Raw genomic sequence first — 115,343 nt, 5'->3', positions numbered from 1 at the left:
CGTCGGAGCTGATCCCCGCGGAGAAGCTCGGCCGCGTCCACTTCGTCGGGATCGGCGGGGCCGGCCTGTCCGGCATCGCGCGGATCATGATCGCCCGCGGCATCACGGTCACCGGCAGCGACGCCAAGGACTCCCGCACGCTCACCGCCCTGCGCGCCCTCGGCGCCACCTGTTACGTCGGGCACGACCCGGCCTACGTCGCGGACGTCGACACCGTCGTGGTGTCGACCGCGATCAAGGAGAACAACCCCGAGGTCGTGGAGGCCCGCCGGCGCGGGCTGCTGCTGTACTCCCGGGCCGCCGCGTTGTCAGCGGTGATGGAGGGCCGCCGGGTGGCGGCGGTGTCCGGCGCGCACGGCAAGACCACCACGTCGTCGATGCTCGCGGTCGCGCTCCAGCACTGCGGTGCGGACCCGTCGTTCGCGATCGGCGGCAACTTCAACGACACCGGCACCAACGCCCACGACGGCACCGGTGACATCTTCGTGGTGGAGGCGGACGAGTCCGACCGGGCGTTCCTGCAGTACTCACCCGAGGTGGCGGTGGTGACCAACGTCGACCCCGACCACCTGGACATGTACGACTCGCCGGAGGACTACCACCGGGCGTTCGACGCCTTCGTGGACCGGATCGTCCCGGGCGGCTGCCTGGTCGCCTGCGTCGACGACGCGGGTGCGCGCCGGCTCGCCGAGGCGTCTCGCGCCCGCGGGGTCGACGTCCACACCTACGGCGAGGCCGAGGACGCCGACATCCGCATCGCCAACGTCCACCAGCAGCCGCTCAGCTCCAGCTTCGACGTCGTGGTGCACGGTCGCCCGGAGGGGACCATCGACGTGCACGTCGCGGGCCGGCACCACACCTGGAACGCCGCCGCCGCCTACGCCGCGGGGCTGGCGCTCGGCTTCCCGTCGGGCGAGCTTCGCGAGGGACTGTCCAGCTACGCGGGCACCCGGCGCCGGTTCGAGTACAAGGGCATGGTCGGCGGCGTACGCGTCTACGACGACTACGGCCACCACCCGACCGAGATGCTGGTCAACCTGCACGCCGCGCGCGGAGCCGCGGGGGAGGGGCGGGTCATCGTCTGCTTCCGCCCGCTCCGGCACACCCGGACGCAGTTCTTCTACCGTGAGCTCGGCGAGGCCCTCGGGCTGGCCGACGAGGTGGTCGTGATGGATCCCACCGGCGACGACCCGATCCCGGGCGTCACCGGCGCCCTGATCATCCCGCACATCCCGCTGCCGCCGGAGCGGATCGTGTACGAGCGTTCCTGGTCGGCAGCCCCGGTGCGGGTGGCCGAGCGGGTCCGGCCCGGCGACCTCGTCCTCACCCTCGGCGCGCCCGACGTCGCGCTGGTCGGCCCGGAGGTCCTCGAACTCGTGGGCGACCGGCTGGCGGCGGAGAGCGAGCCGGGAGCGCACTGATGCCGACGGGGGTCTCGGGGGGCTCGCGTACGACGGCACGCGGGTCGGCACGGAGTTCGCGTGGTTCGGCGCGCAACTCGGCGCGCCGATTCGGCCGCCGGCGGTGGACACGCCGGCTGGCGCGGATGCGAGCGCTGTTCATCCTGATCGCCGTGCTGCTCGTCGTTGGCGGGGGCGTGTGGGCGGTCGCCTTCTCCAGCCTCCTGGACGCCCGGTCGGTCGCGGTGTCCGGCCTGACCCCGGCGTCGGGCCTCACCGCGACGCAGGTGCGGTCCGCGGCCGCGGTGCCGTTGCGCCGGCCGCTGGCCCGGATCGACGTCGCGGCCGTGCGCACCCGGATCGTGGCCCAGCTGCCGCCGGTCAGGAGCGCCGAGGTGAGCCGCTCGTGGCCGCACGAGGTGACGGTGCGGATCGTGGAACGCACGGCGGTCGCGGTGTGGCAGGACGGATCGGCGTACCACCTGGTCGACGCCGAGGGCGTTCCGTTCCGCGCGGTCCCGGACGCGGCCGGGGCCTATCCACTGGTGCGGCTGACGGCCGCACGACCGAGTCCGGCCAGGGTGGAGGAGTTGCGCGTGGTCGGCGCCCAGGTGGCCGCGGCGCTGCCCAGGAACCTCGTCCGCAGGGTCGACGCGATCGAGGTGAAGACTCCCGACGCGGTCACGCTGCGGATGACGCACGGCGTGACGGTCGTGTGGGGAAACGCTGAACAGTCCAAGCTGAAGGCCCGGGTGCTCGCCGAACTCCTTCCCCGTAAGGCGAAGGTCTACGACGTGAGCGTGCCCAGCTTCCCGACCACCCGGTCCTGAGCACCGTCGCGTGCGCCTGTGTGCGCCGGCGCAGCGCGCGGTGTGGGGGGGCTCCGCGAACGCGTCCCGGGGTGCCTGGGGTGACTGGCGGGGTGACCGATTTTCGACCGGTTCATCGAAGAACTTCGCGGCTCGGCGTGTTGCGTTGAATTTTTCCGGGACCGCTCCGTACCTTCATGTCAGGCCGAGGTTGACATAACTATAACCCTCTACTTGAGCGTGAGGGTTGATGGTTGAAGTTGCCTTTCCGGGCCGGGGAAGAATGTCTACCGAGAGGGCGAGCGTCGTGGCGGCACCGCAGAACTACCTAGCGGTCATCAAGGTCGTCGGTATCGGCGGCGGGGGTGTGAACGCGGTCAACCGAATGATCGAGGTCGGCCTCAAGGGCGTCGAGTTCATCGCGATCAACACCGACGCGCAGGCGCTCCTCATGAGCGATGCCGACGTCAAGCTGGACATCGGGCGGGAGTTGACCCGCGGGCTTGGCGCGGGGGCGCAGCCCGACGTCGGCAACAAGGCGGCCGAGGACCACGCCGAGGACATCGAGGAAGTGCTCAAGGGCGCCGACATGGTGTTCGTCACCGCCGGCGAGGGCGGTGGCACCGGCACCGGCGGCGCGCCGGTCGTCGCGCGGATCGCGCGCTCGCTCGGCGCACTCACCATCGGCGTCGTGACCCGCCCGTTCGCCTTCGAGGGCAAGAAGCGGGCCAGCCAGGCCGAGGAGGGCATCAACGCCCTGCGCGACGAAGTTGACACCCTGATCGTGATTCCCAACGACCGGCTGCTGTCGATCAGCGACCGGCAGGTGAGCGTGCTGGACGCGTTCAAGCAGGCCGACCAGGTGCTGCTCCAAGGTGTCTCCGGCATCACCGACCTGATCACCACGCCCGGCCTGATCAACCTCGACTTCGCCGACGTCAAGAGCGTGATGTCCAACGCCGGTTCGGCCCTGATGGGTATCGGCTCCGCGCGAGGTGAGAACCGCTCTGTAGCCGCGGCCGAGATGGCGATATCGAGTCCGTTGCTCGAGGCCTCCATCGACGGTGCGCACGGCGTCCTGCTGTCCATCGCGGGTGGCTCCGACCTCGGGCTGTTCGAGATCAACGAGGCCGCCCAGCTGGTCTCCAGCGCTGCGCACGCGGAGTCGAACATCATCTTCGGTGCGGTCATCGACGACGGTCTGGGCGACGAGGTGCGGGTCACCGTCATCGCCGCCGGCTTCGACGGCGGGATGCCCCGCCGTCGCGGAGCGCAGGAGGCGTCCGCGGGCAACGGCGCGAGCCAGGCGGTCCCGCCGCCCCCCGCGGGACGCAGGCCCGGCGAGCTCGGCCGGCCGCAGCAGTCCGCCCCCTCGGGCGAGCAGCAGCAGAGCACGCCGGCCGGCACGGGCTTCGCCGGCAACGCCGGCTCCGGCCAGTCGGCTCCCGGCCAGTCCTTCCCGCCCGCTCCGGCGCAGTCGCCGCCGGCCCCCCAGGCCCAGCCGGCACAGTCGCAGTCGCAGCCGCAGTCACAGCCGGCGCAGTCGCAGGGCACGTCGTCGAACTCGTCGTCTGGCCAGGCCGACCTCGCCGCACAGACCCAGGAGCTTCGCCAGCGCCTGCTCGGCGGCGCCCGCCCGGGGGAGTCCGGTGCGGGGGGTACGTCCGGTGGTGCGGCCAACGGCTCCAACGGCCAGAGCACTCAGGGCGCTCAGGCTTCGCCGACGTCGGCGCCGCGGCCGGCCCGCCGCCCGATCGACGACGACGAACTCGACGTTCCAGACTTCCTGAAGTGAGCGGGCGGTCGGTTCTCCACGGACCGGGTGCGGGCGGTTGAGTCCGGGCAGCGACGAGCGCCGGGCTCAGCTCGCCGCCAACCTCGCGGCCGTCCGGGCCCAGATCGAACGGGCCTGCGAGCGTGCCGGTCGGTCACCGGGGGAGGTGACGCTGATCGCGGTCACCAAGACCTTCCCGGCCGACGACGTACGCCTGCTCGCCGAGCTCGGTGTCCGTGACTTCGGCGAGAACCGCCACCAGGAAGCGCAGCAGAAGGTGGCCGAGGTGGCGGATCCGAAGCTGACCTGGCACTTCGTCGGTCAGCTTCAGGCCAACAAGGCGCGGGCGGTGGCGGAGTACGCCGCGGTGGTCCACTCCGTCGACCGGGTTCGGCTGGTCGGTGCGCTGCGGCGGGCGGCCGCCGGCCGTGAGCAGCCGCTGCGGTGCCTGGTCCAGGTCGACCTCGGCGACGCCGCCCAGCCGGGTGCCGGCGGACGGGGCGGAGTGCCTCCGGACCAGGTGGCCGAGGTGGCCGACGCCGTGGCGGCGGCGCCCGAACTGGTGCTCGGCGGAGTGATGGCGGTCGCGCCGTTGGGTACGCCACCGGCACCGGCGTTCGCCCGGCTGGCGGAGACCGCCGCCGAGGTACGCACGAAGCATCCGGAGGCCACCTGGGTCTCCGCAGGAATGAGCGCGGACCTCGAGGACGCGATCGCCCATGGCGCGACACACGTACGGCTTGGGCGTCGGTTACTAGGTGAGCGCGGTAACGACAGGTAGCGTCAACGCCGGACGGGGCTGCATGCTCGGCCCGGCGCAGCTGACAGCAGAAGGCGAGAGGTTCACATGGCAGGCGCGATGCGCAAGGTCGCGGTGTACCTCGGTCTCGTAGAAGACCAGGGCCGTTACGAAGAGGACTACGACGGAGCCTACGAGGGCGACTACATCGACGACGGTGAGGACCGCGAACGGGAGGCTCGGGGCACCCGTCCGGCTACCCCGTCGCCGGCCGAGATCGACGAGGACAAGGGCGGCACCGTGGCAGCATTCCCCGACCGACGTCAGGTCCAGGCGGCACCGGAGGTGGAGATGTCACGCATCACGACACTGCACCCCCGTACCTACAACGACGCCCGGCTGATCGGCGAGCACTTCCGTGACGGTACGCCGGTGATCATGAACCTCACCGGGATGGACGACTCCGACGCCAAGCGTCTGGTCGACTTCGCGGCCGGTCTGATCTTCGGGCTGCGCGGGAGCATCGAACGCGTGACGGCCAAGGTCTTCCTGCTCTCCCCGGTCAACGTGAAGGTCAGGGCCGAGGACAAGGAGCGCATGGCCGAGGCGGGTTTCTTCAACCAGAGCTGAGCCCCTGCACCGGACCCCTGGGCGCGCGTCGCGCCCGCGTGACCTCAGGGGTCTGCCCGGGTGATCCCGGAGGGTCGGCCGGGCCGTGGCGAGGAGCCGGCGGGATAGGCTCGAGATCCGGCGGCAAGGCCCCCAAAGGAGTGTTCGTGCAGATCATCGGCCAGATCCTGTACTCCGTACTATGGATCTTCCTCGTGTTGCTCTTCGTGCGGCTGGTGGTGGACTGGGTGCAGTTCTTCGCCCGCTCCTGGGAGCCGCGCGGAGTGCTGCTCGTCATCCTCGAGGGCGTCTACACCGTCACCGACCCTCCGCTGAAGGCCCTTCGCAAGGTCATCCCGCCCCTTCGGCTGGGTGGCTTCGCCCTGGACCTGTCGTTCCTGCTGCTGATCGTGATCATCTACGTCCTGCAGGCACTGGTCCTGGCGATCTTCGGCGGGTGACCACCAACCGGCGCCGGTATGTCCGGCGCCGTCCGGTGATCTGCTGGTGATCCGCCCCCCGATCGGTCCGTTCGTCCGTTCGGTCGGTGACCGGATCGTGCCGAACAGGTAGTTTCCGGAGCCCCCTCGGTCTTTGTCACCCAAACCGGGTACGGTTGCTCCGATATCCACGTAAGTCGAGCCCTGCGAGCCTGAGGTGAGGTCATGCCGTTGACACCCGAGGACGTGCGCAACAAGCGCTTCACGCCCGTCCGTTTGCGGGAGGGTTACGACATGGGAGAGGTGGACCAGTTCCTCGACGAAGTCGAGTCCGAACTCGAACGCCTCAACCACGAGAACGAGGACCTTCGGCAGAAGCTCGCCTCCGCGGGTCGTGGTAACGCTGACCGCGGCCGCGACAGCGGGCGGGACAGCGGCTACGGCAAGCCCGAGCAGCCTGAGCCGCAGCCCCCGGTCCGGCAGGCGGCGCCACAGCCTGGCCCCTCCAGCATCGCCGAGGCGTCCAGCGCCGCCGCCCGCCTGCTGGAGATCGCGACCCAGAACGCCGACCAGCTCGTCGCGGAGAGCAAGGAGCAGGGCAACCGGATCCTGAGCGACGCCCGGGCACGGGCCGAGCGACTGGAGAACGAAGCCCGCGGGCTCGCCAGCAGGCTGGAGTCGGAGGCGCGGTCGAAGTCGGAGCAGCTCGACCGGGACACCGCCGAGCGCCGCACCCAGCTCTTCGGCCAGCTGGAGAAGGAGAAGACCCGGCTGCAGCGTGAGGTCGACGAGCTGCGCACCTACGAGCGGCAGTACCGCAGCCGTCTGAAGGCCTACTTCGAGAGCCAGCTGCGGGTTCTCGCGGGCCAGGGAAACCTGGAGAACGGCCTGGAGTCGGGCAACGGCCCGCGTTCGGGCAACTCCCACAAGCCGGCGCTCGCGACCGGCGGTGACCGGGAGGAGCGCGGCGAGCGGGAGCGTGAGCGCGGTGGGCGTGGCGACCGGATGAACTCCGGCGGCACCCCTCGGCTCAACGCCCTTCTGGAGGACGACGACGACTCCTCGCTGTAGCGAGCGCGGTTTTTGCACGTACGCACCGAAGGCCCCCAGGACTCCTCCCGGGGGCCTTCGGCGTTCTCGGGGAGCGCCGAGGGCGACCGCCGGGTGGTGGCCGCCGGAGCTCAGAGTTCCGTCTCGTCCCTGCTGGTGAGTTCTTTCCCGTTCCGTCCGGGCTTCGCCGGCCTCGTCCGGTCGGCGGGACCCGGAGCTGCACCCGGCCGGCCTCGGACGTCGTGGGACGCGTGCGGACTCGGCCAACGCGTGCACACTGGCAGGACTGGCAGGATGTGCGGGACGGTCTCGCCGTACGTGCGCAGGGCGGAGGTCGACGTGGTGAAGCAGGCAGGCGACACCGGCGAGGAGACGGGCGTGCCCGGCGGGAACGCGACAGCCGCGAAGAGAACCACGTCGGCGAAGAAGACGGCATCCGCGAAGAAGACCACGTCGGCGAAGAAGGCGGCATCCGCCAAGAAGGCCGCGCCCGCGAAGAAGGCGGCATCCGGCAAGAAGGCCACCTCCGCGACGAAGGCCACCTCGGGCGGGAAGGCGTCGGCACCGAAGAAGGCCTCGGCCGAGCAGGCGGGACCGCCGGAACCCGAGCCCGGTACGCCCGGTGAGCAGGCAGCCCCCAGGCCGCGGACCGACCTGGAGCAGGCAGACCTGGAGCCGGCCGACGTGGCCGGGCGGGCCGCGCGGCTGGTGGTCCGTCCGGACGAGAAGCCGTGGACGCCGGCGGAGCTGGACGGGGTCTACCAGGAGCTGACCGGAGACGTCGGCCGCCTGGAGGACGAGCTGCACTCCGCCGCCGCCGACATCGCCGACCTGCTGCGCGACAGCGGGGACGGCGCCGGGGACGACGAGGCCGACACCGGCTCGAAGACTTTCGAGCGCGAGCACGAGATCTCCCTCGCCAACAACACCAGGGACATGCTCGCCCAGACCCGCCGGGCACTGGCCAAGATCGACGACGGCACCTACGGCGTGTGCGAGGGCTGCGGCGAACCCATAGGCAAGGCTCGGTTGCTCGCATTCCCTCGTGCGACACTGTGCGTGTCATGCAAACAGAGGGAAGAGCGTCGCTGAACGACGCCAGCACAGCAGACCGCCGCCGTCGCCGCCAGCTCGGGCTCTTCGCCGCGGTGGCGATCGTCGTGCTGGCCGTCGACATCGTGACCAAGATCATCGCCATGTCGCAGCTGACCGACCGGGAGCCCATCCGGCTGGCCGGCGGGTTGCTGACCCTGGTGCTGGTCCGCAACTCCGGAGCCGCGTTCGGCCTGGCGGAGGGCTACACGATCATCCTGTCCCTGGTCGCGCTGGCCGTCGTGGTGGTCGTGCTCCGGTTGTCCCGCACGCTGCGGAGCACTCCGTGGGCGATCGCACTCGGGCTTTTGCTGGGTGGGGCGTTCGGCAACCTCTCCGACCGGATCTTCCGGGAGCCGGGGTTCCTGCGCGGCCACGTGGTCGACTTCCTGGCGCTGCCCAACTGGCCGGTGTTCAACGTCGCCGACGCCTCCATCTGCGCGGCCGCAGCGCTGATCATCGTGCTGGCGATGCGTGGCCGGCGCTGGGACGGCACCGTCGAGGAATCCGGCCGCGCCAAGACCGACGCCGACAACCCGGACGCGAGTGCCCGGCAGGCGCACGAACCACCCCCCACGCCGGGAGTGGCGGCCGACGGGCCGGCGCTGAGGAAGGCGGAGTGAGCGCGACGCCCGCCACCGGAGCGGCGGACCGGCGTGGACTGCCGGTGCCGGAGGGCCTGGAGGGCGAACGCCTGGACGCGGCTCTCGGCCGCCTTTTCGGACTCTCGCGGACGAAGGCCGCCGAGCTGGTCGAGAACGGCCTGGTCCGGGTCGACGGCGAGGCTGTGCCGAAGTCGGAGCGGGTGAGCGCGGGCTCCTGGCTGGAGGTCGAGCTTCCCCGCCCGAAGGAGCCCGTCGCGCCCGTCCGGGTGGAGGGGATGCGGATCGTCCACGACGACGCCGACATCGTGGTGGTCGACAAGCCGATCGGCGTGGCGGCGCATCCCAGCCCGGGGTGGCGGGGGCCGACCGTGATCGGCCACCTGGCCGCCGCGGGGTTCCGGATCACCACCTCCGGTGCCGCCGAACGCCAGGGCGTGGTGCACCGGCTCGACGTGGGCACCAGCGGCCTGATGGTGGTGGCGAAGTCCGAGCACGCCTACACCGTGCTGAAGCGGGCGTTCAAGGAACGAGAGGTGGAGAAGGTCTACCACGCGCTCGTCCAGGGCCACCCGGACCCGAGTCGCGGCACGGTGGACGCACCGATCGACCGGCATCCCACCCACGACTACAAGTGGGCGGTCGTCGCGCACGGGAAGCCGTCGGTGACCCACTACGAGACGCTGGAGGCGCTGCGGCACGCGTCGTTGCTGGAGGTGCACCTGGAAACCGGGCGTACCCACCAGATCCGGGTGCACATGAGCGCCGTCCGGCACCCGTGCGTCGGCGACCTGACCTACGGCGCCGACCCGGTGCTGGCCGCCCGGCTGGGGCTCACCCGGCAGTGGCTGCACGCGGCGCGGCTGGGGTTCGAGCACCCGGCGACGGGGGAGTGGGTGACGTTCGAGGCGCCCTACCCCGACGATCTCGCGCTGGCGCTGGAGCGGGCCCGCGCCGAATCCGACCGGTCCACGTGACGAGACGATCGTCTCGCCATGTTGAACGCCGCGCTGCCGGCTACCTAGCGTGGAGTGGTGCACCGATCCGTGACCGACCAGCCGGTCGCCGCCCTGACCGCTCGTCCGCTGCCCGCCTCGCTGCCCGAGGCCCGGGCCGCCATCGACGAGGTGGACGCCGCCCTGGCCGCCCTGCTCGAGTACCGCGCCGGGCTGACCGCGCAGGTCCAGCACCTGAAGCCGGTCGGAGGGCGCGCCGGCCGTGACCCCGACCGGGAGACGGAGATCGTGGCGGGCATGGCCCGCCGGGCGCCCAGACTGGGCGCGAAGCGTCTCCGCCGGATCATGACGGCGGTGATCGAGGAGTCCCTCGACCTTGCCGAGCGTGGCGCCGCGACGACTCGTTGATCATCGTCCGGCGGCCGATCGGCGCCGAAGGATGATCGGGACGCGGCTTAACAGAGGTTGATCACGAACTCTTCGGCGGGGCGGCGTTGCCCTTACGTGCAAGGGCAATAGAGTCGGACTCTCACTTGTTGGCGAAGCGCCGCCGCTCTTCCCCCGGCCGGCGCCCAACGCCTTCGGCGTCGGCGCAGACAGGAGGCGCTTCTCCCTGATGTCGGACTCGTTCGTCCACCTGCACGTCCACACCGAGTACTCCATGCTCGACGGCGCGGCGAAGCTCAAGGACATGTTCGCCGAGGCCCAGCGGCTCCAGATGCCGGCCGTCGCGATCACCGACCACGGCAACCTGCATGGGGCGTACGACTTCTTCACCAGGGCCACGGCGGCGGGGATCACGCCGATCATCGGCCTGGAGGCCTACGTCGCCCCGACCTCCCGCTACCACAAGGCGCCGGTTCGCTGGGGGCAGCAGCACCAGAAGGGCGACGACGTCTCCGGCGCGGGTGCGTTCACCCACATGACGATCTGGGCGCGGGACGCGGTCGGCCTGCACAACCTGTTCCGGCTGCAGACCCGGGCGTCGATGGAGGGCTTCTTCCGCAAGCCCCGGATCGACCGTGAGCTGCTCGCGGAGTACAGCCAGGGCCTGATGGCCACCACCGGCTGCCCGTCGGGGGAGATCTCCACCCGCATCCGGCTCGGTCAGGAGAAGGAGGCGCTGGAGGCCGCGGCCGACTTCGGCGACATCTTCGGCCGGGAGAACTTCTTCGTCGAGCTGATGGACCACGGCATCGACATCGACAAGCGCGCGCGGGGTGGCCTGGAGAAGATCGCGGGCGAGCTCGGGCTGCAGTACGTCGTCACCAACGACTCCCACTACACCTACGAGCACGAGTCGACCGCGCACGCCGCGCTGTTGTGCGTCCAGACCGCGTCCACGCTGGCCGCGCCGACCTTCCAGTTCGAGGGGTCGGGCTACTACCTCAAGTCCGCGGAGGAGATGCGGGCGCTGGACGACTCCGAGGCCTGGCAGTCCGGCTGCCGCACCACGCTCGCGATCGCGGAGCGGGTGGACACCGCGGGGATGTTCGAGTTCCAGAACCTCATGCCGCAGTTCGAGATCCCCGAGGGCCACACCGAGGAGTCGTGGCTGCGGGAGGAGACCTGGCGGGGCATGGACCGCCGGTTCATGCAGGGGTACGACGAGACCTACCGCAAGCAGGTGGAGTACGAGCTCGGGATCATCATGCAGATGGGGTTCCCGTCGTACTTCCTGGTCGTCGCGGACTTCATCATGTGGGCCAAGACCAACGGGATCGCGGTGGGCCCGGGCCGTGGTTCGGCGGCGGGCAGCCTGGTGGCGTACGCGCTCGGCATCACCGACGTCGACCCGCTCCAGCACGGACTGCTGTTCGAGCGGTTCCTCAACCCCGAACGCGTCTCGATGCCCGACATCGACATCGACTTCGACGAGCGCCGGCGGGGCGAGGTCATCCGCTACGTCACCGAGAAGTACGGCGAGGACAAGGTCGCCCAGATCGCGACCTTCGGCACGATCAAGGCGAAGGCCGCGATCAAGGACTCCTCCCGGGTCCTCGGCTACCCGTACGCGCTCGGCGACAAGATCACCAAGGCGATGCCGCCGGCGGTGATGGGCAAGGACATCCCGCTCACCGGGATCTTCGACAAGAACCACCCCCGGCACAGTGAGGCGGGGGAGGTCCGGGCGCTCTACGAGCAGGACCACGACGTCAAGAAGGTCATCGACACGGCGAAGGGCCTGGAAGGCCTGATCCGCCAGACCGGCGTGCACGCGGCCGGTGTGATCATGTCCGCCGAGCCGCTGGCCGACCACGTGCCGCTGATGAAGCGCGAGGCCGACGGCGCGGTGATCACGCAGTTCGACTACCCGACCTGCGAGACGCTCGGCCTGCTGAAGATGGACTTCCTCGGGCTGCGCAACCTCACCATCATGGACGACGCGGTCCGTAACATCGAGATGAGCCGCGGCGAGAAGGTCGACCTGCTCAAGCTCCCGCTGGACGACAAGCCGACGTACGAGCTCCTCGCCCGCGGCGACACCCTCGGCATCTTCCAGATGGACGGCGCCGGGATGCGCTCGCTCCTGCGGCTGATGCGGCCGGACAACTTCGAGGACATCTCCGCGGCCAGCGCGCTCTACCGCCCCGGGCCGATGGGCGCCAACTCCCACACCAACTACGCGCTCCGCAAGAACGGCCAGCAGGAGATCACGCCGATCCACCCCGAGCTGGAGGAGGCCTGTGAGGAGATCCTCGGCCCGACGTACGGCCTGATCGTCTACCAGGAGCAGGTGCAGCGGCTCGCCCAGAAGGTCGCCGGCTACTCGCTGGGACAGGCCGACCTGCTCCGCAAGGCGATGGGCAAGAAGAAGAAGGAGGTCCTGGACAAGGAGTTCGGGCCCTTCAGCGAGGGCATGCGCTCCCGGGGTTACTCCGACGCGGCCGTCAAGACGCTGTGGGACATCCTCGTCCCCTTCTCCGACTACGCGTTCAACAAGGCGCACACCGCCGCGTACGGCCTGGTGTCGTACTGGACCGCCTACCTCAAGGCCAACTACCCGGCCGAGTACATGGCCGCGCTCCTCACCTCGGTGCAGGACGACAAGGACAAGATGGCCATCTACCTGAACGCCTGCCGGCGTTCGGGCATCAAGGTGCTGCCACCGGACGTGAACGACTCCGCGGCCAACTTCACCCCCGTCGGCACCGACATCCGGTTCGGGCTGACCGCCATCCGCAACGTCGGCGCCAACGTCGTGGAGGCGATCGTCGCCGCACGCGAGGCGAAGGGCCGGTTCGCCGACGCGAGCGACTTCATGGCCAAGGTCCCCGCCACCGTGTGCAACAAGCGGGTGCTGGAGTCGCTGGCCAAGGCGGGCGCGTTCGACTCCCTCGGCCACCGTCGCCGCGCGCTGGTCGCGTGGCACGAGGACGCGGTGGAGTACTACATCGACCAGAAGCGCCAGGAGGCGATCGGCCAGGACTCGCTGTTCGGCTTCGGCGGCGACGACCAGGCCGACGTGGCCGCGCTCATGTCGCCGCAGGTGCCCGAGATCGGGGAGTGGGACAAGCAGACACTGCTCGCGCACGAGCGGGAGATGCTCGGGCTGTACGTCTCCGACCACCCGCTCTTCGGTATCGAGCACGTGCTGACGAACGCCTCCGACTGCACCATCGGCACCCTGCTCGCCGACGAGGACCGTCCCGACGGGTCCATCGTCACCGTCGGCGGGCTGATCACCTCGATCACCCGGAAGATGACCAAGCGGGGCGACCCGTGGGCGATCGTCACCCTGGAGGACCTCGAGGGTGGCATCGACGTGATGTTCTTCCCGTCGACCTACCAGCTCACCGCCCTGCAGCTCACCGAGGATGCCGTGGTGGTCGTGAAGGGCCGCCTGGACCGACGCGACGACGTGCCGCAGCTGATCGCGATGGAGTTGTCCGTGCCCGACATCAGCAGCGACCAGCAGACCGGGCCGTTCGCGATCTCCCTGGCCCGCGAGCGGTGCACGCCACCGGTGGTCGACCGGCTGAAAGAGATCTTCTCCACTCACCCGGGGATGACCCAGATCCACCTCCATCTGCGCTCGGAGACCAAGACGATGGTGATGAGGCTGGAGGACCGCTGGCGGGTCACGCCGTCCACGGCGCTGATGGGCGACCTCAAGGCACTGCTCGGGCCGGGATGTGTCCGCTCCTGAGAAGGCCGGTACGCCGGGACGCCGAGCACTGACGGGCTGCCGGGGAAGCGTGCGTAGGATCTGGGGCGGTGAACACCACGAACCCGGCTGACGTCACGCCTCCCGGCCCCCGGACTCCGCCCGACCGGGCGCCCGGTGCCGGGCGCGCGTTCTGGGTGATCGTCGCCGTGCTGGTCGCGGCGGGTGCGATCGTCGGGCTGGTGTGGGCGTGGACCGCCCCCTCGCCACACGTGGCGATGACCATGACCGAGCTCGGGCCGTTCCCGAACGACGAGGAACAGGCCGCCCGGCTGGTCTCGATGGACGGTTGGTACGCCGCGCTCGGCGCCGGCACCTCGCTGGTCCTCGGGACGGTGCTGGGCACGGTGTTCCTGCGGCACGGCCTGGTCACGGTGGTTGGACTCCTGGCGGGCAGCATGCTGGCGGCGTTCGCCGCGGTCGTGGTCGGCAGCCTGGTGGCCAACGGCTCGCTGGTCTGGTCGTGGGACCCGCACGTCGCGCCGGGCACCCCGCTGTCGGCGCCGCTCTCGTTGCATGCCTACGGCGTGCTGGTGAGCTGGCCGCTTGCCGCGCTGGCGCCCGTGATCCCGCTGGTCTGGCTGGGCTCCGGCCGTGACGGCGAGCCTTCCCGAGTTATCCACAGTCGGCGCGACCGGATCCGGACTCCCGAAGCGCCGATGCGCTAGTTTGGCGTCCGAATCGGCCACGTTCGTCCGGCCGAGTTTCTCGTCTCCAAGATCCAGCCAAGGTCCCTCAGTTCCGTGACCTCGGTTCCGTCACCTCCGGGGGTGCCCTCATGTCCGACGACCGCATGCCACCTCGCGATCCCGACCGCCAGGGGCCGCCCGGCGCGGGCGCGTCGCCGCAGTGGCGCCCTGCTGGCGGGCCGCCGGCGTCACAGCAGGGGCAGCCGGGGCAGCAGCCGCCCCAGGGTCCGCCGCCTGGTCAGTACGCCCGGCCAGGGCAGCAGCCGCCGCGAGGTCCGCTGGGTCCCCAGGGTCAGCAGCCTGGTCAGCACGGCCGGCCAGGTCAGTACGGCCAGCAGTCGCAGCAGTCTCCGTACGGCTCGCAACCCCCGCACGCACACCAGCCCGGTCAGGGCGGGCCTGACCGGCAGGGCCCCTATGCCGCACAGGCCGGTGCTGCTGGTGCCGCCGGTGGCTACGCCGGCGGTAGCCAGGGCGGCGGCGACGTTCCGTGGACGCCCGGCCGGCCGGGCGGACCCGAGGTGATCGAGGACCAACGCCGCGGCGGCGGTGGTCGCCGGTGGCTGATCGCCGCGCTGGCGGCCGTCCTCGTTCTCGCCGTCGGCGGCGGCGCGTGGGCGTTCGCCCGGATCGGTGGCGGGGGAACGCAGCCGGAGGAGGTGCTGCCGGCCAACGCGGTCGCCTACTTCCGGATCGACCTCGACCCGTCTGTGCAGCAGAAGGCCGCGATCTTCAACGTCGTGCGCAAGTTCCCCGACGCGCGCAAGCGGGTCGGGAAGGGCGACGACCTCCGCAAGGCGCTGTTCGACGCGATCAAGAAGGACGACCCCGACCTGCGGAACGCCGACTACGCCAAGGACGTCGAGCCCTGGCTCGGCGATCGGGCCGGCGTGGCGGTGCTGCCCGGCTCCGACGGCAAGGACACCGAGACCGTCGCCGCGGTCCAGATCAAGGACGAGGACAAGGCACGGGTCGGCATCAAGAAGCTCGGCGGAAAGAACGACGAGACCGGCTACGCGTTCGTCGACAACTACATGCTGGTCGCCGATTCGCAGTCGCGTGCCGACGCGCTGGCCTCCTCGGTGAAGGACAACCCGCTGTCGGCCAACGAGACGTTCAAGGGTGACGTCGGCGAGATCGACGAGGGGGTCATGTCCTTCTGGGCCGACCTGCCCAAGCTGAGCAGGCTGTCCGGGCAGCGGGCCGCCCAGCTGCCCACGATGTCGACGCAGGGCCGTCTCGTCGGCGGTCTGAGCTTCACCAGCGATTCGGTCCAGCTGGTGGCCAAGACGCGCGGTGCGAAGGTTCCGTCCCTGCAGGGCGCCGGCATCAAGCTGGGTGAGCTGCCCTCGACCACCGTCGCGGCGCTGTCGGTGTCCGGGGCGGGCCCCGCACTGGAGAAGGGCTGGCCCGACCTCCGCAAGACGCTGGAGGCCAGCGGACAGGCGGCGCAGCTGGACTCCTTCGTCCAGGCGGCGCAGAGCCAGTTCGGAATCCGGATCCCGGCCGACCTGAACACCCTGCTGGGCAAGGAGTTCACCCTTGCCATGGACGAGCGGGGGATGGAACGCCTGACCGGGCAGGGGTCGGCGGGCCAGGATGGCTCGCCGCAGCTTCCGCTGGTCGGCTTCCGGTCCACCACCGACGTCGCCAAGGCCAAGCAGCTGCTGCCGAAGATCGACCAGCTGCTCGGTGCCGCCGGCGCCGGCGTCCAGTTGGGCAAGGCCACCGGTTCGGACCAGGTTGCCGTGGCGACCAGCCAGGCCTACGCCGACGAACTGGTCAAGGGCGGCGACCTGGGCAGCAACGACGCCTTCACCAAGGCCGTGGAGAGCGCGGACAAGGCGCAGTTCGGCGCGTTCGTCGACCTGGACAAGCTGGAGAAGCTCTACCTCCCCAACATGCCGGCGGACGACCGGGCCAACCTCAAGGTGCTGAAGGCGGTCGGCATGTCCGGCACCACCGACGCCGACGGCGGCACCCTCACCCTCCGGGTGCTGGTCGACTGAGTTCCGCACGTACGGAAGTTCTGTACGTACCGAAGTCCTGCACGTTGGGAAGTCCGTACGTACGAAGGGACCCACGGGCCGTCGCCCGCGGGTCCCTTCTCTTTTCCGCTCGACGTGTCCCGGCTGGTCGTTCCCCGGGTGGTTCTCTTCCGGCCGCCGGATCAGGTGGCGATCGGCGCGGTGGCGGCTGCGCACTGTTCCACCAGGTCGGCGGGTGCGAGCTCGACCTGCAGGCCGCGCCGGCCCGCGGACACGTACACCGTCGCGTGGTCCTTCGCGCTGGCGTCGATCACCGTGCGCAGTCGGCGACGCTGGCCGAGCGGGCTGATCCCGCCGACCACGTACCCGGTGGCCTTCTCGGCGACCGCCGGGTCGGCCAGTTGCGCGCGCTTGTCCCCGAGCGCGGCGGCGAACGCCTTGAGGTCCAGCGAGGCGCTCACGGGCACCACGGCCACGGCGAGTTCGCCGTCGACCTGGGCGAGCAGCGTCTTGAACAACCGTTCCGGCGGGACGCCGAGCGCCTGGGCCGCCTCCAGGCCGTAGTGCGGCCGTTCCTTTCCGGCCCGGCCGCCTTCGGTGTGCTCGTGGTCGTACGGATGGACGGTGTGCGCCACGCCGGCCCGCTGCAGCGCCACCACCGCGGGCGTGCCCTGGGAAGTCTTCTTCTTCGCCACGTTCCCACCCTTGCAGATGCCCGCGGTGCGCTTCCGTGCCGATGCGGCGCAGAACGCGCCGACTACGCCGGGTTCGTCGCCGAAGCCGTGACGGCCACCTCCGGTAGCAGCGCGGCCAGCCGGTCCAGCCGGCGCAGCACCTGTGCCGGCTCGTCCGCGGGCAGGAAGAGCAGCACCCGGCGCACTCCCAGCTCCGCGAACCCCGCCAGCTCGGCCGGGTCCTCTCCGAAGGTCGTCGCCGTGACCGTCGGCTCCGGACGGCCCGCGTCACTCGCCAGTTCGCGCAGGGCCCGCAGCCCGGGGGCGAGGTCGGCCGGGCTCGCCCCGAACGGCGCGAGCCACCCGTCCGCGTGGTCGATCACCCGGCCCAGCGTGGTCGGTCCCCAGCCGCCGAGCAGGATCGGCGGGTGCGGCCGCTGTACCGGCTTCGGCCAGGAGAAGATCGGGTCGAAGTCGACGAACTCGCCGTGGAACTCCGCCTGCTCACGCGTCCAGATCTCCCGGATGGCGAGCAGGCGTTCGCGCAGCAGGCGGACGCGGGTGCGCGGGTCGGTGCCGTGGTTGCGCATCTCCTCGCGGTTCCAGCCCGCGCCGGCGCCGAACTCGATCCGGCCGCCGGAAAGGTGGTCGAGGGTGGCGATCTGCTTGGCCAGCACGATCGGGTCGTGCTGCGCGACCAGGCTCACCGCCGTGCCCAGCCGAAGGGTGGTGGTGACCGCCGCGGCGGTGGCGAGGGTGGAAACGGGGTCCAGGACGCGGTAGTAGTCGCGGGGGAGTTCGCCGCCACCTTCGTACGGCGTCTCCCGCGAGGCGGGGATGTGGGTGTGTTCGGGGACGAAGAGCGACTCGAATCCGCGTTCCTCGACCGCCCGGGCAAGGCCGGCCGGGTCGAGCGTCTCGTCCGTCATGGAGATGAATGTCCCGATCTGCATGCCCCGACGCTAAAGCCCGACACCGGTGTAAGAGTCAAGACCGAGAGCAGATCACCCATCGGCCCTGACCCGCAGGACAGACCCTAGACTCGGTGGGGTGATCCGTCGCATCGATCTGCGCGGCCTGGCCCACACCGGCGCAGGCCTCGACTACAGCGCTCTCGTCCCGCGTGCTCCGTTCGACGTGGAGGCGGCCGTGGAGGCCGTCCGCCCGACGCTCGCCGACGTGCGCCATCGCGGGGTCGAGGCGCTGCGCGACTACGCCGCGCGGTGGGACGACGTGCAGCTTACCGACATCCGGGTGCCGAAGTCCGCCCTGGAGCAGGCACTGCGGGAGCTCGATCCCGACGTGCGGGCGGCGTTCGAGGAGTCCATCCGCCGGCTCCGCGCGGTCAGTGAGGCAGAGCTGGAGCGCGACACCGAGGTCCGGGTGGTCCCCGGCGGCACGGTGACCCAGCGGCTCGTTCCGTTCCGGCGGGTCGGTGTCTACATTCCCGGCGGGGTTGCTCCGCTTGCGTCCAGCGTGGTGATGAACGTCGTGCCTGCCCAGGTCGCCGGTGTGGAGTCGGTGGCCCTGGCGTCCTCGCCGCAGAAGGAGTACGGCGGCCTGCCGCACCCGACGGTGCTGGCCGTGGCGGAGCTGCTCGGCGTGGACGAGGTCTACGCCGCCGGGGGGGTGGCCGCGGTCGCGATGTTCGCCTACGGCGTGCCGGCCGGGGCGGGTGCCGACGACAGCCGGTTGTTGTGCCGACCGGTCGACTTCGTGGCCGGCCCGGGCCGGATCACCACCACCGCCGCCAAGCGCCTGGTCAAGGGAACGGTCGGGATCGACTCCGAGGCCGGGCCGACCGAGATCGCGATCCTCGCCGACGACTCCGCCGACCCCGCCTACGTCGCGGCCGACCTGATCAGCCAGGCCGAGCACGACACCGTGGCCGCCAGTGTCCTGGTCACGCCCAGCGAGGACCTCGCCGCGGCGGTGGAGGGCGAGCTCGCCCACCAGGTGCCGGCCACCAAGCACGTCCAGCGCATCACCGAGGCACTGAGCGGTGAGCAGTCCGGCATCGTGCTGGTCGACGACCTGGAGCAGGGGCTCGCGGTCGTCGACGCCTACGCCGCCGAGCACCTGGAGATCCACACCGAGAACGCCCGGGAGTGGGCCGGGCGGGTCCGCAACGCCGGCGCGATCTTCGTCGGGCCCTGGTCGCCGGTCTCGCTCGGCGACTACTGCGCAGGCTCCAACCACGTGCTCCCGACCGGCGGCTGCGCCTGCCACTCCTCCGGGCTTTCGGTACGCAGCTACCTCAAGGCGGTGCACGTCGTCGACTACGACCAGGCCGCGCTGCGCGAGGTGGCCAAGCACGTCACCGCCCTGGCCGAGGCGGAGGATCTTCCCGCGCACGGGCAGGCAGTCCGGGCGCGGTTCGGGTCCGCGTCCGACGGGTATGCCTGATGGCCCGCCGCCCCACCGGCGAGTGCGCTGCAGCCCACCTCGACGAATCGAGCCAGTCATGACCAGACCGGTACACCCCGGGCGGCCGGAGGATCCGGCATCCCTGGACCAGGATCTTCGCGACCTCGCGCTGGCCGCCGCCCACGCCGGGTCGCACGCGATCCTGCGTGAGCTGCGCGGCGGCGAGCTGCGGATCGACACCAAGGCGCACGCCGCCGACTTCGTGACCACGGCCGACAAGGCGGCCGAGAACGCCATCCTCCGGCTGGTGAGCGCCGCCCGTCCCCGGGACGCCGTGCTGGCCGAGGAGTCCGGGGTGCACGACGGCGACAGCGGGGTGCGCTGGCTGGTAGACCCGCTGGACGGCACGATGAACTTCGTCCACCGCCGCCGCGACTACGCCGTGTCCGTGGGCGTCGAACGCGACGGCCGGATCGTGGCCGGCGCCGTGGTCCGGCCCGCCGACGGCGACTGGGCGGCGGCCGGTGGTGCGGAGGTGTTCGGCCGGGACGGCACGCCCCGGGTGTCCTCGGCGGTCGATCTGTCCGACTCCCTGGTCGGGATCGGCCTGCCGAGCGTGCTGGACCATCGCACCCGGGTGCACACGTTCCTCGGCGAGCTGATGCAGCAGGCCCGCGACTACCGGCGTACCGGCTCCTCGGCCTGCGAGCTGTTGTCGGTGGCGCTCGGTGCGCAGGAGGGCTACCTCGGCTTCGGCGTCAACATCTGGGACGTCGCGGCCGGCATCGCACTGGTCGATGCCGCGGGCGGCTCCAGCGAGTTCGTCACCACCTCCAGCGGGCTCGAGGTCCTGGTCGCCGGTACGCCGGAGGTCACCAAGACCCTGGTCGGCATGGTGAAGGTGATCTGAATGAAGGTGATCTGAGTGGGGCAGACCCTCGCCGACCTGCCGCTGCGTGACGACCTGCGCGAGGAGGAGCCCTACGGCGCCCCTCAGCTGGACGTGCCGGTGATCCTCAACGTCAACGAGAACCCCTACCCGCCGGACGAGGACGTCGTGGCCGACATCGCCTCCTCGGTGGCGGCGGCCGCGCGTACTCTCAACCGCTACCCCGACCGGGAGGCGCTGGGGCTGCGCACCGACCTCGCGAACTACCTCGGCCACGACCTGACCCCTGCGCAGGTGTGGGCGGCGAACGGCTCCAACGAGGTGATGCTGCAGATCCTGCAGGCGTTCGGTGGGCCCGGCCGCACGGCGCTGTCGTTCGCGCCGACGTACTCCATGTATCCCGAGTACGCCCGCGACTCCTGCACCACCTGGGTGACCGGGCGCCGGGCCGACGACTTCACCGTCGACGCCGAGCACGCGCTCGCCCAGATCGAGCAGCATCGGCCCACGGTGATCCTGCTCGCCTCGCCGAACAACCCGACCGGCACCGCGCTGCCCCTGGACGTGGTGGAGCGCATCTGCGCGGCCGCGCCGGGCATGGTGGTGGTCGACGAGGCGTACGGCGAGTTCCGCCGCGACGGCACGCCGAGCGCGCTGACCCTCCTGCCCGTCCACCCGCGGCTGGTCGTGACCCGCACCATGTCGAAGGCGTTCGCGTTCGCAGGTGGCCGGCTCGGCTACCTCGCCGCCGATCCGGCGGTGGTGGACGCGCTGCGGATCGTGCGGCTGCCGTACCACCTGTCGGCGGTGACCCAGGCGGTGGCGCGGGCGGCGCTGCGGCACGCCGGTTCGCTGCTCGCCCGCGTGCAGGAGCTGCGGGCGCGGCGGGACGAGACCGTGGAGTGGCTGCGCGGGCAGGGATACCGGGTCGCCGACTCCGACGCCAACTTCGTGCTGTTCGGCATGTTCGCCGACCGGCACGCGGTCTGGCAGGGCCTGCTGGACCGCGGCGTACTCATCCGGGAGACCGGGCCGGACGGCTGGCTGCGGGTGTCGATCGGGACCGAGCAGGAGATGGCGGCCTTCCGGGCCGCCCTGCAGGAGGTGACGGCGTGACCGAACCGACGCGCAGCGCGCGGATCGAACGCGAGACCAAGGAGAGCAAGGTCGTCGTCGAGCTCGACCTCGACGGTCGCGGCCGGGTCGACGTGTCGACCGGGGTGCCGTTCTACGACCACATGCTCGACCAGCTCGGCCGGCACGGGCTGTTCGACCTCACCGTCCGGGCGCAGGGCGACGTCGACATCGACGTGCACCACACCGTCGAGGACACCGCGATCGTGCTGGGACAGGCGTTCCGGCAGGCGCTCGGCGACAAGCGCGGCATCCGCAGGTTCGCCGACGCGACGGTGCCGCTGGACGAGTCGCTGGTGCACGTCGTGGTCGACGTGGCCGGGCGGCCGTACTGCGTGCACACCGGTGAGCCGGAGGGTCAGGCGTACGCCATGATCGGCGGCCACTTCACCGGCTCGCTGACCCGGCACGTCCTGGAGACGCTCGCGTTCCACGCCGCGATCTGCCTGCACGTGCGGGTGCTCGCCGGGCGCGATCCCCACCACATCGTCGAAGCACAGTTCAAGGCGCTGGCGCGGGCGTTGCGCGACGCGGTGGCGCTGGACCCGCGTGAGGGCGGCGTTCCGAGTACGAAGGGTGCGCTGTAGTGGGGGGTGCGCTGTAGTGGAGTACGTCTACTTCGCGCTGGCCGGCCTGCTGGTCGGAGGCATGATCGCGAGCCGGCAGCAGAAGCGAGCGATCTGGCTGACGGTGGTCCTCGGCGTACTCGCCGGGGTGTTCCTGTGGGCGGGGCTGCGGGAGTCGACATCGTGAGCGCGGCCAGGCCGTCGGTCGTGGTGCTCGACTACGGTTCGGGCAACCTGCGCTCGGCGCAGCGGGCGCTGGACCGCGCGGGCGCTGCGGTGGAGGTGACCGACGACTTCGACGCCGCCGCGGAGGCCGACGGGCTCGTGGTGCCCGGCGTGGGCGCGTACGAAGCCTGCATGAAGGGTTTGCGCGCCGTGCGGGGCGACCAGGTGATCGGCCGGCGGCTGGCCGGTGGGCGCCCGGTGCTCGGCATCTGCGTCGGCATGCAGATCCTGTTCGAACGCGGGGTCGAGCACGGCGTGGAGACCGAGGGGTGCGGGGAGTGGCCGGGCACGGTCGAACGCCTGAAGGCGCCGATCGTCCCGCACATGGGCTGGAACGTCGTGGAGGCACCGGAGGACTCCGCGCTGTTCGCCGGGATCGCCGGCGAGCGGTTCTACTTCGTGCACTCCTACGCGGTGCGCGAGTGGGAGCTGTACGCCACCGGGAGTTTCCGCCAGCCGACCGTGACGTGGACGCCGTACGACGGTGACCGGTTCGTGTCCGCGGTGGAGAACGGCCCGCTCGCCGCGACGCAGTTCCACCCGGAGAAGTCCGGGGACGCGGGCGCCGCGCTGCTCGCCAACTGGATCGCCACCCTGCGCTGACTCGAGGGGCTGACTCGAGGGGCTGACTCGAGGGGCTGACCTCGCCCGACGCCCGTCACCAGCCCGCCGGTAGCCTCGGCGACCATGAGCCTCGCGTTGCTTCCCGCGGTCGATGTCGTCGACGGCCAGGCCGTCCAGTTGGTGCAGGGTAAGGCCGGCACGGGCGGCCAGTACGGCAGTCCGCTGGAGGCGGCCATGGCCTGGCAGCGGGCCGGTGCGCAGTGGGTGCACCTGGTCGACCTGGACGCGGCGTTCGGCCGTGGCGACAACCGCGCCGTGCTCGCCGACATCATCGGCCGCCTCGACGTACAGGTGGAGCTGTCCGGTGGCCTGCGCGACGACGACGCACTCTCGTGGGCGATGAGCACCGGCTGCACCCGGGTCAACCTGGGCACCGCCGCGCTGGAGAACCCGCAGTGGTGTGCCCGCGCGATCGCCGAGTACGGCGACCGGGTGGCGGTCGGCCTGGACGTACGCGGCCGCACCCTCGCCGCGCGCGGCTGGACCAGGGAGGGCGGCGACCTGTTCGAGACTCTCGCCCGGCTGGACGCCGAAGGGTGCGCACGGTACGTCGTCACCGACGTCAACAAGGACGGCATGCTGCAGGGCCCGAACGTCGACCTACTGCGCGCCGTGTGCGCGGCGACGGACCGGCCGGTGGTCGCCTCCGGCGGGGTGTCCAGCCTGGACGACCTGCGCGCGATCGCGGCCCTCACCACGCTCGGAGTGGAGGGCGCCATCGTCGGCACGGCGTTGTACGCGGGTGCGTTCACCCTGGAGGAAGCGCTCGCCGCGGTCGCGTGACCACGACGCACCCTGGAGTGCGGCGAACGGGCGAAGCGCGCGATCCGCGAGCGACTTCCGGACGGGCTGGGCCGTTGCCCGCGGGCGTGCGGATAGGGTGTTGCGAAACCAGCCCGGGGGACCCCGCTGGACCTGTCATCACCATGTCGACGGAGGGGAAGAGTTGAGGCTCAGGGAGCGACTCGACGGGAAGCGGATGCTACTCACCGGCGTCACCGGCTTCGTCGGCGAGGCACTGCTGCACCGCATCCTCCGTGACCTCCCGGGCACCCACGTGGTGGCACTGGTCCGCCCCAAGGGGTCGCTGACCGGGCGGGCACGGATGGAGCAACTGCTCAACAAGCCGATTTTCGAACAGGCCCGGTCCCGGTACGACGGTGACACCGCGGCCCTGCTCGACGCCCGGATGAGCGTGCTCGAAGGCGACCTGTCCGACGTTCCGGAGTTGCCGGGCGATCTCGACGTGGTGATCCACTGCGCCGGCGACGTGTCGTTCGACCCGCCGATCCACCAGGCGTTCCAGACCAACGTGCTCGGCACCGAGATGCTGCTGCGCCGCATCCTCGACAGCGGCAGCCAGGCCCACTACGTCCACGTGTCCACGGCGTACGTCTCCGGCCGCCGCCGCGGCGCGATCCCCGAGGGGCCGGTCGACCACACCGCCGACTGGCGCACCGAGGCCCGCTGGGGCCAGGCCATGCGCGACCGGATCGAGGAGACCTCGCGGGCGCCCGGCGTCCTTTCCAAGCTGCGCCGGGAGGCCGAGCGGGAGCACCGCCGGGCCGGGCCGATCACCTCCGCCCAGGACACCGAGCGGCGCCGCAAGGAGTGGGTGGACACCAAGCTGGTCGAGGCCGGCGGGGAGCGGGCACGGTCGCTCGGCTGGACCGACGTCTACACGTTCACCAAGGCTCTGGGCGAACGCGTCGTGGAGGAGGTCGGCGCACCGCTGCCGGTCACGATCATGCGGCCGAGCATCATCGAGAGCGCACTCGAGACCCCCCACCCGGGCTGGATCGAGGGCTTCAAGATGGCCGAGCCGCTGATCCTGGCCTACGGCCGGGGTGAGCTGCCGGAGTTCCCCGCGAGCCCGGACTCCCAGTGCGACATCGTGCCGGTCGACCACGTGGTCAACGCCACCCTGGCGGCCGCGGCGGAGCGCCCCGACCCGGGCAGTCCGGCGTACTTCCAGGTGACGTCGGGACTGCGCAACCCGCTCACGTTCGCAATGGTGTTCGAGCTCGTCCACGAGTACTTCGACGCGCACCCGTTCGACATGAGCGAACGCGGCGCGGTGCGGCTGCCGACGTGGCGGTTCCCCGGCGGTGAGCAGGTCGAACGCACACTCGCACTCGGCGAACGCGCCCACAAGGCGGCCGACTTCCTCATCACCCACGCACCACGCGGCGAACGCGTCCGCAAGCTCGCCCGAGACCTCGACCAGCAGCGGCGGCGGCTGGACTTCCTGCGCCGCTACCACGACCTGTACCGCCCCTACCTCGAGACCGAGCTGGTCTTCACCGACGACCGCACCGTCGCGCTCTACAACGGCCTCGACCTGGAGGACCAGCGGGACTTCTCCTTCGACATCACCAACTTCGACTGGCACCACTACTTCGTCGAGGTGCACTGCCCGGCCGTCACCGAGGCGATGCGCAGGTACGACGTGATCCGCCGCCGGCGCGGCCGCTCCACCCCCGCGGTGGCGTCGCAGCTGCCCGCGGGTGAGGACATCGTGGCAGCGTTCGACATGGACGGAACGCTGTTGTCGTCCAACGTCGTGGAGACCTACCTCTGGCTGCGGATGCCCGAGCTGGACCAGCAGGGCCGGGCCCGCGAGCTCGGCGCGCTGGTGCGGCGGCTGCCCGGTTTCCTGAACGCCGAACGCAAGGACCGCGGCCGCTTCCTGCGCTCGGTCTACCGCCGTTACGCCGGGGCCGACCTCGCCGAGCTGGAGCACATCGTCGACGAGACGCTGTCCCAGCACGTGCTCGAACGCGTGTCCGCCGCGGCCCTGCGCCGGGTGCGCGCCCACCAGGCGGCCGGGCACCGCACCGTGCTCATCACCGGCGCGATCCGTCCGCTGACCCGCCCGCTGGAGCCGTTGTTCGACGAGATCGTGGCGGCAGACCTGGCCGTCGACGACCGCGGCCGGTGCACCGGGTTCCTGTCCGGCCCGCCGCTGGTGGGCGAGGCTCGGGCGGCCTGGCTGAAGCGCTACGCCGCCCAGCGCGGCCTCGACCTGTCGAAGTCGTACGCCTACGCCGACAGCCACTCCGACCTGCCGATGCTGCGCGTGGTCGGCCGCCCGGTCGCGGTCAGCCCCGACGTCCACCTGTGGCGGGAGGCCCGCAAGGGCCGCTGGCCGGTGGAGGAGTGGAAGACCTCGAGTTCGGTGTCCCGACTGGCCCTGCCCGGCGCGACCTCCGGGAGCAGCTCATGATGCTGGCGTTGGAGATGTACCGCTCGATGCCTCGCTACATCGCGGCCCGGGCGGTCGGTGGCCGGGTTCCGGGCATCCTCACCGGCCCGGCCGCACCCGTGCGGCTGGTCAACCGTGCGGAGCCGCGCAGCGTGGCCGCCGGCTGGGCGCGGGTCAAGCCGATCCTGTCCGGCATCTGCGGCTCCGACCTCGGCGCGCTGTTCGGGCAGACCAGCATGTACTTCTCCGCCCTGGTGTCGATGCCGTTCGTGCCCGGCCACGAGGTGGTCGGCGAGCTGGTCGACGACTGTGAGGACCTGCCCGCCGGCACCCGCGTGGTGCTCGACCCGGTGCTGTCCTGCGCGGCCCGCGGGGTGGAGCGCTGCCAGTCGTGTGCTAACGGGCAGACCAACCGGTGCGACCGGGTCACGGTCGGGCACGTCTCTCCCGGCCTGCAGACCGGCTACTGCGCCGACACCGGAGGCGGCTGGGGCGGTCAGCTGGTGGCCCACCGCAGCCAGCTGCACGCCGTACCCGACGGGCTGTCCGACGAGCGCGCAGTGCTGGTCGAGCCGATCGCCTGCGCGGTGCACACCGCGATGCGGGCCCAGGTGCCCGACGGCGGGTCGGTGCTGGTGTCCGGTGCCGGCGCGGTCGGGTTGTTCGCCACGCTGGCGCTGCGCGAGCTGACCCCGGCGGGCCGGATCAGCGTGGTCGCCAAGCACGCCCGGCAGCGCGAGCTGGCCAGGGCGTTCGGCGCGACCGACGTGCTCTCACCCGACGAGGTGCCCGCCCGGGTGCGCCGGGCCACCCAGGCGTTCCGGCTTTCCCCCGACCGCAGCGGTGAGTTCCTGCTCGGCGGCGTGGACGTCGCGATCGACGCCGTGGGCAGCAAGGACTCCCTCAGCACGACTCTGCGGGTCACCCGGGCCGGCGGCCGGGTGGTGCTGTCGGGCATGCCGGCCGCCGGAGCGGACCTGTCGCCGGTGTGGTTCCGGGAGCTGGAGGTCGTGGGCACCTACGCCACCCAGGGCCGCGAAGCCTTCGCCCGGGCCTTCGACCTGGCCGCGAGCGCGCCGTTGGACGGCGTGGTCGGCGGCCGTTACCCCCTCTACCGTTGGCGGGAGGCGCTCGACCATGCCCACTCGGCCGGGCGGCTGGGGACCGTCAAGGTGGCGTTCGACCTAAGGAGCAGCAGGTGAGCCGACCAGGATTCGTACTCGAGGTCGACGACCGTACGCCACCCCTCATCGTCCACGAGGGCGAAGGGTTCCGGCTGGAGAAGTTCCCGCTCGGCACCCGGGTGGTCTATTCCCCGGAATCGCTGCCGGCGTTGCGCGACGTCGACGGGGCGATCAAACACGCCCTGGAGGAGCCGGAGAACTCCGAGCCGCTGCGGGCGCTGCTGCGGCCGGGCATGAAGCTCACCATCGCCTTCGACGACGTGTCGCTGCCGCTGCCCCCGATGAAGCGCCCGGACATCCGGCAGCGGGTCATCGAGCAGGTGCTGACGATGGCTGCCGAGGCCGGCGTGGACGACGTGCAGATCATCGCGGCGCTGGCCCTGCACCGGCGGATGACGCCGAGCGAGCTCAAGCACGCCCTGGGCGAGCGGGTCTACCGCTCGTTCGCGCCGGACGGACTGCTCTACAACCACGACGCCGAGGACCCCGACAACCTCGAGTTCATCGGGACCACCGACCAGGGCGAAGAGGTCGAGATCAACAAGCGGGCGGCGCAGTCCGACCTGCTGGTGTACGTCAACATCAACATCGTGCCGATGGACGGCGGGCACAAGTCGGTGCCGATCGGCCTGGCGTCCTACCGCTCGCTGCGCCACCACCACAACAGCAAGACCATGGTCCACTCGCGGTCCTTCATGGACCACAAGAAGTCGGCCATGCACCACTCCGCCTGGCGGATGGGCCGGCTGCTGAAGGACCACCTGAAGATCTTCACGATCGAGACCACGCTCAACAACGACGTGTTCCCCGCGCCGTACGAGTTCCTCAACAAGCGCGAGTGGGAGTGGAACGTCCGCGACCAGGCCACCATGCTGGCAGCCAAGCGCGGGCTCGCGCTGGCCCCGTCGAAGATGAAGCGGAAGATCTTCCAGGGGATGCAGGCGCCCTACGGCATCACCGGTGTGCACGCCGGTGAGACCGAGGCGGTGCACGAGAAGACGCTGGAGAACGTCTACCGCCAGCAGGCGGTCGAGGTGCAGGGCCAGTCCGACGTCCTCATCATGGGCGTGCCGTACCTCTGCCCGTACAACGTCGACGCGGTGATGAACCCCATCCTCGCCACCTGCATGGGGCTCGGCTACTTCTTCAACTCCTACCGCAACAAGCCGGTGGTCCGCCCCGGCGGGGCGGTCATCCTCTACCACCCGGTGCCGTACGAGTTCAGCCAGCTGCACCACCCGAGCTACGTCGACTTCTTCGAGGAGGTGCTGGCGGAGTCGACCGACCCGGCGACCATCGAGCAGCGCTTCGAGAAGCAGTACGCCACCGACCCGTGGTACATCCACCTCTACCGCACGTCGTACGCCTACCACGGCGTGCACCCGTTCTACATGTGGTACTGGGCGGCGCACGCGATGGACCACGTGGGCGACGTCGTGTGGGTCGGCGCGGACCGCCGTGCGGTGGAGCGCATGGGCTTCCGGGCCGCGTCCACGCTGGCCGACGCGCTGGAGATGGTAAGCGGCACGGTCGGGCGTTCGCCGTCGATCACCTACACGCACAACCCGCCGCACCTGATCTCGGACGTGCGGTGAGCCCGGCATGAGCAACAAGAACCCCGTGCGCTTCGTCAGGGAGACCGCGCAGGACGTACGGACGGTGGCACGCGGCTGGCGCTGGGGGCGGCGGCCGCTGGTGCCGCTGTCGGCCCAGCCGTTCCAGCCGCCCAAGCAGCCCTCGGTGTTCCCGACGGCCTGGGCTCGCACCCCCACCGCCAACGCCGTCCGCGACGTGGTGCAGCGCTTCGGTCTGCACCCGTTGCTGAGTTCCACGATCACGCCGCAGGCGGCCGGGCTGGACGTCCTCACCACGCTGAAGCCGCCGGTGCTGTTCGTGGCCAACCACACCTCGCACCTGGACACCCCGCTCATCCTGTGCTCGCTGCCGGACGAGTGGCGCCGGCGGACCGCCGTGGCGGCCGCGGCCGACTACTTCTTCGACACCTGGTGGCGGGCCAGCGGTTCGGCGATGGTGTTCAACACCTTCCCGATCGAACGCCGCGGCGGCACCCTGTCGACCACGCCGGGCGACCTGCTCGACCAGGGCTGGAACGTCGTGGTGTTCCCCGAGGGCACGCGGTCGGTGGACGGCTGGGCCACGCGGTTCCGCCTGGGCGCGTCCTGGCTGGCCGTCGAGCACGGCGTACCCGTCGTACCGATCGGGATCCGCGGCTCCTACGCCGCGATGCCGCGCGGGCGCGGCTGGCCCCGTCCGGGCCGGATGCCGGTGCGGATCCGGTTCGGTGCGCCGATCTGGCCGGCCGAGGGAGAGGCGCCGCGTACGTTCGCGCCCCGCATCTCCGAGGCTGTCGCGCGGCTGCTCGACGAGGACGCGACCACCTGGTGGGATGCCACCCGGCGAGCCGCGCGCGGCGAGACGCCCGACCCGTCCGGGCCGCAGGTCGCGTCGTGGCGGCGGATCTGGGAACAGACCGCTCCGCCCGCCGAGGGCCGCAAGCGCGGTGCGTGGCGCTAGCGGGGGTGCATGGCGCTAGCCTTCGTCCTGCGGACCGAGGAACCACCGGCTGAGGAGGATCCATGAGCTCGGCACCGAATCCCTACGACGCGCTGTCGAAGGTGGCTTCGTTCACTTTGACCAGCGACGACATCGCCGACGGTCAGACGATGGCGACGCCGCATCTGTCCGGGATCTTCGGTGCGGGCGGGTCCGACACCTCACCGCACCTGGCCTGGTCGGGCTTCCCGGAGGAGACCCGCGGCTTCGCTGTGACCGTCTACGACCCGGACGCTCCGACCGGCAGCGGCTTCTGGCACTGGGCGGTCTACAACCTCCCGGTGACCACGACCGAGCTGCCCACCGGCGCCGGTGACGCCGACGGCGCCAAGCTGCCCGACGGCGCGGTCACGCTCACCAACGACGGCGGCGTACGCCAGTACCTCGGCGCCGCGCCGCCGCCCGGACACGGCCCACACCGCTACTACTTCGTGGTGCACGCCCTCGACGTCGAGTCCCTCGACCTGCCCGAGGGTGCGAGCCCGGCGCTGCTCGGCTTCAACCTGTTCGGGCACACGGTCGGCCGGGCCATGCTCGTGCCGACCTTCGAGGCATGACCGGCAGCAGCAGCCTCGCGGTCCGGGTCATCCCGTGCCTCGACGTCGACGCCGGCCGGGTCGTGAAGGGCGTCAACTTCGCCGACCTCCGCGACGCCGGCGACCCGGTGGAGATGGCCAAGGTCTACGACGCCGAGGGCGCGGACGAGCTCACGTTCCTCGACGTCTCCGCGTCCGCGCAGGGCCGGGAGACCACCCAGGACGTCGTACGCCGTACGGCCGAGCAGGTGTTCATCCCACTGACGGTCGGCGGGGGCGTGCGGTCGGTGGAGGACGTCGACCGGCTGTTGCGGGCCGGCGCGGACAAGGTCGGGGTCAACACCGCGGCGATCGCCCGGCCGGACCTGGTGGCCGAGATCGCCCACCGGTTCGGCTCGCAGGTGCTGGTGCTGTCGGTGGACGCGCGCCGGGCCGAGGGGATGCCGTCCGGGTTCGAGGTGACCACGCACGGCGGCCGCCGAGGCGCCGGGCTGGACGCGGTGGAGTGGGCGCGGCGTGGAGCCGAGCTGGGAGCGGGGGAGATCCTGCTCAACTCCATGGACGCCGACGGCACGAAGGCGGGCTACGACGTGGAGATGATCGCCGCCGTCCGCAAGGTGGTGAACATCCCGTTGATCGCCAGCGGCGGAGCGGGGAAGCTCTCGGACTTCCCGCCCGCTATCGACGCCGGCGCGGACGCCGTGCTGGCGGCGAGCGTCTTCCACTTCGGCGACCTCCGGATCGCCGACGTCAAGGACACCTTGCGCGCAGCCGGCCACGTCGTCCGCTGAGCTGCCGGATTCTTCCGCGGAAGAATCCTGCGCACCCGATTCGGCGAGCTGGGAAGAGTAGTGGGTGCCAGGCCCCAGAAGTCTTCCCAGCTTCGAGGTTTGGGGTGCCCCGGCTGATCAGCTGAAGGGCGTCGTGGGCCGCGGCAGGAGCCGTCCGTCGACGTACAGGTCGATCTTCTCGTTGTAGAACGCGACGAGGTCCGCGATCTTGACGCTCTCCAACGTCGGGTGCTGGTACCACCAGGCGAGGTTCTCGTGCCGGTCGCCGCCGACCACAACCGAGTAGTAGCTCGCGGTTCCCTTGTAGGGGCACTGCGTTTGAAGGTCGGTCGGCTCCAGCAGGTCGAGCCGGACCTCGGACTTGGGGACGTAGTAGCGAGGCGGCAGGCCGGTCTCGAACAGGATCCGTGCCCGGGTGGTCTCGGCGACGGTCACTCCGCCGGCCTCCACCCGTACGTGCCGGGAGGTCGCCAGCACGTCGACTCGCTTGTAAGGGTCGCGCGGGTGGACGTACACCTCCTCGTCCTCCTCGAACCACGCGTCCATCGAGTTCCAGTCCAGGCGGACTGTGTCCCGGACCTCGGCGACGGGGGAGTCGCGGTACCACAGGGCGGCGTCCGGCGCCTCGCGCTCGGACACGACGACCGTGTGGATCTCGGCGTCGCCCAGGCCGGGAGACCGCTCGCGCCCACCGGTTGGTCGAAGCGCGTCGGTGCGCACGTCGCGGGCGGGCAGGAAGTACGTCGGATAGCACGGCTTCTCCCAGACCAGCAGAGCGTGCTCGCTGTCGGCGACCGGCTGACCGCCGACCATCGCCCGCACCCGCTTGGGGCTGGTCTCCACCCGGATCGGGGCGGCGCGGTCCTGGGCGGCGTGGTCCTGGGCGGCGCGGTCCCGCGTGTCACGGTTCTCGGTGCTCATGGCAGCTCCCTTGCTCGGACGGCTCCGGTGCAAACCTGGCGTGGTTCAGGGGATCCGTCCCGGCCGGCGCGGCGGTAGCCTCCCGCCATGACCCAGTCCACGCAGGCCACTGAGCCCAAGGAGTCCACTGAGCCCAAGGAGTCCACTGAGCCCACGGAGTCCATGGTGACCGAGGTGCTGGCCGCCCTCGACCTGCCCGCCGGCGCAACGGTCGAGCCGGCCGGCGGTGCGACCGGTGAGACGTGGAAGGTGTGGCACGACGGTACGCCGTACGCGCTGCGCTGCGTCGTGCCCAGGCCCGGCGTCTCGGGCCGGTTCGCCGCCCAGCTCGCGGCGATGCGGGCTGCGGGGTCGGCCGGGCTTCCGGTGCCGCGGGTGGTGCGCCAGGCCCGCACGCCCCGGTTCGAGGTCGCCGTGATCAGCTGGCTTCCCGGGCTGACCGTCGCGGACGCGCTGCGGTCCGGGCACAGGTCGGCGTACCGCCTGGGTGAGTTGATGGGCGCCGCACAGCGCGCGTTGCACCGTGTACCCGCACCGGCGGAGGTGGCGGACGCGGTCGACGACGGGGCCGCGGCGCCGGCGGGCCTGGACGGCGCGGGACGAAGCGGCGCGCTGCTCCATCTGGACTGGCATCCGCTGAACGTCCTGGTCGACGGGGACGAGGTGAGCGGCATCGTGGACTGGGTCAACGCCCGCCGGGGCCACCCGTTGCTGGACGTCGCCCGGACCTACGCGTTGTTCACCGTCGACCCGGCCCTGGGCGCGCTGTCGCCGGCCGAGCGGGACCTGCTGGCCGAGATCGCCGCCGGATGGGCCGCGGGTTACGGCCCGGAGGCCGCGTCGATCCCGGCCGACTGCCTGCGCTGGGCGGGGCAGATGATGCTGGCCGATCTGGCCGGCAGGTACGCCGGCGACCCGGACGCGCTCGAGCCGCTGCGCCGCTGGACCAGCGGGTGGGCCGACCAGGCCGGGGCCGAAGCTGCCGCCGCCACGTCCGGCCGGCCGGGCGATCGATCCGCCGGCTGACGCGATTCTCCCGCGGAAGAATCCGCGCGAGGCCGGGCGAACCGGGGCGGCCGACGGTCCGCGATGCTTCCGCGGAAGAATCCGCGGTCCTGCTCACGCCGACCGTTCGGTCCTCGGCTGGGGCTGATCGTTGACGAGCTCGCCCGTTGTGGCACCGGCCAGCGCCCGCGACATGCTGGGCACCGCGGCCAGCAACCGTTGGGTGTAAGGGTGTTCGGGCCGGGTGAGCACCTGCTCGGCCGGGCCCAGTTCGACCAGCTCGCCCGCGTGCAGGACGGCCACGGTGTCGCAGATCCGGCGTACCACCGAAAGGTCGTGCGACACGAACACCAGCGTCAGCCCGAAGGAGTCCGCCAGCGACGCGAGCAGGTCCAGCACCTGGCCCCGGACCGAGGCGTCCAGGGCGCTGACCGGTTCGTCGGCCACCAGCACCTTCGGGGCGGGCGCCAGCGCGCGCGCGAGGGAGATCCGCTGCCGCTGCCCGCCGGAGAACTGGTGCGGGTAGCGGTCCGCGGCGTCGGCGGGCAGGCCGACGGCGGCGAGCAGATCGCGGACGCGGGGCAGGTGCGTACGCCAGGCCCGGCCGCGCAACGCGACCAGCGGTTCGGCGACGATCTCCCCGACCGGCATCCGGGGGTCGAGGGATCCGGTCGGGTCCTGGAAGACCAGTTGCAGGTCCTCGCGCAGGAACCGCAGCCGGCGTTCGGGTACGCCGTCCACCCGCTGCCCCGCGAACCGGACGGTGCCGGCGCACGGCTGGTCCAGCCCGGCCAGCAGGCGTACCAGCGTCGACTTGCCCGAGCCGGACTCCCCGACGATGCCGAAGCGCTGCCCGGCGGCGATGTCGAAGCTCACGTCCCGCAGCGCGGGCACCGACGGTGGTGTACGCAGTGACGTACGAGCCCGCTGGTAGGTACGGGACAGGCCGGCCACCGACACCACGGGAGGTGGCGCCGGCGCACCCGGGCCCGGCTCCGGCACCCCTGCCCGGGGACGCGGTGGGGTCGCCGGCCCGGTGAGGTCGGCGGCGTCGAGCAGGGCACGCGTGTACGGGTGGCGCGGCCGGTCGAACACCTCCGCGACCGGTCCGGTCTCCACGAGCTCGCCGTCCCGCATCACCAGCACCCGGCTGCACACGGTCGCCACCACGGCCAGGTCGTGGGTGACGAACAGCAACCCGGTCCCGCGGGTCGCGGTGCCGGCCACGATCAGGTCGAGCACCTGTGCCTGCACGGTGACGTCCAGGGCGCTGGTGGGTTCGTCGCACAACAGCACGGCGGGGTCGTTGGCGAGCGCGATCGCCAGCACCACCCGCTGGCGCTGGCCGCCGGACAGCTGGTGCGGGTACGCCCGGGCGGCGTCGGCGGGGTCGGGCAGGCGTACGGCCGCGAGGAGTTCCACCGCCCGGGCCGCCGCCCCTGCCCGGCCGAGCTCGGGCCGGTGGATGCGGAGCACCTCGGCCACCTGGTCGCCGACGCGCCGCACCGGGTTGAGCGCCGACATGGGTTCCTGGAACACCATGCCGAGTTCCCGGCCGCGCAGCCGCGACATCGCGCGGTCGTCGCGGTCCAGCAGGTTTCCGTGCGTGCCGGCCAGCGCAACCTGGCCTTGCGCGGTGAGCCCTTCGGGCAGCAGCCCCATGACGGCCAGGGTTGTCAGCGACTTCCCCGACCCGGACTCGCCCACCAGGCCGACGCGTTCGCCCGGTGCGATGGTGAAGCTGACGTCGCCGACGAGGGAACGGCCGGCGGCCCCGATCCGCAGACCGGTCACCGTCAACGCCGGTGTCAATGCCGCCTTGTCAGTGGTCATCGGGCAGCCGACCTCGGGTCGTAGCGGTCGCGGAGGCCGTCGCCGGCGAGGTTGAAGCCGAGTACGCCGAGCATGATGGCGAGGCCGGGCCACAACGCCAGCAGGGGATGCACGAACAGCAACTCCTGCGACTCCTGCAGCATCCGGCCCCACGACGGTGTGGGTGGTGCGGTGCCGAAGCCCAGGAAGGACAGCCCGGCCTCGGCGAGCACGGCGATCGCGAACGACACCGAGCCCTGCACGATGACCAGCCCGGCGACGTTGGGGAGGACGTGCCGCACCGCGATGCCCGGCCCGCGGCGACCGGCTGCCCGGGCCGCGAGGACGTACTCGCGCGCCAGCACCGACAGCGTCCCGGCCCGCACGATCCGGATGTAGGCGGGTACGGTCGCCAGGCCGATCGCCACCATCGCGGTCAGCGTGCTGGCCCCGAACACCGCACCGAACATGATCGCCAGCAGCAGCGCGGGAAACGCCATCGCCAGGTCGGTCACGCGGGCGAGCAGCCCGCCGACCAGGCCGCCGGACATCCCCGCCCAGATGCCGAGGGGAGTACCCAGCAGGGCGGCCACTCCGACGGCGACCACGCCGACGAACAACGTCGTCCGCGCCCCCACCATCAGCCTGCTGGCGATGTCCCGGCCGAACTTGTCGGTCCCCAGCCAGTACGTGCCGTCCGGTCCGAGCAGTCGGTGCGCGGCGTCCACCCGGCTCGGGTCGTGCGGGGTCCACAGGAACGAGAGCAGAGCCAGGGCGACGACCAGCGCGACGAGGACGCCACCCGCGAGCAAGGACGGGTTGACACCGCGTCCGCGCCGGTTGACAGCGCGGTCGGGGTGGCCGGTGGTCCCGGTGGTCCCGGTGGTCCCGGTGGTCCCGGTGGGCCCGGTCGTCTCGGTCATGTCGCCCTCCGCAGCCGCGGATCCAGCACCGCGTACAACACATCGACGACGTAGTTGACCACCAGCACCGCGACCACCAGCACCATCACCACTCCCTGCACCAGCAGCAGGTCGCGGTTGGCCACGCCGTCCAGCAGCAGGCTGCCGAGGCCAGGTATGACGAACACGCGTTCCACCACGATCGCGCCGACCAGCAGCGTGGCCAGCTGCAGGCCGAGGACTGTGCTGACCGGGATGGCGGCGTTGCGCAGCCCGTGGCGTACCAGCGCCCGGCCGAGGGTGAGCCCCTTCGCCCGGGCCGTGCGCAGGTAGTCCTCGCGCAGCACGTCGAGCACGGCGGTGCGTACGTAGCGGGCGAGGATCGCCGCCTGCGCCAGGCCGAGCGCTCCGGCCGGCAGGACGAGTTGCCGGAGAAACAGACCCGGATCCTCCGCCGGTGGTGTCCAGCCACCCGCCGGCAGCCAGCCCAGGCGTACGGAGAAGATCGCGACCGCCAGCACCCCGGTCAGGAACGCGGGTACCGCGATGCCGAGCTGGCTCAGCGCCGAAAGCGCCAGCCCCCGCAGCCGCCGGTGGTGGACGGCCATCACCGTCCCGACGGGTACGGCGACCAGCACCGCGACCACCATGGCGGCGCCGACCAGCCACAGCGTCACCAGCAACCGGTCGAGCACCTGCGGCCCGATCGGCGTCCTGGTGACGTAGGAGACCCCGAAGTCGCCGACGAACAACCCGCGCGCCCAGTCGGCGTACTGCGCGACCAGCGGCCGGTCGGTGCCGAAGTCCCGCCGCAGCGCGGCGACCGCCCGCGGGGTGGCGTTGACGCCGAGCGCCACCCGTGCGGGGTCGCCGGGCAGCACCGCCATGAACGCGAACACCACCACGCTGGCGGCCACGACGCTGCCGGCGAACACGCCGGTCCGGGTCAGCAGGCGGAACACCACGACGTCAGGACCGCGCCCAGGAACAGGCGGTGAGGTCGAACGCCTCCGACACGACGTTGGTCGGCAGCCCGCGCACGGCCGGGTCGGCGATCATCAGGTTGGGCAGGAGGAACAGCCAGTCCGCGGCCGCGTCGTCGGTGATGGTGCGGGCGACCTGCTTCATCTTCGCGACCTGGACGGCCGGGGTGCCGGCGTCGGCCTGGTCGAGCAGCGTGCGCACCCGCGGGTTGTCGTACCGCCAGTAGTAGTCGGGGTTTCCCCACGAGGTGATGTCGCGCGGCTCGACGTGGGCGATGATCGACATGTCGTAGTCGGCCTTGGTGAACACCACGTCCAGCCACCGGGCCGGAAACTCCAGCACGTCGATCCTCGCGGTCACCCCGACGTCGGCGAGCTGGCTCTTCACCACCTGCGCGCCGGCCACGGCGTAGGGCAGGTTGGGGATCCGCAGCCGCAGGGTCAGCTTCGGGTGGCCGGCCTGCGCGAGCAGCCGCCGCGCCTTCGCCGGTTCGTACGGATAGGTGCCGGAGAGGTTCTCGTACCACGGGTCGGTGGGCGGCACCATCGACCCGATCAGCGTGCCGTGCCCGGCCCAGGCGGTGTCAAGGACGGCTTTACGGTCGATCGCGTACGACAGCGCCTGCCGGACCCGGCGGTCCGTCAACGGCGGCTTGGCGTTGTTGTACGACAGCACCACCTCGGCGTTGCTGGTTCCCTCGACGACGTGGTACTTCGAGCGATCCTTGAACTCCGCCAGGTTTTCGGGCGCCTGCACCGTGCTCACCACGTCGATGCCGCCGGTGCGCATGGCGTTGTTCATCGCGGTGGGGTCCTTGAAGTACTTCAGCGTCACCTGGCGCATCGCGGGCTTGGCGCCCCAGTAGTCCTTGCGGGCCTTCAGCACCATCGCGTCGCCGCGGTCCCAGTGGTCCAGCACGTACGGCCCGGTGCCCACCGGCTCGGTGGCGAGCTTCGACACACCCGTCCGCGAGAACATCGCGCCGATCCGGGTGGTCATCGCGAACAACCACTGGTTGCTCGGGCGCTTCAGCGTCACCACCAGCGAGGTGGGGGAGGCGGCCCGTGCGTCCTGGACGACATCCATGCCCGCCTTGAGCGAGGTCGTCCAGCCGGTCTTGACACGGTTGATGCTGAACGCCGCGTCCTGCGCGGTGAACGGCCTGCCGTCGCTGAAGGTCACACCCTTGCGCAGGGTGAACGTGTACGTACGCCGGTCCGGGCTGACCTTCCAGCCACTGGCCAGCAGGGGAACGATCTTTCCGCGGGCGTCCAGCTTGACCAGGCCCTCGTAGACGTTGACCAGCAGTGCCTGGGGGATGGCCGCGCCGTCGTTGCGGGTGAAGTCCAGGCTCACCGGCTCGGCGATGAAGCCGACCGAGAGCGTGTCACCTTTGGCCTTGTGGTCGCTGTCGCCGGTCGTGCGGCTGCCGGCCGAGCATGCCGCCGTGAGCGTCAACGCGACGAGGGCGCCGATGATCATCGAGCGCCGGGGGATCCTCCCCATCGCCTACCTCCTGTGGATGTGCCCTGCATGCCGTGGGGTCACGCGGGCGGTCACCCCGATCATGCCCCGTCGGCCACCGAGATGGTGAGGGCATGGCCGTCAACCTCGACCCGGACGTTCTGTAGGTCCTCGACAACCAGGTCGGCATCCAGTTCGGCCCACTCGTAGTGGGTGGTCACCGCGACCGTGGCCATCCCGGCGGCGCGCGCGGCGGTCAGGCCCGCGGGCGCGTCCTCCACGACCACGCAGCGTTCGGGGGCGATGCCGAGGCGCTTCGCGCCGAGCAGGTAGGGCTCCGGGTCGGGCTTGCCGTGGCGTACGTCGTCGGCGCTGACCAGGGTGTCCGGCACCGGGATACCGGCGACCCGCAGGCGGGCCCCGGCCACGGCGCGGTTACCGGAGGTTACGATGGTCCACCGCCCGGTCGGCAGCGAGGCCACGAACGCCTGCGCGCCCGGCAGCGCCACGATCCCGGCCACGTCCTCCACCTCGAGCTCGTCGATCCGGGCCTGCGCGGCCGCGATCCGCTCCGGCGGCACCAGCGCGGCGACGATCGCGGACGAGGTGAGGCCGTGGCCGAGAACCCGGGCGAAGTCCTGCTGGCTCAGCTCCTGCTCGATCGCCCAGGTCGTCCACGAGCGGCGAAGGGCCTCGGTGGAGTCGATCAGGGTGCCGTCCAGGTCGAGGAGGAGGGCGTCGGCGCGCAGGATCGGGGCGCTCGCGGGTTCGTGGTCGGTGCGGGGATGGGTCACGTCGACCGACCGTATCTCGCCCGTTCGGCCGGGCGTTCGGCCGGGCGTTCGCCGGTTGCGTGCGCACGTGCGGGTGCGGCACTGTCGCCGGAACGGGATGTGCGGCGAGCGAGGGAGCGGCCACGATGCGGGACACCGAGGCGGGGACACCGATCGACACCCGGCCCGACCAGCAGACCGGCACACCGGCCGGCACACCGACGGGGATGGAGACGGTCTTCACCTGGGGCGGTCCGGCGCTGAAGTTCGGTGTCGGCGCGGTGGCCGAGATCGGGTACGACGTCGCCCAGCTCGGCGCGTCCCGCGTGCTGGTGCTCACCGACCCCGGCGTTGCCGCCACCGGCGTACCCGAGAGGGTGGTCGGCTCCCTGCGCGCCGCCGGCCTGGAGGCCGAGCTCTTCACCGGCGTCCACGTCGAGCCCACCGACGCCAGCATCGCGGCCGCGGTGGACTTCGCCCGCGACGGCGGCTGGGACGGCTTCGTCGGCGTCGGCGGCGGCTCGGCGATCGACACCGCGAAGGCGGTCGACCTGATGACCTCTCACCCGGCCGACCTGAACGACTACCTCAACGCGCCGATCGGCCGGGGCCTCGCGCCGGCCGGGCCGCTCGCCCCGCTGGTGGCGGTGCCCACGACCGCCGGCACCGGGGCGGAGAGCACGGCCGTCTGCGTCCTCGACGTCCTCGACCTGCACGTGAAGACCGGCATCAGCCATCCGCGGCTGCGGCCGGCGCTCGCGGTCGTCGACCCGGAGGTGACCCTCACCCTGCCGCCGGGGGTCACCGCCGCCACCGGGTTCGACATCCTCTGCCACGCGCTGGAGTCCTGGACCGCCCGCCCGTACGACGCCTATCCGAAGCGCCGCCCGGAGGAACGCGTCGCGTACTGCGGGGCCAACCCGGTCTCCGACGTGTGGATCCGGCAGACCCTGCCGCTGCTCGCCCGCTCCTTCCGGACCGCCTACCGGTCCGGGGACGACCTCGCCGCCCGCACCGACATGCTGCAGGCCGCGTTGTTCGCCGGGCTCGGGTTCGGGAACGCCGGGGTGCACATCCCGCATGCCTGCGCCTACCCGATCGCCGGCCGGGTGCGCGACTTCCGCCCGGCCGGCTACCCGGACGCCGAGCCGATGGTCCCGCACGGCATGTCGGTGGTGCTGACCGCGCCGGCGGCGTTCCGGCGTACGTACGGGACGAACCCCGAGCGGCACCTGTGGGCGGCACACGTCCTCGACCCCGGGACCGACCAGGTGGCGGATCCGAGCGAGCGGCTGCCCGCGGCGATCACCCGGCTGATGCGCGACACCGGCATGCCGAACGGCCTGTGCGAGGTGGGGTACGCCGAGACCGACGTCGCCGACCTCGTGGACGGGGCGAGCCGTCAGCACCGGCTGCTGTCCATCGCCCCGATCGACGTCGGCGACGACGTACTCGCCGACGTCCTGAAGGAGTCGCTCACCCTGTGGTGACCGGGACCGGACCGGGAGCGGACCGACCCGGACCGGCGTGGCGCCGGCCGGCCTCAGCGGACCTGGTAGACCTCGACTATCCGGTTGCGGCTGCCGAAGACGCGGTGCCAGTTCGCCGGCGGACGCAGGGGCCGGCCCCCGAGGAGCCGTTCCTCGTTGCGCCGGCAGAACCAGCAGACATCGGAGTACGCGCTGTAGAGGAGGACGTGGTCTCCCGCGGCCGGCCTGGCCCCGGCTGACAGCACCCGCAGCCGGCCGTGCCAGAACGCCCCGCCGATCGGGGGGTGGGTGAAGACGCCCACCGTCCGGATGCTGCGCCTGTCCGCCCAGATCGTGTGGACGTCGCCTTGGTGCGCGTCCAGCCAGGACCGGAACATCTCCCACTGCGTCCCGCCGTTGGCGGCGTACGTCTGGTTCACCTGGCCGGGCGGGCCGGACATGTCGCGGACCCGGGCGTGCTGGGCCAGCCCGGCCGGGGCGGCGGCGACGACGAGGGTGGCGACGCCGGCCACGGCAGCGGCCAGCCGGGTGCGGTCACGCAGGAACGGCACCGCCCGGGCGCGATTGTCCAGCAGCAGCCACAGCCCCGCGGCGGCCGCGAGCAGGAGGGCGGGCACGAGCGGCAACCAGTAGCGCTCCTTCGGGATCCGCAGCCTCGGCGCCTCCGGGTCGATCAGCCCGCCCAGCATCACCAGCGGGACGTAGAACAGCAGCGCCCACACCAGCAGGAAGAAGATTCGCCGGGAGAAGAGCGCGCCGACCACGATGCCGGCCACGGCGGCCTTGAGGAACATCCCCTCCGGCGTGGTGAACAGGATCGTGGGCAGCCGGGTGAGATACCACCACGGGCTTCGCCCGATGTAGTCGTACGATGCCGGCGGCTGCGCCGATCCGTGCTCGGCCGCGGCCCGCAGTCGGACCAGCGGGTCGTGGAAGACCACCGCGTTGAGCGCGGTCTCCCCGACCGCGACGACGGCCAGCGGAAGGGCGATCCAGAGCCACTGCCGCACCCGGACCCTGCGGGCGAGCAGCAGGGGCACCAGCGGCCAGCAGAAGACGATGTACTCGCGGGTGAGGTAGCTCCAGCCGAGCAGTACGCCGACGGCGAGGAGGGTGGTGATCCGGCGCCGGCGGGTCGCGGCGGCCCACGGGCGGTTCTGCCGCAGCGCCACGGTCAGCACCAGCGCCGCCGTCAGCAGGGCGGTGGCCATCAGGTCGGGCAGCGGCTGGGTGAGGTCGGGGAACACCAGTGAGCTGAACAACGTCAGCAAGGCCGCGGCCACGCCGACGAACCGGTTGAACAACAGGGTGCCGAGCGCGTGCACGCTCATCACCAGCAGCAGCGCGGCGAGCACCGGCACGATGAGGTACGCCGTCTGGGAGTAGCCGAACACCTCCTGCGCCAGCCGCAGCGGGACGATCAGCCCGATCCGCAGGAACTGGTGCACTGCGGCATAGGTCGGGTCACTGGGAAAGGTCGTGGCCGCGTCGAAGTAGTTGAGCTGGTCGGAGGGATAGGGCGGCACGCGGTAGAGCACGCAGACCACCGCCACCACGGCGGCGATCGCGCCGTCGACCAGCAGGCTGGCCACCAGGCCGGGAGTGAGCGGCCGCGCGCGGTCGCGTGCTCGCGGCGGCGAGGCCATGTCCGGTGCGGCGTCGGTTTCGGTGCCGGGGCGCGCGGCTTCGGCCTCGTTGCCGGCTTTGGTGGTGCCGGCTTCGGTGGTGCCGGCCTTGGTGGTGACGGCTGCGCTGGCGTCGGCTGCGCTGGTCCGGTCGTCGTCCGGCGTCACGGGGTTCATCGTCGTCTCCCGATCGGTTCAGCCCACCCGGTACAGCTGGACCACCCGGTCCCCGGTGGTGAAGACGAGATGCCAGCTGGTCGGTGGCCGTACCGGATGGATGCCGAGGGTGTGCTCGACGTTGAGCCGGCACGGCTGGCAGGCGTCGGAGTAGGCGCTGTACAGGAGCACGTGGTCGCCGCTCGCCGGCTTCGCGCCGGCCTTCGACCACGTGCGAAGGTGTCCCTTCCACACCGGCGTTCCGGCCGGGGAGTTGGCGAAGAACCCCATGATCCGCAGGGTGCGGTGCTCACCCCAGATGGTGCGTACCTCGCTCCGGTGGCCGGCCAACCAGGTACGGAGTTGCTCGAAATGCGTGCCGCCGTTGGCGGCGTACGCCCGGTTGAGTGGTACGGACATGTTGGTGGCCCGCGCCTGCTGGGACACCCCTACCGGGACGACGACAGCCAGAAGAGTGAGCATCCCGGCGACCCGCGCGATCCACTTTCCCCGGGGATTCGTCGCGGTCACGTACCGCACCAGGAGGTGGGTCGCGTACCGCAGCAGCAGGTACGTCACCCCGGCGCAGGCCAGGGCGAGCGTGGGGACGAGCGGCACCCAGTACCTCGGGAGGTAGAGCCGCAGCATCGGTGCGTGCGGGTTCGCCCAGCCGCCCAGGATCACCAGCGGCAGGAAGAACAGTGCGGCCCACGCCCCCAGGAACCTCAGCCGCCGGGAGAACACGGTCCCCGCGATCGCGGCGACGGCCGTCATCCGCAGCCACCATCCCTCCGGTGAGGACCGCAGGATCTCCGGAAAGCGGAGGAGGTACCAGGAGCGGGCCTGGTCGAGGTAGTCGGTTGCTATCGGCGGCCCGGAACCATGGCTGCTCGAGGCGTGCAGGCGGGCCAGCGGGTCGTGGAAGGTCAGCCACCCGAGGATCGCCTCGCCGATCGCGACGACCGCCAGCGGGACGACGATCCACAGCAGCCGCCGCCACGGGAGCCGGTGAAGGAGCAGCAGCGGAACCGCCGGCCAGCAGAAGACGACGTACTCGCGGCACAGATAGCTCCAGCCGAGCAGCCCACCGATCGCGAGCAGGACGCCGACCTCGCGCCGCGGGGTCGCGCAGGGCCACGGCCGGCGCTGCCGCAGCGCGAGGGCGAGGACGAACGCGGTGACCAGGAGGGCGGCCGCCGGCACGTCGGGACCCGGCTGGGTCAGGTCGGGGAACACCACCGAGTTGGTCAGCGTCAGCAGTGCGGCGGCCACACCGACGTACCGATTGAACAGCAGGCTGCCGAGGGCGTGCACGCTCATGACGAGCAGGAGCGCCGCGAGGATGGGTACGACGAGATAGGCCACCTGGGAGTAGCCGAAGAGGTCATAGGTGAGGCGGAGGGGGAGGACCAGGCCGATGCGGAGGTACTGGTGCTCGATGGCGCCCACCGGATGGTGCGGGAAGTTCCGCGCGGCGACGAGGTAGTTGATCGGGTCGGACGGGATCGGCGGCAGCCGGTAGAGCACCGCGACCACGACGACCGTCAGACCGAGCAGGCAGTCGGTGGCCACCGCGACCGCCCGGCGCAGCGTCATCAGGGCGGCCTCACCGGTGGCGTCGCGCTGCGGCGGACGGATCGCCACGTGTTCGTGAGCGGCGCCGCCCGGATCCGTGGACGTACCGGCGCCGGCGCGGTCGGCGGTCCCGCGGGCCGCGTCCGGAAGGGGTTCGGCCATCTGTCAGGTCCGCGAGCGCACGATCAGGTCGGCCAGCAGCGCCAGCGAGGCGATGATCAGCCCGGTCAGCAGGATCAGCAGGGTGTTGCTGGCCAGCCGTACGGGATTGGCGACCACGTCGTACACCGCCTTCCCGCTGCCCAGGGTCAGCAGCGCCAGCGACGGCGGCATCAGCACCTTCAGCGGGTTGAAGTACATCACCATCCGCAGCACCTGGAGGATGTAGCGGTAGGCGTCCTTCACGAAGTGGAACTTCGACGTGCCAGACCGTTTGGCGTACGGGATCGGGACGTACCTGATGCCGTGCTGGTTGTGCAGGAACGCCATGGTGATCGTGGTGACGCAGGAGAATCCGGCCGGCAACAGCCGGAGGTACGGCAGCGAGACCTCGCGGCGGAACGCCCGCAGGCCGGAGTTGAGGTCGGGGATCCGGGTGTTCGTCAGCCCCTCGGCGATCTTGCGGATCATCCACTTCGCCGGCACCCGCATGAAACGGTGCGAGCCCTGTTCGCTGGTGCGTGCACCCACCACCTGGTCGATGGTCGGGTCCTGCTCGAGGACGCCGACCAGCTCGGGGATCTGTTCGTTGGGGTAGGACATGTCGGCGTCGGTCCACACCACGATGTCGCCGCGGGCCTGCTGGGTGCCGATCCGGCGGGCCGTCCCGGAGCCGCCGTTCATGGCGAACGCGATCACCCGCAGTCGAGTGAACCGGTCCTCCGCCGACCGCAGGACCTTCAGCGTGTCGTCGGTGGAGGCGTCGTCGATCGCCAGGATCTCGTAGCTGTAACCGCTGGTCTCCATCGCGGCCACGGTGCGCTCGATCTCGGCCATCACGTGCTGCTCCTCGTTGAAACAGGGCAGGATCACGCTGACGTCGAGGGGCTCCTCGTGCTCGACGAGGTGGCCTCTGGTGCCGCGTCGTGGACCGCGGTCGGGCCGCACCGCGCGGTCGGGCCCCGGGCCGCGCCGGCGGTGGAGGCTGCTGCCCGAACGTGCGACGGGACGGGTGGCGGTCCGGCTGTGCCGAACGGAGGGATCCATGGTTCGTCGTTCCCCCGGGCGGGAGTGGCGTGCACGAGGCGTCGCACAGAGTGTGCGAGATGCCACGAATTGTGTCCGCCCCGAGCGCCTCGCAAACCGGGACGGAGCGTGAACCTGCGGACGGCGGGGGCGCCGTCGACCGGCGCCCCGCCACGAGCAGAGTCAGAGGCGCCAGATGCGACCGGAGCAACGGTGGCCCAGCCAGGCGAACTGGCCGAACGACGTCACGCTCAGCCCGAACCGCTCGAACGTCGGCCGGCCCTGCTCCTCCCACCACCGGAACGCCGACTCGACCTCGCGCCACAGCAGCCGCGGGCCGTGTTGTTCGACCCGGACCTCGCCGGAGGGCAGCCGTAGGGCCGACGCGCAGGAGGTGTCGTCGTACACCCAGTGCCGGATCGGGGCGGTGCCCGGCGAGGCGGCTCCGGCCGGGGGGCCCGCCTGGTGCCGGCCCGTCTGGTGCCTGCCCGTCTGGTGCCTGCCCGGCCCGGTGCGCGCCCAGCGCAGGTTCGGCAGCCGGATGCCGAGCCCGAACAATGCCGCCGGGTCCTCCCAGATCGCGTCCGGGTCGAGGCTCGTCGTGGTGTGGTACCACGGCACCGCGCCTTCGGCCTCGGCCACCATCGACGCCGGCGCGCACGGATCCGGTGCGCCGCTCCAGCCGACGAAGTGCCCGGTGGCCCGGCCGTCCTCGGTGACGGTGAGGTGCGCCTCGACCGAGCCGGCGAACGGGTTGCGCCACGACACGGTCAGCCGTCCGCCCGGGCGGACGAGCTGGACCCAGGCGTACGGCACCGTGGGGACAGGTTCGACCGCCACCACGCTGTCGTAGGACGCGGGAGCGGCGTCCGCGCCGAGGGGCTGGCCCGGGTCGATCCGCAGCCTGCGCGGTGCGCGCTGCGAGAGGTCTTCGGGTCCCGAACGCGAGCGCGAGGGCGAACCGGTGGGGGTGCCGGCGCGTGGCCCGGTGGCGGTGACGATGGGGCGTTCCTCCTCGGTGGGTGCACTGGACGCATTGCCGTCCGACATGTCGTCGCCGGCCATGACGGCGCGCGACACGACGGTGCTCGGTGCGGGTCCGGGTGGAGGGGTGGACATCAGGGGGCCTCCTGGCGGGGGTGCTCGGGGGCGGAGCACCTCGGGGTGGACAGCTGGGCGTGCGCCCAGGCGGCGGGCGGACACCGCCACGGCCGGCGGCAGAAGACGCACAGCGGCGGACGGTCGTGCCCGAGCCAGGGGAGCGAACCCCAGCGGCGGTGCCAGCGGATCGGGTCCCGGTCCGGTCGGTGAATCGACGCGAGATCTCTCGCGCGGTGATCCAGTTCGGTCAGTGCCTCGGTGAGCGCCTCGGGGTCGACGGCGGCGATGACCTCGGTGTCGATCCCGGTGGCGATCTCGGTGTCTGTCTCGGTTTCCGGCCGCGGAGGCCGGTGATGCTGGGGTGGGAGGTGACCGAGATCGGGGTACGAAGTCGGTAACCAGCCCGAATGCCCCAGAGGCTCGGGTGTGCTTGCCATCGCACGAACCTCCCCCGTGGAGTGATAGCTCTGGGTGCACGATCCTGAGTCGACCGTAATCCCGAGCGACGCCACCGACAACACCAATGCGTAAATTTGCACTTGTGTCGTGCGGTCCGGGTTCGGCTGAACCTGGTGCGAAGACGGACTACTTCCCGCAATATCGAATGACCAAACTCCTTCCAGCAACGCCAAACGGGGAAGACGCATGCCGAGTACGAAACCGCCCACGATCCAGCGCCGCCGGCTCGCCGCGGAGCTACGGATGTTCCGCGAACGTGCCCAGGTGACGTTGGAGGAGGTTGCCGCGAGGACCGGCTGGTCGGTCGCCAAGATCAGCCGGATCGAGACCGCGATCGTCGGGGTCAGCCTGAAGGACCTCAACCTCCTCCTCGACCTGTACAACGTCGAGGAGGGCCGCCGCACGGCGATCCTCAGCAAGACCAGGACGGCGCGCACCAAGGGCTGGTGGGACGCCTACGCGGAGTTCCTGCCCAGCGACTACGTCGACTACATCGAGCTCGAGGCGCAGCTCGCCGGCATGCGCTCCTACAGTGCGCACGTGATCCACGGTCTGATGCAGACCGAGGCCTACGCCCGCGAGATCATCCGCGGCGCCACGATGGGCCTCTCCTCACCCTCCGAGATCGACCGCCGGGTGGAGGCCCGGATGACCAGGCAGCGCCTGCTGGCCCGCGAGGCGGACCCGCTGCGGTTCTGGCTGGTCATCGCCGAGCCCGCGCTGACGTGGTTGGTCGGGTCGGCCAAGGTGATGGCAGAGCAGTACGACCGGCTGCGGGAGTACGCCGAACGGGGCACCGTGACGGTGCAGGTGCTGCCGGTCTCGGCGGGAGCGCACCCGTCCAGCGCCGGGTCGTTCGACATCCTCGAGTTTCCCAACCCGCACGAGCCGGAGGCGGTGTACGTCGAGACCATGACCGCCAACCGCTACGTCGAGAGTCACGCCGAGGTCTATCGCCACAGCCTGGCGTTCGACCACCTGCGGGCGATGGCGCTCAGCCCGGCCGACTCGGTCTCCTACTTCGTGCGGGCCGCCGAACGTGTGCTCAGCGAGACCCCGGACGAGTGACGTTCGTCAATGCGCCCGGCGCTCCGGCCGCTCCTGGCGTTCTGAGCTGTGGGCGTGGACCAGGAACGGCGTGAGCAGCCCGGGCACGGCGGCGTCGGCCACCCGTACCGCCTCGGCGGTGTCGACGTCCGGGATCTCGTAGTGCTGCCGGCCGGCCGCGGTCGTGGCCACCAGCGTCGTCAACCCGACCCTGCGCTGGAAGAACGACTGCCGGAGGTTCCAGCCCAGTACGCCGTCACAGGTCAGTACGTTGCGGCGGCGTACGAGCGAACCGAACCGGCAGACCAGCACACCGTCGCGCAGCGCGTGGCCGAGGCTGCGCGCCCGGTCCGCCGCGACCAGCGCCGCGCAGGGGAGCAGCACCAGCCACGCCTGCCACACCCACGCCGGAAGTCCGGCGACCTCGTGCAGCGCGGCCAGCGCGAGGACCAGGAGCGCGGTCAGCCCGAGCGCCCGGGTGAACCTGCGGCGCACCGCCTGCGGCCCGTGCGGGACGAGCGGCGTGACGTACGGCTCGACGCCGCCGAACACATCCCCGGCCACCCGCAGGGCGACCTTGCGCGGCGCCGGGGGAAGCAGCAGCGACCCGCCGCGTTCGGCGCCCCGGCCGACACGTAGCCCGGTGGCGATGGCGATGCACCGCGCCCCGCCGGCGAGACGCAGGGAGAGCGGCTCGCTGAGTTCGACGCCGCGCATCCGGCGCTCCTCGATGCTGGTGGCGCGGGTGGTGATCAGGCCTCGGTTGACGTGCAGGGTCCCGCCCGGATGCCGGGTGAGCCGGTAGTTCCAGAACGCGAGGACGTAGGCCAGCGTGGACGCGAGGACGCAGACGACCAGCAGGAGGACGACCACCTCCACGGCTCCCACCAGCCAGCCCGCGCCGCGCACCTGGTCCAGGAGCCGGTGGACCGGGCCGATCTTGCTCAGGTCGATCTTCGCCTCCGACACCGCACGGGAGCCGAAGCCGAGGACCACGCCGATGGTCAGCAGCCCGGACAGCGTGAACGGCCCGTACCTCACCCATCGCGGGTCCAGGGTGGCCAGCCTGGTCTCCTGCTCCGGTGTGCTCACCGGCGCCGGGGCCGGGCGTGGGCGCGGCGTCGTCGCCGGCGCGTCCTCGGGTGCCGGTGGGGGTGTGGTCGCGGGTGCCGGACCGGCCGCCGGAGCGGTCGCAGGCGCCGGGCCGGCCGCCGGAGCGGCGGCGGGCGGGAGGCGGTGGAGGAGCTCCTCGCGCAGGCGGCGGGCGTCCGCGCCGGCGAGGGCGTCCAGCTTCAGCCCGTTCTCGCCCCTGCGGTCCGAACGGCCGGTGCCGATCTCGACCCGGGCCAGCCCCACCACCCGGTGCATCGCGTTCGCGGTGACGTCGACGGTGCGGACGCGGTCACGCGGAACGGTGAGCACCCGGCGGCGCAGCAGGCCGCGGCGCACCTGCACGTGTGCGGGGGAGATGCGGTACGTCGTGGTGAACCACCGCAGCGTTCCCAGACCGATCACCAGGACCAGACCGACCAGGCCCCACAAGGGGCCGTGCCCGCTGCTGGTTCCGGCCACCAAAGCACCGAGGAGGGCAGGGAAGGACCGAACGAGCTCCTGAACGGGGTGGACCGCGAGCATCCGCGGACTGAGCCGGCGCCAGCCCGCGGTGTCGGTCGCGGTCGCGGCGGTGCTGGGCGGGTTGCCGAGCTCCGTCACGTCGCGTCTCCCTGGTTGGCCTGGGTGGTGGCGGTGAGCTCGTCGACCAGCCGCTCCGCGGTGTCGCGGTCCAGGCCGTGGATCTTCAGCGGCCCGGCGGCCGAGGCGGTGGTCACGGTGACGTTCGACAGGCCGAAGAGCTGCTCCAGCGGGCCGCGTTCGCTGTCCACCGTCTGGATCCGGGACACCGGTGCGATCCGGCGTTCCTGGTCGAACCATCCGGACTGGGTGTAGACGGCTTCGCCGGTGGCCTCCCAGCGGTGTACGTGGTATCGCCACCGGGGCATCACCGTCACGTGCGCGGCGCCCAGAACGACGGTCGCCACGACTCCGGCCACCCGCCAGCCGGTGGCGCCGCCGCCGGCGAGGATCCACCACACGGTCTGTACGGCGAGCAGCAGCAGCCAGCCGGCGCCCGCGCGGGCCGCCCAGTAGCGCCTCGCGCGGGGAGCGACGCGGTGCCGGGGTGGACGGAGCTCGAGTTCGGGTGGACCGCTCGGGGCGGGCGAGCCGGGGTTCTCGGCGATGGTCACCCGCTCAGTGTGGCGAAAGTGAGTCCGCCGGCCCCGTGTGGGTCGGGCGGGCCGGACCCGTGACAGATGTCAGGGGTACAAGGCTCCGGTGGCTCGGGCTCCTCGTCCCGATGCGCGCCGGCTACCAGAACAGGAACCGCCAGGTGCCCAGCGCCAGGCTGACCGCTGTGGCGCCCGCCACGACCGCGACCGTGCCGGCGACGACCACCCAGTCCGCCCGGCGCAGTGGCCGGGGCCGGGCGAGGGTGCGGCCTGGCCGGTCGGTGAAGCCGCGCGACTCCATCGCGGTCGCCAGCCGGACCCCACGCCGGATCGCCACCACCAGCAGGGCGAACACGCCCGAGGCGAACAACCGTGCCCGGCGTACGGGCGACCGCCCGGCGTCCAGGCCCCGCGCGCGGCGGGCGAGCAGCAAGGTCCGCCATTCGTCGCCCAGCACCGGCAGCAGCCGGAACGCCGCCAGCGCGCCGAAGGTGAACCGAGGTGGCGTACGGAAGTGCTGCACCAGCGCGTCGGCGAACTCGGTGGGGTCGGTGGAGGCGAACGCCACGATGCCCGGCAGTGCGATGGCGAGCACCCGGGTCACCACCGACACGGCGGCCAGCAGGCTCTGGCTGGACAGGTGCAGCGGCCCGGCCGACAGCCACACCGTGCCGCCGGTCTGGTCGGTGAACAGCAGGGTGGACACCGCGAGCCCGGCGACGGTGACGAACAGCAGCACCAGCCGGCGGAGAAACGTCCGCCACCGCAGGCCGGCCGCGGCGATGGCGACCAGCTCGGCGCCGAGGACGAGGGCCGGCGTCACCGCGTCGGCGGTGAGCAGCAGCCCGGCCAGGATCACGAACGCGGCCACGATCTTGGTGACCGGGTTCAGCCGGGTGACCGGGGCGTTCGGGTCGGTGACGATCGGCTCGGCGAGGACGCTCACCCGATCACCCGCCCGGACCGTACGCGGATCTCCCGGTCGCCGAGCGCGGCGATCAGGTCGCGGTCGTGGCTCACGCAGCAGATGGCGTGGCCGCCGTCGCGCAGCTCGGCGAGCAGGTCGACCAGCTCACCCCAGGTACGCCGGTCCTGCCCGAACGTCGGTTCGTCCAGGACGAGCACCCGCGGACCGGCCGCCAGCGCGGTGCCCACCGACAGCCGCCGCTTCTCCCCGCCGGACAGGGTGAACGGGTTCGCGTCGGCGAGGTGGTCCAGGGCGAGCCGGTGCAGGAGTTCGTCCACCCGGCGTCCGGTGTCCTCGGGGGACAGGCCCGCCAGCCGGGGCCCGAGGGCGAGCTCGGCCCGCACGCTCGCGGTGAGGAACTGGTGCTCGGGATCCTGGAAGACCGTGCCCACCGCGCGTACCAGCTGGGCCGCCCGCCAGCGGTGCAGTGGCCGACGGCCGCCGGCGAGGCTGGGGGACCGGCCGGACGACAGCTCGGGGGCGACGGTCACCTCGCCCGACGACGGGGCGAGCAACCCGGCCGTCAGCATGGCGAGAGTCGACTTCCCTGAGCCGTTCGCGCCGGAGACCGCGACCACCTCACCGGCGGACAGCCGCAGGTCGGCACCGGTGAGGGCGGGCCGGTCCGCGGCCGGGTAGGTGTAGCTGACCGATGCAGCGGTGAGCAGCTCGGCCGAGGCAGCCGGAGCGGCCGGCGCGGGCGAGCCGGTCGAGGTGGTCGAGGTGGTCGGGGTGGTCGGGGCAGGCGGCCGCCGGGGTGCCGGCAGCTCGCCCGGGATCCACACACCGGCCGCGGCGAGCGACGCGTGGTCGGTGGCGAAGACCTTCTCCGGGCTGCCGTCGGCGAGGACGCCGCCGCCGGAGCGGAGCACCACCACCCGGTCCACCAGCGGCAGCCAGTCGCCGACCCGGTGGTCGACCACGACCAGCGTCGCTCCGGTGGCCGCGACCACCTGGTCGACGGCCTGGCGTACGAGCGCCGCCCCGTCGGGGTCGAGGTTGGCGGTCGGCTCGTCCAGCAGGATCAGGTCCGGGCGCAGCGCCACCACCCCGGCCAGAACGAGCCGTTGCTTCTCCCCGCCCGACAGCCGCCCGGTCGGATGGTCCCTGCCGTACGGGAAACCGGTCAGCGCGAGCGCGTCGTCGACCCGCGGCCAGATGCGCTCGGTGGGCACGGCGCGGTTCTCCAGCCCGAACGCCACGTCGTCGCCGGCCCGGGCCATCACCAGCTGCGTCTCGGGATCCTGGAACGCCAGGCCGATCCGGTCGCGTACCTGCGGCGGTGGCGACCCACCGACCAGCAGGGTGCCCTCGACGTCGGCGGACTGTTCGGTGTCCAGCAGACCGGCCAGGCCGGTGAGCAGGGTGCTCTTGCCCCCACCGGACGGGCCGGCGAGCAGCACCCGCTCGCCGGGCTCGACGTCGAGATCGAGATCGCGGACCGCCCACGTCTGCCGGCCGGCGTACCGGAAGGACCACCCACGGGCCCGGACCGCCAGTGCGGAGCCGGGCCCGGACGCGGCGGGCAGCGAGGCCGTCGCCGACGCGCTCACCGGGATGTCTGCTCCCGGCCGGACGCGAACGGTGCCAGGACGCCGGTGGCGGCGAGGGTGCGGACGAGGGCGAACGAGCCGGCCCCGGCGATGACGAGCGAGCTCACCACCACGAGCACGCCGTACACGAGCTGCCAGGTCGGCGCCCACTTGAGGTTGTAGAGCACGTTGTCCATGACGGCCGGGACCACCCCCGCGACCGCACCGGCGAGCAGCGCCACCGGCAGCCGCCAGCGGCGGTAACGGAACGCCGCGAAGACGAGTTCGGCGGCCAGGCCCTGGACCAGTCCGTACAGGATGATCGCCAACGGCGAGGGCGCGGCGAAGTAGACCGAGACGGCGGCGGCGACGAGTTCGGTGAACACCGCGGCGCCGGGCTTGCGGATCAGCAGGCCGCCGAGGACGCCGGGGAGCAGCCACATGCCGTACATCACGGCCTGACCGGGCGGGAAGCCGGTGAACACGGGGCCGAGCGCCGCCCACAGGGCGTTCCAGGCGCCGAACACCACGCCGAACGCCACCGCGACCACGGCGGCGACCACGATGTCGACGGTGCGCCACCGCCGGTCGACAGGTCGCTGACCGCGGGTCGCGGTCGAGGTCACATCCTGGGTCATGAACGTCCTCCCTGTACCGGGGAGGAGACGCGGCCTGAGTGCCACGGGTCCGACTCGCCGCGGGGCTCCGCACCGCCCGATCGGTCGATCGGCCGGGCACGGGCCCGGTGACGAACGGACAGACCGACTTCCTGCGCTGGCATTACCCAGATCAGGTTCGAGGGTCTGCGGGCGGCGCCATCTCTGGCGGCCCCGCACTCTCAGCGCTTCCGCGCTCCCCTGTCGTCTGCTGTTGTCTGTCGCTACTGCTGTCCTGCTGGCCTGTGTTTCTTGTGTCGCTGCCGCCCGAAGGTTACACCTGGCCGCCGGGACTCGCGGGCGCCCGGGCGGTGCCGGGGCGTCGTCCGCCCAGGGACGGCGACGGCTCGCCGCCCACGTGGGGCGGTCGGGCCGTCAGACGCCCAGCGGGGCGTGGGCCAGCGCCTGGACAGCCGCCGGCGGACCGCCGACCTCGGCCCGGGACGCACCCCTGCGCCCGAACATGTACAACGTGATCTCGCTCGGGCGCCCGGACAGCACGGCGGTCGGCTCGCCCTTGCGGACCCGGGCGGTGGCGCCGTCGGGGCGGGCCACCAGCACTCCGGCCGCGGACCGGCGGAACAGCATCCGCCCGGCGCTGCCGACCCGCCGCCACAGGAGGTTTTCGAAGTCGTTCGGCAGGTCGCGCGGGGTCCAGTCCGGCTGGGCACGCCGCACGTCCTCGTGGTGGACGAAGAACTCCACCGTGTTGGCCGCACGGTCCACCACCGGCAGCCGCGCCGGGGACCACGTGGGCGGACCCTGTCGGAAGCGGTCGACCACCCCGGTGTAGCCGAGCCGCCCGACGAGGCCGGCCATGTGTTCCTTCGTCTTGTCGGCGAGGGGCGGCAGCAGGATGCCCGCGGCACCGAGCGGGTCACTCTCCCGGATCACCAGGTGGGCGGCGAGGTCGGACGTCGTCCAGTCGGCGCACAGGGTGGGCGCGTCCGGCCCCAGCGTGTCCAGCAGGTCGGCGAGCGCTCGGCGTTCGGCGCGGGCGTGATCAGTCATGCCCCGATCGTAGGGCGCTCGCGCCCGACTCGAAGTCGGCTACCTGACGCGTGTCTCCTCCGCCCGCCGGCTCACGCCCGGATCTGGGCTGGATCCTGGGCCGGGACAGACGCTAGGCCAGCAGTTCCACCTGGGCGAGGGCCACCGGCTCGCCGCCGGCCGCGTTCTCGGGCGCCGGCGCGAGGTCGAGCCGGTAGTGGGTGTAGTCACCGGGCGTGGCTACCCGGAACGGCCGGGTGTGCACCGGCCACGCGAACTCCTCCCCGCTCCTGGTGTCCAGAACCTCCCAGCTGGTCCCGTCCCGGGAGCCGGCGAGCACCCACGCCGTGGGGGCCGCGCCGGCGTTCTCCACCGCGGAGGTGAGCGTGTAGAAGGCAACCCGGGCCGGTGCCGCCAGCTCGTACGACACCCACCGCTGGGTGCCGGTGAACGTCACCGAGCCGGCCGAGCTGTCGTCGAACAGGTACTCGGCGTCCACGCCCTCGCTCGCCCGGGCCGTGCCCGCGCTGGGCCGGGTGACGTCGACGAGAGGTGCGGGTGCCTCGCCGGGCTCGGTGAGCGACGGCGGTGCGGCGTCGGGTCCGCTCGCCCAGTCGGACGGCTCGGGCCCCATGGCGAACTCCAGCACGCCGCCCTTGGCGAGCAGGTCGTGCGGCAGCCAGGCCCGGTCGTAGGGCACACCGTCCACGGTGAGGCCCTGCACGTGGATGTTGCCCGCGTCGTTGTCCGGTGCGCTGATCACCAGGTCGGCGCCGGACTCCAGGTGCACGGTCGCCCGGGTGAACAACGGCGAGCCGATCGCGTAGCGGGGGCTGCCCATCTGCAGCGGGTAGAACCCGAGCGCGCTGAACACCTGCCACGCCGACATCTCACCGTTGTCCTCGTCGCCGCAGTAGCCCTGCCCGAGCTCGCTGCCGAGGTAGAGCCGGTTGAGCACCTCGCGCACCTTCTCCTGGGTGCGCGCCGGCCGTCCGGCGTAGGTGTACATGTAGGCGATGTGGTGGGCCGGCTGGTTGCTGTGGCCGTACATCCCCATGCGTACGTCGCGGGCCTCGGTCATCTCGTGGATGACGGTGCCGTAGGAACCCTTGAACCGTTCCTCACCGGTCTCCGGGGTGGCGAAGAACTCGTCCAATCTGCGCGCGAGCGCCTCCCGCCCGCCGTAGAGCCAGGCGAGGCCGGCGCCGTCGTGCGGAACGTGGAACGCCATGTTCCAGGCGTTGGTCTCGGTGTAGTCGAAGCCCCACACCCGCGGGTCGAACTCCTGCGGTGACAGCCGCCGCGAACCGTCGCCGTGCCGGCCCTGGAAGAAGCCGACCGCCGGGTCGAACAGGTGGACGTAGCCGAGCGCACGCCGGCGGAAGTACTCCTCCTCCTCGCGCAACCGGGAGTAGCGGGCGTCGTCGGGCCCCACGTCGCGGGCCAGCTGCCCGGCCATCATGGCGATGCCGAAGTCGTTGATGTAGCCGTCCATCGACCACGACATCGCCTCCTCGGTCGCCTCCACCGGCGTGTAGCCGAGGAACGGCGAACGCTCCATGCCCTTGCGGCCGACGAACGGGTTGGGCGGGCGGACGGTGGCGTTCTTCACCGCCGACTCGTAGGCCGCCCAGGCGTCGAAGCCCTCGATGCCCTTGCAGTAGGCGTCGGCGAAGGCCACGTCGGAACTGGTGCCGACCATGCAGTCGGCGTAGCCGGGGGAGGACCAGCGGGCCACCCAGCCGCCGTCGCGGTACTGCTGGAGGAACCCCTCCACCAGTTCACCGGCCAGCCCGGGGGTGAACAGGGCGTAGGCCGGCCAGGTGGTGCGGTAGGTGTCCCAGAAGCCGTTGTTGACGTACGCCTTGCCGGGAACGACGTCGGCACCTGTCCGGGTGGGGCCGCTCGGCGGCGCGGACGTCGCCGCCTGCACGGCGTGCGCGTAGATGGGCACCTGCGCGGTGCCGGTGTTCTCGTGGGCGGAGTTGGGATACAGGTACAGCCGATAGAGGTTGGAGTACAGCGTGGTGAGCTGGTCCTCGCTCGCCCCTTCCACCTCGATCACGCCGAGGGTGTCGTCCCACTGCCGCTGGGCGCGTTCGCGGACGTCCTCGAAGGTGTCGCCGGGCGCGATCTCCAGTGCGAGGTTGTGGCGTGCCTGCTCCAGGCTGATCAGCGAGGTGGCGATCCGCATGGTCACCGTCCGCTCGCCGGCCGGGTCGAACCTCGCGTACGCCGCCGCCTGCGCACGCTCGCCCACGCCGTCGGGTCGGCCGGACTCGACCACGGGCCGGTCGAACTCCGCGTACACGAACATCCGGCTCGCGCCGTTGGACCGCCGGCTGCCGGTGTCGGTGTAGCCGGTCAGCACACCGGTCTCCGGATCGACGCTCACCGCGGCGTCGGCATCGACGTTGTCGAAGAGCAGCGTGGAGGTGGGCCCGGTGAACGTGAACCGGAACATCGCCGCATGGTCGGCCGGGGCGATCTCGGCGACCAGGCCGTTGTCGAAGGTGACGGAGTACCAGTGCGGGCGGGCGATCTCGTTGTCGTGGCCGAACGCCAGCGCCCGCGCGGCGCGGTCGGCGTCGGGGGTGCCGGCGGCGCTGGACGGCATCACCTGGAACGTGTGCCGGTCGCCCATCCACGGGCTGGGCTGGTGGCTCAGCCCCAGGGCCTGCAGGCGCGGGCGGTTCTCGTCGTCGTTGCCGCGGTGGTATTCGTACTCCCAGCGCAGCGAGCCCGCGTCGGTGACCGGCGTCCAGAAGTTGAATCCCAGCGGCACCGCCGTGGCCGGGATGTTGTTGCCCCGGGAGAACGCGCCGCTGGAGTGCGTGCCGCGGGTGGTGACCACGTGGTCGGACAGCCGGCGCGGCTCCTCGGCGGGCCGGGCGCGTTCGGCGAGAACGATGTCGTCCACCCAGCCCCGCGACGGCACGGTCGCGTCGGTCTTCGCGGCGCCGTCGGGCCGGTGGTGGGTGAGCAGGACGGCGGTGACCCGGCGGCCGGCAGCGACGGCGCCGACCGCGATCCGCCGGAGATTCCACTGGTCGGCGTAGAGCATGCGGGCAGCACCCTGGGCGGCCGCGTCGACGGGCTGGGCGTACTGGTCGCGGGCGCCGAGGTCGCTGAGCCGGGTGCCGTCGGCGAACTCCAGGTCGACCGCGGTGTAGGTCGCCGCGTAGGTCAGGTCGCCGAACTCCGGGAACAGGACGTAGGACAGCTCGGTGTCGGGCCCCACCCCGATGTCCACGGTGAACAACGTGACGGTGCGCGGAGCCGAGCTCGCCCCGTCGGCGGTGTAGCGGAGCGCGTGCCGGCCGGAGAAGCCGACGCCGGGCTTGGCGGCCGGTGCGTGGGCAGGCCCGCCCGCGACCTCCACGGTGAGCCCGCCGGAGGCCTGAACGTCGCCGCCGCCCGTCAGGTCGGGACGCGGCTCACCGGGTTCGAACGAGGAGTGGAAGTGCACCACCGAATTCGCCATGGCGGGCAGACTGCCACGGCCCGCCGACATGCCGATCACCGGCTCCGACCAGCCTTCCGGGCGAGAGCGAATTCGGTGGCGAACCGGTGGCGAACCGGTGGCGGACCGGTGGCGGACCGGTGGCGGACCGGCGTTCGTACCGCTATGCCCGGCTCGGTGCGGTGGCGGTCACGACCCGTCGCGCCCGCCGTCGGTGGCACCGGGAACAATGGCGGGCATGCCCAGCGCCGACCCCAGCGCGGCCACCAGTGCCGACCCCGATACCGATCCCGGTGTGCGCACCGCACTCGCCCCCGAGGTCGCAGACCGGCTCAAACGCGACGACCACGGCCTGGTGGTCGCGGTGGTCCAGCAGCACGACACCGGCGAGGTGCTGATGGTCGGCTGGATGGACGACGAGGCGCTGCACCGCACGCTGACCTCGGGCCGGTCGACGTTCTGGAGCCGCAGCCGCCGGGAGTACTGGGTGAAGGGGGAGACCTCCGGTCACCGGCAGTGGGTGAAGGAGGTCCGGCTGGACTGCGACGGCGACACGCTCCTGGTCCGGGTCGACCAGGAGGGCCCGGCCTGCCACACCGGCACCCGCACCTGCTTCGACGACGGTCTGCTGCCGGCGAAGGTGGGCACACCGGCCGCCGCGGACGGGGAGGTCCGGCCATGACGTCCCTCGGCGCCACCACCCCCGACCTCGCCGGGTTCCGCGACCTCGCGCCCGGGCGCAGGGTGATCCCGGTGACCCGCAAGCTGCTCGCCGACGCCGAGACACCCCTGGGCGTCTACGCCAAGCTGGCCCGCGACGAGCCGGGCACGTTCCTGTTCGAGTCGGCCGAGCACGGCGGGGTGTGGGGGAGGTACTCCTTCGTCGGCGTCCGTTCCGCCGCGGTGCTGACCGAACGCAACGGTGAGGCCCACTGGCTGGGAAACCCGCCGGTGGGGCTGCCCGAGGGCGGCGACCCGCTGGCCGCGGTGCAGGAGACGGTGGCCCGGCTGCACACCCCCAACCTCCCCGGCCTGCCCCCGCTGACCGGCGGTCTCGTCGGCTACATCGGCTACGACGCGGTACGCCGGCTCGAGCGGCTGCCCGACCTCACCACCGACGACCTGGGGCTGCCCGAGCTGGCGCTGATGCTGGCCACCGACCTCGCGGTGCTGGACCACGTGGACGGCACGCTGCTGCTGATCGCCAACGCGGTCAACTGGGACGACACCGGCGAGCGCGTCGACCAGGCCTGGTCCGACGCCGTGCAGCGGCTGGACGCGATGACCAAGGCGCTCGCCCAGCCGACGCCGTCGTTCGTGGCGGCCGCCGACCTGCAGGCAGCGCCCGCCTACGAACGCCGCCGCTCCGCCGAGGAGCACATGGCGGCGGTCGAGCAGGCCAAGGAGGAGATCCACGCCGGCGAGGCGTTCCAGGTGGTCGTGTCGCAGCGGTTCGAGCGGGCGACGACGGCCCGGGCGTTCGACATCTACCGCGTGCTGCGCTTCTCCAACCCGTCGCCGTACATGTATCTGCTGCGCTTCGGCGACTTCGACATCGTGGGCTCCAGCCCGGAGGCGCTGGTGACGGTGACCGGCGAGCGGGCGCTGACGCACCCGATCGCGGGCACCCGGCCGCGTGGTGCCACCCCGGAGGAGGACCACGCGCTGGAACAGGAGCTGCTCGCCGACGAGAAGGAACGCGCCGAGCACCTGATGCTGGTCGACCTGGGCCGCAACGACCTCGGCCGGGTCTGCGCGCCGGGCAGCGTCGAGGTGGTCGACTTCATGACCGTACGCAGGTACAGCCACGTCATGCACCTGGAGTCCACCGTGGTCGGCCGGCTGGCACCGGGCCGGACCGCCTTCGACGCCCTGTGCTCCTGCTTCCCGGCCGGCACCCTGTCCGGTGCGCCGAAACCGCGGGCGATGGAGATTATCGAGAAGCTCGAACCCACCAGGCGCGGGCTGTACGGCGGGGTGGTCGGCTACCTCGACTTCGCCGGTGACCTGGACGCCGCGATCGCGATCCGCACCGCGCTGCTGCGCGACGGTGTCGCGTACGTCCAGGCCGGCGGGGGCATCGTGGCCGACTCCGACCCGGTGGCCGAGGACGCCGAGACCCGCAACAAGGCGGCCGCCGCACTGCGCGCGGTGGCGGTGGCGGAGACGTTCCGGACACCGTGACTTCCGTGAACCCCGCGACTCCCGCGAGCTCCGAGGCGCCGAAGCCGGCCGCCCGGCGGCAGTTCCTCCTCGCCCTCGCGCTGGTGCTCGCCGGCGCGGCCCTGGTCGTGTGGGCCGCCGGGCGCACCTGGCTCGCGGCCCGGTGGGCGATTCCCCACTACCCCGCGGTGAGCACCTCCGTCACCGGAGCGCAGGCGGCCCCGCTGGTCCGCTCGGCCGGGTACCTCGGCCTCGCCGGAGTGCTCGCGGTGCTGGCCACCAGAGGGCGCGGCCGCCAGGTCGCCGGTGCGCTGGTCGCGCTGGCCGGAGCCGCCGCGGTCGCCTCGTGCGCGATGTTCTGGACCCGCACCGCATCCGTCGCGGACGCGGCGGTGCGCCGGGCGATCGCCGGCGGAGCGGGAAGCGGAGGCGGCGGAGGGAGCACCCGGGCGTCCACGATGACGGTGGAGGCCTGGCCCTGGCTCGCGGTGGCCGGTGGCGTACTCATCGTGGGCGGCGGTGTGTTCGCGGTGGTGCGCGGACGGACCTGGCCCGCGATGGGCAGCCGGTACGACGCCCCGGCCGCCAGGCGTACCGACGACGACCCCTGGGCGGCCCTGGACCGCGGCGAGGACCCGACCGACCCCGGCCCGCGCGACTGACCGGCGGCCCCGCGACCGGGCGACCCCGGCTCGCCGGTGACCGGGGGCCGCGACACAATGAGGCACGGCACGGAAAGAGAGGGTCGGCCATGAGCGACATGAGCGACACCAGCGACAAGCACCAGCACGAGAGCACCACCCAGTCCCACCACGGCAACACCCCGGCGGCGTGGACGACCGTGGGGCTTCTGCTGGCCGTCTCTGTGGTCGCCGGTCTGGCGATCGTGATCGGCAACTGGTGGCTGTTCTTCATCGCCGCGGTCGGGGGAACGCTCGTCGCCCTGCTCGCCGGCAAGATCATGCACGTCGTGGGCCTCGGCGGCCCCCGCCCGCCCCGGCACAGCCCGGCCGAGGTGCAGGAGATCGCCGATGCATCCTCCGAGGGCAGCAAGATCTCCTGACCGCCGCTCCCGCACAGTCCACCTCTCGGCCCGGTCAGCGCAGGTGGGCCAGGTAGGGCGCGAAGTGGCCGGCGATCTCGGTGGCCACCTGGTCGGCGTCCAGGCTTCCGTCCACGCGCAGGACGCGTATCCCGCGTTCGCGGGCGGCGCCGGCAGCCGACTCCGCGAGCAGCCGGTCCCGGTCCACCCGGTTGGCCTGGGCGCGTTCGGGATCGCCGACGGACACGCCGAGCTTGCGGGCTCGGGGGAGTGCGCGTAACTGGTGCTGCCGGAACCTCTCCGTCGGCACCATCACCAGCATCCGGTCCGGCGACGCCAGCAGTGGCCCGACGAGTTCGGGCCGCAGCCCCCACCCCTCAGCGAGGATCGGCCGCCCGGACACCAGTCCCCGCAGGTCGTCCAGCGTCCACTCGAACCTCCGGCCGAACTCCTCCAGCGCGTCCCGCGCCATCTCGGCAGGCGTACGCCGGACCCACACCTCGTCCGGGTCCGGCGCGGTCAGCGGCTCACCGCGCGCGGCCCGGTCGGCGACGCGGCGCGCGTCGTGCCCGCGGGCGTCGTGGTAGTCGTAGTGGTACGCCGTGATTCCGCATCGGCGGGCGAGGATGCGGGCCACCGTCGACTTGCCGGCCCACTGCCCGCCGCCGAGCCACAGCGTGTTGGCGATCGTCCCGAACGGATCCCAGGTCATGGACAGCGATTCTGCTGCCCTGGAAGGGAAAACTGCAGTCTTGTTCTCGCCGTACCAGGCATGGTTGATTGGAGGTACGGGAGCCGCGGTGGCCGTGCCCTACGCCAGGTGCGTACGACACCAGGTGGTCAGCGCGTCGACGTCGACCGGCCCGGTGGTGTCCACCCGCAGCACCGGCCCGATCGCCAGCGGCCGGCCGTCGGCGACCATCGCCGTCCACTCCGCCTCGGAGATCCGGGCGCCGTGGATCCGGTGCCGGCTCGCCCACCGGGCCCGGTCGCGGTCGTAGGAGACGTCGGCGGGCACGTCGCACCAGATCTCGACCGTCCGCGCCACTCTCGCCCGGTCCAGCCCGGCCTGGACGAGCGGACGTACGTCGGCTCGCCACGAACTCTCCAGTACCGCTCCGAGGGGCGCCTCGGCGAGCAGTGCCCACATCGTCTCGCTGGCCGCCCGCCCGAGGGCGGCGTTCCAGGCCCGCTGGGGCCGGCCGTCGGGCGGGTCCACGCCGAGTACGTCCGCGTGGGTCTCCTTGATGACGTCCTTGGCGAACAGCGGAAGGCCGAGCGCCCGGGCCAGCCGGGGGGCGAGTGTCGACTTGCCGGAGGCGGGGAGACCGTTGACGAGGATCGCGGCCCGGCAGTCGACCCGAGGTGGTGCAGACGTTCCAGGCGCCTCCGGATCGGCGACGGGGGCGGCGTCGCCGGCTGGAACGGATGGGGGATCGGATGCGCGGTACCCGGTCACGGGTGCAGAGTTTAGGGCGGTTGGACGCAGGGCTGGTTGGACGCAGGGCGGTTGGACGAAAACAGGCGGACGAGTCGGCGGGCACCCGCACCCTGCGCCGGAACGAGGAGGAGCGAGCGTGCGGCTTGACCCCGTGGACGAACGCATCGTCGCCATGCTGCTCGAGGACGGCCGGGCGAGCTTCGCCGAGATCGGGGGACAGGTCGGGCTCTCGGCGCCGGCGGTGAAGCGCCGGGTGGACCGGCTCCGTCAGGCGGGGGCGGTGACCGGGTTCACCGCGAAGGTCGACCCGCGCGCGCTCGGGTGGACCACCGAGGCGTACGTCGAGTTGTTCTGCCAGGGGAAGACCTCGCCGGCGACCATCCGGGCCGGGGTGGCGCGCTTCCCGGAGGTGGTGGCGGCCTGCACGCTGACCGGCGAGGCGGATGCCCTGGTGCACATCCTCGCCGCCGACATCGGGCACTTCGAGCGGGTCCTCGAACGCATCAACGCCGAGCCGTACGTCGCCCGGACGAGGAGTTCGCTGGTTCTCTCCCGGCTGCTGGAGCGGCCCGGGCTGACCGGCCAGGAGACGCCGGGCCAGGCGGCGGGCCAGAAGTAGGGGACCGGCGGTTCTGGCGGGCACAAACCCGCCCCGGTGCGGTCGGCAGACGGGCCACGCAACGATCCGCCGTGAACGGCGCCGAGCACGCAACGAACCACCGGCCACGCGCAGTCCGAACGCGTTGGGTCACGGGTAGGTGGCTACCTAGGCTCGATGCAGGGAAGTTCGCGGCGGCCGCTCGCGCCCCCGTCCGTATGTCCGCGGAGGTTCTTCGATGCCCACGACCGCCAGTTCCGGCAACCCCAGCCACGCACGCGAAAGCGCCCGTACCGCCACCCGCCGGCACTACCTCATGTGCCGGCCGACGTACTTCGCCGTCGAGTACGCGATCAACCCGTGGATGCACCCGGAGAACGCGGTCGACACCGATCTGGCCATCGCCCAGTGGGAGCGCCTTCGCCGGACCTATCTCGACCTCGGTCACGAGGTGAGCCTGATCGACCCCGCGCCGGGCCTCCCGGACATGGTGTTCGCCGCGAACGGCGCCGTGGTGGTGGACGGGCTGGCATTCGGCTCGCGCTTCCGGCACCTGGAGCGGATGCCGGAGGCCACCCGCTACCTCGAGTGGTTCAAGACCCACGGAGTCGAGCACGGCGTACGCGACGCGTACCTCCCGCTGTCCGTGGCCGAGGGCGAGGGCGACCTGCTCACCACGCCGGACCGCATCCTCGCCGGGACCGGCTTCCGTACCGACCCGGCGGCCCACCGCGAACTCGCGGAGTACGTCGACCGGCCGGTCGTGACGCTCCACCTGGTCGACCCGCGCTTCTACCACCTGGACACCGCCCTGTCGGTGCTGGACGAGCACAACGTCACCTACTACCCGGACGCATTCGCGCCGGAGAGCCGGCAGGTGCTGGCCGAGCTGTACCCGGACGCTGTGCTCGCCGAGGAGGCGGACGCGGTCGTGTTGGGCCTGAACGCGGTGTCGGACGGCCGCAACGTCGTCCTGCCCGTGCAGGCGACCGCGCTGGCCCGCAAGCTCGCCGAGCGTGGGTACGTGCCGGTGCCGGTGGACCTGTCCGAGCTGCGCAAGTCCGGTGGCGGCCCCAAGTGCTGCACCCTGGAGATCCGTCCCGGCTCGGTCGAAGGCGGCGTGGCCACGGCGGGTGCGGCGGGCACAGCGGGTGCGGCGGGAGCGGGAGCCTCGGATGCTCGATGACCTGACGGCCTCGGCCGTGGACCGGACCGCGGAGCAGATCACACTCGCCGAGCGGTACGCCGCGCACAACTACCACCCCCTGCCGGTCGTCGCCGCCGAAGCCGAGGGCGCCTGGGTGACGGGCGTGGACGGCCGGCGCTACCTCGACTGCCTGGCGGGGTACTCCGCGCTGAACTTCGGGCACCGCCACCCGGCCATCCTCGCGGCGGCACGGGAGCAGTTGGACCGGCTGACGCTGATCAGCCGGGCGTTCCACCACGACCAGTTCGGTGCCTTCTGCGCCGAGCTCGCCGGCCTGGTCGCGACCTCGAACCCGGCGTACGGCGCGACGGCCCAGGCGTCCCCGGACGTCATGGTGCTGCCGATGAACACCGGCGCGGAGGCGGTGGAGACCGCGCTGAAGGTGGCCCGCAAGTGGGGGTACGAACGCAAGGGCGTCCCCGACGGCCGGGCCACCATCATCGTCGCGGCCGGGAACTTCCACGGCCGCACCATCACGATCGTGAGCTTCTCCGACGACCCGGACGCCCGCGACCACTACGGCCCCTACACGCCGGGCTTCGTGACCGTGCCGTACGGCGACGCGGGCGCGATCGCCGACGCGATCGACGACACCACCGTCGCCGTGCTGATCGAACCCGTCCAGGGTGAGGCCGGGGTGATCGTGCCGCCGGAGGGCTACCTGCGCGACGTCCGGCGTACGTGCACCGAGCGGGGCGTACTCCTGCTCGCCGACGAGATCCAGGCCGGGCTGGGACGGACGGGCACCACGTTCGCGTGCGACCGCGAAGGCGTCGTTCCCGATCTCTACATCCTCGGCAAGGCACTGGGCGGCGGAGTCGTGCCGGTCTCGGCGGTGGCCGGCTCTCCGGAGGTGCTGGGCGTGGTTCGCCCGGGCCAGCACGGCAGTACGTTCGGCGGCAACCCGCTGGCGTGTGCGGTGGGCCGGGCCGTGGTGCGCCTGCTCGCCGACGGCAGCTACCAGCGCCGGGCGGCGGCTCTGGGCACCGTCCTCGCCGAACGCCTGAACAGCCTGGTGGGCAAGGGACTCGTGGGCGTACGCACCGCCGGTCTGTGGGCCGGCATCGACGTCGACCCCGCCCTCGGCACCGGCCGCGACATCTGCGCCGCGCTGGCCGAGCGGGGCGTTCTGGCCAAGGACACCCACGGCTCGACGATCCGGCTGGCGCCGCCCCTGGTGATCGAGCAGGCCGACCTGGAGTGGGCGGTGGACCAGTTGGCCGAGGTGCTGCGTACGCGATAGGTCTTTCGGCACCACCGGCTCGTCGTCACTGGCCGGAGCAGCCCGCACCAACGCGGCCTGCTCTGGCCAGTGATCTTGTCCGCGCACACCCCGACGCACCACAATCGCTAGCGCCCGGGGGCGGGCACCTGCTCGTCGTTTCCCAGTACGTCAGCCTGTTCGTGGTTTTCCCGCACGTCCTCGCACGTCGGCCCTCCCCGAGCGTCCGCACCTCGGCACGTCCGCACCTCGGCACGTCCGCACCTCGGCACGTCCGCAACTCGGCACGTCTGATCTTCCGTACGCCAGTTCCTCGGTAACTCCCGTACGCCGGTGCGCGGGGAGGCAGCTCTCCGGATCCGCCACCGCGGTGGCCGGGTGTGTCCGGATCCCCTTTCCCAGTGCGTGGACAGCGCTTACCCACCAGGCGGTGTGACGATCGATGACATCGAACAACCAGTACTCACGGCGAACCTTCGGCCGGATGGTCGTGGCCGGACTCGGTGCGGCGACGTTGCCGAACGTGCTCGCTCCGGGGGCCGCGCAAGCCGCGACCGGAGGCCCCGCCATCGGAGTCACCTCGACGGCCACGCAGTCGCGGTCGGGCATCAGCTGGCCGGAGGGGCAGGCGCTGCCGCACTTCGCGCCCGTCCGCGCCCTCGACGTCGTCGACATCACCGGCCTGTCGGGTGACGAGAAACTGATGCTGGGAACCCTGCAGGGGTTGGTCAACCGGGTCCGCCCGCAGATCTACCTCATCGGCGACGACGCCACCAACGGCGAGGGCCGGCTGACCTGGCTGCGCGACCTGGACGTGTCCGCCACCGTGCACGACGACTTCTGGACCCTCGTGGGGAAGTACCGCGGCGCGGTCCGGGGCAGCGTCGTGTACGACCCCGCCGTGCCCGACTCGCTCAACGTCGCCACCACCCTCGCCGGCCTGCGCAACCTCCTCGCCGTCGGCCCGGAGCTGGCGGGGACGCTGGCGAAGAAGTACGGCGTGAAGGTGGTGGAGGACCTGCGCGGGCGGTTCACCAGCCGGATCGACGCCTACCGCTGGCAGTTCGAGAACCTCTGGCCGCAGACCACCCACAGGATGCTGATCGGCCTGCCGCCGCTGAAGGACGTCAGCCTGCCGCCGGGCCTCCCGTCGTACTACACGACGATCGCCAAGGTGGACGCCCACCTGCACGACGCCTCCAACCGGAAGGTGTACGAGTTCGATCTCACCTCCCAGCTCGGCGGCGACGGCGTGTGGGTGCGCTTCGACGACGCGTTCACCGACGACGGCTGGGGTCCGGCGGTGCACCAGGTGACATTGCGCGCGGACGGTGAGGTGGTCGCCGACTTCGTGCCGGGCACCGACGCGGAGGACCCGTACCTCTTCGACGACAGCAACTCCCAGACCAGCCTGGGCCCGCCGCTGCACCGGTTCGCCGACGGAAGCCACTACTTCGTCTACGGGTTCGCCCCGCCCGCCGGGACGTCGAAGCTCACGCTGTCGGTGGAGATGTGGAACGAGTACGTCGTGTCGGTGAGCAGGACCGAGCCGGCCCGGCCGACGAAGGTCGCGTTCGCGTACCTGCGTGACTACGCCGTGGCCAACCGGGCGATGACGTTCTGGCTGGACCCGAACCTCGACGCCGAGCGCGAGTTGTTCGAGCAGATCATGTCCGAGGTACAGCCGTACACGCCCTATCTCGGGTGGTTCGCCCAGGACATCGCCGGCGAGTTCGGCGGCACCGAACTGTGCTCGAAGCACGGCGTCTACGTGCTCGCCGCGGACTGGTTCGAGAACCTCACCGTGCACTCCGGTGCCCGGGCGCCGATTTCGGACCAGCAGAAACCCGCGCCCACACTGCCGCTGGAGAACAAGGTCTACGTCACCTTCACCATGTCCGAGGGCGACAACCTGCAGTACAACGAGCACCGGCTGCGGATCCTGTGGGACAACCCGGGCCGGGGCAGCGTTCCGGTCAACTGGACCACCAACCCGCTGCTCCTCGACGCCGCGCCGAACTTCCTCAGCCACTTCCAGCGCACCGCGACCGACAACGACCTGCTGGTGGCCGGCCCGTCCGGCGCGGGCTACATCTACCCGACGCCGTGGCCGGACGCCACGTTCGCGACGTTCACCGAACAGACCGGGAAGTACATGCACGCGACCGGGATGGGGATCGTGTACGTCCTCAACCGGGTCGACGGGCACGACGTCGACCTTTCGGCCGACAAGACCCGGGCGTACGTCTCCGACGTCGAGCCGCAGGGGATCTTCCTCAACTGGTCCGGCACGACCACCACCCGGCTCGTCGAGGGCGGAACGCCGCTGGCCACCATCCTCGGGGTCGGCGGGGTGAAGGAGACCAAGGACGCCATCGCCCGGTCGGCGCAGGGATGGGACGGCACCTCGCCGCGCTTCGTCTCGATCGGGGTGAACGCCTGGTCGACGACGCCGCAGGACCTGGCCGAGGTGACTGCCTCGCTCGGGCCGGAGTACCGCGTGGTGCGCGGAGACCAGTACTTCGACCTGGCCCGGAAGGCGCTGGGATAGATCCGCGCGGTCAGACGTGCGGGTCAGGCGTGCAGGGCGGTGAACGGCGGCCAGGGCAGGTTGCGCAGCACCATGAAGACCAGGGCCACCGCCACCACCGCCGGGAGCAGCGCCGCCCGTGCCCGCGGACCCGGCGCCGGACGGGGGAGGCGTACGCGGACGTCGAGGCGTTCGAGCACCCAGCTCAGCCACAGGTAGGCGAGGACCAGGATCGCGAGGAGGGCCGGCGCGTTGAACCGGAGCGCGCCGGCCAGGTCGCCGTGCAGCACGGCGGCGGCCATCCGGGTCGTACCGCACAGTGGGCAGTCCAGTCCGGTGAGGGAGTGCAGCAGGCACGGCACGCCGAAGCGGCCGCCCGAGACGGTGTTCGCCGCCGCCAGTCCGAGGCCCGCGGCCCCCAGCACGGCGATGCCGGCCAGCGTGCTGTCCGACGGCACGACGTCCGGGTGCTCGGCGGTGCCGGCGGGCGGACCGCACGGTCGGGTCAGGGTCGGATCGGGCACGGATTCACCGTAACCCCGACCCGTGGTCCGGAGTTGGTTCCAGGTGCAGGTGTTGACCGCTAACCTGCTCGAATTCAGTGCCACCTTCACTTGTGACTTCAGAACGGAGACGGTTGTGAGTACACCGACCCCGCCGGGTCCCGACGCGCGCGACGAGGACCCGTCCTCGGGACGGCACGGTGCTCCGCAGCCTCAGGATCCCTATGGCCGGCAGGCCCAGGGACAGAGCGGCCAGCAGGGTTACGGCGGACAACAGCAGCAGGGTCAGTACGGCCAGCAGGGTTATGGCCAGCAGCCGGGTTACGGCCAGGCATACCCCCAGGGCCAGGACCACGGGCAGTACGGCCGGCCGGGACAGTACGACCAGGGCCAGTACGGCCAGCCGGGACAGTACGGCCAGTACGGCGGCACTCCGGAGATCGACCGGGACCTGCTCGCGCCGTGGATCTACCGGGTCGGTGCCTCGCTCATCGACGGGGCGATCTCCGGGATTCCGGCGGCGATCGGATACGGCTTCCTGATTCCCTCGCTGGGCAGCGGCGGCCAGCCGTCGAGCGCGGCCCTCTCGGTCGCCTCGCTCCTCTACCTCGTGAGCTTCGTGTTCTCGCTGTGGAACGTCGTCTTCCGACAGGGGAAGACCGGCCAGAGCATCGGCAAGCAGGTGCTGAACATCAAGCTGGTGAGGGAGTCGGACGGGCAGCCGCTCGGAGCCGGCACGACGTTCGTCCGGGGACTGGCCCACTTCCTGGACGCCCTCGCCTGCTACGTGGGCTACCTCTGGCCCCTGTGGGACAAGAAGCGGCAGACGTTCGCCGACAAGCTGATGTCCAGCCTGGTCATCAAGCTGTAGTCGTCGTGCGGGCGGCGGCCGGGACGGTCCTCACGGGCGACGTCCCGGAGGCCTTGACGTCGCCCGCACACTTTTCGTCCTGATTCCGGTCCGGTCCTGCACGCCCTCCGCCGCGCGTGCGGCCCTGCACGGACAGGCCCCGAACACTGGCCGGTGTCGGGGTGGGGGGAGGTCGTCGTTACTCTGAGCAGGTCTCTGGAAGCGAGAGCGGGTTCGTTCGCAGAAGACCCCGCGCCTGCGCTTAGGTCGCTCAGGAAGGACTGACTGCGTGAGTGTTCTCGACGAGATCCTCGACGGGGTCCGCGCCGACCTTGAGGAGCGGCAGGCGAGAGTCTCGATCGACGATCTGAAGAAGCGGGTCGCCCTTCTTCCGTACGCGATCGATCCCGTCCCGGTTCTGCGGGGCGACGGCGTCGCCGTCATCGCCGAGGTCAAGCGGTCCAGCCCCAGCAAGGGTGCACTCGCCGCGATCGCCGATCCGGCCGCGCTCGCCACCGACTACCAGGCCGGCGGGGCCGCCGTGATCAGCGTCCTCACCGAGCGGCGCCGGTTCGGCGGCTCGATCGACGACCTCCGGGCGGTGCGCGCCTCGGTGGACGTGCCGATCCTCCGCAAGGACTTCGTGATCACCAGCTACCAGCTGTGGGAGGCGCGAGCCTACGGCGCCGACCTGGTGCTGCTCATCGTGGCCGCCCTGGGGCAGAACGCCCTGGTCTCGCTGATCGAACGCGCGGTCTCGATCGGTCTCACCCCGCTGGTCGAGGTGCACACCGAGGAAGAGGCCGAGCGGGCCGTCGACGCGGGCGCGAAGCTGATCGGCGTCAACGCCCGTGACCTGCGCACGCTCGAGGTCGACCGGGCGGCGTTCGCCCGGATCTCGCCGCAGATCCCGGACGGTATCGTCAAGGTGGCGGAGTCCGGGGTGCGTGGGCCCCACGACGTGATCGAGTACGCCCGCGCCGGTGCCCACGCCGTCCTCGTCGGCGAGAGCCTGGTCACCGGGAAGGACCCCCGGTCCGCGGTGGCCGACCTGGTTGCCGCCGGCGCCCATCCGGCGCTGCATCATGACTGAGCCGAGATGACAGTCCCAAGATGATCGACCCGAGATGGCCGGGCTGACGGCCGAGCCGGCGACCGGCCGGACCGTACGGAACCAGCCCAGCCAGTCACAATCTGCCCGAGCCGTCCGGAAACCGACCCGACACCGAACCGAAGTGAGTCGATGACTGACGTGGCCGCTGCCAACACCGACCGGGGCGTGCTCGGTCAGGGACTCGACGGACATTTCGGTCGCTTCGGCGGCCGGTTCACCCCCGAGGCCCTGATCAGCGCGCTGGACGAACTCGAGCAGGCGCACCGCTCCGCTCAGGACGACCCGGAGTTCACCGCCGAGCTGGACCGGATGTTCCGGGAGTACGCCAACCTCCCGAGCCCGCTCTACGACGCGACCCGCCTGTCCGAGGTGGCCGGGGTCCGGATCCTGCTCAAGCGGGAGGACCTCAACCACACCGGCGCCCACAAGATCCGCAACGTCCTCGGCCAGGCGCTGCTGGCGGTCCGGATGGGCAAGACCCGGATCATCGCCGAGACCGGGGCCGGGCAGCACGGCGTGGCCACGGCCACCGCCTGCGCCTACCTCGGCCTGGAGTGCGTGGTCTACATGGGCGAGGAGGACACTCGCCGGCAGGCGCTCAACGTCGCCCGGATGGAGTTGCTCGGCGCCGAGGTGATCCCGGTGACCACCGGGAGCCGGACGCTGAAGGACGCGATCAACGAGGCGCTGCGCGACTGGGTGGCCACCGTCGACAACACCCACTACCTCCTGGGCACCGCCGCCGGTCCCCACCCGTTCCCGGCGATGGTGCGCGACTTCTGCCGCGGCATCGGTGACGAGGCCCGGGCGCAGACGATCGAGCTGACCGGCTCCCTCCCGGACGCGGTGTGCGCCTGCGTGGGCGGCGGGTCCAACGCGATCGGTACGTTCACCGCGTTCGTCCCCGACGAGTCCGTCCGGCTGTACGGCTTCGAGGCCGGCGGTGACGGCGTGGACACCGGCCGGCACGCCGCGACGATCACCTCCGGTCAGGTCGGCGTCCTGCACGGCACCCGCTCCTACCTCCTCCAGGACGAGGACGGCCAGACCATCGAGAGCCACTCGATCTCCGCCGGCCTGGACTACCCCGGTGTGGGGCCCGAGCACGCCTGGCTGCACGACACCGGGCGGGCGACCTACCTCCCGGTGACCGACGCGGAGGCGATGGACGCGCTGCGGCTGCTGACCCGGACCGAGGGCATCATCCCCGCCATCGAGTCCGCGCACGCGGTGGCCGGCGCGCTGCGGGTGGCCAAGGACCTCGGCCCGGACGCGACCGTACTGGTGTGCCTGTCCGGCCGCGGTGACAAGGACGTCGACACCGCCGCCACGTGGTTCGGCCTGCTGGACGACAAGCCCGGGGTCGAGACGGCCGGCACCGAGCGGGAGAACGCCGAGCAGGACGGCCGGGACAGCACGGAGGAGAAGGCGTGAGCACCTCGACGTCCACCGGGGTCGGCCCGGTCTTCGCCAGAGCGAAGGAGGAGGGCCGCGGGGTGCTGGTCGGCTATCTGCCGGCGGGGTTCCCGAGCCATGACGGTGCCATCGCGGCGTTCGAGGCGATGGCCGAGGGCGGTGTCGACGTCTTCGAGGTCGGCCTGCCCTACTCCGACCCGACGATGGACGGGCCGACCATCCAGGCGGCCGCCGACCAGGCGCTGCGTGGCGGCACTCGCACCAAGGACGTCCTGCGTACGGTCGAGGCGGTGTCCGGGCTCGGCGTTCCGACCCTGGTGATGACGTACTGGAACCCGATCGAGCGCTACGGCGTTGAACGCTTCGCACGGGACCTCTCCTCGGCCGGCGGGGCGGGGCTGATCACGCCCGACCTGATTCCGGAGGAGGCCGAGGAGTGGATCGCCGCAAGCGACGCGACCGGCCTGGACCGGGTCTTCCTGGTCGCGCTGTCGTCGTCCACGCAGCGGCTGCGGTTGACCGCGCGGGCCTCCCGGGGTTTCGTCTACGCCGCGTCGGTGATGGGTGTGACAGGTGCCCGTGAGCAGACCAGCGCCGGTGCCCCGGGGCTGGTCGCCAGGCTGCGGGAGGTCACCGACCTGCCCGTCGGCGTCGGGCTCGGCGTGTCCAACGGCAACCAGGCCGCCGAGGTGGCGGCGAGTGCGGACGCGGTGATCGTCGGTTCGGCGTTCGTACGCCCCCTGCTGGACGCGCCCGACGAGCGCACCGGCGTGGAGCGGGTACGCGAACTCGCCCGCGACCTCGCCGACGGCGTTCGGCGGCCAGGACAGTGAGGCACCACCAGCATCCGGCGCCGCGACGTTGCGGCGCCGGTGGACAGACGAGGCGGAGAGCGGCATGAGCAAGAAGTCGGCTCGGGAGCAGTTGCGCGCCGAGCGTGCCCGGCAGGCCGCGCAGGCCAAGCGGCGCGAGAACCTGATGCGCATCGGCGTGGCCGTGGTCGTGGCGGTGGTGATCGTCGCCATCGCGGTCGTCGTCCAGTGGCAGCGCTCCAAGGTCGACACCACCGCGGCCTACCCCGAGGGCGTGGTCGCGCCGTACAAACCGACCTCCAAGGGCGACCCGACTCCGGTCGGCGGCAAGGCGGGCGGCCAGGGCGACGGCGTCGGCTTCGGCAAGGCCGGTGCCCCCGTCGTGGTGGAGATGTTCGAGGACTTCGCCTGCCCGCACTGCCGGGACTTCGAGTCCGACGCCGAGAAGACCCTGAACCAGCAGGTCGAGGCGGGCAAGGCGCGGGTGATCTACTACCCCCTCACGCTGCCCGGCTTCGGCCGCCCGACCGAGCTCGCCGCGAACGCCTTCGGGTGCGCGGTCAACGCCGGCAAGGCCCGCGAGATGCACGACGCGCTGTACGCCAACTACAGCCAGAGCTGGACCAACTCCCAGCTGGTCGAGCTCGGCAAGGGGATCGGCCTCACCTCCGGATCGTTCCGCTCCTGCGTCAACGGCGACCAGTTCGCCGACTGGGTCAAGGCGGTCGACGAGACCGGCACCAAGCGCGGCGTCCAGGGGACCCCGACGGTCTTCGTCAACGGCAAGCAGCTCGACCCGGGTGACACCAGCGGGACCGGACTGAAGCTCGCGATCGACTCCGCGGCAGCCAAGACCAACAAGCAGTGACCGGGTAAGGTCCGACCGGTAACCAGCGGTAATCCTCGCCCGCAGGAGTCTCACAGGCCATGCAGATCCTCGCCTCCATACCCAGCCCCTCCCAGGGGGTGTGGCACCTCGGGCCGCTCCCGCTCCGGGCGTACGCGATTTGCATCATCCTCGGCGTGGTCGTGGCGGTCTGGCTGGGCAACCGCCGCTGGATCGAACGCGGCGGCCGCCCGGGGACCGTCGCCGACGTCGCCGTCTGGGCGGTCCCGTTCGGCCTGGTGGGTGCCCGCCTCTACCACGTGATCACCGACTACCAGCTCTACTTCGGTCCCGGGCGGGAGCCGATGCGGGCGTTCGCGGTGTGGGAGGGCGGCCTCGGCATCTGGGGCGGGGTGGCCTTCGGCGCGCTCGGCGCCTGGATCGCCTGCCGCCGGCGGGGAATCCCGCTCCCGGCGCTGGCCGACGCGCTGGCGCCCGGGATCGTCCTGGCCCAGGCGATCGGCCGGTGGGGCAACTGGTTCAACCAGGAGTTGTTCGGCGCCCCCACCACCGCGTGGTGGGGGCTGCGGATCGACCCGGCGCACCGTCCGATCGGATATGAGCAGTACGCCACGTTCCAGCCGACCTTCCTGTTCGAGAGCATCTGGGACGTCGGCACCGCGCTGCTGGTGATCTGGGCAGACCGGCGGTTCCGGCTCGGCCACGGGCGGGCGTTCGCGCTGTACGTCATGTGCTACACGCTGGGCCGCGGCTGGATCGAGTACCTCCGCGTCGACCCGGTCAACCACATCCTCGGCCTGCGGCTGAACGTCTGGACCTCGGTCCTGGTGTTCCTGCTGGCGATGCTGTATTTCATCCTCTCCGCCACGCTTCGCCCGGGCCGCGAACGCGTCGTGGAGCCGACGCCGGCGGCCTCGCCCGGCGACGAGGCGAGTGCCACCGCCGACACCGTCGGGGATGGGGCCGTCGCCGCGGCGGGCACCGGAGCCGGCTCCGACGCGGCCTCACGGGCGGCTGCCGATCGCCGGTCGGCGGCCGAGGACGATCGGCCCACGGCCGACCAGGAGGGAACCGGCCGGGGGACCGGCGAGCGTGGACCTGCCACGAGTGATCCCGGCCGCGACCCCGGTGGCTCTGCGGACCCCGGCGATCCGGACGAGGGTCCCGCCTCGGCGGCCGAGCAGCACCTCGTGGTCGACCGCGGCCGGCTGGCGGACGAGAACACCCAGATCGAGGAGGCGGCCCGCCCGTCACAGAGCGGGCCGCGGGCCGGCGAGACGACTTCCCGGCAGACCGCGCAACCCGGGCAGCCCGGACAACCGGACTCGACCGGTCGACAGGACGCTCCGGCCGGGGCGGACCACCCGGGGGACGCCGAGGGACGCTACCCCGAGGACCGCGGCGTGTTCGCCGACGAGCGCTACCCTGGCGACGACCGGTACACCCCGGAGGAGAAGTACCTCGCCGACCAGCGCAATCGCTTCGCCGGGCCCGATCGGGACCCCCGCCGGGGAGGGGCCGGGCGCCGGCAGGTGTCCGAGGAGCGAACACGTTCGACAGAAAACCCCCCGGAGGGGTCACAATGACCGAAGTACGATCGAACGCGCGTCTCGGCTAGTACGTCACACCGCCGTGACCCGCCACGGCTTCGCGGCCTATGCTGTCGCGACCTGTGGCGTTGCCGGCTACCGCCGAAGTTCGCTCACAGCGGACGCCACGACGAGGTGGTGTGCCCGGGACCATCGTCCCTGGGGCTCACCGTCAGGTGTCCGCTACCCTGCATGCAACCGCCGGGGCCAACGTCGTCCCTTGAGCGTGTCCCAACGCGAGTTGACGACGGGAGTATTCACATGCTCGGAACGCCCCCGCCGCCGCAAGGCCTGTACGACCCCCGGTTCGAGCACGACGCGTGCGGCGTGGCGTTCGTGGCCACCCTGAGCGGCGAGCCCAGCCACCAGATCGTCGAACACGCGCTCACGGCGCTGCGCAACCTCGATCACCGCGGCGCGTCCGGCAGCGAGCCGGACTCCGGCGACGGCGCCGGCCTGCTGCTCCAGGTGCCCGACAGTTTCCTGCGTGCGGTCACCGACCTGACCCTGCCGGCTCCGGGCGAGTACGCCGTGGGTACGGCGTTCCTCCCCGACGACGACGCGGCCGACGCCGCCACCGTCGCCCGGATCACCGAGATCGCCGCCGAGGAGGGCCTCGACGTCCTCGGCTGGCGCGATGTTCCGGTGGTGCCCGAGTTGCTCGGGCGCACCTCACGCGCGGTGATGCCGCGGTTCCGCCAGCTGTTCCTGACGGCGCAGGGTGCCGACGGCGCCGCGCTGAGCGGCGTGGCTCTGGACCGGCGCGCGTTCGCCCTGCGCAAGCGGGTCGAGCACGAGACGGACGCCTACTTCCCGTCGCTGTCGTCGCGGACGATCGTCTACAAGGGCATGCTCACCACCGAGCAGCTCGAGCCGTTCTTCCCCGACCTGTCCGACCGCCGGATGGAAAGCGCCATCGCGCTGGTCCACTCGAGGTTCTCCACCAACACGTTCCCGTCGTGGCCGTTGGCCCACCCGTACCGCTACGTCGCCCACAACGGCGAGATCAACACCGTCATGGGCAACGAGAACTGGATGCGGGCCCGCGAGGCGCTGCTGGAAAGCGAGCTGCTGGCCCAGCCCGCCGGCGCCGACGCCGGGCGGGGGATGGACCGGCTGTACCCGATCTGCACGCCCGGTGCGAGTGACTCGGCACGGTTCGACGAGGTGCTCGAGCTGTTGCAGATGGGCGGCCGGTCGCTGCCGCACGCGGTGCTGATGATGATTCCTGAGGCGTGGGAGAACCACGCCGAGATGGACTCCGCCCGGCGCGCGTTCTACGAGTTCCACTCCACCCTGATGGAGCCGTGGGACGGTCCGGCCTGTGTCGCGTTCACCGACGGCACCCAGGTCGGCGCGGTCCTCGACCGCAACGGCCTGCGCCCGAGCCGGTACTGGGTGACCGATGACGGGCTGGTGGTGCTGGCCTCCGAGGTCGGCGTCCTGGACATCGACCCGAAGTCCGTGGTCCGCAAGGGCCGGCTGGAGCCGGGCCGGATGTTCCTCGTGGACACCGCCGAGCACCGGATCATCGAGGACGAGGAGATCAAGGGCCAGCTCGCCGCGGAGGAGCCGTACGACGAGTGGCTGCACGCCGGGCTGATCCGGCTGGAGAACCTCCCGCCGCGCGAGCACATCGTGCACACGCACAAGTCGGTGACCCGCCGGCAGCAGACCTTCGGCTACACCGAGGAGGAGCTGCGGGTCATCCTCGCGCCGATGGCGCGCACGGGTGCGGAGCCGATCGGGTCGATGGGCAGCGACACCCCGGTGGCCGCGCTGTCGGACCGGTCGCGGCTGCTGTTCGACTACTTCACCCAGCTGTTCGCGCAGGTCACCAACCCGCCGCTGGACGCCATCCGGGAGGAGCTGGTCACCTCGCTGGCGGGCAAGATCGGGCCGGAGGGCAACCTGCTCACGCCCGGTCCCGCGTCGTGCCGGCAGATCGTGCTGCCGTTCCCCGTCCTCGACAACGACCAGCTGGCGAAGATCATTCACGTCAACCGCGACGGGGACTTCCCCGGCTACGCCTCGCACCTGGTGCAGGGGCTCTACCGCGTCGAGGGTGGTGGTGAGGAGCTCGCCCGCCGGCTGGACGAGATCTGTGCCGAGGTGTCGGAGGCGATCGCGTCCGGTGCCCGGATCCTGGTGCTGTCGGACCGGCACTCCAACGCCGAGCTGGCGCCGATCCCGTCGCTGCTGCTCACCGGCGCGGTGCACCACCACCTGATCCGGGAGAAGACCCGGTCCCAGGTCGGCCTGGTCGTGGAGGCCGGCGACGTCCGCGAGGTGCACCACGTCGCCCTGCTGATCGGGTACGGCGCGGCCGCGGTCAACCCCTACCTCGCGATGGAGAGCGTCGAGGACCTGGTCCGCGAGGGCATCTTCCTGGAGGGCATCGCTCCGGAGAAGGCCGTCCAGCAGTTGGTGAAGGCGCTGGGCAAGGGCGTACTCAAGGTCATGAGCAAGATGGGTGTGTCCACCGTCGCCTCCTACACCGGCGCGCAGATCTTCGAGGCGGTCGGGCTCGGCCAGCAGGTTGTGGACAGGTACTTCACCGGTACCACCTCCCGGCTCGGCGGGGTCGACCTCGACATCATCGCCGACGAGGTGCGCCGCCGGCACGAGACCGCCTACCCGCGCGACGGGATCGCCCCGGCACACCGCCGGCTGCCGATCGGCGGGGAGTACCAATGGCGGCGCGAGGGTGAGCCGCACCTGTTCGACCCGGAGACGGTGTTCAGGCTGCAGCACTCCACCCGCAGCCAGCGGTACGACATCTTCAAGCAGTACACCGCCCGGGTCGACCAGCAGGCACAGCGGCTGATGACGCTGCGGGGACTGTTCTCCCTGAAGTACGGCCAGCGGCCCCCGATCCCGGTCGAGGACGTCGAGTCGGTGGAGAGCATCGTCAAGCGCTTCTCCACCGGCGCCATGTCGTACGGCTCGATCTCGGCGGAGGCGCACGAGACGCTCGCCATCGCGATGAACCGCCTCGGCGCCCGGTCCAACACCGGTGAGGGCGGCGAGGACACCGATCGGCTGAACGACCCGGAGCGGCGCAGCGCCATCAAGCAGGTGGCCAGCGGGCGGTTCGGGGTGACGTCGGAGTACCTCACCAACTCCACCGACCTGCAGATCAAGATGGCGCAGGGTGCCAAGCCGGGGGAGGGCGGCCAGCTTCCGGGTAACAAGGTGTACCCGTGGATCGCGCGCACCCGGCACTCCACGCCGGGCGTCGGCCTGATCTCCCCGCCGCCGCACCACGACATCTACTCGATCGAGGATCTCGCCCAGCTGATCCACGACCTGAAGAACTCCAACCCGGCTTCACGTGTGCACGTGAAGCTGGTCGCGGAGGTCGGCGTCGGCACGGTCGCCGCCGGGGTGTCGAAGGCGCACGCCGACGTGGTGCTCATCTCCGGCCACGACGGCGGCACCGGTGCCGCGCCGCTCACCTCGCTCAAGCACGCGGGCGCGCCGTGGGAGCTCGGGCTCGCCGAGACCCAGCAGACGTTGCTGCTCAACGGCCTGCGCGACCGGATCGTCGTCCAGACCGACGGCCAGCTCAAGACCGGCCGGGACGTCGTGATCGCCGCGCTGCTCGGTGCGGAGGAGTTCGGTTTCGCGACCGCGCCGCTGGTGGTGTCCGGCTGCGTGATGATGCGGGTGTGCCACCTGGACACCTGCCCGGTGGGTGTGGCCACGCAGAACCCCGAGCTGCGCAAGCGGTTCAACGGCAAGCCGGAGTTCGTGGTCACGTTCTTCGAGTACATCGCGCAGGAGGTGCGGGAGTACCTCGCAGAGCTGGGGTTCGCCAGCATCGACGAGGCGGTCGGCCACGCCGAGCTGCTCGACGTCGCGCAGGCGGTGGAGCACTGGAAGGCGGCCGGGCTGGACCTGCGGCCGATCCTCACCGTGCCCGAACTGCCCGACGGCACGCCGCGGCGATGCGTCACCAGCCAGGACCACGGTCTGGAGAAGGCACTCGACAACCACCTGATCGAGATCTCCCGCGACGCCCTGGACCGGGGCGAGCCGGTGCGGGCGCAGTTGCCGATCCGCAACGTCAACCGCACCGTGGGCACGATGCTCGGGCACGAGCTCACCAAGAAGTACGGCGGGGACGGACTGCCCCACGACACGATCGACCTGACCCTGGTGGGTTCGGCCGGCCAGTCGCTGGGCGCGTTCCTGCCCCAGGGCATCACCCTCCGGCTCGAGGGTGACGCCAACGACTACCTCGCGAAGGGGCTGTCGGGCGGGCGGATCATCGTCCGGCCCGACCGCGCCGCCACCCTGGTGGCCGAGGACAACATCATCGCCGGCAACGTCATCGCGTACGGCGCGACCGCGGGACAGGTGTTCCTGCGCGGCAAGGTGGGCGAGCGGTTCTGCGTCCGCAACTCCGGCGCCACCGCGGTCGTCGAAGGTGTCGGTGACCACGGGTGCGAGTACATGACCGGTGGTGTCGTCGTCGTACTCGGTGCGACCGGGCGTAACTTCGCGGCGGGCATGTCGGGCGGTGTCGCCTACGTGCTCGACCTCGACCGGCGGCGGGTCAACCCCGACATGGTCGAACTCGAGCCGCTGACCGAGGAGGACCGTGACCTGGTGCACTCGCTGGTGAGTGCGCACCAGGAGGAGACCGGCTCACCTGTGGCCGAGGCGCTGCTCGCCGACTGGGCGGGCACGCTGGACCGGTTCGTGAAGGTGATGCCGAAGGACTACAAGCGCGTTCTGCAGGCGCGGGCCCGTGCCTTCGCCGAGGGACGTGACGTCGACCAAGCGATCATGGAGGCCGCACATGGCTGACCCGAAGGGCTTCCTCACCACCCCCCGCGAGGGAGCGCACCGAAGGCCGGTCGAAGAACGGCTTCGCGACTGGAACGAGGTCTACCCGGGCGAGGGGATCGGCGCGTCGCTGCTGCCGATCATCAGCAAGCAGGCCGGGCGCTGCATGGACTGCGGCATCCCGTTCTGCCACCAGGGCTGCCCGCTCGGCAACCTCATCCCGGAGTGGAACGACCTGGTCTGGCGCGACGACTGGCGCGCCGCCATCGAACGCCTGCACGCGACGAACAACTTCCCGGAGTTCACCGGGCGGCTGTGTCCCGCGCCGTGCGAGACGGCCTGCGTGCTGGCGATCGACGAGACCATCTCCGGTGGTCCGGTGACCATCAAGAATGTCGAGGTCTCGATCATCGACCGCGCCTGGGCGCAGGGCTGGGTGACTCCGCAACCGCCGGAGTGGCTGACCGGCCAGCGCGTGGCCGTGGTGGGATCGGGGCCGGCGGGGCTGGCTGCCGCGCAGCAGCTCACCCGGGCCGGGCACACCGTCGCGGTGTATGAGCGGGCCGACAAGGTGGGTGGCCTGCTGCGGTACGGCATCCCCGAGTTCAAGATGGAGAAGCGGGTCGTCGACCGGCGGCTGGACCAGATGTCGCGTGAGGGCACGATCTTCCGTTCCGGCGTCAACGTCGGCGTGGACGTGACCGGCCAGGAGCTGCGGGCCCGTTACGACGCGGTGGTGCTGGCGATGGGGTCGACGATCCCGCGCGACCTGCCGATGCCCGGCCGGGAGCTCGGCGGCATCCACCAGGCGATGGAGTTCCTCCCGCAGGCCAACCGCGTCGCTCACGGCGAGGAGGTGCCGGGCCAGATCACCGCGAAGGGCAAGAACGTCGTCATCATCGGCGGTGGCGACACCGGCGCCGACTGCCTGGGTACGGCACACCGGCAGGGTGCGGCGAACGTCGTCCAGCTGGAGATCATGCCGCAGCCGACGGAGATGCGTCCGGTGCACCAGCCGTGGCCGACGTACCCGATGCTGTTCCGCGTCTCCAGCGCGCACGAGGAGGGCGGCGACCGGCGGTACGCCGTGTCGACGACGGAGTTCCTCGGCGACGACCAGGGCAACGTGCGTGCGCTCAGCCTGGTCGAGGTGAAGTTCGAGAACGGCCGCTTCGAGCCCGTCCCGAACACCGAGGTGGAGATCCCGGCCGAGCTGGTGCTCCTGGCGATGGGGTTCGTCGGGCCCGACCGCGGCGGTCTGCTCGAGCAGCTCGAGGTCGAGCTGGACGAGCGGGGCAACATCAAGCGGGACGCGTCGTACGCGACGAACGTCGAGGGCGTGTTCGTGGCGGGTGACGCCGGGCGCGGGCAGTCGCTGATCGTCTGGGCGATCGCCGAGGGCCGTGCGTGCGCGGCCGGAGTCGACGCGTGGCTACGGGAGGGGCAGACGTCCCTGCCGGCGCCGATCAAGCCGACGGACCGTCCACTGGTGGTCTGAGGCGCCTGGTGGTCTGAGGCGCAGGCGGGTCCGCACCGGGGGCGGACGTACGCCGTTCGCGAGAACGTACGCCGTTCGTGAGGTAGTGCAGGGGACCCCTGTCGCGGTGCTGTGAGCCGCGGCAGGGGTCCTTTGCGTCCGCGCCCGTCGGCCGCCTCGGTGATCGTTTCGCGGCGCCGCGATGTTCACGTGGTGTGGTCGGAACGGCCTGTGGACAGCGATCACCCAATTTGCGATGGGTTCGCTACGGTATGCGAACTATGAAGATTCTGTACGGCAGATCAGCGCTGGTTCGCGGCGCGCTCGCCGGCGCGGTTGCCGTCGGCTTGGGCGTGTCCGGGTGCAGCAAGAACATCGAACCCGACGCCGGCAAGACGCCGACCGCTACGGCGTCCAAGTCCGCCAGTCCCACCCCGTCGGAGACCCCGACTCCAACCCCCACGCCGACACCCACCCCGACGGCCCCCACCGGCACCGTGGAAGAACAACTCCACGCCGCCACCGTCAACTACTACCAGGTTATTAACGCAGCTTATCGGAAGCTTGATACGAGCCAGATTTACGAGGTAATTGTCCCTGGCTCAAATGCTGCCCAAGGCTACATAGACTATGTCGAAGAAGTCAAGAATAAAGGAAACCATTTCGAGGACCTCGGTTCCTATAAAGTTACGGACTTCAAGCTGGCCGATAGCGGAAAGAATGAGATTCGTCGAGTGAGGTTTACTTTGTCGATCTCAGGTGGTCGGGAAGTAGATGAGAACGGCAAGACGGTTGAGTCCTATAAACCTGAGGCTTGGAGAGGCTCGTGGATGGCTTTCGAGAGAAGAGGAAACCGCTGGCTGGCCGTTCGGCAGGTTCTCGGAGAATCCAACAGGTAGTGCTTCTGCTAGCTGGCGCCATGGTATTTGGCACCTTATTCGCGACAAACGCCTGGGCGTGCTTGGGTTGTCGAAACCCCGAGCCGCCTCCCCCTCCAGATGGTGGGCGGGGTAAATTTTACGGTCATGCGGCGGCTCTTTTGACCAAAGATGGCGAAGTAGTTGATTCGGGGGGAGGTGCCTCGTGCGCTGACTGCAAATGGCATCTGCGAAAGGCGTGTGAGATGGGTGGAAACACGGTCTGTCGTCAGGTATCGCGGTGTGGAGTGAATTCCGACGGCACTGTTAAGTATCTCTATGACGTCTACCTGATGAGGACCGGCACGGCGTGGCAACTGCGGGACTCAGTCTGTCTCGGTGATCCGAACGATGTAGTGACGACAGCAGACGTGGGGAACGAGGTTCGTAAGAACTGGGCGGTGTGGGTACCTCCGCAGCAGCTTTCGGTGCAGCCTGCCAACGCGCGAACATTGGTTAACCTGCCGACGTACTTCCAGTCGGGTCAGCCTCAACGGATGCCGGCCAAGACTGTCCATGTGTTCAACTTCGACGTCACCGTCACCGCCGAGGGCGAGTGGAAGTGGACGTTCGAGCCCGGCGTCACGAAAACCTTCGACACGCCTGGCAGTAGCTACGACGACTCCGACCCGAAGGTGAGCTACACCTACGACAAGGTGGGGCCACGAGCTGTACAACTGAACACCAGCTGGCATGGCCGGTTCAGCGTCGGAGCGTATGGTCCGTACGACATCGCACAGCCTGCTGTTCAAGGACCTGGCCAGATCGACCTCGACGTGGTCGAGTCCGGACCTGTCCTCGGCCGCTGAGCCGACAGGTTCGAGGGGGCAATTTCAAAAGTCAGTGATCACCGACGGCTGAAGGATTCCTGGGCACGCCATCAAACGGCGTGGAATCGTTCAGCCGTCGAGGGCGTAGAGGTGGTGGGCGTTGTCGGCCCCGACCATCAGCGCAATGCGGTCAACGTCGTGGGCGGTCAGGTCGCCGTCCCGCCACCATCCGCGGAGAAGCCGACCGAGCGAGTGTCGGAACTGCGCAGCACCGACCAGATAGCGCTCGGGCAGCCGGTACGCGTCGGTGGAGAACATCAGCTTGCCGAACGGCGCGAGTTCGCAGAACTCCCCGAGAATCGCGTCCGCCCGAGCACCGACCTGCCCGACCGTGAGTCCGATGTCGACGTACACGGGCGGGTAGACGGCCGCCAGCCAGCCGGCCTCACGTTGGTACGGGTAACAGTGCAGCAGGACGAGCGGTGTACCCAGCGGCTCCACGGCCTCGATCAGCGGCTGCAGCAACGCCGGGTTGACGGACGGCAGGCGCAGGTCCCGGTCGCCGAAGCCGGTGTGTAGCTGGACCGGCAGGCCTCGATCGACACCGCTCCACAGCACGAACCGCAACAGCACCTCGTCCCGCAACCGCACCACGCTCGCAGGGCGCTCAGGTCCGCCATGCGCAACGTCGACGTCCCGGCGGCTCAGCAGCCAGTCCCGGGCCGCGGCAGTGACCTCCGCCCGCGAAGGTCGCCGGGGGTCCACGTCGAAGCCGTGGCGGTATCCGAGGATCGACTTCACCGCGACCGCGTCCCGTGTGGCCGCAGCAAGCGCGTCGACGTACGCATCGGCGAAGTCGGCCGCCGCCACACCGGAGTCCGCCAGGTCCTCCGCGACCGACTCCAGCCGGACCACCTCCCGGCCGACGGCGCCGGCCGCCGACGCGAGCCCGCGCACCGACCACCAGTCCGAGTCCGCTCCGTCGGTGCCGCCGATCCCGGTGTCGACCAGCAGGTACGACAACCCGGCGGCGCCGAGCAGCCGACGAGCCACCTCCGCCGGCCCGAGGTCGGCCCGCCGGTCGAGGTAGGTCTCCAGGGGAGCACCGGCCGGCAGCCCGAGCGGGGGAGCGCACCAGCGCCGGACCGCCGCTCCCAGCAGGCTGTCGGCGTACGACACTCCGACCGGTGCGGGCCGGTCTGCCTCGCCCAGCATGCGTTCGAACTCGCCTCGGTCCACCAACCCAGACGACCCAGATGACACAGACGACCCAGATGAGCCGACGGACACCGGGTGGCAGTGGGCATCCACGAGCGGGAGGTCCGCAAGCGAGAGTTCCGACGGCATCAGTACCTCCACCGGGTGGCGGCGACGACCTCCTCCTCGTCCTCCCCGGCGAACAGGTCGGCCTCGGCCCGGCGAACCGTGGCGAACGTGTCCAGCAGCGGCGCGCCCAGCGCCTCGGCCAGAACCTCGTCCTCCTCCAGCAGATCCACCGCGGCGAGCACCGACTGCGGCAGGCGGGGCGGGCGGCGTTCCTCGGGGAGGGTCGCGGGGTCGACGGTCACCTCCGGCGGCAGCGGCCGTCCGGTGTCGACACCGGCCAGGGCGATGGCGAGCACGGCGCCGACGACGAGGTACGGGTTCGCGCTTCCGTCGATGCACTTGAGCTCGGCATTGGCCGCCCGGGTCTCACTGCCGCGGGTACCCGTGACCAGCCGCAGCGCGGCCTCGCGGTTCTCCCGCCCCCAGCACTGGTAGGGCGCCGCCCACTGCTGGGGGACCAGCCGCAGGTAGCTCGCCACGCTGGGCGCGGTGATCGCGCACAGCGCGGGCATCCGGGCGACGAGTTCGGCGAGGATCGACTCGCCCCGGTCGGTGAGACCGTGCGGGCCGTACCCGCCGGCGAACAGGTTCTTTCCCTGCGCCCAGGCCGAGAAGTGCAGGTGGGCGCCGTTGCCGACCGCCCCGGCCTCGACCACGGGCGCGAACGACGCGCGCAGCCCGTGCGCCCGCGACACCGCGCGGATCGTCTCCCGGACCAGCACGTAACGGTCGGCGGCACCGACGGGGTCCGTCGCGGCGACCGAGATCTCCAGCTGCCCGGGCGCGTACTCGGGATGGAACTGGTCGACCGGCACCCCCTGCGCGTCCAGCGCCCGGAGCAGCGCGGGCACGTAGTCCGCCAGGTCGGTGAGCCGCGACATGCCGTACGCCGGTCCCGGCGCGCCCGGCTCCATGTCGTTCTCGGACCCCAGGACGCCGACGTACCACTCGATCTCGAAGGCGCACCGGAAACCCACCTCGCGCTCGGCAGCGGCGGCTGCCATCCGCTGGGCGAAGGACCGCTGGCACATCGGGTAGGGCTCGCCCTCCTGGGTCAGCCGGTCGACCGGCGCCCACGCCCAGCCAGGCTGCGCCGACAGGGCATCCACCCGATGCAGATCCGGATACAGGCGGAGGTCACCCACCGGGCCACCCGCGTGCCGGCCCGCGGTGATCGAGTCGTCCACCAGGAAAACGTCGAACACCGGGGACATTCCCACCCCCCAGCCGGCGGCGTCGGGCAGCCGGTCGACGGGGACGGTCTTCACCCGCGTGACCCCGGCGTTGTCGATCCAGGTCAAGGCCACGACGCGAACGTTGTCATCGGTGAGCCGGGCGGTGAGTTCCTTCGCGTACGCGATGCGCCGGGTTCGCTGGTCCGGGTCTGCCACGGATTCCATGACCGATCTATACCCGAACAGGCTCGCGCCGTCTTCCCGGCCCGAGGCGCCACGCCCGCCGCCGGTTCGTACCGGCACTTCACAGCGCGTTCTGGTAGAAACCCGATGTGCGACTGCTGGACGTGCACGCCCGATACTCGGCGGGGGAGGACTGGGTGTTGCGCGGTGTCGAGGCGGAGCTGCGGCCCGGCGACACGATCGTCGTCACCGGTCGGAACGGCGCCGGCAAGTCGACCCTGCTGCGCGCGCTTGCCGGCCTGACCCCGATCGGCCGCGGGCGGGTCCTCGACCGGCCCGCGGTGGTGGGCTGGCTGCCCGACCGGTTTCCCACCGACCAGCAATTCACCGCGGCCGGTTATCTCCGCGCGATGGGGCAGGTACGCGGACTGGCCCGCGCCGACGCCGACGCCGTGGTCGCCCGGCTCGCCGAACGCCTCCAGCTGACGGCGTACCTGCCCGTCCCGCTCGCCGAACTCTCCCAGGGCACCGGCCGCAAGGTCGCCCTGGTCCAGGCGCTGCTGACCCGGCCCGGACTGCTGATCCTGGACGAGCCGTGGGAGGGCCTGGACGCGCCGACCCAGGCCGAACTGCCCGCGCTCGTCGGCGAGGTGACCGAGGCCGGGGGGATCTGCGTGGTCACCGACCACCGCGGCCGGTCGGCCGACCTCGGCTCTGCCCGGCGGTGGACGGTACGCGACGGCCGGGTGGAGGAGCAGCCGCTCGCGGAGCTGGCGCCCGACTCATCGGCCCCGCAGGCCCCGCAGGACCCGCAGGACCCGCAGGACCCGACCGACCCGCAGGGGCCGTGGCACGTGATCGAGGTGGTCGTCCGGGCGCACGACCCGGCCGGCGAGGTGGCCCGGCTGCGCGCCGCCGGTTACGACGTACGCCGGGTGCGGAGCGAGGCATGACCGGCCACGACGGCGCCGCGCGTATCACCGGTGCCGCCGGTGCCGGTGGTCTCCGCCGCACTCTCGCGCTGACCCGGATGCGGCTGGTGTCGTACGTCGTGAGCCAGCGGGCCTGGCCCCCGTGGGTGGCGGGTCTGGCGCTGGTGCTCGGGGCCCACGCCGGTGGCCAGTCCGCACCCAACCAGGCGTACGCGTTCTCCGCCGCGCTGCTGTTCGCGGTGTTCGGCTGGCAGGCCAAGACGGTGCTGGACACCGAACCCGACGGGCAGCGGCTGCTGTCCCGCGCGGCCGTCGGCTCCGGGCCGCGGGAGGTCGTCGCCGGGTTGCTGGCGGCGCCGGTCGCGGCGGTGCCGATCGTGGTCGTGGCCGTTCTTGTTCCGTACGTCATGGGCGCGCTGAGGATCCGCGGCCCCGCGCTGCCCTGGCTGGGGTTCGGGCTGTGGATCCACCTGCTCGGCGTCCTGGCCGGGCTCGGCGTGGGCTCCCTGGCCAGCCGGGTGGTCGTCGCGCGGGTCGGCTGGTCGGCGCTGATCCTGGTCGGTGCACCGGTCGCGGTGCTCGTGCTGGGATCCCGCGACGCCCTCCTCGCCCGGGCGCTGGTGCCCCCGCTGATCGCCTCCGCACACCTGGAACCCGCCGCTGACCTGGGCGGACTCCTCACAGCCACGCTGCACGCCGCTGGCTGGGCGGCGGTCCTGCTGGCCGTCTACGCGGCCCTGCGCCGCACCCGATGGTGACGCCGGACGAAGCGGGCATAGGCTCGGGTCCGTGCGTCGCGCAAAGATTGTCTGTACCTTTGGTCCTGCTACCTCCACGCCGGAGCGGATTCGTGAGCTGGTCGACGCCGGCCTCGACGTCGCCCGGCTCAACCTGAGCCACGGCACCTATGCCGAGCACGAGCGGATCTATCGCATGATCCGCGAGGCGGCGGAGGAGTCCGGTCGTGGAGTCGGGGTCCTGGTCGACCTCCAGGGGCCCAAGATCCGCCTCGGGAAGTTCGCCGAGGGCTCGGCGAACCTCGTCTACGGTGACCGCTTCACGATCACCACCGACGAGTGCCCCGGCGACGCGTCCCGGGCCTCCACCACCTACGAGGGGCTGCCCGGCGACGTCGGTGTCGGCGACCGGATCCTGGTCGACGACGGCCGGCTCATGCTGGAGGCCGAGGAGGTCACCGACACCGACGTGGTGACCCGGGTGCTGATCGGCGGCAAGGTCTCCGACCACAAGGGGCTCAACCTCCCCGGCGTGGGACTGTCCGTCCCGGCCATGTCGGAGAAGGACCACGAGGACCTGCGGTGGGCGCTGCACCTGCGCGCCGACATGATCGCGCTGTCGTTCGTACGCTCTGCCCGCGACGTCGAGGACGTCCGCCGGGTCATGGCGGAGGAGGGCGTCCGGCTCCCGGTCATCGCCAAGATCGAGAAGCCGCAGGCGGTCCAGAACCTCGAGGAGATCATCGACGCGTTCGACGCCTTCATGGTGGCCCGCGGCGACCTCGGCGTGGAGATGCCGCTGGAGGACGTCCCGCTGGTCCAGAAGCGCATCGTCGAACTCGCCCGCACCAACGCCAAGCCGGTGATCGTGGCCACCCAGATGCTCGAGTCGATGGTCAACGCCGCCCGGCCGACCCGCGCGGAGGCCTCCGACGTCGCGAACGCCGTGCTGGACGGCACCGACGCGGTGATGCTGTCGGGGGAGACCAGCGTCGGCATCTATCCGATCGAGGCCGTACGCACCATGGCCCGCATCGTGGAGACCACCGAGGAACACGGCCTGGACCGGATGGCCGGTATCGACTGGGAGCCGCGCACCAAGGGCGGCGTGATCGCCAAGGCGGCCGCCGAGGTGGCCGAGCGGCTCGGCGCGAAGTTCCTGGTCGCGTTCACCCAGTCCGGAGACACCGCGCGCCGGCTGGCCCGCTACCGCTCCCGGGTGCCCCTGCTGGCGTTCACCCCGGAGGAGATCGTCCGGCAGCAGTTGGCCCTCACCTGGGGCGTGGAGACGTTCCTCGTGCCCACCGTGTCGCACACCGACGAGATGGTGAAGCAGGTCGACCGCGCACTGCTGGCGGTCGGACGCTGCCGGCGCGGTGACAGCGTGGTGATCGTGGCGGGCAGCCCGCCCGGGCTCCCCGGCGGGACCAACGCGCTGCGAGTGCACCGCATCGGCGACGCGGTTGCCCAGGCGGCACCGGCCTACCGGGTCTGAACCGAAGAGCTCTGCTGAACCAAGAAGGTCCGAGCTCGGAGAGATCCGAGCCCGGACTGGGCCGCTGGTGCCGGGTGTGGGATTCGAACCCACACGCCCTTTCGGACAACGGCTTTTGAGGCCGTCATGTCTACCATTCCATCAACCCGGCAGGTCGCGGGATGAATCTTACCCGGTCCGGTCCGGCGATCGGCGGCAGCCGCCGAGGGGTACGCTGTCGGCGCTGTAGGCCCCCTACGCCACCCTGTACGTCATCCGTCCGCAGGAGGACCGCGCCGTGAGCAACCCCACCGAGCGTGCACCGCGCCGGGTCGTCGTGGCCGAGGACGAGGCACTCATCCGGCTCGATCTCGCCGAGATGCTCGGTGAGGAGGGCTACGACGTCGTGGGGCAGGCCGCCGACGGCGAGCACGCGCTCAACCTCGTGCGGGAGCTTCGGCCCGACCTCGTGATCCTGGACGTCAAGATGCCCCGGCTGGACGGCATCAGCGTCGCCGAGGCCATCGGCAACGAGAGCATCTGCCCGGTCATCATCCTCACCGCGTTCAGTCAACGCGAGCTGGTCACCAGGGCGAGCGAGGCCGGCGCCATGGCGTACCTCGTGAAGCCCTTCACCAAGGCCGACCTGGTGCCGGCGATCGAGATCGCGGTGTCGCGGTTCACCGAGCGCGCCCAGCTCGAGAGTGAGGTGTCCAGCCTCACCGAGCGCCTGGAGACCCGCAAGCTCGTCGAGCGGGCGAAGTCGATCCTGCAGCAGAAGTTCGGGCTGTCGGAGCCGGACGCGTTCCGCTGGATCCAGAAGACCGCCATGGACAAGCGGGTCGCGATGCGCCGGGTCGCTCAGCTCGTCGTCGACGAAGGTGACGGAACGGCAACGGACAGTGCCGAAACCGGGCCTTCGGACCCCTCGAGCCAGTAATTTCGTCCATTTCGCTCATCTCTTGGGTTACGAGACGGTAAGAGGCTCGCGAGGTTCGTTCATCGACCGTGCCCGACCGGCTAGTCTCTCTCCACCGCGGGCCAGGCCTGGCCTGCCGCAAGCGTCACCTGACGTTGCTTGGCAATGGAGGATTTCGTGTACAGAACACGACTCGTTCGTGTGCTGGCGTTGACGGCGGCCCTGTCGCTCGGGGTCGCCGGATGCGCGCAGAACACCGACAAGACCGGTGAGAACAAACAGAGTGGGGGCGGCCAGGCCAACGCACCGGCGATCAAGGCCGACCCGGCACCGCAGCTGCCCACCGACGCCGCTCTGCCGGCCGGTGACGGCAAGGGCAAGTGCGGCAAGGTTTCCATCGCCTACATCGGCACCATCGCGGGAGCCAGCGCCGCGCTCGGCCTGAACATTCTCAACGGCGTGAAGCTCGCGGTGAAGGAGCACAACGCCGCCAACCCCGGCTGCCAGGTGACCCTAAAGCAGTTCGACTCCGAGGGCAGCCCCGACAAGGCGCCCGGCGTGGTGACGCAGGCGATCAACGACAAGTCGATCCTCGGCGTCGTCGGCCTGGCGTTCTCCGGTGAGTCCAAGGCGGTCGGCAAGGCGTTCAACGACGCCGGTCTGGTGACGGTCACCCCCTCGGCGACCAACCCCAACCTCGCCAAGAACGGCTGGAAGACGTTCTTCCGCGGGCTGGGCAACGACGCCGTGCAGGCGCCGGCCGTGGCCGCCTTCATCAGCGACCAGCTCAAGGCCAAGAAGGTCTGCGTCGTCCGGGACGACTCCGAGTACGGCATCGGCCTGGCCGACCTGGTGACCAAGTCGCTTGGCGACAAGGCCTCCTGCCAGCAGAAGGTCAAGACCGGTCAGAAGGAGTTCTCCGCCGTGGTCGGAGCGATCGACTCCCAGAAGCCGGACGCGGTGTTCTACTCCGGCTACTACCCCGAGGCCGCGCCGTTCGTGCAGCAGCTGCGTGACGACGGCTTCGAGGGCTCCGTGGTCGCACCCGACGGTGTGCGCGACGACGAGTTCGTCAAGAACGCGGGTGGTTCGGCGGAGGGTGTCTACCTCAGCTGCCCGTGCCTGCCGTCGGCCGGTTTCACGAAGTTCACCAAGGACTACAAGGCGCTGGCCAAGCGCGACCCGTCGACGTACTCCCCGGAGGGCTACGACGCCACCACCATCCTGCTCAAGGGACTGGACAAGGGGCTGAAGACCCGGCCGGCGATGCTCAACTACGTCAAGAACTACCAGGGCCAGGGCCTCACCAAGCAGTTCAAGTGGAACGCCGACGGTGAGCTCACCCAGACCCCGGTGTGGATGTACGAGGTCAAGGACGGAAAGATCGTTCAGCTGAAGGACATGAGCAAGGCCACCTCCTGATCGTTCGACCCTGATCGTCTGACGCAGGCGGGCTCCGGGTACGTCGCCTCCTTCCGGGGGCGAGTACGGCGACGTACCCGGAGCATTCGCGGGAACGGCCCCGCTCGACGTCACCAGGGAACGCGCCACCGCCGGACGCGCCCAAGAAAAGACAGGTCGCCCCTTTGACGTATCACCTAGCGCTCACCCTCGCCCAGACCGAGAGCCACTGGATCGACTTCAACGTCGGGCTCCTCAAGAGCGAGTTCTGGTCCAACACCGTCGACGGCCTGGCGTACGGCAGCATCTACGCCCTGGTGGCGATCGGCTACACCCTCGTCTACGGCGTACTCCGCCTCATCAACTTCGCGCACTCGGAAGTGTTCGTGGTGGGCGCGTTCGGTGCCTACTTCACCTTCGTGGGACTGGGCTACGAACCCGGGCCGACCCTCGACTCCGGGGTCGTCCCGCTCATCGTCAACCTGCTGTTGGCAGGGATCGTGGCGATGATCGCTTCGGGGGTCATCGCGCTGGTTCTCGAACGCGTCGCCTACCGCCCGCTTCGCAAACGCAACGCGCCCCGGCTGGTCTTCCTGATCACTGCGATCGGCGCGTCGTTCGCCATCCAGCAGGCACTGCTGATCTGGCGGGGCGGCAACCCCGAGCCCGCGATCCGGCTGCTGCGCCCGCAGGCGGTCTTCGAGTTCGGCGCCACCAGGATCACCAACATCCAGATCATCGTGTTCGTCGCCTCGCTGCTCCTGCTGGTCGTGGCGGACGTCTTCGTCGGGCGCACCCGGCTCGGCCGCGGCATCCGCGCCGTCGCCCAGGACCCCGACACCGCGGCCCTGATGGGCGTCAACAAGGAACGCGTGATCATGTTGACGTTCGTCCTCGGTGGCGTGCTGGCCGGTGCGGCGTCGTTGTTCTACGTCATGCAGATCCCACAGGGCGTGCTGTACAACGGCGGGTTCCTGCTCGGCATCAAGGCGTTCACCGCGGCGGTGCTGGGTGGCATCGGCAACCTGCGCGGCGCGCTGCTCGGCGGCCTGCTGCTCGGCGTGGTGGAAAACTACGGCCAGTCGCTGTTCGGCGGGGAGTGGCGCGACGTCGTCGCGTTCGTTCTCCTCATCGCCATCCTGATGGTCCGCCCCACCGGCATCCTCGGTGAGTCGCTCGGGAAGGCCCGCGTATGAGCGCCGGCGTCGGTACGCAACCGGACCAGGGCTCCGCGCGGGCGCCGTTCGGCCAGCGGGTACGCGACTGGTGGAACTCCCGCAGCCGGGCCGAGCAGTGGATGATCACCATCCCCGTGGTGGTGCTGGTCTACCTCCTCCCGATGCTGAACGTCTTCCCGCTGTCCACCGAGCCGTGGACCGACTACGAGCTCGCGTTGTTCAACGCCGCCCGGCTCGGCCTGATCGCCCTCGGCCTCAACGTCGTGCTGGGCCAGGCGGGCCTGCTCGACCTCGGCTACGTCGGCTTCTTCGCCATCGGAGCGTACGTCGCGGCGATCATGACCAGCCGGGACTCCTTCCTGCACAACCCGCACTACTCGTGGCTGGTGGTCGTCCCGGTGGCGATGGCGGTCACGATGATCTCCGGCGTGCTGATCGGCACGCCGACGCTGCGGTTACGCGGGGACTATCTCGCGATCGTCACGCTCGGGTTCGGCGAGATGGTCCGGCTGCTCGCGGACAACCTCGACCCGCTGCGCGGCAACCGCGGCTTCCAGGACGTCGGCCGCCCGCCCGGCACGCACGCCGACGGGTCGCCGTTGTTCACCCAGACCGACGGCAGACCGTGGTACTGGCTCACAGTCACGTGCATCATCGTGATCCTGCTGCTGATCGGAAACCTCGAACGCAGCCGGGTGGGACGTGCCTGGGTGGCGATCCGCGAGGACGAGGACGTCGCGGAGCTGATGGGCATCCCGACGTTCCGGTTCAAGGTGTGGGCATTCGTGATGGGCGCCGCGATCGGCGGGCTGTCCGGTGTGCTGTACGCCGGCCAGGTCGGCTTCGTCAACAACCAGCGCTTCGACGTGGTGACGTCCATTCTGTTCGTCGCCGCGGTGGTGCTCGGTGGCTCCGGCAACAAGGTGGGCGTACTCCTCGGTGCTCTGGTGATCTCCTACCTGCCCGACCGGTTCCAGCTCGCACCGCAGTACCGCTTCCTGGCGTTCGGCCTGGCACTGATCATCTTGATGATCTTCCGTCCGCAAGGCCTCCTTGGCGCTCGTCAACGGCTCCTTGCGCGGGGACGGCAGGCCTACCAGCGGCTGGTGGGAGCTCCGGAGCCGGTCTCGGCCGACAGCGCCCTCACCGAACAGGGCAAGGGAGGCGACCTGTGAGCGACACCCAGCCGGGGACCCAGCCCGGCCAGCCCGGCCGGCCAGGCCAGTCCGGCGACCCCGGCCGGTCCACGTCCGAGGGCTCGGTCGTGGCCGGCGTCCCGGCCGACCCGGCCGCCCCGCCCGCGGAAGGCCTGTCCGCCGAGGTCCGCGAGATGACCGAGGAGGAACGCGCAGCCCACTTCGCCGACGTGGCGGAGGCGGTCGCGCCCGACCGGGACATCGCGGTCGGAGTCGGCGAGACGCTGCTCGAACTCCGCGACGTCACCTTGCGGTTCGGTGGCCTCACGGCGCTGGACACGGTGTCGTTCGAACTGCGGCGCGGGGAGATCCTCGGTCTGATCGGGCCGAACGGCGCCGGCAAGACGACCTGCTTCAACGTGATGACCGGCGTCTACCGCCCGACCTCCGGCCAGGTCCGGCTGGAGGACCGGCCGCTGGGCCGGCTCAAGCGGCACCGGATCACCCGCTACGGCATCGCCCGTACGTTCCAGAACATCCGGTTGTTCGACGAGATGACGGCACTGGAGAACGTCGTGGTCGGCGCCGACGCCCGGCACCGCACCAGTGTGGTCGGCGCGCTGTGCCGGCTGCCGCGGCACTGGCGGGAGGAACGCGAGGGCGTCGAGCGTGCGATGGCGCTGCTGGAGTTCGTCGGCATCGCCGACCGTGCGGCCGACCGGGCCAAGAACCTCCCGTACGGCTACCAGCGCCGGCTGGAGATCGCCCGGGCGCTCGCGACCGAGCCGAAGATCCTCTGCCTGGACGAGCCGGCCGCCGGCTTCAACCCCGCCGAGAAGGACGACCTGATGTCGTTGATCCGGCGGATCCGCGACGACGGCTACACCGTCCTGCTCATCGAGCACGACATGCGCGTGGTGATGGGGGTGACCGACCGGATCGTCGTCCTCGAGTTCGGCAAGAAGATCGCCGACGGCACGCCGGCGGAAGTCCGCGACAACCCGGCCGTGGTGGCCGCCTACCTGGGGGTCCCCGACGATGGCGCTGCTTGAGATCGCCGGCATGTCCGTCCACTATGGCCGGATCGAGGCGCTGCGCGACATCTCCCTCACCGTTGAGGAAGGCGAGATCGTCACTCTGATCGGGGCCAACGGCGCCGGCAAGACGTCCACGATGCGCGCGGTCTCCGGGCTGATTCCGCTGTCCCGCGGCAGCATCAGGTTCAACGGCGAGGACATCACCCGGCTGCGCGCCGACCTGCGGGTGCGGCGCGGGATCTGCCAGTCGCCGGAGGGGCGCGGAGTGTTCCCCGGCATGACGGTGCGGGAGAACCTCGACATGGGGTGCTACGCCCGCAAGGACCGGAAGGGCATCGACGCTGACTTCGAGCGCGTGTTCGAGTTGTTCCCTCGGCTGAAGGAACGCATCTCCCAGCAGGGCGGCACGTTGTCCGGTGGCGAGCAGCAGATGGTGGCGATCGGCCGGGCGCTGATGGCGCGGCCGCGGCTGCTGCTGCTGGACGAGCCGTCGATGGGGCTGGCCCCGCAGTTCATCCAGCAGATCTTCGCCATCATCACCGAGATCAACCAGCAGGGCACCACGGTGCTTCTGGTCGAGCAGAACGCCCAGCAGGCGCTGACCAGGGCGCACCGGGGCTACGTGCTGGAGACCGGTTCGGTCACCCGTTCCAGCGCCGCCGACGAGTTGCTCGCCGACCCGGCGGTCAAGGAGGCCTACCTCGGCATCGCCTGAGGACGGGTCCTCCGGCCACGCCTGCGGTACGCCCGAGGGCCGGGCGGATCGGTGGGCGGTCCGGTGGGCGGATCGCTCGCAGGGTCCCGAGCCGGGCGGAAAGCCGCGGCGCGCACTTCGCAATCGGTGCATGCGCGTCCCTGCGACCCGGAACACTGGGGGCCATGGAGTGTCGGAGCAGGCGGCTGCTCATCCGGGACTTCGTCGAGGCCGACCGGAGCGCTGTCCGGATGTGGCGGGAGGATCCCGACGTCACGCGGTATCTCGACAAACAGGCCGGCACGAGTCCGGACGCGTGGTTCGACGCGGTGCGCCGGTTCAACGCGCAGACGCCGCGCACCTCCCACGACTCGGCGATCGTGCTGCGGTCGTCCGGCGTGGTGATCGGCTGGATCGGGATCGCCCGGTCCTTCGACCCGAGAGCCGGTGAGCTGACAGTCGGGTACGCGCTGGACCGGTCGGCCTGGGGCCACGACTACATGACCGAGGCGCTCATCGCCGTGCTGTCCTACGGCTTCGGCAAGTTGGGCGTACGCAGCATCTCCGCCCAGTGCTACACCGCCAACGGCGCGTCCGCGCGGGTGATGGAGAAGGCCGGGATGAAGCTCGCCGGCCCGGCGCTGTCGGCCGACCCGAGCCTGGGCCACAGCGTGCGGTACACCGCCGAACGCGACACCTGGCGCCGGCCCGGACGTCGCCGGCTCGGCCTGGCGGTGGCCATCGCGCTGCTCGCCCTCGTCGGCTTCCCGCTCGGAGCGGACCCGGTGCTGCGCGCCCTCAACCCGCCGGCGCCACCCACCGACGCTCGGTTGGTGCCGTGGGTCCCGCGCGGTGACCTCGCCGACAACCGGGACTTCATCGCCGAGGCCACCCGGGTGTGGCGGGAGTCGACCGGGCAGACGATGCCGGGCGAGCTGAGCAAGATCTACGCGGTGTGGGCCGGCCGGATCGGCGCGGGCCGGGTCGCGCTGCTGCAGGGCGTCGGCAAGGACGGTCACAGCTACGTCGCCCAGATCGCCGACCGCGGCCGGCCCCCGGCGCTGCGGCTCGATCGCCAGGAACGGCTGGGCGACCCGCCACCGAGGGCACTGGTGATCAACTACTCCGGAGTCCCTTCCGGGCCGGGCGAGGACGCGGCGGTGATGCGGCTGGTCCTGGCGCCCGCCGACTCCACCTCGGGCGCGGGCGTGCCCGCCTCCCAGGCCGGAGCCGGGGACGTCGTGCCGACCGCCCGCCTGCGGCTGTGGCGCCGGGTGGGGGACAAGCCGCTCGGCCGGGACTCGGAGTGGGCCGAGGTCCGGCCGGCCGGGGACGGCCTGACCACCGCCTGGCACCACGACGACCGGCGCTCGCCGTACGGCAGCGTCGTGGTCTTCGACCGGCCGCTGACCGACGGCACGGACTCGGTGACCACTGTCGCCGCCGCGCCCGAACACCTCGCCGTCGGGCTCCCGCCGGTGCAGCTGGAGAACCCGACCTGGGGAGGCACCCGGCGGCTGGATCTCGCGGCCTACGACGACGGACGGGCCGTGCTGGCGGAGTCCGCCGCGATGACCGTGGCCCGCGGCCTGGACATCTCACTGCTCGCCGAGGAGCGCGACGGAGCCGGCCGGATGGCCGTGGTCGAGCTACGCGGCCGGCAGGGCCACAAGGTCGCGGTGGTCGCCTGGCGGGGGCGTCACCTGGAGTGCGTGGCCACCATGGACGTGCCCCGGCTGGTCCGCCGGCGTGCGGTCGCGCTGGGCTGTCTCAACGCACGTTCCGGGCTGCTCGTGGTGGCGGCCGTGCCCGGCCCAGGTGCCAGTCAGGTGGTCCTGCGGGACGCCCGGTGGCGCCCGGTGCTGCCGGTCGCGGGCGATGACGGCCGGGTGGTGCGCCTGCCGGCCGGGGCCGAACCGCTCCCGCTGTCGTGCACCGTCGTCAGCTCCGGGGGCGGACACGAGCGAGGCCCGGTGGACGTCATGCCCACGCTGACACCAGGGCCGTGAACAGAGGTGCCAGCAGGAGGGCGGGCAGCAGGTCGCCCACCGGCAGCTGCTTGATCCGCAACAGCCGCAGCGCGACCCCGACCAGCAACAGCCCGCCGGTGGCGGTCAGTGCCGAGACCTGACCGGTGGACAGGAACGTTCCCGCCAGTGCGCCGACGACCGTGAGCCCGCCCTGAACCACCAGGACGGTGAGCGCGGCGGCGGCGACGCCCCAGCCGAAGGAGGCCGCGAACGCCACCGAGGTGATCCCGTCCAGCGTCGCCTTGAGCGCCAGCTGCTGCGAGCCGCGCCCGAGACCGTCGGAGATCGAGCCCAGGACGGTGAGCGGGCCCACGCAGAACAGCAGCGACGCGGCCACGAACCCCTCCACGAACCGGCGGCGCTCCGGTGAGGCCGCCCGGCCGGCCAGCCGTGCCTGCAGCCGGTGGCCCAGACCCTCCAGGCGGAGTTCGAGCCGCAGCAGTGACCCGATCACCCCGCCGGCGACCAGCGAGGCGAGGACGATCAGCATCGGCGCGTTCGGGCCCACCAGGCCCACCAGGGCCGGATCCCGGACGGCGTAGGCGGCGAACGCCGCGATCAGCAGGGTGACCAGGCCGATCGCGTCGGTCACCACGTCCCGGGTGCGGCCGGGCAGGCGGTGGCCGAGCAGGACGCCCAGGCCGGTGCCGACCAGGATCGTGGAGACGTTGAGCAGGGTGCCGAAGCCGCGGAGCACCACCCGAACACTACGAGACCACCCGCGGCGGCGGCTCCTCCGCCCGGACCGCCCGGACCGTGTGGTTCCGGGCCGATCCGTGGCGATCCGAGGGATACGAGATACCGGCTGGCGCGCGTCGGTAGTCTTGGCGTACAGGCGTCGACCCGGCCATCACCGGCGAGCCTCCGGAAGAACGGCGCCCCTCGGGGCTCCTACTAGACCCGGACGGGTCCGGCCCGTGACAGCCGGCCAACGAGCGGGCCCGACCGCGACTCCCCGTCGCGACCGGGCCAAGCGAGGTGGTACCGCGGGCACGCGCCGACCGGTGGCGCGGGTTCGTCCTCGCACGACCGCACGGCACGAGCGCACAGCTCGCGCTGCGACCCGAGGACGCCTGCGAGATGAGCTACCCCCGACACCGCGACGACGCGAAGGTGCCCGCCTCCCCGTCGTTCCCCGATCTCGAACGCGAGGTGCTCGACCACTGGGAGGCCGACAAGACCTTCCAGGCCAGCGTCGACCAGCGCCCGGCGGGTGAGCGTGGCGACAACGAGTTCGTCTTCTACGACGGTCCGCCGTTCGCCAACGGCCTGCCCCACTACGGCCACCTGCTGACCGGGTTCGTCAAGGACCTCGTTCCCCGCTACCAGACCATGCGCGGCCGCCGGGTCGAGCGCAGGTTCGGCTGGGACTGCCACGGCCTGCCGGCCGAGGTCGAGGCCGAGCGCGAGCTGGGCATCTCCACCAAGCGGGAGATCGTGGAGCTCGGCGTCGAGCGGTTCAACGAGGTCTGCCGCACGTCGGTGCTGCGCTACACCTCCGAGTGGGAGAGCTACGTCAACCGCCAGGCCCGGTGGGTCGACTTCGGCAACGACTACAAGACGCTCGACCTGTCCTACATGGAGAGCGTCATGTGGGCGTTCAAGACGCTGCACGACAAGGGGCTGGTCTACCAGGGGTTCCGCGTGCTGGCGTACTGCTGGCGGTGCGAGACGCCGCTTTCCAACACCGAGACCCGGATGGACGACGTCTACCGTGACCGGACCGACCCGGCGAGCACGGTGTGGTTCGAGCTCGAGACCGGTGAGCGGATCCTCGCCTGGACGACGATGCCGTGGACGCTGGTGCCCAACGTCGCACTGGTCGTCGGGCCCGACATCGACTACGCCGTCCTCGAGCACGAGGGGCACCGCTGGATCCTCGCCGAGGCCCGGCTGGACGCCTACGCCGCGGAGTTCGAGGGCGCCACCCGGGTGGGGACGCTCAAGGGCAGCGAGCTCGTCGGCCGCAAGTACAACCCGCTGTTCGACTTCCTGGCCGACGCGATGGCGGAGGTGCCCGCCGCGTTCACGGTGCTGGCCGGGGACTTCGTCTCCACCGAGGACGGCACCGGCGTCGTCCAGGTCGCGCCATCCCATGGTGAGGACGACTTCAACGTGTGCACGGCCGCCGGCATCCCGGTGATCGTCACCGTCGACGACCACACGCGGTTCACGTCGGTCGCGCCGAGGTTCGAGGGGCTGCAGGTCTTCGAGGCCAACCGGCCGCTGCTGCGCGAGCTACGGGAGCGGGGCGTCCTGTTCCGCCAGGACAGCTACACCCACCCCTACCCGCACTGCTGGCGGTGCGACACACCGCTCGTCTACAAGGCGGTGGACAGCTGGTTCGTGGAGGTCACGCGGTTCCGGGACCGGATGGTCGAGCTCAACCAGCAGATCGAGTGGACGCCGGCGCACGTGCGCGACGGGTCGTTCGGCAAGTGGCTGGCCAACGCCCGCGACTGGTCGATCAGCCGGAACCGCTTCTGGGGTTCGCCGATCCCGGTGTGGAAGTCCGACGATCCCAACTACCCGCGGACCGACGTCTACGGCTCGCTGGACGAGCTGGAGCGTGACTTCGGCGTACGCCCGACCGACCTGCACCGCCCCGGCATCGACCAGCTGACCCGGCCCAACCCCGACGACCCGACCGGCCGGTCGACCATGCGCCGGGTCCCGGAGGTGCTGGACTGCTGGTTCGACTCCGGGTCGATGCCGTTCGCCCAGGTGCACTACCCGTTCGAGAACACCGAGTGGTTCGAGAACCACTACCCGGGCGACTTCATCGTGGAGTACGTCCCGCAGACGCGCGGGTGGTTCTACCTCCTGCACGTGCTGGCGACCGCGCTGTTCGACCGGCCGGCGTTCCGCAACTGCGTGGTGCACGGCATCCTGCAGGGCGACGACGGGCGCAAGCTGTCCAAGAGCCTGCGCAACTACCCCGACGTGCGGGCGGTGTTCGACTCCTACGGCGCGGACGCGATGCGGTGGGCGCTGATGTCGTCGCCGGTGCTGCGCGGCGGGGACGCGATCGTGGCCGACACGGCGTTCCGGGAGGCCGTCCGGCAGTCGATCAACCCGCTGTGGAACGCGTACTACTTCTTCACCCTGTACGCGAACGCCGAGAACGCCCAGGCCCGCTGGCGTACCGACTCCACCCACGTACTCGACCGCTACGTGCTCGCGAAGCTGCACGACACGGTGGTGGAGACGACCGCGGAGCTGGATTCGTACGACATCTCCGGGGCGTGCGCGGCGGTGCGGTCGTTCCTGGACGTGCTGACCAACTGGTACGTCCGGCGCTCGCGGGACCGCTTCTGGTCCGGTGACCAGGACGCGTTCGACACCCTCTACACCGTGCTGGAGGTGCTGTGCCGGGTGGCGGCACCGCTGCTCCCGCTGGTGACCGAGGAGGTGTGGCGCGGGCTCACCGGCGAACGCTCGGTGCACCTGACCGACTGGCCGGACGCCGGCAGCCTGCCGGCCGACCCCGACCTGGTGGCCTCGATGGACGGCGTACGCGCGGTGTGCTCCGCGGCGCTCGCCCTGCGCAAGGCGAAGGGCCTGCGGGTCAGGCTGCCGCTGGCCAGCCTGACCGTGGCTGCACCCGACGCCGAGCGGCTGCGCCCGTTCGTCGACCTGGTCCGCGACGAGGTCAACGTCAAGGAGGTCCGCCTCGACGCCGACGTGGCGGCGCACTGTCAACGGGTGCTTTCGGTGGTTCCGCGAGCGCTGGGGCCGCGGCTCGGCAAGGACGTGCAGCGGGTCATCCGCGCGGTCAAGGGCGGCGACTGGTCGGTCGGCGACGACGGCGTGGTGGCCGGCGGTGTCACCCTGGCCGAGGGGGAGTACGAGCTGCGGCTCGTCCCGGCCCGGCCGGAGTCCTCGGCCGCGCTTCCGGGCGACGTCGGCGTGGTCGACCTGGACACCGAGGTGACCCCGGAGCTGACCGCCGAGGGCGTCGCGCGGGACGTGATCCGGGCGGTGCAGCAGGCCCGGCGCGACGCCGGTCTGGACGTCTCGGACCGGATCGCGCTGACGGTCACCTCGCCCGACGAGCAGGTGCGCGGGGCCGTCGACACCCACCGCGAGCTGGTGGCGGGGGAGACGCTCGCCCGTCAGCTCGAGGTCGGGAGCGAGCCGGTCGACGGCGCGGGACCGGCCGTCGAGGTCGGCGAGGGCTGGACCGTCCGGGTGTCCGTACGCAGGGAGGCCTGACCTCCCGGGGAGCTCAGCAGGCGCCGGGGTCGGCTGGTGGTTCGGCCGGTGGTTCGACGTCGCGGAGGTGACAGGTGAGGCGGGCGGTGCACACGCGCCGCCCGTCCTCGTCGCTGATCACCACCTCGTACGTCGCGGTGGTCCGGCCGCGGTGCAGCGGGGTGGCCACCCCGGTGACCGAGCCGCCGCGTACGCCTCGGTGGTGGGTGGCGTTCAGGTCCACGCCGACCGCGATCCGGCCCGGCCCGGCCCACAGCACTGCGGCGACCGAGCCCAGGCTCTCCGCGAGGACGCACGACGCGCCGCCGTGCAACAGCCCGAACGGCTGGGTGTTGCCCTCCACCGGCATCGTCCCCACGCACCGGTCCGGACCGGCCTCGGTGATCGTGATCCCGAGGCGTCGGTGGATGGGCGCTTCCGGCAACTGCGACATGCGACCAGTTGACCAGACGGCCGGTCGCCCGGTGCCGCCCGGTCGGCCCGGGCTGTCGGTGGGGACCACTAGAGTCGCCTCCGTGGCAGACGCACCCCGCACCGACCGACCCCGGCTCCTGCTCCTCGACGGCCACTCGCTGGCCTACCGGGCGTGGTTCGCCCTGCCGGCGGAAAACTTCTCCACCGCGACGGGCCAGACCACCAACGCGGTCTACGGCTTCACCTCGATGCTGATCAACATGCTGCGCGACGAGCAGCCGACCCACATCGCGGTGGCGTTCGACGTCGGGCGGCAGACGTTCCGCAGCGAGGCCTATGCGGAATACAAGGCCGGCCGGCAGAAGACGCCGGACGAGTTCCGCAGCCAGCTGCCGCTGATCAAGGAAGTGCTCGGCGCGCTCAACATCCCGTTCGCCGAGGCGGAGGGCTACGAGGCCGACGACGTGATCGCGACGCTCGCCACGGCGGCGGTGGCGCAGGGCCACGAGGTGCTCGTCGTGTCCGGCGATCGTGACTCGTTCTCCCTCGTCAGCGACGACCTGACGGTGATCTACCCAACCCGCGGGGTGTCGGAGGTCGCCCGGATCACTCCGGCGGAGGTGGAGCGGCGTTACGCGATCCCACCTGGGCGTTACAGCGACCTCGCCGCGCTGGTCGGCGAGACCAGCGACAACCTCCCCGGCGTTCCCGGCGTGGGGCCGAAGACCGCGGCGAAGTGGCTCAACCAGTACGGCTCGCTGGACGACCTGGTCGCGCACGTCGACGAGGTGAAGGGCAAGGCCGGCGAGTCGCTGCGGGCACACCTCGGGCAGGTGCTGCAGAACCGCCAGCTCAACGAGCTCGTCCGCGACGTGTCCCTCCCGTTCCAGCCCGGCGATCTCGCCCTGCGGCCGTGGGACCGCGACGCCGTGCACTCGGTGTTCGACGCGCTGGAGTTCCGGGTGCTGCGCGAGCGGCTGTTCGCGACCCTGCAGACCGCCGAGCCCGAGGCCGAGGAGGGCTTCGAGGTCACCGGCGCCGCACTGGAGCCGGGGCAGCTCGCGGGCTGGCTGGACAAGCACGCCAAGGGTGCGCCGGGCACGGTGCGCACCGGGCTGCACGTCCAGGGCAGCTGGGGGAGAGGCACCGGAGACGTCGCCGGTGTCGCGCTGGCCTCCTCCGACGGCACCGCCGTCTGGCTCGACCCGACCCTGATGACCCCCGAGGACGAGCAGGTCCTCGCCGACTGGCTCGCCGACGCCGCGCACGAGAAGGCGCTGCACGACGCGAAGGGCCCGATCCTCGCGCTCGCCGCCCGGGGCTGGACGCTGCGCGGCCTCACCAGCGACACCGCGCTCGCCGCCTACCTCGTCCGTCCCGACCAGCGGTCCTACGACCTGTCCGACCTCACCCTGCGCTACCTCCGCCGCGAGCTGCGCACCGAGACGGCCGACGACGGCCAGCTCAGCCTGGACGGCGTGGACGACTCCGGTGGCGTCGCCGACACCGCCATGGTCGCCGCCCGAGCCGTCATCGACCTGGCCGCCAAGCTCGACGAGGAGCTCTCCCAGCGAGGCGGTGCCCGGCTGCTCGGCGAGGTCGAGCTGCCGTTGGTGAGCGTGCTCGCCCGGATGGAACAGGTCGGCATCTGCGTGGACGCGGACCGGCTGTCGGAGCTGGAGGCCCACTTCGCCGGCCAGGTCAAGCAGGCCGCGGACGAGGCCTACCGCGTGATCGACGAGGAGATCAACCTCGGCTCACCCAAACAGCTGCAGGTCGTCCTCTTCGACAAGCTCGGCATGCCGAAGACCAAGCGCACCAAGACCGGCTACACCACCGATGCCGAGGCGCTGCAGCAGCTGTACGTACAGACCGAGCACCCGTTCCTCGCCCACCTGCTGGCCCACCGCGACGCATCGAGGCTGCGGTCCACGGTCGAGGGACTGCTCAAGACGATCGCCCACGACGGCCGCATCCACACCACGTTCAACCAGACCATCGCCGCGACCGGCCGGCTGTCGTCCACCGACCCCAACCTGCAGAACATCCCGATCCGCACCGAGGAGGGCCGTCGCATCCGGGAGGCGTTCGTCGTGGGGCCGGGATTCGAACGCCTGGTGACCGCCGACTACAGCCAGATCGAGATGCGGATCATGGCGCACCTGTCCGCCGACGCGGGGCTGATCGACGCGTTCAACTCCGGTGAGGACTTCCACGCGGCCACCGCCTCGCGGGTGTTCTCCGTTCCACCGGCCGAGGTGACGCAGGAGATGCGGGCCAAGATCAAGGCGATGAACTACGGCCTCGCCTACGGCCTGTCGGCGTACGGCCTGTCCCAGCAGTTGCGCATCGACACCGCCGAGGCCCGCGGGCTGATGGACGAGTACTTCGAGCGCTTCGGCGGCGTGCGCGACTACCTGCGCGGCGTGGTCGACGCGGCCCGCAAGACCGGCTACACCGAGACGATCCTCGGCCGCCGTCGCTACCTTCCCGACCTCACCAGCGACAACCGCCAGCGCCGGGAGATGGCCGAGCGGATGGCGCTGAACGCGCCGATCCAGGGATCGGCGGCCGACCTGATCAAGGTCGCGATGCTCGGCGTCGACGAGGCGCTGCGCAGCGCCGGCCTCACCTCCCGCGTGCTGCTGCAGGTGCACGACGAACTCGTGGTGGAGGTGGCGCCGGGGGAGCAGGCCCAGGTCGAGGAGCTGCTCCGCGCCCAGATGGGCGGCGCCGCCGACCTGACCGTCCCGCTCGACGTGTCCCTCGGCGAGGGGCGCACCTGGCACGAGGCCGGCCACTGAGCGGGCCGAGCCCATCTCGGTTCGCCTAGGGGCGTTGGCAGACGAAGATCGCCGTGCCGGGGAGCAGCCGGCCGCGAAGCGGGCTCCACCCGCCCCAGACGTTGGTGTTGTCCGCCGGCCAGGCGGGCTCCACCAGGTCGCGGACGACGAAGCCGGTCGCGGTCAGCGCGCGTACCCAGTCGCCGAGCGTGCGGTGGTACTCGGCGTACACCCACCGCCCGGACGAGTCGGTCTCGACGTACGGCGTCCGGTCGAAGTAGGACCGGTCGGCCACCAGCCCCGCCGGGCCCGGGTCGTCCGGGAACGCCCACCGCACCGGGTGGCTGACGCTGAACACCCAGCGCCCCCGCTCCCGCAGCACCCGGGCCACCTCGCGCAGCGCCGCATTGAGATCGGCGACGAACGGCAGCGCACCGTACGCCGAGCAGGCCACGTCGAACGCCGCGTCGGCGAACGGCAGCGCACTGGCGTCCGCGGTGATCACGGGCACCGTCACGCCGGTCACCTCGTCCAGCCGCCGGGCGTGCTGCGCCTGCCGGAACGACACGTCGACCCCGACCGGGTGAGCGCCGGCGGTACGAAGCCAGCGGGCGCACTGGGCGGCTCCGCAGCCCACTTCGAGGACTCGCAGCCCGCGTATGTCGCCGAGCAGCCCCGCGTCCGCCTCGTCCAGGCCCTCCGGTCCCCACACGAAGCCCGTGTCGCGCAGGAACTCCCCGTGTTCGTGCTGGTAGCCGTCGGCGTTGTCGTCCCACCACCGCCGGTTGGCCGCACCGGGCACCCGGGGGCCGTGCGCGTGGCCGGACGGTCCGGTGCTGCCTGAACCCTCGGTCACGCCACGCACCTTCCTCCGCTGAATCCCGCCGGGTCCTTTGACGCCGCCGGCTCATCGACGCCGCCGGTCGCTGGTCCGGCGGTCCTGTCGGACCAGCGCACTAGGATCCTCCGTATGTCCACTGAGCCCTCGACCGACTCCCCGTCCGCACCCGCGCGCTTCGCCGAAGCCGCCGGCCTGTGTGAGTTCATCGACGCCGCGCCGTCGCCGTTCCACGCCTGTGCCGAGGCGGCCGCCCGGCTGGAGGCGGCCGGGTTCACCGCGGTGGACGAGGCGGCTCGCTGGCCGCGCGAGCCCGGCCGCTACTACACCGTGCGTGGTGGCTCGCTGGTCGCGTGGAGCACCGAGCAGGCGACCGTTCCGCACACGCCGTTCCGCGTGGTCGGCGCGCACACCGACAGCCCCAACCTCCGGATCAAGCCGCACCCCGACTCCACCAGGGCGGGCTGGCAGGTCCTCGCCGCCGAGCCCTACGGCGGCCCACTGCTCAACTCCTGGCTCGACCGCGACCTCGGCCTGTCCGGCCGGGTCAGTGTCCGCACCTCGGACGGCACCGGCGAACGCCTGCTGCTGGTGGACCGCCCGATCCTGCGGGTGCCACAACTGGCGATCCACCTCGACCGCGAGATCCGCGAGACCGGCGTGAAGCTCAACCCCCAGCAGCACGTGTTCCCGGTCTGGGGGGTCGGCACCTCACCCGGTGACTTCACCGAGTTCGTTGCCGAGGAGCTGAAGGTCGAGCCCGGCGACGTGCTCGCCTGGGAGCTGATGACCCACGACCTCGCGCCGAGCAGCCGGATCGGCCGCGACGGTGACCTGGTGAGCGCGCCGCGGCTGGACAACCTCGGCACCACCTACGCCGGCGTACGCGCGTTGCTGAAGGCGGTGGAGTCTCCCGGAGCCGACCCGCTCGTGCCGGTGCTGGTGCTGTTCGACCACGAGGAGGTGGGCAGCGTCTCCGAGCGCGGCGCCGCGTCCACCCTGCTGCCCGCGGTCCTGGAGCGGATCGTGCTCGCCGGCGGCGGCGACCGGGAGGACCTCCTGCGGGCCCTCGCCGGGTCGATCTGCGCGTCCGGCGACATGGCCCACGCCACGCATCCCAACTATCCCGAGCGCCACGAGCCCCACCACCAGATCGCGGTCAACGGCGGCCCGGTGCTCAAGGTCAACGTCAACCTTCGTTACGCCACCGACGCGCGCGGCACCGGTGCGTTCGTGTCGGCCTGCGAGCAGGCCGGCGTCCCGCTGCAGCGGTTCGTCAGCCGCGCCGACATGCCGTGCGGTTCCACCGTCGGACCGATCACGGCCGCCGGCGTCGGTCTCACCACCGTCGACGTGGGTGCGCCGCAGCTCGCGATGCACTCCGCGCGGGAGCTGTGCGGAGCGGCCGACCCGGGGATGTACGTCGACGCGCTGGCGGCCTTCCTCGCGCCCGCGGGCTGAGGGCACGACGCCGATGCCACCCACACCAGGCGACCTTCCGGGCGAGGGCTTCGGAGACGATTCCGGAGAGGCCGGCGGCGACCTCGAGCGACGAATCGACCACGATGCCGCCACCGGCGCGGTTCGGCACCCCGTGACGACGGCCGCCCGGCACCTCCTGGGCGCCGAGGCTCAGCCGCTTTCGGGCGGCTACAGCGGCGAGACGTTCCTCGTCGGCGCACCGGGTGAGGAGGCCGTGCTCCGGCTCTACCTCCGCGAGCCCGGGCGGGCCGGGATCGACGCCGCACTGCTCGCCCTGGTCCGCGACCTGGTGCCGGTGCCCCGCGTCCTCGACCTGCGCACCCGGGCGACTCCAGAGCAGCCGGCCTACCTGCTCACGGAGCGACTGCCCGGCGTGCCGCTGGACCGCCTGCTGCCGGACGCCCCGCCGTCGCTGCGGAAGGCGGCGGGCGCGAGCGTCGGCAGGGTGCTGGCGCGGCTGTCGGGCATGCCGTTCCCCAGGGCGGGGGAGTTCGTCGATGCCGACCTGCGGATCCGGCCCTGGACCGGAGCCGCCGGCGGACTGGAGGAGTGGGTGAACGCCCACCGGGAGTCCGGCGCCCTCGCCGGCTGGAGCTTCGCCGACATCGCCGGCCTGCGGGAGGTGGCCCGGCAGGGTCAGGACCTGCTCGACGAGGTCCGGCGTACCTGCCTGTGCCACTCCGACTTCAACCCCAAGAACGTCCTCGTCGACCCCGGGAGCGGAGAGGTGACCGGACTGGTCGACTGGGAGTACGCCCATGCCGGCAACCCTTTCGCCGACCTGGGCAACCTGCTGCGGTTCGAGACCGACGAGGTGTTCGCCACGGCTGTCGTCGACGCGTTGCGCACCTACGGCCCGCCGCTGCCTGCGGCGTTCGGGCAGATCGCGCAGGCCGTTGACCTGTTCGCCCTGGTCGACCTGGCCGGCAGGGCCGAACAGCACGAGATCACCCGTGCGGCCACCGACCTGCTGCTGCGCTGTGCCCGGGCGCGGGACCTGTCCGGCGGACGCCCCGACTGGACCTCCGAGCGGCGACCGGGTCCCGGCGGCAGCACCGAACGGCCCCAGGGCCTGTCCTAGACTTCTGGCGGACTGGTCGCGGGCCGGTGCTCGGCGCGGGTCCCGAGATCCGCCGATCCGCCGGCTGTGAGCCTCGTTCGTTCTCCGCCGCGACGTACCGTAGCCTGTGCAAGTCGTCCGATAACCGGACAAACCACCACTTCGGCTTCCGATGTACCGCACAGCGGGAACGCTCCGCGGGGTTCTCGCGTTTGAGATGGCCCGCTGTCTGCGGGGTTGCGTTGACCCTTGTTGCGGGGCACCCGTATCCTGACATGAGCGTTGTGGGCCTGTGCGACCTCGGACGGAGCAGGCTCGCGCTCGTTCTTGTCGAAATCACCTGGTTCCGGCCCAGGAAAAACGGCCGCGACTTCTCGGCAGTGCGATCAAAGGGTCCACGCGCGCACGTGACGACGACCAACGCCATATCGGAGCCATCAACCAGATGACGAGCAGCATCGAGGCCCCGCTGACCGAATCAGCACCGGCCCAGCAGAAGACGCCGCAGGTCGCGGTGAACGACGTGGGTTCGGAAGAGGCTTTCCTCGCCGCGATCGACGAGACAATCAAGTACTTCAACGACGGTGACATCGTCGAGGGCACCGTCGTGAAAGTCGACCGGGACGAGGTCCTGCTCGACATCGGCTACAAGACCGAAGGCGTGATCCCCGCTCGGGAGCTGTCGATCAAGCACGACGTCGACCCGGGCGAAGTGGTGAAGGTCGGCGACCACGTCGAGGCGCTGGTCCTCCAGAAGGAGGACAAGGAAGGCCGCCTGATCCTGTCCAAGAAGCGTGCTCAGTACGAGCGCGCCTGGGGCACGATCGAGCAGATCAAGGAGGAGGACGGCGTCGTCACCGGCACCGTCATCGAGGTCGTCAAGGGCGGTCTCATCCTCGACATCGGTCTGCGTGGCTTCCTGCCCGCCTCCCTGGTGGAGATGCGGCGGGTCCGCGACCTGCAGCCCTACGTCAGCCGCGAGCTCGAGGCCAAGATCATCGAGCTGGACAAGAACCGCAACAACGTGGTCCTGTCCCGGCGGGCGTGGCTCGAGCAGACCCAGTCCGAGGTCCGGCAGAACTTCCTGCACCAGCTGCAGAAGGGCCAGATCCGCAAGGGCGTCGTCTCCAGCATCGTCAACTTCGGTGCGTTCGTGGACCTCGGCGGCGTCGACGGTCTGGTGCACGTGTCGGAGCTGTCCTGGAAGCACATCGACCACCCGAGCGAGGTCGTCGAGGTCGGCCAGGAAGTCACCGTCGAGGTGCTCGACGTCGACCTCGACCGCGAGCGGGTCTCGCTGTCGCTGAAGTCGACGCAGGAGGACCCGTGGCAGCAGTTCGCCCGGATCCACCAGATCGGCCAGATCGTGCCGGGCAAGGTCACCAAGCTGGTGCCGTTCGGTGCGTTCGTCCGGGTCGACGACGGCATCGAGGGCCTGGTGCACATCTCCGAGCTGGCCGAGCGCCACGTCGAGGTGCCCGAGCAGGTCGTCCAGGTCGGCAACGACGTCATGGTCAAGATCATCGACATCGACCTCGAACGCCGCCGGATCTCGCTGTCGCTCAAGCAGGCCAACGAGGGCGCCGAGGCGATCGGGGACCAGTTCGACCCGACGCTCTACGGCATGGCCGCCGAGTACGACGACCAGGGCAACTACAAGTACCCCGAGGGCTTCGACCCGGAGACGGGCGAGTGGCTCGAGGGCTTCGACAAGCAGCGCGACCAGTGGGAGCGCGAGTACGCCGAGGCGCACAGCCGCTGGGAGGCGCACAAGAAGCAGATCGAGGCCGCGCAGCAGGCCGAGATCGAGGAGAGCGAGGCCCCCGCGGCCGCGTCTTCGTCGTCCTCCTCGTCCTCTTCCTCCTCCGGTCAGTCCTCCTACGCGTCGGCCGAGCCGTCGCGTGAGGCCGAGGGCACGCTGGCGTCGGACGAGGCGCTCGCGGCGCTGCGCGAGAAGCTCACCGGCAACGGCTGAGTTCCCGCGCTCCGGCGCGACAGCAGCGACAACGGCAACGGCCCCGCCACTCGGCGGGGCCGTTGCCGCTGTATGTGCAGTTTTCGACAGAAGCGGTGCGGGGGCAGGAGAGTTGCGCCGGGAGGCGGAGAAGGAGCCGGGATCCAGGGGGCTGTCCTGGATCCAGGGGGCTGTCCTAGTCGCCGCGGCGAAGCCGGCTGAGCGCGTGGGCGAGATTGACCAAGACGATTCCGAGCCACGCTACGACCAGGCCCGCGACGCCGGCCTCGTGGGCGGCCAGGCCCGACAGCGGGATCGCCACCCCCAAGGAGACGATGGCCAGAGCCAGCGCGTGGCCGTCGTCCTTGCGTCTCGGCGCGGGCTTCCCCGCGCGCTTGACCTCCTGGGCCACCCGCGCCTCGATGGCCGCGTCGATGCGGTCGACGAAGGAGTCGACGACCGCCGGCTCGAAGTCGGCACCCAGCTCCCTGCGGGCATGCAGAGCGGCCTCGGCCTCGTCACGAGGAACGCGCGGTTCGGGCATGCCACGTTTATACGGCATCCGCCGTGAGCGCAGCCAGACTAAACCTGACCCAGTTGACCACGGCACGACCTATCGCCCGGCGCCGCCATTCGTCGGCGAACCGCTCCGAGTGCCTATTAAACCGCAGGTGCGCGGCAGGTCCAGCGAGCCGTACGAACCGGACGTTCGCCGCCGCCGGACGAGCGGGACGGTCCGGACATGACGGGCCCCGGTGATGCAAAAATCCTGGCGGGCGCGCCCGCCTGAGTCCCCGCGTGGAGCCCCACCTCCACCCGCGGCCGGGGTTTGGTCGTGCACTGTCCCGATCTCCTTCCGTCGGCAACACTGGAGGGGTGCACGAGCTCGGATGGCAACCGGCGGGCGTGGGCCTGTTCGTCCCTGGGCGACGGGACGACGCGCTCGTGACCGAGGTACGCCAGGTCGTGACTCGCCTGGACGGGCTGCGCGATCCGGTCGTCCGGCGCTGCTCGCCGATGACCTCCCTGGCGCTGCTGGACGCCGACCCGATCGAGGTCGTGGTGGACGGGTCGGCGCTGGAGCGCCCCTACACCGACGAGAAGGCGGCGTTCGTCCTCGGTGACCGGCTCCGCGAGCTGCTGGTTGCCCTGGCGGTGACGCTCCGGCCGTTGTACGCCTCGGTTGTGCTGGAGGCACCGTTTCTGTCGCCGAAGGACCTCCTGGTCACCCCTGAGCCGGACCTGTTCCTGGATGCGTGGTTCGACCTGACCCGGCTGCACGCCGGCATCGCCCAGGCGTACCAGGGTGCCCACGTCGAGCAGGTGAGCGGCGGGCTGTACGCCTCCACCAGGGCGCCGTTCAACCCCAACCGGTTCGACGAGCCGCTGGCCACCAGCCTGGAGCGCGCCCGGCGGGCGATGTCGCAGGTCGTCGCACACGGCTGAACCCCGCCTCGGCTATCGTCTCCGACTGTGCTGCGGGTGGGGTTGACGGGCGGAATCGGGGCCGGCAAGAGCGAGGTCGCGCGGCGGCTCGCCGACCACGGAGCCGTCGTGATCGATGCCGACCGGCTGGCGCGGGAAGTGGTCGCGCCGGGCACCGAGGGACTGGCCGCGGTGGTCGAGGCGTTCGGCGCGGAGGTGCTCGGCTCCGACGGCGCGCTCGACCGCCCGGCGCTCGGGCGGCGGGTTTTCGCCGACACCGAGGCACGCCGGCGACTGGAGGGGATCATCCACCCTCGGGTACGCGCCCGGGCCGCCGAGCTCGAGCGGGCTGCCGTCGCCGCGAACCCGGACGCGGTGGTCGTCCACGACATTCCGCTGCTGGTCGAGACCGGGCAGCAGGATGGGTTCGACGAGGTGATCGTGGTCGACGTGCCCGAGGAGGTGCAGATCGACCGGCTCACCAGGGTGCGGGGGATCAGCGCCGACGACGCGCGGGCGCGAGCCGCCGCCCAGGCCTCCCGGGACGAGCGGCGAGCCGCCGCCACCGTGGTCGTGGACAACTCCGGGTCACTGACCGACCTCGACGACCGGGCGGAGGAGCTGTGGCGGCGGCTGAGGTCGGCCGCGTCCTGAGACGCCGTTCGACGGGGTGGGCCGGGTCCGATCCGGCCTGATGGGGCCCGATCCGCCCGGTGGGCCCGGTTCGTGGTCGGCGCGGGAGGGCCTGTCGGTGGTCGGGCGTACGGTGGGCTTCATGCGTCCGGTTACTGACATTGTCCGCAAGGTCGCGCCGTTCAAGGTGGTCTCTGACTTCGCCCCCTCCGGCGACCAGCCGGAGGCCATCGAGGACATCGCCCGCCGAATCGAGGCGGGCGAGCGCGACGTGGTGTTGCTGGGTGCCACCGGCACCGGAAAGACCGCGACCGTCGCCTGGGCGGTGGAGAAGCTCCAGCGGCCGACCCTGGTGATCGAGCCCAACAAGACCCTCGCGGCGCAGTTCGCCAACGAGCTGCGGCACTTCTTTCCCGACAACGCGGTCGAATACTTCGTCTCCTACTACGACTACTACCAGCCCGAGGCCTACGTCCCACAGTCCGACACCTACATCGAGAAGGACTCCTCGATCAACGAGGAGGTCGAGCGGCTGCGGCACTCCGCCACCAACTCCCTGCTCACCCGGCGCGACACGATCGTGGTCGCCACGGTGTCCAGCATCTACGGCCTGGGCACCCCGCAGGAGTATGTCGACCGGATGGTCAGGGTGCGGGTCGGTGAGGAGATCGAGCGCGACCAGGTGCTCCGCCGGCTGGTCGAGATGCAGTACTCCCGCAACGACGCGGCCGGCACCCGCGGCACCTTCCGGGTGCGCGGAGACACCCTCGAGGTCTTCCCGGTCTATGAGGAGATGGCCGTCCGGATCGAGTTCTTCGGCGACGAGATCGAGCGGCTGTCCACCCTGCACCCGGTGACCGGGGAGATCGTCACCGAGGATCAGGAGCTCTACATCTTCCCGGCGTCGCACTACGTCGCCGGTGCGGAGCGGATGGAACGAGCGATCGGCGACATCGAGGCGGAACTCGCCGAGCGGCTGCCCGAGCTGGCGCGCCAGGGCAAGCTGCTGGAGGAGCAGCGGCTGCGCATGCGCACCACGTACGACATCGAGATGATGCGCCAGATCGGCACCTGCTCGGGCATCGAAAACTACTCGCGCCACATCGACGGGCGCGCGCCCGGCTCGCCGCCGCACTGCCTGCTCGACTACTTCCCCGAGGACTTCCTGCTGGTCATCGACGAGTCCCACGTGACGGTGCCGCAGATCGGCGGGATGTACGAGGGCGACATGTCCCGCAAGCGGACGCTGGTCGAACACGGTTTCCGGCTTCCGTCTGCGATGGACAACCGGCCGCTGCGCTGGGAGGAGTTCCTGGAGCGCATCGGCCAGACGGTCTACCTGTCCGCCACGCCCGGCAACTACGAGCTGAGCAAGGGCAACGGCACCGTCGAGCAGATCATCCGGCCCACCGGTCTGGTCGACCCCGAGGTGGTGGTGAAGAACACCAAGGGCCAGATCGACGACCTCATCCACGAGATCCGGCTGCGGGAGGTCAAGCAGGAGCGGGTCCTGGTCACCACGCTCACCAAGAAGATGGCCGAAGACCTCACCGACTACCTCCTCGAGCAGGGCATCCGGGTGCGTTACCTCCACAGCGAGGTCGACACGCTGCGCCGGGTGGAGCTGCTGCGCGAGCTGCGGATGGGCGAGTACGACGTGCTGGTAGGCATCAACCTCCTCCGTGAGGGTCTCGACCTCCCGGAGGTTTCGCTGGTGGCCATCCTGGACGCCGACAAGGAGGGCTTCCTGCGTTCGGGCACCAGCCTGATCCAGACCATCGGCCGAGCCGCCCGAAACGTCTCCGGCCAGGTGATCATGTACGCCGACTCGATCACGCCGTCCATGCAGATGGCGATCGACGAGACCAACCGGCGGCGGGAGAAGCAGGTCGCCTACAACAAGGAGAAGGGGATCGACCCCACTCCGCTGCGCAAGCGGATCGCCGACATCACCGACATGCTCGCCCGCGAGGACGCCGACACCCAGAAGTTGCTGGGTGGCGCGGGGCGTCAGCAGAGCCGTGGCAAGGCGCCGGTGCCGGAGCTGTCCAGCCTCGGCGAGGCCGGCCGGCACGCGAAGGACCTCGCCGCTTTGCCGGCATCGGACCTGGCCGACCTGATCCAGGAGCTCAACCAGCAGATGAACACCGCGGCCGAGCAGCTCCAGTTCGAGCTGGCCGCCAGGTTGCGCGACGAGATCCATGAGCTGAAGCGCGAGCTGCGCGGCATGCACGAGGCCGGGGTGAAGTAGCCCGGGCGAGGCGAGGCGGAGCGCGTCGGACCGGGGCTCCCGAGGGCAGGGTGGCCCCGGTCGGCATGACCGAGCCTGAGTGGCCGGTCGCAACGGCAGGGTGCCGGCCGGAGTGGCCGGGGCTTCCGGAGTGGCCGGGGGTGGGTCGGTCGGCACGCCCCGTTCGCCCGCGACGGCTGTGAGGTGCCAGGATCGTCGGGACCCAGTGCCTGTCAGCGGGAGGACCTGACGTGACCACGGCCATCGCCCACCGCGGCGAGCCACGCGGCAACCGGGAGAACACCCTGCCGGCCATCGAGGCGGCGGTCGCCGCCGGTGCCGACATGGTGGAGATCGACCTGCGGCTGACCGCGGACGACCGCCTCGTCGTACTCCACGACCCCACGCTGGAACGCCTGTGGGACGACCCGCGGCCGGTGTCGTCGGTGTCGTTCGCCGACCTCGCCGCCGCCCACCGTGCCTCCGGCGGCGCCTGGTCGCTGCCCACCGCCGAGGAGGCGCTCGACCTCATCGTCCGCCTCGGCACCCGGGTGATGCTGGACGTCACCTCCGTCGCGATCGGGCTGGCCACGCAGGACCTGGTACGCGAGCGTGGACTGGATGCCCACGTTCTCTATGCCGGGGACACCGAGGCGCTGGCCCGGATCCGCGAGCGGCAACCGGGTGCCGAGATCGCGCTGTCCTGGGGGCATCCGACGCCGCCGGGCGAGGAGGTGTGGGACCGGGTGCGGCCGCAGTACTTCAACCCGGAGTGGATCCACCTCGACGAGCCGACGGTCGACGCCAACCACGCGGCGGGCCGGCTGGTGTCGGCCTGGACGGTGGACGAACCCGAGCAGATGGCCCGGCTGGCCGGCCTCGGGGTGGACGCGATCATCAGCAACCGGATCGCCTCGCTGGTCGACGTGCTGCGCCGGCCCACCCGCGACCAGCTCACCAGCGAGGAGCTGACAAGCGACCAGCTCACGAGTGACCAGCTCACGAGTGACCAGCTCACGAGCGGCCGGCCCGCGGCCGGTCGGGCCGGGGACCGGCAGACGGAGACCCGATGACGACGTACGCCGACGAACTCGCCACTGCCCTCGAACTCGCCGGCTGGGCCGCCGACCGGATGCGGACCCGGCCCGCGTCGGTGACCACCAAGGCGAACGCGGCCGACCTGGTGACCGAGACCGACCGGGAGATCGAACGCCGGGTGCGTTCCGTCGTGGCCGAACGCTTTCCGTCGTATGCGCTGGTGGGGGAGGAGTACGGCGGCCGCCCGGCCGCGGACGGTGCCCCGACCTGGTATCTCGACCCGGTGGACGGCACCACCAACTACGCCAGCGGGCTGCCCTGGTGTTCGTTCAGCCTC

At 71.4% G+C, this 115,343-nt stretch carries 98 protein-coding genes, 1 tRNA gene and 1 riboswitch (2 of these 100 only partly in view); of the genes, 68 read left to right on the top strand and 31 right to left on the bottom strand.

Going from position 1 to position 115,343, the window contains the following annotated elements; genetic code table 11:
* The 13 genes from murC to ABZV93_RS09570 all read left to right on the top strand — a co-directional run.
* Window positions 1-1,421 carry the 3' portion of a UDP-N-acetylmuramate--L-alanine ligase gene (murC, locus tag ABZV93_RS09630; RefSeq protein ID WP_354932879.1) on the top strand. The gene continues 16 nt to the left of window position 1, outside the view, so the window shows 1,421 of its 1,437 coding nt (coding positions 17-1,437); the start codon falls outside the window, past its left edge; it ends in the stop codon at window positions 1,419-1,421.
* Window positions 1,422-1,546: 125 nt separating this feature from the next.
* Window positions 1,547-2,230, top strand: a complete 684-nt coding sequence (locus ABZV93_RS09625; RefSeq protein ID WP_354932877.1) for a cell division protein FtsQ/DivIB — start codon at window positions 1,547-1,549, stop codon at window positions 2,228-2,230.
* A gap of 286 nt (window positions 2,231-2,516) precedes the next feature.
* Window positions 2,517-4,004 carry a cell division protein FtsZ gene (gene ftsZ, locus ABZV93_RS09620; RefSeq protein WP_354933328.1) on the top strand — a complete coding sequence of 496 codons (1,488 nt, stop codon included), beginning with the start codon at window positions 2,517-2,519 and terminating at the stop codon, window positions 4,002-4,004.
* A gap of 37 nt (window positions 4,005-4,041) precedes the next feature.
* The gene (locus ABZV93_RS09615) at window positions 4,042-4,764 is read left to right on the top strand and encodes a YggS family pyridoxal phosphate-dependent enzyme (RefSeq protein ID WP_354932875.1); all 723 of its coding nucleotides are present in this window, start codon (window positions 4,042-4,044) and stop codon (window positions 4,762-4,764) included.
* 66 nt (window positions 4,765-4,830) lie between these two features.
* Entirely contained in the window at window positions 4,831-5,352 is a 522-nt protein-coding gene (gene sepF / locus ABZV93_RS09610; RefSeq protein ID WP_354932873.1) for a cell division protein SepF, read from the top strand.
* A 146-nt stretch (window positions 5,353-5,498) separates the two neighbouring features.
* Window positions 5,499-5,792 carry a YggT family protein gene (locus tag ABZV93_RS09605; protein WP_354932871.1) on the top strand — a complete coding sequence of 98 codons (294 nt, stop codon included), beginning with the start codon at window positions 5,499-5,501 and terminating at the stop codon, window positions 5,790-5,792.
* A gap of 204 nt (window positions 5,793-5,996) precedes the next feature.
* Window positions 5,997-6,842, top strand: coding sequence for a DivIVA domain-containing protein (locus tag ABZV93_RS09600; protein WP_354932869.1), 846 nt, complete (start codon window positions 5,997-5,999; stop codon window positions 6,840-6,842).
* A gap of 273 nt (window positions 6,843-7,115) precedes the next feature.
* Window positions 7,116-7,913, top strand: coding sequence for a TraR/DksA C4-type zinc finger protein (locus ABZV93_RS09595; protein WP_354932867.1), 798 nt, complete (start codon window positions 7,116-7,118; stop codon window positions 7,911-7,913).
* On the top strand, window positions 7,886-8,536 hold the full coding sequence (lspA, locus tag ABZV93_RS09590; protein ID WP_354932865.1) for a signal peptidase II: 651 nt from the start codon (window positions 7,886-7,888) through the stop codon (window positions 8,534-8,536). The genes ABZV93_RS09595 and lspA overlap by 28 nt, the downstream gene beginning before the upstream one ends.
* A complete protein-coding gene (locus tag ABZV93_RS09585) occupies window positions 8,533-9,492 on the top strand; it encodes an RluA family pseudouridine synthase (protein WP_354932863.1) in 960 nt (319 codons plus the stop codon). The genes lspA and ABZV93_RS09585 overlap by 4 nt, the downstream gene beginning before the upstream one ends.
* A 57-nt stretch (window positions 9,493-9,549) precedes the next feature.
* Window positions 9,550-9,879: a chorismate mutase gene (locus ABZV93_RS09580; RefSeq protein WP_354932861.1), complete on the top strand. Its 330-nt coding sequence runs from the start codon at window positions 9,550-9,552 to the stop codon at window positions 9,877-9,879.
* 208 nt (window positions 9,880-10,087) lie between these two features.
* The gene (gene dnaE, locus ABZV93_RS09575) at window positions 10,088-13,621 is read left to right on the top strand and encodes a DNA polymerase III subunit alpha (RefSeq protein WP_354932860.1); all 3,534 of its coding nucleotides are present in this window, start codon (window positions 10,088-10,090) and stop codon (window positions 13,619-13,621) included.
* A 68-nt stretch (window positions 13,622-13,689) separates the two neighbouring features.
* Window positions 13,690-14,307: a hypothetical protein gene (locus tag ABZV93_RS09570; RefSeq protein WP_354932858.1), complete on the top strand. Its 618-nt coding sequence runs from the start codon at window positions 13,690-13,692 to the stop codon at window positions 14,305-14,307.
* 209 nt (window positions 14,308-14,516) lie between these two features.
* Here ABZV93_RS09570 and ABZV93_RS09565 read toward each other — a convergent pair whose 3' ends face one another.
* Entirely contained in the window at window positions 14,517-14,702 is a 186-nt protein-coding gene (locus tag ABZV93_RS09565; RefSeq protein ID WP_354932856.1) for a hypothetical protein, read from the bottom strand.
* 147 nt (window positions 14,703-14,849) lie between these two features.
* Here ABZV93_RS09565 and ABZV93_RS09560 point away from each other — a divergent pair, with 147 nt between their 5' ends.
* A complete protein-coding gene (locus ABZV93_RS09560) occupies window positions 14,850-16,337 on the top strand; it encodes a DUF3352 domain-containing protein (protein WP_354932854.1) in 1,488 nt (495 codons plus the stop codon).
* 161 nt (window positions 16,338-16,498) lie between these two features.
* Here the strand turns inward: ABZV93_RS09560 and ybaK are convergent, their stop codons facing one another.
* Both ybaK and ABZV93_RS09550 read right to left on the bottom strand, forming a co-directional pair.
* Window positions 16,499-17,011 (bottom strand): Cys-tRNA(Pro) deacylase, encoded by a 513-nt coding sequence (ybaK, locus tag ABZV93_RS09555; RefSeq protein ID WP_354932852.1) that lies wholly within the window; start codon window positions 17,009-17,011, stop codon window positions 16,499-16,501.
* Window positions 17,012-17,073: 62 nt separating this feature from the next.
* The gene (locus ABZV93_RS09550) at window positions 17,074-17,943 is read right to left on the bottom strand and encodes an LLM class F420-dependent oxidoreductase (RefSeq protein WP_354932850.1); all 870 of its coding nucleotides are present in this window, start codon (window positions 17,941-17,943) and stop codon (window positions 17,074-17,076) included.
* A gap of 109 nt (window positions 17,944-18,052) precedes the next feature.
* On the opposite strand from ABZV93_RS09550, the gene hisD reads away from it, so the two are divergent.
* From hisD to hisF, 13 genes are all read left to right on the top strand, one after another.
* A complete protein-coding gene (hisD, locus tag ABZV93_RS09545; protein ID WP_354933326.1) occupies window positions 18,053-19,396 on the top strand; it encodes a histidinol dehydrogenase in 1,344 nt (447 codons plus the stop codon).
* 58 nt (window positions 19,397-19,454) lie between these two features.
* Window positions 19,455-20,267, top strand: coding sequence for an inositol monophosphatase family protein (locus ABZV93_RS09540; RefSeq protein ID WP_354932848.1), 813 nt, complete (start codon window positions 19,455-19,457; stop codon window positions 20,265-20,267).
* Window positions 20,268-20,282: 15 nt separating this feature from the next.
* Window positions 20,283-21,362, top strand: coding sequence for a histidinol-phosphate transaminase (locus tag ABZV93_RS09535; protein WP_354932846.1), 1,080 nt, complete (start codon window positions 20,283-20,285; stop codon window positions 21,360-21,362).
* On the top strand, window positions 21,359-21,967 hold the full coding sequence (gene hisB / locus ABZV93_RS09530) for an imidazoleglycerol-phosphate dehydratase HisB (protein WP_354932844.1): 609 nt from the start codon (window positions 21,359-21,361) through the stop codon (window positions 21,965-21,967). Before ABZV93_RS09535 ends, hisB begins: the two co-directional genes overlap by 4 nt.
* 16 nt (window positions 21,968-21,983) lie before the next feature.
* A complete protein-coding gene (locus tag ABZV93_RS09525; protein WP_354932842.1) occupies window positions 21,984-22,133 on the top strand; it encodes a hypothetical protein in 150 nt (49 codons plus the stop codon).
* Entirely contained in the window at window positions 22,130-22,774 is a 645-nt protein-coding gene (hisH, locus tag ABZV93_RS09520; RefSeq protein WP_354932840.1) for an imidazole glycerol phosphate synthase subunit HisH, read from the top strand. The genes ABZV93_RS09525 and hisH overlap by 4 nt, the downstream gene beginning before the upstream one ends.
* Window positions 22,775-22,858: 84 nt before the next feature.
* Complete coding sequence (priA, locus tag ABZV93_RS09515; RefSeq protein ID WP_354932838.1) at window positions 22,859-23,578, top strand: bifunctional 1-(5-phosphoribosyl)-5-((5-phosphoribosylamino)methylideneamino)imidazole-4-carboxamide isomerase/phosphoribosylanthranilate isomerase PriA; 720 nt, start codon at window positions 22,859-22,861, stop codon at window positions 23,576-23,578.
* Window positions 23,579-23,774: 196 nt separating this feature from the next.
* On the top strand, window positions 23,775-26,021 hold the full coding sequence (locus tag ABZV93_RS09510) for an HAD-IB family hydrolase (protein WP_354932836.1): 2,247 nt from the start codon (window positions 23,775-23,777) through the stop codon (window positions 26,019-26,021).
* Complete coding sequence (locus tag ABZV93_RS09505; protein ID WP_354932834.1) at window positions 26,018-27,202, top strand: zinc-binding dehydrogenase; 1,185 nt, start codon at window positions 26,018-26,020, stop codon at window positions 27,200-27,202. Before ABZV93_RS09510 ends, ABZV93_RS09505 begins: the two co-directional genes overlap by 4 nt.
* Window positions 27,199-28,779, top strand: a complete 1,581-nt coding sequence (locus tag ABZV93_RS09500) for a lactate racemase domain-containing protein (RefSeq protein ID WP_354932832.1) — start codon at window positions 27,199-27,201, stop codon at window positions 28,777-28,779. Before ABZV93_RS09505 ends, ABZV93_RS09500 begins: the two co-directional genes overlap by 4 nt.
* Before the next feature lie 7 nt (window positions 28,780-28,786).
* A complete protein-coding gene (locus tag ABZV93_RS09495; RefSeq protein ID WP_354932830.1) occupies window positions 28,787-29,719 on the top strand; it encodes a lysophospholipid acyltransferase family protein in 933 nt (310 codons plus the stop codon).
* A 62-nt stretch (window positions 29,720-29,781) separates the two neighbouring features.
* A complete protein-coding gene (locus ABZV93_RS09490; RefSeq protein ID WP_354932828.1) occupies window positions 29,782-30,315 on the top strand; it encodes a YbhB/YbcL family Raf kinase inhibitor-like protein in 534 nt (177 codons plus the stop codon).
* On the top strand, window positions 30,312-31,085 hold the full coding sequence (gene hisF / locus ABZV93_RS09485; RefSeq protein WP_354932826.1) for an imidazole glycerol phosphate synthase subunit HisF: 774 nt from the start codon (window positions 30,312-30,314) through the stop codon (window positions 31,083-31,085). Before ABZV93_RS09490 ends, hisF begins: the two co-directional genes overlap by 4 nt.
* 117 nt (window positions 31,086-31,202) lie before the next feature.
* Here hisF and ABZV93_RS09480 read toward each other — a convergent pair whose 3' ends face one another.
* Window positions 31,203-32,006, bottom strand: coding sequence for a DUF427 domain-containing protein (locus ABZV93_RS09480; RefSeq protein ID WP_354932824.1), 804 nt, complete (start codon window positions 32,004-32,006; stop codon window positions 31,203-31,205).
* Between the two features lie 87 nt (window positions 32,007-32,093).
* Here ABZV93_RS09480 and ABZV93_RS09475 point away from each other — a divergent pair, with 87 nt between their 5' ends.
* A complete protein-coding gene (locus ABZV93_RS09475) occupies window positions 32,094-33,032 on the top strand; it encodes a phosphotransferase (RefSeq protein ID WP_354932823.1) in 939 nt (312 codons plus the stop codon).
* 93 nt (window positions 33,033-33,125) lie between these two features.
* On the opposite strand, the gene ABZV93_RS09470 is transcribed toward ABZV93_RS09475, so the two are convergent.
* Genes ABZV93_RS09470 through ABZV93_RS09450 form a run of 5 tightly spaced genes read right to left on the bottom strand, consistent with a single transcriptional unit; the run spans window position 33,126 to window position 38,967 of the window.
* A complete protein-coding gene (locus ABZV93_RS09470) occupies window positions 33,126-34,844 on the bottom strand; it encodes an ABC transporter ATP-binding protein (RefSeq protein WP_354932821.1) in 1,719 nt (572 codons plus the stop codon).
* Window positions 34,841-35,746: an ABC transporter permease gene (locus ABZV93_RS09465; RefSeq protein ID WP_354932819.1), complete on the bottom strand. Its 906-nt coding sequence runs from the start codon at window positions 35,744-35,746 to the stop codon at window positions 34,841-34,843. The genes ABZV93_RS09470 and ABZV93_RS09465 overlap by 4 nt, the downstream gene beginning before the upstream one ends.
* Complete coding sequence (locus ABZV93_RS09460; RefSeq protein WP_354932817.1) at window positions 35,743-36,690, bottom strand: ABC transporter permease; 948 nt, start codon at window positions 36,688-36,690, stop codon at window positions 35,743-35,745. The genes ABZV93_RS09465 and ABZV93_RS09460 overlap by 4 nt, the downstream gene beginning before the upstream one ends.
* 4 nt (window positions 36,691-36,694) lie before the next feature.
* On the bottom strand, window positions 36,695-38,215 hold the full coding sequence (locus ABZV93_RS09455) for an ABC transporter substrate-binding protein (protein WP_354932815.1): 1,521 nt from the start codon (window positions 38,213-38,215) through the stop codon (window positions 36,695-36,697).
* Between the two features lie 59 nt (window positions 38,216-38,274).
* Window positions 38,275-38,967 carry an HAD-IA family hydrolase gene (locus ABZV93_RS09450; protein ID WP_354932814.1) on the bottom strand — a complete coding sequence of 231 codons (693 nt, stop codon included), beginning with the start codon at window positions 38,965-38,967 and terminating at the stop codon, window positions 38,275-38,277.
* A 125-nt stretch (window positions 38,968-39,092) separates the two neighbouring features.
* Between ABZV93_RS09450 and ABZV93_RS09445 the strand changes: the two genes are divergently transcribed.
* Entirely contained in the window at window positions 39,093-40,436 is a 1,344-nt protein-coding gene (locus ABZV93_RS09445) for a hydroxyacid-oxoacid transhydrogenase (RefSeq protein WP_354932812.1), read from the top strand.
* Between the two features lie 53 nt (window positions 40,437-40,489).
* Here ABZV93_RS09445 and ABZV93_RS09440 read toward each other — a convergent pair whose 3' ends face one another.
* From ABZV93_RS09440 to ABZV93_RS09420, 5 genes are all read right to left on the bottom strand, one after another.
* Window positions 40,490-42,238, bottom strand: coding sequence for a glycosyltransferase family 39 protein (locus ABZV93_RS09440; protein ID WP_354932810.1), 1,749 nt, complete (start codon window positions 42,236-42,238; stop codon window positions 40,490-40,492).
* An 18-nt stretch (window positions 42,239-42,256) separates the two neighbouring features.
* Window positions 42,257-43,954, bottom strand: coding sequence for a glycosyltransferase family 39 protein (locus ABZV93_RS09435; protein WP_354932808.1), 1,698 nt, complete (start codon window positions 43,952-43,954; stop codon window positions 42,257-42,259).
* Between the two features lie 3 nt (window positions 43,955-43,957).
* Window positions 43,958-44,998 carry a glycosyltransferase family 2 protein gene (locus ABZV93_RS09430; RefSeq protein WP_354932806.1) on the bottom strand — a complete coding sequence of 347 codons (1,041 nt, stop codon included), beginning with the start codon at window positions 44,996-44,998 and terminating at the stop codon, window positions 43,958-43,960.
* Between the two features lie 162 nt (window positions 44,999-45,160).
* Window positions 45,161-46,096, bottom strand: coding sequence for a hypothetical protein (locus ABZV93_RS09425; RefSeq protein ID WP_354932804.1), 936 nt, complete (start codon window positions 46,094-46,096; stop codon window positions 45,161-45,163).
* Entirely contained in the window at window positions 46,096-46,515 is a 420-nt protein-coding gene (locus tag ABZV93_RS09420; protein WP_354932802.1) for a hypothetical protein, read from the bottom strand. Before ABZV93_RS09420 ends, ABZV93_RS09425 begins: the two co-directional genes overlap by 1 nt.
* 208 nt (window positions 46,516-46,723) lie before the next feature.
* Between ABZV93_RS09420 and ABZV93_RS09415 the strand changes: the two genes are divergently transcribed.
* Window positions 46,724-47,605: a helix-turn-helix transcriptional regulator gene (locus tag ABZV93_RS09415; protein WP_354932800.1), complete on the top strand. Its 882-nt coding sequence runs from the start codon at window positions 46,724-46,726 to the stop codon at window positions 47,603-47,605.
* 6 nt (window positions 47,606-47,611) lie between these two features.
* Here ABZV93_RS09415 and ABZV93_RS09410 read toward each other — a convergent pair whose 3' ends face one another.
* From ABZV93_RS09410 to ABZV93_RS09380, 7 genes are all read right to left on the bottom strand, one after another.
* Entirely contained in the window at window positions 47,612-49,297 is a 1,686-nt protein-coding gene (locus ABZV93_RS09410) for a PH domain-containing protein (protein WP_354932798.1), read from the bottom strand.
* Window positions 49,294-49,830, bottom strand: coding sequence for a PH domain-containing protein (locus ABZV93_RS09405; RefSeq protein WP_354932797.1), 537 nt, complete (start codon window positions 49,828-49,830; stop codon window positions 49,294-49,296). The genes ABZV93_RS09410 and ABZV93_RS09405 overlap by 4 nt, the downstream gene beginning before the upstream one ends.
* Before the next feature lie 121 nt (window positions 49,831-49,951).
* Entirely contained in the window at window positions 49,952-50,758 is an 807-nt protein-coding gene (locus ABZV93_RS09400) for an energy-coupling factor transporter transmembrane component T (RefSeq protein ID WP_354932795.1), read from the bottom strand.
* Window positions 50,755-52,332 carry an ABC transporter ATP-binding protein gene (locus ABZV93_RS09395; protein ID WP_354932793.1) on the bottom strand — a complete coding sequence of 526 codons (1,578 nt, stop codon included), beginning with the start codon at window positions 52,330-52,332 and terminating at the stop codon, window positions 50,755-50,757. Before ABZV93_RS09395 ends, ABZV93_RS09400 begins: the two co-directional genes overlap by 4 nt.
* Window positions 52,329-52,949, bottom strand: coding sequence for an ECF transporter S component (locus ABZV93_RS09390; protein ID WP_354932791.1), 621 nt, complete (start codon window positions 52,947-52,949; stop codon window positions 52,329-52,331). The genes ABZV93_RS09395 and ABZV93_RS09390 overlap by 4 nt, the downstream gene beginning before the upstream one ends.
* Before the next feature lie 111 nt (window positions 52,950-53,060).
* Window positions 53,061-53,180, bottom strand: a riboswitch (TPP riboswitch).
* A gap of 162 nt (window positions 53,181-53,342) precedes the next feature.
* On the bottom strand, window positions 53,343-53,978 hold the full coding sequence (locus tag ABZV93_RS09385) for a TIGR03085 family metal-binding protein (RefSeq protein WP_354932789.1): 636 nt from the start codon (window positions 53,976-53,978) through the stop codon (window positions 53,343-53,345).
* A 112-nt stretch (window positions 53,979-54,090) separates the two neighbouring features.
* Window positions 54,091-57,441, bottom strand: coding sequence for a GH92 family glycosyl hydrolase (locus tag ABZV93_RS09380; protein WP_354932787.1), 3,351 nt, complete (start codon window positions 57,439-57,441; stop codon window positions 54,091-54,093).
* 217 nt (window positions 57,442-57,658) lie between these two features.
* On the opposite strand from ABZV93_RS09380, the gene hisI reads away from it, so the two are divergent.
* The 4 genes from hisI (at window position 57,659) to ABZV93_RS09360 (ending at window position 60,646) form a co-directional block, all read left to right on the top strand.
* A complete protein-coding gene (gene hisI / locus ABZV93_RS09375) occupies window positions 57,659-58,102 on the top strand; it encodes a phosphoribosyl-AMP cyclohydrolase (RefSeq protein WP_354932785.1) in 444 nt (147 codons plus the stop codon).
* Complete coding sequence (locus tag ABZV93_RS09370) at window positions 58,099-59,604, top strand: anthranilate synthase component I (protein WP_354932783.1); 1,506 nt, start codon at window positions 58,099-58,101, stop codon at window positions 59,602-59,604. The genes hisI and ABZV93_RS09370 overlap by 4 nt, the downstream gene beginning before the upstream one ends.
* Before the next feature lie 5 nt (window positions 59,605-59,609).
* Complete coding sequence (locus tag ABZV93_RS09365) at window positions 59,610-60,245, top strand: Trp biosynthesis-associated membrane protein (protein ID WP_354932781.1); 636 nt, start codon at window positions 59,610-59,612, stop codon at window positions 60,243-60,245.
* Window positions 60,246-60,334: 89 nt separating this feature from the next.
* On the top strand, window positions 60,335-60,646 hold the full coding sequence (locus ABZV93_RS09360) for an HGxxPAAW family protein (RefSeq protein ID WP_354932779.1): 312 nt from the start codon (window positions 60,335-60,337) through the stop codon (window positions 60,644-60,646).
* A 34-nt stretch (window positions 60,647-60,680) separates the two neighbouring features.
* On the opposite strand, the gene ABZV93_RS09355 is transcribed toward ABZV93_RS09360, so the two are convergent.
* On the bottom strand, window positions 60,681-61,337 hold the full coding sequence (locus ABZV93_RS09355) for a hypothetical protein (protein WP_354932777.1): 657 nt from the start codon (window positions 61,335-61,337) through the stop codon (window positions 60,681-60,683).
* Window positions 61,338-61,436: 99 nt separating this feature from the next.
* On the bottom strand, window positions 61,437-62,084 hold the full coding sequence (locus ABZV93_RS09350; RefSeq protein WP_354932775.1) for an AAA family ATPase: 648 nt from the start codon (window positions 62,082-62,084) through the stop codon (window positions 61,437-61,439).
* A 118-nt stretch (window positions 62,085-62,202) separates the two neighbouring features.
* On the opposite strand from ABZV93_RS09350, the gene ABZV93_RS09345 reads away from it, so the two are divergent.
* The 4 genes from ABZV93_RS09345 (at window position 62,203) to ABZV93_RS09330 (ending at window position 67,644) form a co-directional block, all read left to right on the top strand.
* The gene (locus tag ABZV93_RS09345) at window positions 62,203-62,685 is read left to right on the top strand and encodes an Lrp/AsnC family transcriptional regulator (protein ID WP_354932773.1); all 483 of its coding nucleotides are present in this window, start codon (window positions 62,203-62,205) and stop codon (window positions 62,683-62,685) included.
* A 217-nt stretch (window positions 62,686-62,902) separates the two neighbouring features.
* Complete coding sequence (gene ddaH / locus ABZV93_RS09340; RefSeq protein ID WP_354932771.1) at window positions 62,903-63,850, top strand: dimethylargininase; 948 nt, start codon at window positions 62,903-62,905, stop codon at window positions 63,848-63,850.
* Entirely contained in the window at window positions 63,840-65,114 is a 1,275-nt protein-coding gene (rocD, locus tag ABZV93_RS09335; protein ID WP_354932769.1) for an ornithine--oxo-acid transaminase, read from the top strand. Before ddaH ends, rocD begins: the two co-directional genes overlap by 11 nt.
* A gap of 421 nt (window positions 65,115-65,535) precedes the next feature.
* Window positions 65,536-67,644: a GxGYxYP domain-containing protein gene (locus ABZV93_RS09330; RefSeq protein ID WP_354932767.1), complete on the top strand. Its 2,109-nt coding sequence runs from the start codon at window positions 65,536-65,538 to the stop codon at window positions 67,642-67,644.
* Between the two features lie 23 nt (window positions 67,645-67,667).
* Here ABZV93_RS09330 and ABZV93_RS09325 read toward each other — a convergent pair whose 3' ends face one another.
* Window positions 67,668-68,147, bottom strand: a complete 480-nt coding sequence (locus ABZV93_RS09325; protein ID WP_354932765.1) for a DUF2752 domain-containing protein — start codon at window positions 68,145-68,147, stop codon at window positions 67,668-67,670.
* Between the two features lie 115 nt (window positions 68,148-68,262).
* Between ABZV93_RS09325 and ABZV93_RS09320 the strand changes: the two genes are divergently transcribed.
* The 10 genes from ABZV93_RS09320 (at window position 68,263) to ABZV93_RS09275 (ending at window position 82,751) form a co-directional block, all read left to right on the top strand.
* Window positions 68,263-68,997 carry an RDD family protein gene (locus tag ABZV93_RS09320; RefSeq protein ID WP_354932763.1) on the top strand — a complete coding sequence of 245 codons (735 nt, stop codon included), beginning with the start codon at window positions 68,263-68,265 and terminating at the stop codon, window positions 68,995-68,997.
* A gap of 268 nt (window positions 68,998-69,265) precedes the next feature.
* Window positions 69,266-70,069 carry an indole-3-glycerol phosphate synthase TrpC gene (gene trpC / locus ABZV93_RS09315; protein ID WP_354932761.1) on the top strand — a complete coding sequence of 268 codons (804 nt, stop codon included), beginning with the start codon at window positions 69,266-69,268 and terminating at the stop codon, window positions 70,067-70,069.
* A gap of 150 nt (window positions 70,070-70,219) precedes the next feature.
* Window positions 70,220-71,524 carry a tryptophan synthase subunit beta gene (gene trpB / locus ABZV93_RS09310; RefSeq protein WP_354932759.1) on the top strand — a complete coding sequence of 435 codons (1,305 nt, stop codon included), beginning with the start codon at window positions 70,220-70,222 and terminating at the stop codon, window positions 71,522-71,524.
* Window positions 71,521-72,339, top strand: coding sequence for a tryptophan synthase subunit alpha (trpA, locus tag ABZV93_RS09305; RefSeq protein ID WP_354932757.1), 819 nt, complete (start codon window positions 71,521-71,523; stop codon window positions 72,337-72,339). The genes trpB and trpA overlap by 4 nt, the downstream gene beginning before the upstream one ends.
* Window positions 72,340-72,403: 64 nt before the next feature.
* Window positions 72,404-73,186 carry a thioredoxin domain-containing protein gene (locus ABZV93_RS09300; RefSeq protein ID WP_354932755.1) on the top strand — a complete coding sequence of 261 codons (783 nt, stop codon included), beginning with the start codon at window positions 72,404-72,406 and terminating at the stop codon, window positions 73,184-73,186.
* Between the two features lie 59 nt (window positions 73,187-73,245).
* Window positions 73,246-74,751 (top strand): prolipoprotein diacylglyceryl transferase, encoded by a 1,506-nt coding sequence (gene lgt, locus ABZV93_RS09295; protein ID WP_354932753.1) that lies wholly within the window; start codon window positions 73,246-73,248, stop codon window positions 74,749-74,751.
* Between the two features lie 264 nt (window positions 74,752-75,015).
* Window positions 75,016-79,569: a glutamate synthase large subunit gene (gene gltB / locus ABZV93_RS09290; RefSeq protein ID WP_354932751.1), complete on the top strand. Its 4,554-nt coding sequence runs from the start codon at window positions 75,016-75,018 to the stop codon at window positions 79,567-79,569.
* A complete protein-coding gene (locus ABZV93_RS09285) occupies window positions 79,562-81,046 on the top strand; it encodes a glutamate synthase subunit beta (protein WP_354932749.1) in 1,485 nt (494 codons plus the stop codon). The genes gltB and ABZV93_RS09285 overlap by 8 nt, the downstream gene beginning before the upstream one ends.
* Before the next feature lie 260 nt (window positions 81,047-81,306).
* Window positions 81,307-81,924: a hypothetical protein gene (locus tag ABZV93_RS09280; RefSeq protein ID WP_354932747.1), complete on the top strand. Its 618-nt coding sequence runs from the start codon at window positions 81,307-81,309 to the stop codon at window positions 81,922-81,924.
* Window positions 81,925-82,190: 266 nt separating this feature from the next.
* Window positions 82,191-82,751, top strand: coding sequence for a hypothetical protein (locus ABZV93_RS09275; RefSeq protein ID WP_354932745.1), 561 nt, complete (start codon window positions 82,191-82,193; stop codon window positions 82,749-82,751).
* A gap of 90 nt (window positions 82,752-82,841) precedes the next feature.
* Here the strand turns inward: ABZV93_RS09275 and ABZV93_RS09270 are convergent, their stop codons facing one another.
* Complete coding sequence (locus tag ABZV93_RS09270) at window positions 82,842-83,951, bottom strand: amidohydrolase family protein (RefSeq protein ID WP_354932743.1); 1,110 nt, start codon at window positions 83,949-83,951, stop codon at window positions 82,842-82,844.
* Between the two features lie 107 nt (window positions 83,952-84,058).
* Window positions 84,059-85,438 carry a glutamine synthetase family protein gene (locus tag ABZV93_RS09265; protein WP_354932741.1) on the bottom strand — a complete coding sequence of 460 codons (1,380 nt, stop codon included), beginning with the start codon at window positions 85,436-85,438 and terminating at the stop codon, window positions 84,059-84,061.
* Between the two features lie 107 nt (window positions 85,439-85,545).
* Here ABZV93_RS09265 and ABZV93_RS09260 point away from each other — a divergent pair, with 107 nt between their 5' ends.
* The 3 genes from ABZV93_RS09260 to pyk are packed head-to-tail and all read left to right on the top strand — an operon-like array spanning window position 85,546 to window position 88,560.
* Window positions 85,546-86,349: an ATP-binding cassette domain-containing protein gene (locus tag ABZV93_RS09260; RefSeq protein WP_354932739.1), complete on the top strand. Its 804-nt coding sequence runs from the start codon at window positions 85,546-85,548 to the stop codon at window positions 86,347-86,349.
* Window positions 86,346-87,086 (top strand): hypothetical protein, encoded by a 741-nt coding sequence (locus tag ABZV93_RS09255; protein ID WP_354932737.1) that lies wholly within the window; start codon window positions 86,346-86,348, stop codon window positions 87,084-87,086. Before ABZV93_RS09260 ends, ABZV93_RS09255 begins: the two co-directional genes overlap by 4 nt.
* Before the next feature lie 31 nt (window positions 87,087-87,117).
* On the top strand, window positions 87,118-88,560 hold the full coding sequence (gene pyk, locus ABZV93_RS09250; RefSeq protein WP_354932735.1) for a pyruvate kinase: 1,443 nt from the start codon (window positions 87,118-87,120) through the stop codon (window positions 88,558-88,560).
* A gap of 65 nt (window positions 88,561-88,625) precedes the next feature.
* Here pyk and ABZV93_RS09245 read toward each other — a convergent pair.
* Window positions 88,626-88,711: transfer RNA gene (locus tag ABZV93_RS09245), tRNA-Leu, on the bottom strand.
* Window positions 88,712-88,837: 126 nt separating this feature from the next.
* On the opposite strand from ABZV93_RS09245, the gene ABZV93_RS09240 reads away from it, so the two are divergent.
* From ABZV93_RS09240 to ABZV93_RS09210, 7 genes are all read left to right on the top strand, one after another.
* Window positions 88,838-89,479 (top strand): response regulator, encoded by a 642-nt coding sequence (locus ABZV93_RS09240; RefSeq protein ID WP_354932733.1) that lies wholly within the window; start codon window positions 88,838-88,840, stop codon window positions 89,477-89,479.
* A gap of 156 nt (window positions 89,480-89,635) precedes the next feature.
* Entirely contained in the window at window positions 89,636-90,880 is a 1,245-nt protein-coding gene (locus ABZV93_RS09235; protein WP_354932731.1) for a branched-chain amino acid ABC transporter substrate-binding protein, read from the top strand.
* 164 nt (window positions 90,881-91,044) lie between these two features.
* Window positions 91,045-92,055, top strand: a complete 1,011-nt coding sequence (locus ABZV93_RS09230; protein ID WP_354932729.1) for a branched-chain amino acid ABC transporter permease — start codon at window positions 91,045-91,047, stop codon at window positions 92,053-92,055.
* Window positions 92,052-93,212 (top strand): branched-chain amino acid ABC transporter permease, encoded by a 1,161-nt coding sequence (locus ABZV93_RS09225; protein ID WP_354932727.1) that lies wholly within the window; start codon window positions 92,052-92,054, stop codon window positions 93,210-93,212. Before ABZV93_RS09230 ends, ABZV93_RS09225 begins: the two co-directional genes overlap by 4 nt.
* Window positions 93,209-94,225, top strand: coding sequence for an ABC transporter ATP-binding protein (locus ABZV93_RS09220; RefSeq protein ID WP_354932725.1), 1,017 nt, complete (start codon window positions 93,209-93,211; stop codon window positions 94,223-94,225). The genes ABZV93_RS09225 and ABZV93_RS09220 overlap by 4 nt, the downstream gene beginning before the upstream one ends.
* Window positions 94,218-94,925 (top strand): ABC transporter ATP-binding protein, encoded by a 708-nt coding sequence (locus tag ABZV93_RS09215; protein ID WP_354933324.1) that lies wholly within the window; start codon window positions 94,218-94,220, stop codon window positions 94,923-94,925. Before ABZV93_RS09220 ends, ABZV93_RS09215 begins: the two co-directional genes overlap by 8 nt.
* Window positions 94,926-95,089: 164 nt before the next feature.
* Window positions 95,090-96,913: a GNAT family N-acetyltransferase gene (locus tag ABZV93_RS09210; RefSeq protein ID WP_354932723.1), complete on the top strand. Its 1,824-nt coding sequence runs from the start codon at window positions 95,090-95,092 to the stop codon at window positions 96,911-96,913.
* Here ABZV93_RS09210 and ABZV93_RS09205 read toward each other — a convergent pair.
* On the bottom strand, window positions 96,885-97,631 hold the full coding sequence (locus tag ABZV93_RS09205) for a DUF554 domain-containing protein (RefSeq protein ID WP_354932721.1): 747 nt from the start codon (window positions 97,629-97,631) through the stop codon (window positions 96,885-96,887). The genes ABZV93_RS09210 and ABZV93_RS09205 overlap by 29 nt on opposite strands.
* A 383-nt stretch (window positions 97,632-98,014) precedes the next feature.
* On the opposite strand from ABZV93_RS09205, the gene ileS reads away from it, so the two are divergent.
* Window positions 98,015-101,149, top strand: coding sequence for an isoleucine--tRNA ligase (gene ileS / locus ABZV93_RS09200; RefSeq protein ID WP_354932719.1), 3,135 nt, complete (start codon window positions 98,015-98,017; stop codon window positions 101,147-101,149).
* A gap of 13 nt (window positions 101,150-101,162) precedes the next feature.
* Here the strand turns inward: ileS and ABZV93_RS09195 are convergent, their stop codons facing one another.
* Window positions 101,163-101,582 carry a hotdog fold thioesterase gene (locus ABZV93_RS09195; RefSeq protein WP_354932717.1) on the bottom strand — a complete coding sequence of 140 codons (420 nt, stop codon included), beginning with the start codon at window positions 101,580-101,582 and terminating at the stop codon, window positions 101,163-101,165.
* Here ABZV93_RS09195 and polA point away from each other — a divergent pair.
* Entirely contained in the window at window positions 101,581-104,367 is a 2,787-nt protein-coding gene (gene polA / locus ABZV93_RS09190) for a DNA polymerase I (protein ID WP_354932715.1), read from the top strand. The two genes, ABZV93_RS09195 and polA, sit on opposite strands and share 2 nt — an antisense overlap.
* 25 nt (window positions 104,368-104,392) lie before the next feature.
* On the opposite strand, the gene ABZV93_RS09185 is transcribed toward polA, so the two are convergent.
* Complete coding sequence (locus ABZV93_RS09185) at window positions 104,393-105,202, bottom strand: class I SAM-dependent methyltransferase (protein WP_354932713.1); 810 nt, start codon at window positions 105,200-105,202, stop codon at window positions 104,393-104,395.
* Window positions 105,203-105,316: 114 nt separating this feature from the next.
* Between ABZV93_RS09185 and ABZV93_RS09180 the strand changes: the two genes are divergently transcribed.
* The 3 genes from ABZV93_RS09180 to rpsA all read left to right on the top strand — a co-directional run bounded on the left by ABZV93_RS09180 (window position 105,317) and on the right by rpsA (window position 109,701).
* On the top strand, window positions 105,317-106,645 hold the full coding sequence (locus tag ABZV93_RS09180) for a M18 family aminopeptidase (protein WP_354932711.1): 1,329 nt from the start codon (window positions 105,317-105,319) through the stop codon (window positions 106,643-106,645).
* A 13-nt stretch (window positions 106,646-106,658) separates the two neighbouring features.
* On the top strand, window positions 106,659-107,747 hold the full coding sequence (locus ABZV93_RS09175) for a phosphotransferase (protein ID WP_354932709.1): 1,089 nt from the start codon (window positions 106,659-106,661) through the stop codon (window positions 107,745-107,747).
* 424 nt (window positions 107,748-108,171) lie between these two features.
* Window positions 108,172-109,701 carry a 30S ribosomal protein S1 gene (gene rpsA, locus ABZV93_RS09170; protein ID WP_354932707.1) on the top strand — a complete coding sequence of 510 codons (1,530 nt, stop codon included), beginning with the start codon at window positions 108,172-108,174 and terminating at the stop codon, window positions 109,699-109,701.
* Window positions 109,702-109,876: 175 nt separating this feature from the next.
* Here the strand turns inward: rpsA and ABZV93_RS09165 are convergent, their stop codons facing one another.
* Window positions 109,877-110,224, bottom strand: a complete 348-nt coding sequence (locus ABZV93_RS09165; RefSeq protein ID WP_354932705.1) for a hypothetical protein — start codon at window positions 110,222-110,224, stop codon at window positions 109,877-109,879.
* Between the two features lie 332 nt (window positions 110,225-110,556).
* Here ABZV93_RS09165 and ABZV93_RS09160 point away from each other — a divergent pair, with 332 nt between their 5' ends.
* From ABZV93_RS09160 to ABZV93_RS09140, 5 genes are all read left to right on the top strand, one after another.
* The gene (locus ABZV93_RS09160) at window positions 110,557-111,126 is read left to right on the top strand and encodes a hypothetical protein (RefSeq protein ID WP_354932703.1); all 570 of its coding nucleotides are present in this window, start codon (window positions 110,557-110,559) and stop codon (window positions 111,124-111,126) included.
* Between the two features lie 36 nt (window positions 111,127-111,162).
* Window positions 111,163-111,759, top strand: coding sequence for a dephospho-CoA kinase (gene coaE, locus ABZV93_RS09155; protein WP_354932701.1), 597 nt, complete (start codon window positions 111,163-111,165; stop codon window positions 111,757-111,759).
* Between the two features lie 121 nt (window positions 111,760-111,880).
* Window positions 111,881-113,989, top strand: coding sequence for an excinuclease ABC subunit UvrB (uvrB, locus tag ABZV93_RS09150; RefSeq protein WP_354932699.1), 2,109 nt, complete (start codon window positions 111,881-111,883; stop codon window positions 113,987-113,989).
* Between the two features lie 230 nt (window positions 113,990-114,219).
* Entirely contained in the window at window positions 114,220-115,041 is an 822-nt protein-coding gene (locus ABZV93_RS09145) for a glycerophosphodiester phosphodiesterase (protein ID WP_354932697.1), read from the top strand.
* Window positions 115,038-115,343, top strand: partial view of an inositol monophosphatase gene (locus tag ABZV93_RS09140; RefSeq protein WP_354932695.1) — the beginning only. 483 nt of this gene lie beyond the right edge of the window; 306 of the gene's 789 nt are visible here — the first part of the coding sequence; the start codon lies at window positions 115,038-115,040; its stop codon lies off the right edge, out of view. The genes ABZV93_RS09145 and ABZV93_RS09140 overlap by 4 nt, the downstream gene beginning before the upstream one ends.

The organism is Actinopolymorpha sp. NPDC004070, from assembly GCF_040610475.1.
Classification (GTDB): Bacteria; Actinomycetota; Actinomycetes; order Propionibacteriales; family Actinopolymorphaceae; genus Actinopolymorpha.
The sequence above is the reverse complement of the archived record's forward strand: the minus strand, read 5'-3'. Positions and strand labels throughout refer to the sequence as shown.

Bases quoted from the DNA above. Each gene is read 5' to 3' on its own strand.
- ABZV93_RS09390 (WP_354932791.1), bottom strand. From the start codon at position 52,949: ATGACCCAGGATGTGACCTCGACCGCGACCCGCGGTCAGCGACCTGTC.
- ABZV93_RS09505 (WP_354932834.1), top strand. From the start codon at position 26,018: ATGATGCTGGCGTTGGAGATGTACCGCTCGATGCCTCGCTACATCGCG.
- ABZV93_RS09470 (WP_354932821.1), bottom strand. From the start codon at position 34,844: ATGACCACTGACAAGGCGGCATTGACACCGGCGTTGACGGTGACCGGT.
- priA (WP_354932838.1), top strand. From the start codon at position 22,859: ATGAGCCTCGCGTTGCTTCCCGCGGTCGATGTCGTCGACGGCCAGGCC.
- ABZV93_RS09455 (WP_354932815.1), bottom strand. From the start codon at position 38,215: ATGGGGAGGATCCCCCGGCGCTCGATGATCATCGGCGCCCTCGTCGCG.
- ABZV93_RS09475 (WP_354932823.1), top strand. From the start codon at position 32,094: ATGACCCAGTCCACGCAGGCCACTGAGCCCAAGGAGTCCACTGAGCCC.
- ABZV93_RS09380 (WP_354932787.1), bottom strand. From the start codon at position 57,441: ATGGCGAATTCGGTGGTGCACTTCCACTCCTCGTTCGAACCCGGTGAG.
- ABZV93_RS09330 (WP_354932767.1), top strand. From the start codon at position 65,536: ATGACATCGAACAACCAGTACTCACGGCGAACCTTCGGCCGGATGGTC.
- ABZV93_RS09285 (WP_354932749.1), top strand. From the start codon at position 79,562: ATGGCTGACCCGAAGGGCTTCCTCACCACCCCCCGCGAGGGAGCGCAC.
- ABZV93_RS09625 (WP_354932877.1), top strand. From the start codon at position 1,547: ATGCGAGCGCTGTTCATCCTGATCGCCGTGCTGCTCGTCGTTGGCGGG.
- ABZV93_RS09175 (WP_354932709.1), top strand. From the start codon at position 106,659: ATGCCACCCACACCAGGCGACCTTCCGGGCGAGGGCTTCGGAGACGAT.
- uvrB (WP_354932699.1), top strand. From the start codon at position 111,881: ATGCGTCCGGTTACTGACATTGTCCGCAAGGTCGCGCCGTTCAAGGTG.
- ABZV93_RS09210 (WP_354932723.1), top strand. From the start codon at position 95,090: ATGGAGTGTCGGAGCAGGCGGCTGCTCATCCGGGACTTCGTCGAGGCC.
- ABZV93_RS09165 (WP_354932705.1), bottom strand. From the start codon at position 110,224: ATGCCCGAACCGCGCGTTCCTCGTGACGAGGCCGAGGCCGCTCTGCAT.
- polA (WP_354932715.1), top strand. From the start codon at position 101,581: ATGCGACCAGTTGACCAGACGGCCGGTCGCCCGGTGCCGCCCGGTCGG.
- ABZV93_RS09385 (WP_354932789.1), bottom strand. From the start codon at position 53,978: ATGACTGATCACGCCCGCGCCGAACGCCGAGCGCTCGCCGACCTGCTG.
- sepF (WP_354932873.1), top strand. From the start codon at position 4,831: ATGGCAGGCGCGATGCGCAAGGTCGCGGTGTACCTCGGTCTCGTAGAA.
- rocD (WP_354932769.1), top strand. From the start codon at position 63,840: ATGCTCGATGACCTGACGGCCTCGGCCGTGGACCGGACCGCGGAGCAG.
- ABZV93_RS09540 (WP_354932848.1), top strand. From the start codon at position 19,455: ATGACCAGACCGGTACACCCCGGGCGGCCGGAGGATCCGGCATCCCTG.
- ddaH (WP_354932771.1), top strand. From the start codon at position 62,903: ATGCCCACGACCGCCAGTTCCGGCAACCCCAGCCACGCACGCGAAAGC.
- ABZV93_RS09550 (WP_354932850.1), bottom strand. From the start codon at position 17,943: ATGCAGATCGGGACATTCATCTCCATGACGGACGAGACGCTCGACCCG.
- lspA (WP_354932865.1), top strand. From the start codon at position 7,886: ATGCAAACAGAGGGAAGAGCGTCGCTGAACGACGCCAGCACAGCAGAC.
- ABZV93_RS09300 (WP_354932755.1), top strand. From the start codon at position 72,404: ATGAGCAAGAAGTCGGCTCGGGAGCAGTTGCGCGCCGAGCGTGCCCGG.
- ABZV93_RS09495 (WP_354932830.1), top strand. From the start codon at position 28,787: ATGAGCAACAAGAACCCCGTGCGCTTCGTCAGGGAGACCGCGCAGGAC.
- ABZV93_RS09435 (WP_354932808.1), bottom strand. From the start codon at position 43,954: ATGGCCGAACCCCTTCCGGACGCGGCCCGCGGGACCGCCGACCGCGCC.
- ABZV93_RS09445 (WP_354932812.1), top strand. From the start codon at position 39,093: ATGCGGGACACCGAGGCGGGGACACCGATCGACACCCGGCCCGACCAG.
- ABZV93_RS09355 (WP_354932777.1), bottom strand. From the start codon at position 61,337: ATGACCTGGGATCCGTTCGGGACGATCGCCAACACGCTGTGGCTCGGC.
- ABZV93_RS09595 (WP_354932867.1), top strand. From the start codon at position 7,116: ATGTGCGGGACGGTCTCGCCGTACGTGCGCAGGGCGGAGGTCGACGTG.
- ABZV93_RS09280 (WP_354932747.1), top strand. From the start codon at position 81,307: ATGAAGATTCTGTACGGCAGATCAGCGCTGGTTCGCGGCGCGCTCGCC.
- hisI (WP_354932785.1), top strand. From the start codon at position 57,659: ATGCCCAGCGCCGACCCCAGCGCGGCCACCAGTGCCGACCCCGATACC.
- ABZV93_RS09415 (WP_354932800.1), top strand. From the start codon at position 46,724: ATGCCGAGTACGAAACCGCCCACGATCCAGCGCCGCCGGCTCGCCGCG.
- lgt (WP_354932753.1), top strand. From the start codon at position 73,246: ATGCAGATCCTCGCCTCCATACCCAGCCCCTCCCAGGGGGTGTGGCAC.
- trpB (WP_354932759.1), top strand. From the start codon at position 70,220: ATGACTGACGTGGCCGCTGCCAACACCGACCGGGGCGTGCTCGGTCAG.
- ABZV93_RS09265 (WP_354932741.1), bottom strand. From the start codon at position 85,438: ATGGAATCCGTGGCAGACCCGGACCAGCGAACCCGGCGCATCGCGTAC.
- ABZV93_RS09440 (WP_354932810.1), bottom strand. From the start codon at position 42,238: ATGAACCCCGTGACGCCGGACGACGACCGGACCAGCGCAGCCGACGCC.
- ABZV93_RS09420 (WP_354932802.1), bottom strand. From the start codon at position 46,515: ATGGCAAGCACACCCGAGCCTCTGGGGCATTCGGGCTGGTTACCGACT.
- ABZV93_RS09425 (WP_354932804.1), bottom strand. From the start codon at position 46,096: ATGTCCACCCCTCCACCCGGACCCGCACCGAGCACCGTCGTGTCGCGC.
- ABZV93_RS09600 (WP_354932869.1), top strand. From the start codon at position 5,997: ATGCCGTTGACACCCGAGGACGTGCGCAACAAGCGCTTCACGCCCGTC.
- ABZV93_RS09510 (WP_354932836.1), top strand. From the start codon at position 23,775: ATGCTACTCACCGGCGTCACCGGCTTCGTCGGCGAGGCACTGCTGCAC.
- ABZV93_RS09490 (WP_354932828.1), top strand. From the start codon at position 29,782: ATGAGCTCGGCACCGAATCCCTACGACGCGCTGTCGAAGGTGGCTTCG.
- ABZV93_RS09370 (WP_354932783.1), top strand. From the start codon at position 58,099: ATGACGTCCCTCGGCGCCACCACCCCCGACCTCGCCGGGTTCCGCGAC.
- ileS (WP_354932719.1), top strand. From the start codon at position 98,015: ATGAGCTACCCCCGACACCGCGACGACGCGAAGGTGCCCGCCTCCCCG.
- ABZV93_RS09180 (WP_354932711.1), top strand. From the start codon at position 105,317: ATGTCCACTGAGCCCTCGACCGACTCCCCGTCCGCACCCGCGCGCTTC.
- ABZV93_RS09225 (WP_354932727.1), top strand. From the start codon at position 92,052: ATGAGCGCCGGCGTCGGTACGCAACCGGACCAGGGCTCCGCGCGGGCG.
- ABZV93_RS09255 (WP_354932737.1), top strand. From the start codon at position 86,346: ATGACCGGCCACGACGGCGCCGCGCGTATCACCGGTGCCGCCGGTGCC.
- dnaE (WP_354932860.1), top strand. From the start codon at position 10,088: ATGTCGGACTCGTTCGTCCACCTGCACGTCCACACCGAGTACTCCATG.
- ABZV93_RS09195 (WP_354932717.1), bottom strand. From the start codon at position 101,582: ATGTCGCAGTTGCCGGAAGCGCCCATCCACCGACGCCTCGGGATCACG.
- ABZV93_RS09430 (WP_354932806.1), bottom strand. From the start codon at position 44,998: ATGGATCCCTCCGTTCGGCACAGCCGGACCGCCACCCGTCCCGTCGCA.
- gltB (WP_354932751.1), top strand. From the start codon at position 75,016: ATGCTCGGAACGCCCCCGCCGCCGCAAGGCCTGTACGACCCCCGGTTC.
- ABZV93_RS09465 (WP_354932819.1), bottom strand. From the start codon at position 35,746: ATGACCGAGACGACCGGGCCCACCGGGACCACCGGGACCACCGGGACC.
- ABZV93_RS09360 (WP_354932779.1), top strand. From the start codon at position 60,335: ATGAGCGACATGAGCGACACCAGCGACAAGCACCAGCACGAGAGCACC.
- hisF (WP_354932826.1), top strand. From the start codon at position 30,312: ATGACCGGCAGCAGCAGCCTCGCGGTCCGGGTCATCCCGTGCCTCGAC.
- ABZV93_RS09480 (WP_354932824.1), bottom strand. From the start codon at position 32,006: ATGAGCACCGAGAACCGTGACACGCGGGACCGCGCCGCCCAGGACCAC.
- rpsA (WP_354932707.1), top strand. From the start codon at position 108,172: ATGACGAGCAGCATCGAGGCCCCGCTGACCGAATCAGCACCGGCCCAG.